Source organism: Pseudomonas flavescens (genome assembly GCF_013408425.1).
Classification (GTDB): domain Bacteria; phylum Pseudomonadota; class Gammaproteobacteria; order Pseudomonadales; family Pseudomonadaceae; genus Aquipseudomonas; species Aquipseudomonas fulva_A.
Genome location: NZ_JACBYV010000001.1, coordinates 4691414 through 4806756, shown reverse-complemented (window position 1 = coordinate 4806756; position 115343 = coordinate 4691414). Strand labels below are relative to the sequence as shown.

The 115343-nt window shown below is 63.6% G+C and carries 96 protein-coding genes (2 of these 96 running past the window's edge); 60 read left to right on the top strand and 36 right to left on the bottom strand.

Features of this window, described 5'->3' with window-relative positions; genetic code table 11:
• From FHR27_RS27480 to FHR27_RS21450, 4 genes are all read right to left on the bottom strand, one after another.
• Window positions 1-230 carry the 5' portion of a DUF7919 family protein gene (locus FHR27_RS27480; RefSeq protein WP_444964390.1) on the bottom strand. Its footprint begins 7 nt before the window's first position, so only the first 230 of its 237 coding nucleotides appear in the window; the start codon lies at window positions 228-230; its stop codon lies off the left edge, out of view.
• A gap of 92 nt (window positions 231-322) precedes the next feature.
• On the bottom strand, window positions 323-877 hold the full coding sequence (locus FHR27_RS21460; RefSeq protein WP_179539501.1) for a hypothetical protein: 555 nt from the start codon (window positions 875-877) through the stop codon (window positions 323-325).
• 2 nt (window positions 878-879) lie between these two features.
• A complete protein-coding gene (locus tag FHR27_RS21455; RefSeq protein ID WP_179539500.1) occupies window positions 880-7503 on the bottom strand; it encodes a two-partner secretion domain-containing protein in 6624 nt (2207 codons plus the stop codon).
• 26 nt (window positions 7504-7529) lie between these two features.
• Entirely contained in the window at window positions 7530-9221 is a 1692-nt protein-coding gene (locus FHR27_RS21450) for a ShlB/FhaC/HecB family hemolysin secretion/activation protein (protein ID WP_179539499.1), read from the bottom strand.
• Between the two features lie 195 nt (window positions 9222-9416).
• Here FHR27_RS21450 and uvrD point away from each other — a divergent pair, with 195 nt between their 5' ends.
• From uvrD to FHR27_RS21430, 4 genes are all read left to right on the top strand, one after another.
• The gene (gene uvrD / locus FHR27_RS21445) at window positions 9417-11618 is read left to right on the top strand and encodes a DNA helicase II (protein ID WP_179539498.1); all 2202 of its coding nucleotides are present in this window, start codon (window positions 9417-9419) and stop codon (window positions 11616-11618) included.
• A 113-nt stretch (window positions 11619-11731) separates the two neighbouring features.
• On the top strand, window positions 11732-12829 hold the full coding sequence (locus FHR27_RS21440) for a TRAP transporter substrate-binding protein (RefSeq protein ID WP_042553412.1): 1098 nt from the start codon (window positions 11732-11734) through the stop codon (window positions 12827-12829).
• A gap of 225 nt (window positions 12830-13054) precedes the next feature.
• Window positions 13055-13912 carry a Tim44 domain-containing protein gene (locus tag FHR27_RS21435; RefSeq protein WP_042553413.1) on the top strand — a complete coding sequence of 286 codons (858 nt, stop codon included), beginning with the start codon at window positions 13055-13057 and terminating at the stop codon, window positions 13910-13912.
• A gap of 284 nt (window positions 13913-14196) precedes the next feature.
• Window positions 14197-14604 (top strand): SMI1/KNR4 family protein, encoded by a 408-nt coding sequence (locus tag FHR27_RS21430; protein ID WP_042553414.1) that lies wholly within the window; start codon window positions 14197-14199, stop codon window positions 14602-14604.
• A 159-nt stretch (window positions 14605-14763) separates the two neighbouring features.
• On the opposite strand, the gene FHR27_RS21425 is transcribed toward FHR27_RS21430, so the two are convergent.
• Together FHR27_RS21425 and FHR27_RS21420 are read right to left on the bottom strand one after the other, a co-directional pair.
• Entirely contained in the window at window positions 14764-16527 is a 1764-nt protein-coding gene (locus FHR27_RS21425) for a cation:proton antiporter (protein WP_042553415.1), read from the bottom strand.
• Between the two features lie 581 nt (window positions 16528-17108).
• Complete coding sequence (locus FHR27_RS21420; protein ID WP_179539497.1) at window positions 17109-17840, bottom strand: tetratricopeptide repeat protein; 732 nt, start codon at window positions 17838-17840, stop codon at window positions 17109-17111.
• Window positions 17841-17993: 153 nt separating this feature from the next.
• On the opposite strand from FHR27_RS21420, the gene FHR27_RS21415 reads away from it, so the two are divergent.
• From FHR27_RS21415 to FHR27_RS21390, 6 genes are all read left to right on the top strand, one after another.
• Entirely contained in the window at window positions 17994-18476 is a 483-nt protein-coding gene (locus FHR27_RS21415; protein ID WP_042553417.1) for an acyl-CoA thioesterase, read from the top strand.
• 188 nt (window positions 18477-18664) lie between these two features.
• On the top strand, window positions 18665-20359 hold the full coding sequence (gene ybaL / locus FHR27_RS21410; protein ID WP_042553418.1) for a YbaL family putative K(+) efflux transporter: 1695 nt from the start codon (window positions 18665-18667) through the stop codon (window positions 20357-20359).
• A gap of 844 nt (window positions 20360-21203) precedes the next feature.
• Entirely contained in the window at window positions 21204-21638 is a 435-nt protein-coding gene (locus FHR27_RS21405; protein WP_042553419.1) for a DUF3301 domain-containing protein, read from the top strand.
• A gap of 51 nt (window positions 21639-21689) precedes the next feature.
• A complete protein-coding gene (locus FHR27_RS21400; RefSeq protein ID WP_179539496.1) occupies window positions 21690-23453 on the top strand; it encodes a sensor histidine kinase in 1764 nt (587 codons plus the stop codon).
• A complete protein-coding gene (locus tag FHR27_RS21395) occupies window positions 23450-24799 on the top strand; it encodes a sigma-54-dependent transcriptional regulator (protein ID WP_179539495.1) in 1350 nt (449 codons plus the stop codon). The genes FHR27_RS21400 and FHR27_RS21395 overlap by 4 nt, the downstream gene beginning before the upstream one ends.
• A 184-nt stretch (window positions 24800-24983) precedes the next feature.
• Window positions 24984-26288 (top strand): MFS transporter, encoded by a 1305-nt coding sequence (locus FHR27_RS21390; protein ID WP_179539494.1) that lies wholly within the window; start codon window positions 24984-24986, stop codon window positions 26286-26288.
• A 293-nt stretch (window positions 26289-26581) separates the two neighbouring features.
• Here the strand turns inward: FHR27_RS21390 and FHR27_RS21385 are convergent, their stop codons facing one another.
• Window positions 26582-27538: a CobW family GTP-binding protein gene (locus FHR27_RS21385; protein ID WP_179539493.1), complete on the bottom strand. Its 957-nt coding sequence runs from the start codon at window positions 27536-27538 to the stop codon at window positions 26582-26584.
• A gap of 99 nt (window positions 27539-27637) precedes the next feature.
• Here FHR27_RS21385 and FHR27_RS21380 point away from each other — a divergent pair, with 99 nt between their 5' ends.
• A complete protein-coding gene (locus FHR27_RS21380) occupies window positions 27638-27991 on the top strand; it encodes a hypothetical protein (protein WP_042553424.1) in 354 nt (117 codons plus the stop codon).
• A 131-nt stretch (window positions 27992-28122) separates the two neighbouring features.
• Here FHR27_RS21380 and FHR27_RS21375 read toward each other — a convergent pair whose 3' ends face one another.
• Genes FHR27_RS21375 through dksA form a run of 3 tightly spaced genes read right to left on the bottom strand, consistent with a single transcriptional unit; the run spans window position 28123 to window position 30399 of the window.
• Entirely contained in the window at window positions 28123-28770 is a 648-nt protein-coding gene (locus FHR27_RS21375; protein ID WP_042553425.1) for a DUF1826 domain-containing protein, read from the bottom strand.
• Complete coding sequence (gene zigA / locus FHR27_RS21370) at window positions 28767-29969, bottom strand: zinc metallochaperone GTPase ZigA (RefSeq protein ID WP_042553426.1); 1203 nt, start codon at window positions 29967-29969, stop codon at window positions 28767-28769. The genes FHR27_RS21375 and zigA overlap by 4 nt, the downstream gene beginning before the upstream one ends.
• Before the next feature lie 25 nt (window positions 29970-29994).
• Window positions 29995-30399, bottom strand: coding sequence for an RNA polymerase-binding protein DksA (gene dksA, locus FHR27_RS21365; protein ID WP_042553427.1), 405 nt, complete (start codon window positions 30397-30399; stop codon window positions 29995-29997).
• A gap of 82 nt (window positions 30400-30481) precedes the next feature.
• On the opposite strand from dksA, the gene folE2 reads away from it, so the two are divergent.
• The 13 genes from folE2 (at window position 30482) to FHR27_RS21300 (ending at window position 43156) form a co-directional block, all read left to right on the top strand.
• Window positions 30482-31378, top strand: coding sequence for a GTP cyclohydrolase FolE2 (folE2, locus tag FHR27_RS21360; protein WP_179539492.1), 897 nt, complete (start codon window positions 30482-30484; stop codon window positions 31376-31378).
• 415 nt (window positions 31379-31793) lie between these two features.
• A complete protein-coding gene (locus FHR27_RS21355) occupies window positions 31794-32384 on the top strand; it encodes an amino acid synthesis family protein (RefSeq protein WP_179539491.1) in 591 nt (196 codons plus the stop codon).
• Window positions 32385-32397: 13 nt separating this feature from the next.
• Window positions 32398-33231: an alpha/beta fold hydrolase gene (locus FHR27_RS21350; protein ID WP_179539490.1), complete on the top strand. Its 834-nt coding sequence runs from the start codon at window positions 32398-32400 to the stop codon at window positions 33229-33231.
• Window positions 33228-34709, top strand: coding sequence for an aldehyde dehydrogenase (locus tag FHR27_RS21345; protein ID WP_042553431.1), 1482 nt, complete (start codon window positions 33228-33230; stop codon window positions 34707-34709). The genes FHR27_RS21350 and FHR27_RS21345 overlap by 4 nt, the downstream gene beginning before the upstream one ends.
• 20 nt (window positions 34710-34729) lie before the next feature.
• Window positions 34730-35215 (top strand): flavin reductase family protein, encoded by a 486-nt coding sequence (locus FHR27_RS21340; RefSeq protein ID WP_042553432.1) that lies wholly within the window; start codon window positions 34730-34732, stop codon window positions 35213-35215.
• 245 nt (window positions 35216-35460) lie between these two features.
• The gene (locus FHR27_RS21335; RefSeq protein ID WP_179539489.1) at window positions 35461-36912 is read left to right on the top strand and encodes an NAD-dependent succinate-semialdehyde dehydrogenase; all 1452 of its coding nucleotides are present in this window, start codon (window positions 35461-35463) and stop codon (window positions 36910-36912) included.
• 176 nt (window positions 36913-37088) lie between these two features.
• Window positions 37089-37487 carry a carboxymuconolactone decarboxylase family protein gene (locus FHR27_RS21330; RefSeq protein ID WP_042553434.1) on the top strand — a complete coding sequence of 133 codons (399 nt, stop codon included), beginning with the start codon at window positions 37089-37091 and terminating at the stop codon, window positions 37485-37487.
• 37 nt (window positions 37488-37524) lie between these two features.
• Complete coding sequence (locus FHR27_RS21325; RefSeq protein WP_042553435.1) at window positions 37525-38274, top strand: GntR family transcriptional regulator; 750 nt, start codon at window positions 37525-37527, stop codon at window positions 38272-38274.
• A 5-nt stretch (window positions 38275-38279) separates the two neighbouring features.
• A complete protein-coding gene (locus FHR27_RS21320) occupies window positions 38280-38843 on the top strand; it encodes an NUDIX hydrolase (protein ID WP_042553436.1) in 564 nt (187 codons plus the stop codon).
• A gap of 130 nt (window positions 38844-38973) precedes the next feature.
• Complete coding sequence (locus FHR27_RS21315; protein WP_042553437.1) at window positions 38974-39687, top strand: GntR family transcriptional regulator; 714 nt, start codon at window positions 38974-38976, stop codon at window positions 39685-39687.
• The gene (locus tag FHR27_RS21310; protein WP_264650099.1) at window positions 39684-40700 is read left to right on the top strand and encodes an ADP-ribosylglycohydrolase family protein; all 1017 of its coding nucleotides are present in this window, start codon (window positions 39684-39686) and stop codon (window positions 40698-40700) included. Before FHR27_RS21315 ends, FHR27_RS21310 begins: the two co-directional genes overlap by 4 nt.
• A gap of 70 nt (window positions 40701-40770) precedes the next feature.
• Window positions 40771-42234, top strand: a complete 1464-nt coding sequence (locus FHR27_RS21305; protein ID WP_179539488.1) for a purine-cytosine permease family protein — start codon at window positions 40771-40773, stop codon at window positions 42232-42234.
• On the top strand, window positions 42224-43156 hold the full coding sequence (locus FHR27_RS21300; protein ID WP_179539487.1) for a PfkB family carbohydrate kinase: 933 nt from the start codon (window positions 42224-42226) through the stop codon (window positions 43154-43156). Before FHR27_RS21305 ends, FHR27_RS21300 begins: the two co-directional genes overlap by 11 nt.
• Window positions 43157-43283: 127 nt before the next feature.
• On the opposite strand, the gene FHR27_RS21295 is transcribed toward FHR27_RS21300, so the two are convergent.
• Entirely contained in the window at window positions 43284-43577 is a 294-nt protein-coding gene (locus FHR27_RS21295) for a DUF1330 domain-containing protein (protein ID WP_042553441.1), read from the bottom strand.
• Between the two features lie 73 nt (window positions 43578-43650).
• On the opposite strand from FHR27_RS21295, the gene ribBA reads away from it, so the two are divergent.
• The 8 genes from ribBA (at window position 43651) to FHR27_RS21255 (ending at window position 53104) form a co-directional block, all read left to right on the top strand.
• Complete coding sequence (ribBA, locus tag FHR27_RS21290; RefSeq protein ID WP_042553442.1) at window positions 43651-44757, top strand: bifunctional 3,4-dihydroxy-2-butanone-4-phosphate synthase/GTP cyclohydrolase II; 1107 nt, start codon at window positions 43651-43653, stop codon at window positions 44755-44757.
• Window positions 44758-45000: 243 nt separating this feature from the next.
• Window positions 45001-46026 (top strand): polyamine ABC transporter substrate-binding protein, encoded by a 1026-nt coding sequence (locus FHR27_RS21285; protein WP_042553443.1) that lies wholly within the window; start codon window positions 45001-45003, stop codon window positions 46024-46026.
• A gap of 1 nt (window position 46027) precedes the next feature.
• The gene (locus FHR27_RS21280; RefSeq protein ID WP_042553444.1) at window positions 46028-46936 is read left to right on the top strand and encodes an ABC transporter permease; all 909 of its coding nucleotides are present in this window, start codon (window positions 46028-46030) and stop codon (window positions 46934-46936) included.
• A gap of 5 nt (window positions 46937-46941) precedes the next feature.
• Window positions 46942-47751 (top strand): ABC transporter permease, encoded by an 810-nt coding sequence (locus tag FHR27_RS21275; RefSeq protein WP_042553445.1) that lies wholly within the window; start codon window positions 46942-46944, stop codon window positions 47749-47751.
• 17 nt (window positions 47752-47768) lie between these two features.
• The gene (locus tag FHR27_RS21270; protein ID WP_042553446.1) at window positions 47769-48917 is read left to right on the top strand and encodes an ABC transporter ATP-binding protein; all 1149 of its coding nucleotides are present in this window, start codon (window positions 47769-47771) and stop codon (window positions 48915-48917) included.
• A 316-nt stretch (window positions 48918-49233) separates the two neighbouring features.
• Complete coding sequence (locus tag FHR27_RS21265) at window positions 49234-50244, top strand: ABC transporter substrate-binding protein (RefSeq protein ID WP_042553447.1); 1011 nt, start codon at window positions 49234-49236, stop codon at window positions 50242-50244.
• 149 nt (window positions 50245-50393) lie between these two features.
• On the top strand, window positions 50394-51437 hold the full coding sequence (locus FHR27_RS21260; RefSeq protein WP_179539486.1) for an LLM class flavin-dependent oxidoreductase: 1044 nt from the start codon (window positions 50394-50396) through the stop codon (window positions 51435-51437).
• Window positions 51438-51709: 272 nt separating this feature from the next.
• Window positions 51710-53104 carry a purine-cytosine permease family protein gene (locus FHR27_RS21255; RefSeq protein WP_179539485.1) on the top strand — a complete coding sequence of 465 codons (1395 nt, stop codon included), beginning with the start codon at window positions 51710-51712 and terminating at the stop codon, window positions 53102-53104.
• A gap of 105 nt (window positions 53105-53209) precedes the next feature.
• Here FHR27_RS21255 and FHR27_RS21250 read toward each other — a convergent pair whose 3' ends face one another.
• Window positions 53210-53833: a LuxR C-terminal-related transcriptional regulator gene (locus FHR27_RS21250; RefSeq protein ID WP_042553450.1), complete on the bottom strand. Its 624-nt coding sequence runs from the start codon at window positions 53831-53833 to the stop codon at window positions 53210-53212.
• Window positions 53834-54037: 204 nt separating this feature from the next.
• Here FHR27_RS21250 and FHR27_RS21245 point away from each other — a divergent pair, with 204 nt between their 5' ends.
• From FHR27_RS21245 to FHR27_RS21195, 11 genes are all read left to right on the top strand, one after another.
• A complete protein-coding gene (locus tag FHR27_RS21245; RefSeq protein WP_179539484.1) occupies window positions 54038-54565 on the top strand; it encodes a dimethylamine monooxygenase subunit DmmA family protein in 528 nt (175 codons plus the stop codon).
• Complete coding sequence (locus tag FHR27_RS21240) at window positions 54562-55488, top strand: PDR/VanB family oxidoreductase (protein WP_179539483.1); 927 nt, start codon at window positions 54562-54564, stop codon at window positions 55486-55488. Before FHR27_RS21245 ends, FHR27_RS21240 begins: the two co-directional genes overlap by 4 nt.
• Window positions 55489-55503: 15 nt before the next feature.
• Window positions 55504-56520, top strand: coding sequence for a heme-dependent oxidative N-demethylase family protein (locus FHR27_RS21235; RefSeq protein ID WP_179539482.1), 1017 nt, complete (start codon window positions 55504-55506; stop codon window positions 56518-56520).
• A gap of 26 nt (window positions 56521-56546) precedes the next feature.
• A complete protein-coding gene (locus FHR27_RS21230; RefSeq protein WP_179539481.1) occupies window positions 56547-57677 on the top strand; it encodes an aminomethyltransferase family protein in 1131 nt (376 codons plus the stop codon).
• Between the two features lie 79 nt (window positions 57678-57756).
• Window positions 57757-59127: a flavin-containing monooxygenase gene (locus tag FHR27_RS21225; protein ID WP_179539480.1), complete on the top strand. Its 1371-nt coding sequence runs from the start codon at window positions 57757-57759 to the stop codon at window positions 59125-59127.
• 9 nt (window positions 59128-59136) lie between these two features.
• Window positions 59137-61482 carry a DUF1989 domain-containing protein gene (locus tag FHR27_RS21220; RefSeq protein WP_179539479.1) on the top strand — a complete coding sequence of 782 codons (2346 nt, stop codon included), beginning with the start codon at window positions 59137-59139 and terminating at the stop codon, window positions 61480-61482.
• 62 nt (window positions 61483-61544) lie between these two features.
• Window positions 61545-62564, top strand: coding sequence for a methyl-accepting chemotaxis protein (locus FHR27_RS27105; protein ID WP_179539478.1), 1020 nt, complete (start codon window positions 61545-61547; stop codon window positions 62562-62564).
• 180 nt (window positions 62565-62744) lie between these two features.
• Window positions 62745-64115: an ammonium transporter gene (locus tag FHR27_RS21210; RefSeq protein WP_179539477.1), complete on the top strand. Its 1371-nt coding sequence runs from the start codon at window positions 62745-62747 to the stop codon at window positions 64113-64115.
• Between the two features lie 48 nt (window positions 64116-64163).
• The gene (locus FHR27_RS21205) at window positions 64164-64343 is read left to right on the top strand and encodes a hypothetical protein (protein WP_042553459.1); all 180 of its coding nucleotides are present in this window, start codon (window positions 64164-64166) and stop codon (window positions 64341-64343) included.
• 348 nt (window positions 64344-64691) lie between these two features.
• Window positions 64692-66011: an ammonium transporter gene (locus FHR27_RS21200; protein ID WP_179539476.1), complete on the top strand. Its 1320-nt coding sequence runs from the start codon at window positions 64692-64694 to the stop codon at window positions 66009-66011.
• Between the two features lie 11 nt (window positions 66012-66022).
• The gene (locus FHR27_RS21195; protein WP_179539475.1) at window positions 66023-66361 is read left to right on the top strand and encodes a P-II family nitrogen regulator; all 339 of its coding nucleotides are present in this window, start codon (window positions 66023-66025) and stop codon (window positions 66359-66361) included.
• Window positions 66362-66511: 150 nt separating this feature from the next.
• Here the strand turns inward: FHR27_RS21195 and FHR27_RS21190 are convergent, their stop codons facing one another.
• The 5 genes from FHR27_RS21190 to glnT all read right to left on the bottom strand — a co-directional run bounded on the left by FHR27_RS21190 (window position 66512) and on the right by glnT (window position 71313).
• Window positions 66512-66847, bottom strand: coding sequence for a DMT family transporter (locus tag FHR27_RS21190; protein WP_042553462.1), 336 nt, complete (start codon window positions 66845-66847; stop codon window positions 66512-66514).
• Window positions 66848-66967: 120 nt separating this feature from the next.
• A complete protein-coding gene (locus tag FHR27_RS21185) occupies window positions 66968-68290 on the bottom strand; it encodes an FMN-binding glutamate synthase family protein (protein ID WP_042553463.1) in 1323 nt (440 codons plus the stop codon).
• Window positions 68291-68304: 14 nt separating this feature from the next.
• Window positions 68305-68988 (bottom strand): protein glxC, encoded by a 684-nt coding sequence (locus FHR27_RS21180; protein WP_042553464.1) that lies wholly within the window; start codon window positions 68986-68988, stop codon window positions 68305-68307.
• A 12-nt stretch (window positions 68989-69000) separates the two neighbouring features.
• The gene (locus FHR27_RS21175) at window positions 69001-69906 is read right to left on the bottom strand and encodes a class II glutamine amidotransferase (protein ID WP_042553465.1); all 906 of its coding nucleotides are present in this window, start codon (window positions 69904-69906) and stop codon (window positions 69001-69003) included.
• A 72-nt stretch (window positions 69907-69978) separates the two neighbouring features.
• Window positions 69979-71313: a type III glutamate--ammonia ligase gene (gene glnT, locus FHR27_RS21170; RefSeq protein WP_042553466.1), complete on the bottom strand. Its 1335-nt coding sequence runs from the start codon at window positions 71311-71313 to the stop codon at window positions 69979-69981.
• Between the two features lie 245 nt (window positions 71314-71558).
• On the opposite strand from glnT, the gene FHR27_RS21165 reads away from it, so the two are divergent.
• The 14 genes from FHR27_RS21165 to FHR27_RS21100 all read left to right on the top strand — a co-directional run bounded on the left by FHR27_RS21165 (window position 71559) and on the right by FHR27_RS21100 (window position 93113).
• Window positions 71559-72158, top strand: coding sequence for a helix-turn-helix domain-containing protein (locus tag FHR27_RS21165; RefSeq protein WP_042553467.1), 600 nt, complete (start codon window positions 71559-71561; stop codon window positions 72156-72158).
• Window positions 72159-72658: 500 nt separating this feature from the next.
• Entirely contained in the window at window positions 72659-73525 is an 867-nt protein-coding gene (purU, locus tag FHR27_RS21160) for a formyltetrahydrofolate deformylase (protein WP_084307969.1), read from the top strand.
• A complete protein-coding gene (gene folD / locus FHR27_RS21155; protein ID WP_179539474.1) occupies window positions 73522-74400 on the top strand; it encodes a bifunctional methylenetetrahydrofolate dehydrogenase/methenyltetrahydrofolate cyclohydrolase FolD in 879 nt (292 codons plus the stop codon). Before purU ends, folD begins: the two co-directional genes overlap by 4 nt.
• Window positions 74400-75641, top strand: coding sequence for an FAD-dependent oxidoreductase (locus tag FHR27_RS21150; RefSeq protein WP_179539473.1), 1242 nt, complete (start codon window positions 74400-74402; stop codon window positions 75639-75641). The genes folD and FHR27_RS21150 overlap by 1 nt, the downstream gene beginning before the upstream one ends.
• A gap of 13 nt (window positions 75642-75654) precedes the next feature.
• Window positions 75655-75951 carry a sarcosine oxidase subunit delta gene (locus tag FHR27_RS21145; protein ID WP_042553471.1) on the top strand — a complete coding sequence of 99 codons (297 nt, stop codon included), beginning with the start codon at window positions 75655-75657 and terminating at the stop codon, window positions 75949-75951.
• Window positions 75948-78845: a 2Fe-2S iron-sulfur cluster-binding protein gene (locus FHR27_RS21140; protein ID WP_179539472.1), complete on the top strand. Its 2898-nt coding sequence runs from the start codon at window positions 75948-75950 to the stop codon at window positions 78843-78845. The genes FHR27_RS21145 and FHR27_RS21140 overlap by 4 nt, the downstream gene beginning before the upstream one ends.
• The gene (locus FHR27_RS21135; protein ID WP_373565164.1) at window positions 78845-79522 is read left to right on the top strand and encodes a sarcosine oxidase subunit gamma; all 678 of its coding nucleotides are present in this window, start codon (window positions 78845-78847) and stop codon (window positions 79520-79522) included. Before FHR27_RS21140 ends, FHR27_RS21135 begins: the two co-directional genes overlap by 1 nt.
• A 131-nt stretch (window positions 79523-79653) precedes the next feature.
• On the top strand, window positions 79654-80433 hold the full coding sequence (locus tag FHR27_RS21130) for an IclR family transcriptional regulator (RefSeq protein ID WP_042553473.1): 780 nt from the start codon (window positions 79654-79656) through the stop codon (window positions 80431-80433).
• Window positions 80434-80528: 95 nt separating this feature from the next.
• Window positions 80529-81968, top strand: coding sequence for a cardiolipin synthase (gene cls, locus FHR27_RS21125; protein ID WP_042553474.1), 1440 nt, complete (start codon window positions 80529-80531; stop codon window positions 81966-81968).
• A 204-nt stretch (window positions 81969-82172) separates the two neighbouring features.
• A complete protein-coding gene (locus tag FHR27_RS21120) occupies window positions 82173-83918 on the top strand; it encodes a ShlB/FhaC/HecB family hemolysin secretion/activation protein (protein WP_082045763.1) in 1746 nt (581 codons plus the stop codon).
• A gap of 9 nt (window positions 83919-83927) precedes the next feature.
• Window positions 83928-84446: a toxin-activating lysine-acyltransferase gene (locus FHR27_RS21115; RefSeq protein WP_042553475.1), complete on the top strand. Its 519-nt coding sequence runs from the start codon at window positions 83928-83930 to the stop codon at window positions 84444-84446.
• A gap of 45 nt (window positions 84447-84491) precedes the next feature.
• Complete coding sequence (locus FHR27_RS21110; RefSeq protein WP_179539470.1) at window positions 84492-92087, top strand: two-partner secretion domain-containing protein; 7596 nt, start codon at window positions 84492-84494, stop codon at window positions 92085-92087.
• Between the two features lies 1 nt (window position 92088).
• Window positions 92089-92562, top strand: coding sequence for an SMI1/KNR4 family protein (locus FHR27_RS21105; RefSeq protein WP_179539469.1), 474 nt, complete (start codon window positions 92089-92091; stop codon window positions 92560-92562).
• Window positions 92563-92702: 140 nt separating this feature from the next.
• On the top strand, window positions 92703-93113 hold the full coding sequence (locus FHR27_RS21100) for a hypothetical protein (RefSeq protein WP_042553477.1): 411 nt from the start codon (window positions 92703-92705) through the stop codon (window positions 93111-93113).
• A gap of 139 nt (window positions 93114-93252) precedes the next feature.
• Here the strand turns inward: FHR27_RS21100 and FHR27_RS21095 are convergent, their stop codons facing one another.
• The 9 genes from FHR27_RS21095 to FHR27_RS21055 form a co-directional block, all read right to left on the bottom strand.
• Window positions 93253-93783, bottom strand: coding sequence for a DUF3617 domain-containing protein (locus FHR27_RS21095; protein WP_257026964.1), 531 nt, complete (start codon window positions 93781-93783; stop codon window positions 93253-93255).
• Window positions 93784-93879: 96 nt separating this feature from the next.
• Window positions 93880-95052, bottom strand: a complete 1173-nt coding sequence (locus FHR27_RS21090; protein ID WP_042553478.1) for an ABC transporter substrate-binding protein — start codon at window positions 95050-95052, stop codon at window positions 93880-93882.
• Window positions 95049-96038 carry a CobW family GTP-binding protein gene (locus FHR27_RS21085; RefSeq protein ID WP_042553479.1) on the bottom strand — a complete coding sequence of 330 codons (990 nt, stop codon included), beginning with the start codon at window positions 96036-96038 and terminating at the stop codon, window positions 95049-95051. The genes FHR27_RS21090 and FHR27_RS21085 overlap by 4 nt, the downstream gene beginning before the upstream one ends.
• Window positions 96035-96334 carry a hypothetical protein gene (locus FHR27_RS21080; RefSeq protein ID WP_042553480.1) on the bottom strand — a complete coding sequence of 100 codons (300 nt, stop codon included), beginning with the start codon at window positions 96332-96334 and terminating at the stop codon, window positions 96035-96037. Before FHR27_RS21080 ends, FHR27_RS21085 begins: the two co-directional genes overlap by 4 nt.
• 1 nt (window position 96335) lies before the next feature.
• A complete protein-coding gene (locus tag FHR27_RS21075; protein ID WP_042553481.1) occupies window positions 96336-97085 on the bottom strand; it encodes an SDR family NAD(P)-dependent oxidoreductase in 750 nt (249 codons plus the stop codon).
• Window positions 97086-97306: 221 nt separating this feature from the next.
• Entirely contained in the window at window positions 97307-98068 is a 762-nt protein-coding gene (locus FHR27_RS21070) for an SDR family NAD(P)-dependent oxidoreductase (RefSeq protein WP_042553482.1), read from the bottom strand.
• A gap of 17 nt (window positions 98069-98085) precedes the next feature.
• Entirely contained in the window at window positions 98086-99444 is a 1359-nt protein-coding gene (locus FHR27_RS21065; protein ID WP_042553483.1) for an MFS transporter, read from the bottom strand.
• A gap of 27 nt (window positions 99445-99471) precedes the next feature.
• Window positions 99472-100353, bottom strand: coding sequence for a polysaccharide deacetylase family protein (locus FHR27_RS21060; RefSeq protein ID WP_042553484.1), 882 nt, complete (start codon window positions 100351-100353; stop codon window positions 99472-99474).
• 73 nt (window positions 100354-100426) lie between these two features.
• Window positions 100427-101779 (bottom strand): amidase, encoded by a 1353-nt coding sequence (locus FHR27_RS21055; RefSeq protein WP_179539468.1) that lies wholly within the window; start codon window positions 101777-101779, stop codon window positions 100427-100429.
• Window positions 101780-102048: 269 nt separating this feature from the next.
• Here FHR27_RS21055 and FHR27_RS21050 point away from each other — a divergent pair, with 269 nt between their 5' ends.
• Window positions 102049-103059, top strand: a complete 1011-nt coding sequence (locus FHR27_RS21050; protein ID WP_042553486.1) for a GntR family transcriptional regulator — start codon at window positions 102049-102051, stop codon at window positions 103057-103059.
• An 8-nt stretch (window positions 103060-103067) separates the two neighbouring features.
• On the opposite strand, the gene FHR27_RS21045 is transcribed toward FHR27_RS21050, so the two are convergent.
• The 7 genes from FHR27_RS21045 to FHR27_RS21015 all read right to left on the bottom strand — a co-directional run bounded on the left by FHR27_RS21045 (window position 103068) and on the right by FHR27_RS21015 (window position 109649).
• On the bottom strand, window positions 103068-103571 hold the full coding sequence (locus FHR27_RS21045; RefSeq protein WP_179539467.1) for a GNAT family N-acetyltransferase: 504 nt from the start codon (window positions 103569-103571) through the stop codon (window positions 103068-103070).
• A gap of 176 nt (window positions 103572-103747) precedes the next feature.
• Window positions 103748-104671 carry an allantoinase PuuE gene (gene puuE / locus FHR27_RS21040; protein WP_042553488.1) on the bottom strand — a complete coding sequence of 308 codons (924 nt, stop codon included), beginning with the start codon at window positions 104669-104671 and terminating at the stop codon, window positions 103748-103750.
• A 54-nt stretch (window positions 104672-104725) separates the two neighbouring features.
• Entirely contained in the window at window positions 104726-105427 is a 702-nt protein-coding gene (locus tag FHR27_RS21035; RefSeq protein WP_042553489.1) for an aspartate/glutamate racemase family protein, read from the bottom strand.
• Window positions 105424-106242, bottom strand: a complete 819-nt coding sequence (locus tag FHR27_RS21030) for an ABC transporter permease (protein ID WP_179539466.1) — start codon at window positions 106240-106242, stop codon at window positions 105424-105426. The genes FHR27_RS21035 and FHR27_RS21030 overlap by 4 nt, the downstream gene beginning before the upstream one ends.
• A gap of 2 nt (window positions 106243-106244) precedes the next feature.
• On the bottom strand, window positions 106245-107036 hold the full coding sequence (locus FHR27_RS21025) for an ABC transporter permease (protein WP_373565163.1): 792 nt from the start codon (window positions 107034-107036) through the stop codon (window positions 106245-106247).
• A gap of 142 nt (window positions 107037-107178) precedes the next feature.
• Window positions 107179-108513 (bottom strand): ABC transporter substrate-binding protein, encoded by a 1335-nt coding sequence (locus tag FHR27_RS21020; protein WP_042553492.1) that lies wholly within the window; start codon window positions 108511-108513, stop codon window positions 107179-107181.
• Entirely contained in the window at window positions 108513-109649 is a 1137-nt protein-coding gene (locus FHR27_RS21015; RefSeq protein ID WP_042553493.1) for an ABC transporter ATP-binding protein, read from the bottom strand. The genes FHR27_RS21020 and FHR27_RS21015 overlap by 1 nt, the downstream gene beginning before the upstream one ends.
• A gap of 335 nt (window positions 109650-109984) precedes the next feature.
• Between FHR27_RS21015 and FHR27_RS21010 the strand changes: the two genes are divergently transcribed.
• Window positions 109985-110677 carry a GntR family transcriptional regulator gene (locus FHR27_RS21010; RefSeq protein WP_179539464.1) on the top strand — a complete coding sequence of 231 codons (693 nt, stop codon included), beginning with the start codon at window positions 109985-109987 and terminating at the stop codon, window positions 110675-110677.
• Between the two features lie 274 nt (window positions 110678-110951).
• Window positions 110952-111764: an ion transporter gene (locus FHR27_RS21005; RefSeq protein WP_179539463.1), complete on the top strand. Its 813-nt coding sequence runs from the start codon at window positions 110952-110954 to the stop codon at window positions 111762-111764.
• 101 nt (window positions 111765-111865) lie between these two features.
• Here the strand turns inward: FHR27_RS21005 and FHR27_RS21000 are convergent, their stop codons facing one another.
• The 3 genes from FHR27_RS21000 to FHR27_RS20990 all read right to left on the bottom strand — a co-directional run.
• Window positions 111866-112258, bottom strand: a complete 393-nt coding sequence (locus FHR27_RS21000; protein WP_179539462.1) for a DUF1850 domain-containing protein — start codon at window positions 112256-112258, stop codon at window positions 111866-111868.
• On the bottom strand, window positions 112255-114318 hold the full coding sequence (locus FHR27_RS20995; protein WP_042554998.1) for a TRAP transporter permease: 2064 nt from the start codon (window positions 114316-114318) through the stop codon (window positions 112255-112257). Before FHR27_RS20995 ends, FHR27_RS21000 begins: the two co-directional genes overlap by 4 nt.
• Before the next feature lie 117 nt (window positions 114319-114435).
• Window positions 114436-115343, bottom strand: partial view of a TAXI family TRAP transporter solute-binding subunit gene (locus FHR27_RS20990; protein ID WP_179539461.1) — the 3' portion only. It continues 49 nt past the right edge of the window; only the last 908 of its 957 coding nucleotides appear in the window; the start codon falls outside the window, past its right edge — the gene reads right to left on this strand; it ends in the stop codon at window positions 114436-114438.

Genomic DNA, 115343 nt, shown 5'->3' with positions numbered 1-115343 from the left:
CAGCCCTCAATTTCCTTCAAATAGTGTTCCTGGGCGATATAAGGCGTGGATATGTCCAATCCTACCAAGGCCTCAATAAACTCCAACTGAGGCAAGTAGAGGTGTTTAGAAACATAATGCAGAATAAGGGTTGGTGCTGCGTAATAGAATCCCTCTTTAATCGCTGGAATCCATAACTCGGCAGCGCCTAAAAACTCCCGACCGTGATCATTATTTAAAAAATGGGACAGATCTATTTATTGCCTTACACCATCAGCCGAAAAATAAATCTTTCCCCTTTACCGACATACCAAATCAATGACTCTGACGCCATAAATTTCTACTACATACAATATGCAGAAGCAAAAGCCCTTGCAGTTATGCCATCTGCCGTTTTTTTATTCGCCAACTCCTTGAGCTCATCGCAAGAGATAAAATTTGAAGCTATGAAATCATTGAAAAAACCATTTTCAGCACTAGATCTTATCGCAATAACGCCAAGCTCCTCATAAGCTGTTTCAACGGCTACCCAATCTACACCACCATTAAACAATATAATTGGATAACTAAACTTCCCACCAAAAAAATCCTCAGACTTTTTACTTAGATAAGCTGAATCACCGTCAACGTCAGCCCCGCTTATAGATAGGCAAGAACCGGCAACCAGATCATTCCCTGAAAACTTCACAAAAACCTCTGATCCAAACTGCAAGATACTTCCTGAGACCATTGCAGAAAAAATGTCATCAAAGGAAAGCAACGGCCTCTCGAAAAATGCAAAATGAAAGTCTTCATTAATAAATACATTCGAAGGTAGCTTCTCTTCAAAGTCCATAACACAAGATAATTGACTTATAAGATCAAGCATTCTTGAAGGCTGCACCAGTGAGATAGACATAGTCATTCCCCAGAAAATCTGATTTTTGTCAAAGGCCTCTTTACTCCCTCAACATGAAGTGATGCAGACGGCTGCCCAGTGGAAGTAGCGCTTGGATAAAACCGATAAGTCTTTTTGCCATTTACAAGCACCGTTACTGAACCATCTTGAGACATTGTTTTTCGATACCCATTGGATTCAAGTACTTTAATGGCGCTACTTTGAGTTATACCAGCTTCAATCTGTTTTGCACTATTTCGAGTAGCTTTGGGCAAAAATTCAATAGCTGTATATTTTGGAGTACCACTACCGACTCTTAGATAATCAACGGCTTTTTGAACCTGTGCAAGCTCAGCAGGGGCTGCAGCACCCGGAGCTTTCATCTTCGGGTCAATAGCCCTACCAGCTGCCGCTCCACTAGCAAGTGATAGGCGATCTACTGTAGGTTTCCAATCATCTAGAACAGTATTGAGATGATCGTAACTTTCAAGAGAGCGCTCTACCAAGGCAAATTTATAGGACTCACAAGTAGCTGTTACACACTCGGTAGCCAGAAGTGTGTCCAAGCCCTCGACTACTTTCTGCTGCTTTTCCTTAGCCCTCATGAAACCGTAAGTATCTAAGGCTTCATCCGTATTAAGAAGGCTTTCATCATCGTATTTTTCTTCCTCCCATTTTTTCTGCTGGCAGCTTTCATCGACGCCGCAAGATGCCATATCTTCTGTAAACGCAATTACATCTTCATGCTCGAGATAGTTGTAACTTGTCGCTCCCCCCGCCACCGCTGACGCCACCTGCAGGCTCTGCTCATCCCCACCCTGCAACCCTGCGGTAAACACACCCACCAGTTGCGAGTTCATCACCAGCAGCGATTTGCGGTCTTCCACACCCATCTTCTGGTACTGGGCATCGAGCTTCTCGACGAGCAACTCGTTCACCCCTGCCGCCAACGCACCAGTCTTGAAGTCACCGCCCATGGCTTCGGCGGTGAGGCCGCCCATGACGGCATGCAAGCCCGCCTTGGCGAGGCTGCCGTCTTCCAGTTCCAGCTTGGCGCCCGGCGCCGTGTTATCGCCAATCCAGTTGAAGCCGGCCGCCATGAAGGTGTTGGCCAGGGTGCTTTGCAAGGCATCGCTGAAGCTGCCATCTTGGCCGACGAGTTTGCTCAGGGCAGCCGAGGTGGTGTTCTGCAGGGCCTGGTTGGCGGCGAACCTGCCGACTCCCGACCAGGTGCCAAGACCTGACCCCGAGCCCGCAACGCTCACGGTGCCGGAGTTGCTCAGTGGCGTGTTGGCGCCTACCGCATTACCAGCGCTGCTGTTGGCCGTCTCGGTGCCTGTCCAACCGTCGTAAAGCCCTGCGGTCAAACCCGCCGTGACACCGGCAACGGCATAGCCCTTCACGGCGTCGCTAGAGGTGATGTCTTTGTAGACAGCGCTCAAATTGCCACGATTATTGATGGTGCTGACTGCTGCATTGCCGGCTGCCCCGGTGAGCACCGCAGTCGCCGCGAGATTGGCCCAGCCCGCGCCGGCGAGCGAAGCACCGGTTCCTGCAGCCAACGCGCCCCCTGTTCCGACCGCGGTTGTAGCCCCCGCTGCAGATCCGGCACTCGCCACCAACCCACTCGCCGCCCCCGCCGTGAAGTAGGCCACGATGATGGCGATCACGATGGCCGCCGCCCCACCCAGCCCCGAATGGCTGTACTTGAAGCTGTCGTGGATTTCCTTCACCCGGTGCCAGTCCACGTCGCCGCGTTGTTCGGCGGCCTTGAGCCAGGCCAGTTGTGGGTCGGCCTCGACCATGGCGTCGATGGTCTGGGTGACGGTCTGCTGGTCGACGTCCTTGATGTCGATGTTCAGGCCTTCCACCGCTTTGATGGCGATTTCACCCTGGGCGATCATCTGGGTCTGCAGCAGGGTTTCGTCGGTGGTGCCCTTGCCCTTGGCGGACGTCCACACCAGGCTGTTGCTGCTTTTCTCGTGGCTCTCCTGGTCCAGGTCCTTGACCGCTTCGAAGGTAATGCCACCGCCGCTTTCCAGCGTCAGGTCGGCGCCGCTGTCCAGGCGTGCGCGCTGGTACAGCTGATCGCCGGCGCTGGCCAGGGTCAGCTCGCGGCCCGTGGTGATCTCGGTGCCGATGTTACGGATGGTGGTGACTTCGTCACGCCGCGTGGCCTTGGCGCCGAAGGAGCCCTTGGATTGTTTGTCGTAGAGCGAGTAATCGCTGTTCTGGGCGGCCAGCAGGTTGAGTTGCCCGCCGCTGTAGAGGTAGGCGGAACCACCCGCATCGATGCGGCTGGCGCTCAGGTTCATGTCTTCGCCAGACACCGCACGGAAATCACCACCAGCGCTCAGCTCGCTGGCGATCTGAGTAACGCTGTCCTGTACGGCTTCGACTTTCTTGCCGCCGCCTCTGCGCTTGGCGTCGAAATGGTATTCGTTGGCAGCGGAAGCGATGGTCATGCTGCCACCGGCCTGCAGGGCCATGTCGCCCTGCGCCGCGACCTTGCTGCCAACGATGGCCATGTCTCGCGCTGCGACCGCCTGCAGGTCACCGCCGACTTGTACGTCGCTGCCGTACTGGTCGATCTGCTGGCGGTTGCTGTAGTTGCGCGCGTCGTAGTAGCGCGAGGTGCTGTTATCGGTTTGCTGGCTGGCGAGCAACAGATCCTGGCCGGCCTGCAGTGCGGCATTGCCAGCGGCGGACAAGGCGCCGCCGGCATTGAGCAGGTCGCGCCCGGCCACCATGCTCAGGTCGCCTTCGGCTTCGATACGTGCGGCGCTGTCGGCCATCTGCCGCTGGTGCTGATAAGCAGGGCCGCTACCAGACTGGTGAGTGGCGACGCTGCGCTCGTTGAGGATGTCGTTGCCAGCCTGCAGGCTGACGTCGCGGCCGTTGATGATGCCGCCCTGGACGTTGCGGATGCTGTCGGTGGCTAGCAGTTGCAGGCGCTGGTTGGCTTGCATCAGGCCGCTGTTGCCGATGGAATCGGCCTGAATGCCAAGGTTGGCGGTGGCGCGCAGGGTGCCCGCGTTGTTCAGGTCACCGCCGCTGATCAGGGTGAGGTCGCGGCCCTGGACCAGCGCGCCATTGGCGGCCAGTCGGCCTTCGGCCTGAGCCAGGTAGACAACCGGCGCCAGCACTTTCTGGCCATTCACCTCGCGCTCTTCCATCCACACGATGTCGTGGGTCAGGGCTGCGACCTGCTCGGCAGAGAGGCCCACGCCGACGGACAGTTGCAGCGCCTGCTGGCTGGCGATGGCGTTGTCCATCAGGTAGCGGAACTGCGCTTCGTCGCTGCTCAGCCCGGCGATGAAGCGTTGGCCGGTACGGGCGAGTACCGCCTCGCGGATCAAGCGCTGCTCGTAGAGACCATCGCCAAGCAGTTTCTGGACGTTATCGGGGTTGTAGTCGAGCTGATCGAGCAGGTAGCTGGAGTTCAGGAAGTTGCCCAGCTCGGCGAACTCCGGATCGGTTTCGATCAGGTAGGGGTGATCGGGGCTGGTGTTGAGACTGAACAGCCCGTTGCTGCCTGTGGGCAGCGCGAAGCCTGGCAGCCCCAGGGGGTCGACCGCCTGCTGGGCCAGATCAGCCGGAAGCTGCGGATTGAGCGTAATGGCGGTGGCGATATCGCTGCCTGGCGCCGTGGTATCGACCCGCGTACCACCGCCGAGGTAGGCGTAGCTGGGGCGGATGACGCTGCTGTCGAAGCCGTCTGCAGCGCTGACGCGTACATCACCGCCGCTCTGGATAACCGCCGCGTAGGTTTGCCCATCGACGTTGACCCGTTCCACCGTGTTGGCGGGCAGGTATTCACGCTCCATCGCTCCGATGACTCGGTTGAGGTTGGCCTCCAGAGACCCCAGATTGCGGGACCCGGCATGGTTCGCGTTGAAGTTCTCGACCAGGCCACGGTAGTAGTAGTAACTGGGCTTGCGACCGGACACCAGCACACGGGTGGTGTGCACTTCACCGGTTTCCAGGCCGATGTTATCGAGGCTGCCGAGCTGCATTTGCAGATCGCCGGCCGAGGCGATGGTGCTGCTGCTATTGGTCAGGCTGTCGCCGAGCACGTTCAGCGAGCCGCCGGCGGTGATGTGCGACGCACCGCTATCGGCGGTGACGATCAGGCGGTCATATTCAGTGAGCTGCCAGACACCGACCTTGCGGCCGTTGCTGCCCAGTTCGCAGTCGCCACCGGGGTTGTAAGGCCCGCGACAGGCCAGCTCGGTGAACACGGCATCGTACTTGCCCTGTTCGGTTTGCAGTTCGTCTCGCACGTTGGCGATCATGGCGGCGCGCAGGCTCATGTCGCCCGCGCTGTCGAAGCTGCCGGAGCGGTTTTCGATCAGGCTGGCGAGACCGCCCTGGGCATCCTTGGCGATGCTCAGGTTGCCCAGGCTGTAGAGCGCAGCGTTGCGGTTGACGAGGCTGTCTGTCAGCACCTGCATGTTACCGCCGCTGAATACCAGGCCACCGTCATTGCGGATGCGGTTCGCCTGCAGCAGCAGATCGCCTCCGGCACCGAGGGTGCCACGGTTATCGAGGTCCTGCGCGGCAATGCTCAGCCAGGCACCGGCGGTCATCCGCCCCTGGCTGACCAGTTCGCCCAGTGCGCTCAGCCGTCCGTAGCCGCCGCTGCGTAGCTGTGCATCGGCACCAAGGGCGATGGCGTCGGCCTGCAGGTCGAGGTTGCCGAGCGCCAGCAGGCTGCCGTTGCCGCGATAACTCCCACTCAGGCGCAGATCGAGATTGCCGTTGGTTTCGATGCGGCCATCGTTGATCCAGCTGTCGCCCGAGGTGCTGAGGCTGTTGACCGCCAGCAGGCCGCCGCTGGCGGTCTGGGTCAGGCGGTCGATATCGAGGGTGAGGGACGCCGCCTGCAGCAGGCTGGTGTTGGTCCACTCTTCGGCGCTCAGGCTCACCGCGCTGTTGGTGATGAACTCGCCGCCTGCCTGGCCGAGCAGCGCCATGTCGAGGCCCAGCCCGCTGGTGCCGAGGTGGCGCACGACGCCGCCCTGGTTGCTCAGGGCCGGGGTGTCGAATGTCAGGGTGGCATTGCCCACTTCCAGCAGGCCGTCATCGTTGTTCAGGCGGGTGCCGATGTCGAAGCGGCTTTCGCCCGTGCTGCCCAGGGCGCGCAGGCGGCCACCAGTATTGCTCAGGCTGTCGGCCTCGATGTCTAGGTGGCTGCCGGCTTCGACCAGGCCACCGCTGTTGTTCAGGGCGGTCGCTACGCGCGCCTGTATGGCGGCGCCAGCGGCCAGGGTACCGGCACGGTTATCCACGGCCTCGGCTTCGATCGCCAGGGCCTGACCAGCCAGGGCGCTGCCCTCGCGGTTGTCGAGGGTGCGGTTGTCGAGCGTCAGGTTGCCCTGGGCGAGAATCTGCCCATCGCGGTTGTCGAGTGCCTCGGCCTCGAGCGTGGCGCTACCCGCAGCAGCGATCTTGCCGCCCTGGTTGTCGAGTTTCTGCAGGTCGGCGTTCAGGGTGCCGTGGCTGGTCAGTTGGCCGGCGTTGCGGACGCTACCGCCCGCCAGTTGCAGGTGGCCGGCGCTGTTGGCACTGCCATCGGCACGCACGCCTGCTTCGAGGCTACCGGCATTGTTCAGTTGCTCGGCCTGCACCGCGACCTGCCCACCGGCGGCGAGGCTTTCACGCACCGCCACCTGCTTCGCTTCGACGCGGGCGTTGCCACCGGCATAGGTATCGCCCTCGAGGTCGACCTGTTCGGCCACCAGGGTGGTGTCGCCGCGGGCCGCACTGCGGTTCATGCTCAACTGCCCATTGGCATCGATCTGAATGTCCCCGGCACTGGCCGCCATGTCGCCAGCCAGCTTCACCCCAACGCCCGCCTCGGTGCCCACCAGGCGAATCGCCCCGGCGTACATGCCGCCCAGGGCGGTGCTGTCGATGGCCACCTGAGGCTTGTCAGTGCCGTCGTCGGCCTTGGCGGTAGCCTGCAGGGTCGCGGCATCCACGTCATTGCGGCCAGCCACGATGTTCAGGCGATTGGCGTGGATCTCGGCGTTGATCCTGGCGCTGCGGGTGATCAGGTCGAACTGGTCGACGTTGCTGGCATTCAGGCCGGCGCCTTCGATGGCGATGTCGCCGCCATTGACGTCGAAGCTGCGCAGTTGGCCATTCTCGACCACCGGCGCACCGGTGCTGAGGGTCGCCCGCGGGGTATTGATGAAGCCGCAACCGTCGCAGGTGATGCCGTGGGGGTTGGCGACGATGACATGGGCGCCCTGCCCGGCCACCTCGGTGTAGCCCTTGAGCTGGCTGCGGTTGCTGCCGGTGACCTCGTTGAGGATGACGTTGGCCGCGCCGCCCTTGAGGTTCGGGTTACCGGAGATGTAGCCGCCCAACTGGCTCTGAATCAGTGCCTGGGCACCGTTGTTGAGAATCAGCCCCTGCGGGTCGACGTTGTACTCGGTGAATTTGTTGTGCGACAGGCCGCTGCCATTGGGCGTGGCGATATTCACTACCGGCACGCCGTTGCCGGCCTGGCCGACGCTGGTATTGCCACCGGCGGCGCCGTCCACCGCCAGATCGGCAGCCAGGCTGGTAAGCGGGTCGAACAGCATCACGCCAATCAGTACGCGGGCGATGGCACGATTCAGGGGGCTGCGAACGTCCATGTGGATAACTCCATTACGCGTTGAAATCAGAAAAAGACATCCAGGCGGAAATACACCGGCCGTTCACCCTCGGTGAAGGCATCGGGGCGCTCCAGGGAATGTGCGAAGGTCACCGACGCGGCCAGGTGCTCGCCACGGGCGCTGAGTTCCAGGGCATGGCCGCTCATTCGCCCGCTGGCACCGCTGTTGTGGCTGTCGTGGCTGATCACGCCGACGTCATAGGCCAGCGCGGCGCCGTACTGCTGCACGAAGGGCTGCAGCGGCTCCCAGGTGACCGGGCGGGTCCAGCGCAACTGGTTGCGCCAGTAGCCGCCGCTGTTGCCGGACAGTGATTGATCCTTGAACGCACGTACCGAGTTCAGGCCGCCGATGCTGATGCGTGCGGGGCTGAACAGTTCGTCTTCGCTCTTTTGCCCGGTGGCCAGGCTGTCGAAGCTGAAGCGTTCCCCCCAGAGATTGAAAGGCTGCAGATAGCTCAGGGTCAGGGTGTACTTGTTGTAGCGGGCAACGCCCTGGTCACCTTGCGGGTTGCCATTGCTCTGGGCATCGAAGGCGCCAATGCCGCGCTGCCAACCGGCGTCGAGGTTGACGAAGCCCGTGCCGATGCGCCGCCCATGGTTGAAGCCCAGCTGCCATTCACTGAGGCGATGGCTGGACAGGTCGAGCCGATTGTCGAGAAGGAAGTTGTTGCTACGCACGTGGCTCAGGCCGGTGCTGAAGGCGGTCTTGCTGACACTGTCGCGGTGCAGCACACGCTCGGCACGCAGCCCATGGTTCTGGTAGTCGCCATCGGTTTTCACGGCGAACCCGTTGAGGTCGGCGGTGGTGCGGTAGTAGGACTGCCCGTAGTTGTAGCTGAACGTCCACCAGCCGTAGGGCACGCTGTAGTTCAGGCTCTGGCTGTGGGAGTGCCGGTAACTGTCGCTGACCGCATCGCGCGACGCGCGCAGGCTCAACTGGTCGGCCAGGCCGAGGGGGCTGTCCCAGTCCAGGCCGATGCCCCACTGCTGCTCGCCGGTGCTGAGCTGGCCATCATTGTGGCGGGACAGGCTGGCGCGCCACGGCTTACGGCGTTCGCCCTGCAACTGCACGCGGCTGCCACCGACCTGCTGGCCTGGCACCAGCTCCAGCTTGGCGAAACGTGAAGGCAGGCGGTTGAGGTTTTCGACCAGTTGTTCGAGCTCGCGCAGGTCGAGCACCTCGCCAGCCTCACCCGGGAAACTCATGGCCAATTCGCGATCACTGGCCAGGGCCGAGCTGTCCAGCCCTTCGAGGCGACCTTCGACGACGGTGATCGTCAGGGTGCGGGCGGACAGATCCTGCTGCGGCAGGTAAGCACGCGTCGTGACGTAGCCACGGTCGATGTAGTGATTGGTGATGGCCTTGAGCAGACCGTTGAGCTGGCTGACGCCCAGGCAGGTATCGGCAAAGGGCGCGAGGATCGCCGCGCGGTCGGCCTCGGACAGGAGGCTGGCGCCGCTGATCTCGATCTGTTCGATGGCGAAGCAGCGTTCATCGCCAGGTGCCGGCTCGGCGGGGGCTGGCGCCTCGCGACCTGGCAGCTGTTGCAGCTCCTGCAGGCGCTGTTGCTGCTGCTGCAACAAGCGTTCCTGACGATCGCGGATCAGGTCCTGATCACCCGGCGTCTGAGCACCCGCGAGAAGAGGAAAGAACCCCAGACAAAAGCCTACCCATACAACTCCCTTGCGCACCGCCATGCATCCCTACCTGTAACGAAAATCGATTGATCGCTACGACGGCCTGAGCCCTGCCGGGTTCCCCGTCGGCTGAAAAAACTGCTGAACGGTTATGCCAAAGTGTTGCCGGGCTCGCCCATACGCAATGGCTGAAAGCCGCGCCCCATCCGGCCAAGAGCGCTTGTGATGACGTGCCTACCCCCCTAGAATGCCGCGATGCAAAATGACCTCGATCAGCGACTCACATCCCTCAATCCAGCCCAGCACCATGCGGTCACCACACCGCCTGGCCATCAGTTGGTGCTGGCCGGTGCCGGCTCAGGCAAGACGCGCGTGCTGGTGCATCGCATCGCGTTCCTGATCCAGCGGCTGGACGTCTCGCCCCACAGCATCCTGTCGGTGACCTTCACCAACAAGGCCGCCGCCGAGATGCGTCATCGCATCGAAGAAGTGCTTGGGCAGAGCCCGGCCGGCATGTGGGTGGGGACCTTCCACGGTCTCGCGCACCGCCTGCTGCGTGCCCACTGGCGTGAGGCCGGGCTGGCCGAGAACTTCCAGATTCTCGACTCCGACGACCAGCAACGGCTGGTCAAACGGGTGATCCGCGAACTGGGCCTGGATGAGCAGCGCTGGCCGCCGAAACAGGCGCAGTGGTTCATCAACGGGCAGAAGGACGAAGGCATTCGCCCGCAGGGCATCCAGGCCAGCGGCGATCTGTTCCTGGCGACCATGCGCGGCATCTACGAGGCCTATGAAGCAGCCTGCGCCCGCGCCGGGGTCATCGATTTCGCCGAGCTGCTGCTGCGCGCCCTGGATCTGTGGCGCAACAATGCGGGCCTGCTGGAGCATTACCAGCGCCGTTTCCGGCACATTCTGGTGGACGAGTTCCAGGACACCAACGCCGTGCAGTACGCCTGGCTGCGCATCCTCGCCATGGGCGGCGAAAGCCTCATGGTGGTGGGTGACGACGACCAGTCCATCTATGGCTGGCGCGGCGCGAAGATCGAGAACATCCAGCAGTTCGACAGCGATTTCGCCGGTGCCGAGATCATCCGCCTGGAGCAGAACTACCGCTCCACGGCGAACATCCTCAATGCCGCCAACGCGCTGATCGCCAACAATCAGGGGCGCCTGGGCAAGGAGTTGCGCACCGATGTCGGCGACGGTGAACTGATCAGCCTGTACGCCGCCTTCAACGAGCACGACGAAGCCCGCTACGTGGTCGAAACCATCGAGGATGCCTTGCGCAAGGAAGGCCTCAAGCGCAGCGAGATCGCCATTCTCTATCGCTCCAACGCCCAGTCGCGGGTGCTGGAAGAGGCCCTGCTGCGCGAGAAGATTCCCTACCGCATCTACGGTGGCCAGCGCTTCTTCGAACGCGCCGAAATCAAGAACGCCATGGCCTATCTGCGCCTGATCCACCAGCGCGGCAACGACGCGGCACTGGAGCGGGTGATCAACGTACCGGCCCGTGGCATTGGCGAGAAGACGGTGGAAACCCTGCGCCAGTTCGCACGGGCCAACGAGCTGTCGATGTGGGCCGCACTGCACGAGGCGGTGGGTACCAAGGTCATCGGCGGGCGCGCCGCCAGTGCCCTGAATGCCTTCGTCGAACTGGTCGATACCCTGGCCCTGAAGGTCGAGGGCATGCAGCTGCACAGCATGGCGCAGCTGGTCATCGAGCAGTCCGGCCTGCTGGCCTATCACCGCGACGAGAAGGGTGAGAAGGCCCAGGCTCGGGTGGAAAACCTCGAGGAACTGGTCTCCGCCGCTCGCGCCTTCGACTCCTACGAGGGTGAGGAAGGTGACGAGGAGCAGACACCGCTGGCCGCCTTCCTCGGCCACGCCTCGCTGGAAGCCGGCGATACCCAGGCCGCCGAGAACGAAGACAGCATCCAGCTGATGACCCTGCACAGCGCCAAGGGCCTGGAGTTCCCACGGGTATTCCTGGTTGGCATGGAAGAAGGCCTGTTCCCCCACAAGATGAGCCTGGAAGAACCCGGCCGTCTCGAAGAGGAGCGCCGCCTGGCCTATGTCGGCATCACCCGGGCCATGCACAATCTGGTGATCAGCTACGCGGAAACCCGCCGCCTGTACGGCAACGAGACCTACAACAAGGTGTCGCGCTTCGTGCGCGAGGTGCCTGCGCAGTTGCTGCAGGAAGTGCGTCTGTCGAACAGCGTCAGCCGCCCCTACGGCAGCGGCAGCCGCAGCATGAGCGGCAGCAGCCTGTTCGCCGGCAGTTCGGTACCGGACACGCCGTTCAGCCTTGGCCAGCACGTGCAGCATTCGCTGTTCGGCGAAGGCACCATCCTCAACTTCGAGGGTTCGGGGCCCCAGGCACGGGTGCAGGTGAACTTCGAAAGCGAAGGCACCAAGTGGCTGATGCTGGCCTACGCCAAGCTGGAAGCGTTGTAAGAGCCGGCGACAAGCGGGCTGTGCAGCAAGACAAGGCGTGCTGGCCGTAACGGCCGGCGCCCGATAATAAAAGCAATCTGGGCACGCTGCTCGACACCTCAAGGGAGAACACGATGAACCGCCGTAACCTGTTCGGCGCCGCTGTGGCGCTGCTCGCTGCCATCGGCCTGGCCGGCTGCAAGGAAGACACCCCAGCGGCCGGGCAAAGCGCTGCCGCCGCGAAAGCCGAGACCTTCCACTGGAAGATGGTCACCTCCTGGCCGAAGAACTACCCGGGCCTGGGTACTGGCGCCGAGCGTCTGGCCGAACGCATCAATGCCATGAGCGCCGGGCGCCTGACCGTCAAGGTGTACGCCGCCGGTGAGCTGGTGCCGGCCCTGGAAGTGTTCGATGCAGTGTCCCGCGGCACCGCCGAAATGGGCCACGGCACGCCGTACTACTGGAAAGGCAAGGTTCCGGCGGCGCAGTTCTTCTCCTCGGTGCCGTTCGGCCTGTCGACCCTGGAAATGAATGCCTGGCTGAGCAAGGGCGGCGGTCAGGCCCTGTGGGACGAGACCTACGCACCCTATGGCGTGAAACCGCTGTCGGCGGGTAACACCACCATGCAGATGGGCGGCTGGTACAACAAGGAAATCAACTCCCTGGACGACATCAAGGGCCTGAAGATCCGCATGCCGGGCCTGGGTGGCGAAGTCTGGACCAAACTCGGCGCGATCACCGTCAACCTGCCCGGCGGCGAGATCTTCACCGCCCTGCAAACCCACGTGATCGATGCTACCGACTGGGTCAGCCCCTACAACGACCTGGCCTTCGGTCTGCACAAGGCAGCCAAGTACTACTACTTCCCGGGCTGGCAGGAACCGCAGGCCGTGGTCGAGTCCATGGTCAACCAGAAGGCCTTCGACAGCCTGCCTGCCGACCTGCAGGCCATCGTGGTCGAAGCCGCCCGCGCCGCGACGCTGGACATGATGGACGACTACGTCTTCCACAACGCCAAATCGCTGGCTCAGTTGAAGGAACAGGGCGTGGCGATCAAGCGCTTCCCCGATGAAGTGCTGGCGGCGATGAAGCGTGAGTCGCAGACCGTGCTCGAAGACCTGGCAGGCCAGAACGACCTCAACGGCCGCATCTGGAAATCCATGAAGACCTTCCAGGACGAAGCCACGCCGATGGGCGCCGTGACCGAGCAGGAGCTCTACAACTGGCGTTGAGGCAGCTAGCTGGCCCCAACGCGGGCTGGCTTGCCAGGCGTCGATGAGCGGCGCTGATACGCGATACCGTGAATGAAACGGAACCTGCGGGTTCCGTTTTACGTCCACCCTTGCAGCGCCAGTCGCTGCGCTGGGCAAAAGCTCGAAACATTCTGTTGCTGGTCATGCCGACCAGCCACGGGCAAGATGCTCGTCAGTGTTTCAATAACCAAGAGAAAACCGATAATGCAGCGTTTCCTCAGTATTGCCCTGGTAGTTTGTCTGGGCCTGTCCTTTAGCTTGACTGCCGACGCCAAGCGTATGGGCGGTGGCAAATCCTTCGGCTCCGCGCCGAGCCACCAGACTCGCCAAGCCACACCTCCATCCCAGCCCAACGCCAACGCAGCTGCACCTGGCCGTACTCCGGCTGCCGCCAGTGGTGCTTCGCGCTGGCTCGGCCCGCTGGCTGGCCTGGCCGCCGGTGGCCTGCTGGCTTCGATGTTCATGGGTGACGGCTTCGAAGGCCTGCAGATCATGGACATGCTGATCTTCGGCCTGATCGCCTTCCTGTTGTTCCGCTTCCTGGCCGCTCGTCGCCAGAAGCAGCAGCCGAACGTAGCGGCTGCCGGTGGCGCTCCCTTCCAGCGTGAAGCCCATGGCCAGCCGCAGCCGGCTCAGCCGTCGATCTTCGGTGGTAGCAGCGCTGCTGCGATCAAGCCGGTGATCAACGCACCGGCCTGGTTCAACGAGCAGAGCTTCATCAATGCTGGTCGCGAGCACTTCCTGAGCCTGCAACAGCACTGGGACGCGAACGAGATGGACAAGATCGCCGAGTTCGTGACCCCGCAACTGCTGGAGTTCCTCAAGCGCGAGCGCGCCGATCTGGGTGATGGCTTCCAGTCCACCTACATCGACAACCTCGACGTGCAGCTGGACGGTGTCGACGACCACGCCGACAAGACCATCGCCACCCTGACCTTCAGCGGTGTATCGAAGACCTCGCGCTTCGACCAGGGCGAAGTCTTCAGCGAAAGCTGGCGCCTCGAGCGCGCGACTGGCGACAACCAGCCCTGGCTGGTGGCCGGTATCCGCCAGAACGGCTGATCCCACGCGTGACGACAAAACCCGGGCTTGCCCGGGTTTTGTGTTTTTCGCCCCCGGACTTTGGAACCTGTGCGGCGTCGCCCGGTCAGTGGCAGCGAGGCCCATGCAATTGCCACATTCCGACCGACATGGCGTTTTGCCTTTTTGCGACTTGTGACTATTTTCCATTCAGCGTAAAAAGCTGCGCTATTGCAGAAGCATCCAACCGACGACAGCCGTTCGAGCGCTCGTGCGTTGCGTGCTTTCCAAACCCCGAGAATCGCCGACCTCTACTGGAGCCGCCCGTGGAAGAAGTCATCGAACAACTGCGTGAACTGAACGAACCGGTGCCGGTACCTCTGGAGCTGCCGGAAGAAGAACTGCTGGTGGAGATCGAGGAACAGATCCTCATCAACCTGCCATTCGAGCTGCGCGAATTCCTGCTCAAGGTCAGCGACGTGGTCTATGGTCGCCTGGAGCCGGTCACGGTCACCGACCCGCAGTCGCACACCTACCTGCCGGAAGTGGCCTCGGTCGCCTGGTCACTGGGGGTCTCCCGTGAGCTGGTGCCGATCTGCGAAGACAACGGCAATTACTACTGCGTCGAACAGGACGGTACCGTGCTGCTGTGGGATGGCGAAGAAGAAGACCTCACCGACGACAGCTGGGACTCGGTATGGCATTGGGTACGTGAAGTCTGGCTGGAGGAGTGAACCGCAGGCGTTCAACAATCACGGCCCTGGGTATCGCTGCGCTCAACGCCAGGCTAAGGGTAGCGAGCGGCTCTCGGTAGCGCGGGTCAAGCGCAGTGAGTCCCGGGAAAATCCTGGACGACGGATACAAGAAGGGCGCCTATTGGCGCCCTTGTCGTTTCAGTGATGCCCGGGGGTCTCGGGCTTGTCGAGCGTTTCGAACAGGGCGATCTGCAGGCGCGTGTGCACGCGGATGAACCAGCGCCACAGCACGGCCACCACACCGGCGGCGACGACACCGACCAGCAGCAGCATGTCGTTGGACGGCAGGATGCTCGACGACAGCGCGGTCAGCAGCACCATGATGCCGACCAGCGAGAGCAGCGGAATCACCTCGGAAATCACCTTGCGCACCCGTGCCGTATGACGACCGGCCTTCTCCTGGCGCACGCCCATCTCGGCGAGCAGCATGGAGAGCGCCTTGATCTTGCGGTACGCCGCGATCAGGCACGGCAGCGACAGGATCAGCGCCGCGCCCCAGATCACCGCCTTGCGCAGGTTCTCCTGATCGAGCCACTGGGCCAGCCAGGCGCCGATCTGCGTGGCGAAGAAGGCGATGCCGAGGAAGATCGCCACCACGAACGCCAGGTTGACCAGCACCTGCAGGACGATCTTGCGGATCATCCCCGCCAGGATCGCGCCCTGGCCTTGCGGCTGAATGCTGCGCAGCCACTCGCCATACAGCGAGAACACCCGCGATACGCGCTGCGGCATGACCTTGCCCAGGCTCACCGCCAGGGGATCGGCCGAGCGGATCAGGTACGGCGTGGTCAGGGTGGTGATCACCGATACCGCCACCGCTACCGGGTAGAGGAAGTCGCTGGTCACCTGCAGGGTCATGCCCAGGGTGGCGATGATGAAAGAGAACTCACCGATCTGCGACAGGCCCATACCTACGCGCAAGGAGGTACGCCCGTCGTTGCCGGCAATGAAGGAGCCCACGCTGCACGAGACCACCTTGCCGACGATCACGGCCACGGTGATCACCGCGATCGGCCAGGCGTATTCGACCAGCACATTGGGGTCGAGCAGCAGGCCGATGGCAACGAAGAAGATCGCACTGAACATGTCGCGCACCGGTTCGACCAGGCGCTCGATCTGCACCAGCTGACGCGACTCGGCCATGATCGCGCCGATCAGGAAGGCGCCCAGCACCATGCTGTATTCGAGCTTGACCACCAGCAGGCAGAAACCGAAACACATGCCCAGCACTGCCACCAACAGCATCTCGTTGCTTTCGAACTTGGCCACGTAAGCGAGGATGCGCGGCACCAGAATGATACCGATGACCAAGGCGACGATCATGAACAGCGACAGCTTGCCGACGGTGGCGAACACCTCGCCGGTTTCCACGCTACCGCTCAGGGCGATACCGGACAGCAGCGCGATGATGCCGATACCGAGGATGTCCTCGACGATCAGCACGCCGAAGATCAATTGTGCGAAGCGCTCGTTCTTCATCTTCAGGTCGCCGAGCGCCTTGATGATGATGGTCGTCGAAGAAATCGCCAGGATCGCGCCGAGGAACAGCGAATCCATGGTGCTCCAGCCGAAATAGCGGCCGATCTCGAAACCGATCCAGATCATCAGGATGATTTCCAGGAACGCCGCGATGAAGGCCGTGGCACCGACGTTGAACAACTTGCGCAGGCTGAACTCCAGCCCCAGGCAGAACATCAGGAAAATCACCCCCAGTTCGGCGAGGGTGCGAATGGTCTCTTCATCGTGGATCAGGCCGAACGGCGGCGTATGCGGGCCGATCAGGAAGCCGGCGAGGATGTAACCGAGCACCACCGGCTGCTTGAAGCGGTGGAACAGTACGGTGACCACGCCGGCCACCAGCATGATCACCGCTAGATCCTGGATGAAGCTGATGGCATGCATGAGGAAACTGCTCCTTGTTTTGGGGCAGGCACAAGCGAGCTCGGGCGGCTGCTCGATGGCTCACGTGAGCCTGCTGAAGAATGGGGGTCATTGGCCCGTTGCTGGGCGACTTTGACCGCAGGTTAACATCCGAGCCGTACCCGCCGCGACGTGGCAATATTCAGAAACATTTGCCACAAAGCGCACGGCACATGCGGTCCCGCTGGTACTGCAGAAAGACGCCCGACGCCGTTTCCAGGTCACCGCCCCTGCATCGGCCGGAGCGATTCACTGGCATCGAGCACGCCCCCACGCGCCCCTGGAGCGACTGCACAGGACCGTCAGCCACCGCTCGGAATCTGCCGCCAGTTGAGGGGGCAAGCCATGAGCTCTCTGGGAGCGTCGGCCTCGGTGCGATGCCGCGCCCACTTCATGAACCAAACCTTTCACTGATCGGCATGACGCGCGGCAGCCAGCTTGCTGGTGATGGTGGCAGGGTCAACCAGCACAGCTCCGCGGCGTACAGGGAATGCGGCGAGCCTTCTCCGGTAGCCTGGGCCGAGCGCCGCGATACCCAGGGCACCATTCTGCGCAGTTGCCGATCAGCGTTCCTGCTGCTGCGGCTCGGCGCTCACCTTCAGATAGTCACCCGCCACACTGATGCCCGCGCCGCCGTATTGCTGGCATTGCGGGTCGAAGACTTCCAGCACGCGCATATCCAGCCCTTCGTGAAACAGCTCCACGGCGCAGCCTCTGGGCAGGTCGGCTGCGGTCAGCAGGAAATAGGCTTTCTCGCCTTGCAACGCGCCCTGCAGATTACCGATGGCAGCAGGGCCGTACTCTTCGACCTTGCCGCCGGCACGCAGCGGGGAGAAGGATGCACGGTAGCTGCCGTCCGGCTGGCGGGTGATGTCCAGGCTGCTCCACACCGCTGCTCCGGCATAGCGCAGATAGCGCCCCTCCAGGCTGGCGCCGAGGGCCTGGTAGTTCAGCGCGGCGGACACCGAACGCAGGTTGTGGCGAGTGGCCGTGCCCTGCATGCCGTCGTCCAGTGCCAGGTTCAACCAGGCCCTTGCCTGGCCCGGCTGCTGGAGACGCAGACTGGTCACGACCAGATTGTTCAGCGCCAGCTCGCGGGCGGCCGCGTCGTCAGCCTGTTCGGCGCGTCGCAATTGGCGCTCGAAGGCGTCTGCAGCCTCATCGTAACGTCCGGCCTGATAGGCTGCGGTACCGGCCGAGTTGCACAGGCTGACGCTGTCACAGGGCTGTGGCGCGGCATGGGCCGCGACGGAGAACAGTGGCAGCAGGGCAAAGGAAAGAAGAGTGCGCTTCATGTGTCTTCCTTGTTGATGGATGAGTGGCCATGGCTCTGAGAGTGAATTGCCCTTACATACGTTGCAGCAATCGAGTACATAGACACAATCGACCACCCAGCGCCTGACGCATCGCGGACAATCGCGCCCTTTCAACCTGATGAGCCAGACACTATGGAACCCGGAAACGCCCAACTGACGATGACCGTTCTGATGACCCCGGACATGGCCAACTTTTCCGGCAATGTACACGGCGGCACACTGCTCAAGTACCTCGACGAAGTGGCCTATGCCTGCGCCAGCCGCTATGCCGGTCGCTACGTGGTGACCCTGTCGGTGGACCAGGTGACCTTTCGCGAACCGGTGCACGTCGGCGAGCTGGTGACCTTTCTGGCCTCGGTCAACTACACCGGCCGCACCTCCATGGAAGTCGGTATCAAGGTGGTCACCGAAAACATCCGCGAGCGCTCGGTGCGTCATACCAACAGTTGCTTCTTCACCATGGTGGCGGTCGACGAAAACGGCAAATCCACCGAAGTACCGCCCCGTCAACCGCAGACCTCGGAGGAACAGCGCCGTTTCGAACAGGGCCACCAGCGCCGCGAGATCCGCCAGGAGCTGGAAAATCGCTACCGAGCGCTCAAAGGCGAGGGATGACGAGGTCTACAGCACTGCGAAGAGCAAGAGACACATTTTGTATAAAGACCTTTTAGTTATAAACAGTATTTTAATATAAACTATCGGTCTTTACGGTCGGGCAATCCGACCTCGGCCGCTACGCTGTTCTGCGCTGTATCCCCCTGCAGTGCAGGCATGCCGGGCCCTTCTGTTCATAGGGAGAACGCATGCCTCACCACACACCTCTGATTGCGACAATCGCCGCCGGCTTCGTGCTGGCCTACCTGTTCGGCAGCCTGGCCAACCGCCTGCGCCTGTCGCCACTGGTAGGCTATCTGCTCGCTGGCGTAATCGTCGGCCCTTTCACACCCGGCTTCGTTGCCGACAAGGAGCTGTCCCACGAAATCTCCGAGATCGGCGTCATCCTGCTGATGTTCGGCGTGGGCCTGCACTTCTCTCTGAAAGACCTGATGTCGGTCAAACACATCGCCATTCCTGGTGCCGTGGTACAGATCGCCGTGGCCACGGCAATGGGCATGGGCCTGTCCTGGGCGATGGGCTGGGGCTGGGGCGCCGGCCTGGTGTTCGGCCTGGCGCTGTCGGTGGCCAGTACCGTGGTGCTGCTGCGCGCGCTCGAGGAACGCCAACTGATCGATACCCGCCGCGGCAAGATCGCCGTGGGCTGGCTGATCGTCGAAGATCTGGTGATGGTCCTGGCCCTGGTACTGCTGCCGGCACTGTCCGGTGTGCTCGGTGGCATTCCCCAGGGCGACGGATCCAGCAGCATCGGCATGCAGTTGCTGATCACCCTCGGCAAGGTCACCGCCTTCGTCGCGCTGATGGTCGTGGTCGGGCGCCGGGTCATTCCCTGGCTGCTGGAGCGCAGCGCCGGTACCGGTTCGCGGGAGTTGTTCACCCTGGCCGTGCTGGCCATCGCCATGGGCATCGCCTACGGCTCGGCGCAGCTGTTCGGGGTGTCCTTCGCCCTTGGCGCCTTCTTCGCCGGGATGATCCTCAACGAGTCGGAGTACAGCCACAAGGCCGCCGAAGATTCGCTGCCGCTGCGCGACGCCTTTGCCGTGCTGTTCTTTGTGTCGGTGGGCATGCTGTTCAATCCGGCGATCCTGCTCGAGCAGCCACTGCTGGTCCTGGGCACCTTCCTGGTCATCGTGCTCGGCAAATCCCTGGCGGCGATGCTCATCGTGCTGGCGTTCCGCAAACCGCTGAGCACGGCGCTGACCATCTCGGTGAGCCTGGCGCAGATCGGTGAGTTCTCGTTCATCCTGATCGGCCTGGGCATCGGCCTGAATCTGGTGCCGGAAGCGGGCCGCGATCTGGTGCTGGCCGGCGCGATCCTGTCGATCCTCTGCAACCCGCTGCTGTTCCTGCTGATCGACCGCCTGCAGCCATGGCTGGATCGCCGCGAGCACACCACGCCGGCCGATCAGGTCAGCGCTGCGGACAGCGAAGACAATGACCTGCACCCGATCAGCGAAGTCGGCCACGCCATTCTCATCGGTCATGGCCGGGTAGGCAGCCGCATCAGCAAGCGCCTGCGTGGCGAGGGCGTGCCGCTGGTGATCATCGACGACAACCGAACCCGCGCCCAGGAACTGCGTGAAGAAGGCTTCAGCGTGGTGCTCGGTAACGCCGCGAGCACCCACGTGCTGGAACTGGCCAACGTCGCCCAGGCGCGCTGGCTGATGATCGCCATCCCCAACAGCCTGGAGGCCGGGCAGATCGCTCTGCATGGCCGTCAGGCGAATGCCGGGCTGGACATCATCGCCCGCGCTCACTTCGACGATGAAGTCGACTACCTGCGCGAACACAACGCCGACCTGGTGGTGATGGGCGAACGGGAAATCGCCCGGGTGATGTTCGAGCGCCTGGGGCTGCAAGCACCGGCGCCAATCGCACAGTAGGTCGGCGATTGGTGGCCGTGCCGCCATTTTGCAGAATGGCGGCTAGTGCATCGCCCGCAAGCGGGCTCCTACAGGGCTCTGAATTCCACGCGATGGCATCGGAGCCGGGGGCGTCTAGCCCTTGCCGGCGATTGGTGGCCGTGCCGCCATTTTGCAGGACGGCCGCTAGTGCATCGCCCGCAAGCGGGCTCCTACAGGGCTCTGGTATCCATGCGGTCGCGTAGGAGCCGGGGCCGCCTAGCTCTTGCCGGCGATTGGTGGCCGTGCCGCCATTTTGCAGAATGGCCGCTAGTGCATCGCCCGCAAGCGGGCTCCTACGGGGCTCTGGTATCCATGCGGTCGCGTAGGAGCCGGGGGGCGCCTAGCCCTTGCCGGCGATTGGTGGCCATGCCGCCATTTTGCAGAATGGCGGCTAGTGCATCGCCCGCAAGCGGGCTCCTACAGGGCTCTGAATTCCACGCGATGGCATCGGAGCCGGGGGCGTCTAGCCCTTGCCGGCGATTGGTGGCCGTGCCGCCATTTTGCAGAATGGCCGCTAGTGCATCGCCCGCAAGCGGGCTCCTACGGGGCTCTGGTATCCATGCGGTCGCGTAGGAGCCGGGGCCGCCTAGCCCTTGCCGGCGATTGGTGGCCGTGCCGCCATTTGCAGAACGGCCGCTAGTGTATCGCCCGCAAGCGGGCTCCTACAGGGCTCTGGGGTCCATGCGGTCGTGCTTGTAATGGCAGCTCTCTGCACCGAAAAATGAGGCCATTGGCACAGCGCGATGAATCCGCCGATTCGTGGGCGGCAACTGTCACGGTAGATCGGGTAAGCTGAGCGCTCACTGTCCCGAGCCCGTGCACCATGTTGACCCTCGGCAACCTCTTCATCCTGATGCTTCTGGCCGCTGCGGCCGCCTGGCTGTGGCATGGCCACGGCATTCGCGAGCGTGCACTGACCCTGGTCAAGCAGCACTGCGCCAAGCTGGATATCGAGCTGCTCGATGGCAACGTCGCCTTCCAGCGTTTCGGCATCGTTCGCGATGGCAGTGGCAACCGCCGCTTCGCCCGGGTCTATGGCTTCGAGTTCACGGTCACCGGCGAACAGCGCCATGGCGGACGCATCGTCATGTTCGGCGCGCGCCTGGGCAGTATCGAGCTGGATCCCTATCCGTTCCGCGAACCACCGGCAGCACTGCCGCCGACACCCGCACCCGCACCCGCACCCGCACCACGGCAGTCTGGCCAGGTGATCGAGCTGCAGCAATGGCGCCGCGACCACCCCACTTCGCGGGACTGATTAGGCGCTGTGCTATCGTCGGTCGCTCCCCGGTCCGGCTGATCCGTTTTCATGTCTTCCCGCTCTCTGCGCGTTGCCCTGCTGACTGCCTTGTTGCTGGCGGGCCTGTGCCTGTCCGCCTACCTGGCGGAGCGCCAGGCCGAACGCCATCGCCTCGCTGATGCCGGGCAACAGGCCCAGGAGCAACTGGCTGCCTACGCCGGCGCGCTGCAGACGCTGATCGACCGCTACCGCGCCTTGCCAGCGGTACTGGCGCTCGACCCCGAGCTGAAGGAAGCCCTGCAAAGCCCGCTCACGCCGATGCTGCAGCATCGCCTGAATCTCAAGCTGGAAGCCACCAATACGGCCGCACATTCCTCGACACTGCAGGTGATGAATGCCGATGGGCTGAGCATCGCCGCCAGCAATTGGCGACTGCCGACCAGCTATGTGGGTCATGACTACAGCTTCCGTCCGTACTTCAGCGAGTCGCGTAGCCAGGATACCGGGCGCTTTTATGCGGTGGGCGTGACCAGCGGCATCCCCGGGTACTTTCTGTCCCACGCGGTACGCGATGACAGTGGGCGGTTTCTCGGCACCGTGGTGGTCAAGCTGGAATTCCCCAGTATCGAGCAGGCCTGGAGCCAGAGTCCCCACGTGCTGTTGGTCAGCGACCGTCAGGGCATCAGTTTTATCGCCAACCGACCCGCCTGGCGCTACCGCGAGCTGCGACCGATCTCCGCAGGTGTGCGTGAAACGCTCGCCACTACCCGTCAGTACGACAAGAAACCCCTGGCGCCCTTGAATTACCGCCAACGCCAATCCCTGGCCGATGAGGGCCGCCTGGTACGCATCGACAGCCCGGAACTGGCCGGCGACTACCTGTGGGAAACCCGCGCCCTGGCAAGCGAGGGCTGGACGCTGCACCTGCTACGCGACACCCGCAGCATCGCCGACAGCACCCACACAGCCAGCCTGGCGGCCGGTGGTGCATGGCTGGCGCTGGTTCTGCTCGGCCTGGTGGTGCATCAACGCTGGCGCATCGCCCGCCTGCGTCAGCGTGCCAGTGACGACCTGCAGGCGTTGGTCGAACAGCGCACCGCAGCGCTGCGTACCGCCCAGGATGGCCTGGTACAGGCCGCCAAACTCGCCGCTCTGGGGCAGATGTCCGCCGCCCTGGCCCACGAGATCAATCAGCCATTGACCGCCCTGCAGGTGCACCTTGGCACCTTGCGCATGATCCTCGCGGATGGCGAACTGGAGGAAGCGCGCCAGTCTCTGGTCCGCCACGAAGAATTGCTGCAGCGCATGGCGGCGCTGGCTGGCCACCTGAAAACCTACGCCCGCAAGAGCCCCGGCGGCTTGCGCGAAACCCTCGAGCTGGGCGCCGTGCTCGACAAAGCCCTGCAACTCTTGGAGCCACGCCTGCGCGACGTCGAGGTACAGATCCAGCGCACGCCGGAGCAGCCGGCCTGGGTCGCCGGCGACGCGATACGCCTGGAACAGGTGCTGGTCAATCTGATCCGCAACGCCCTCGATGCGATGCAGCAGAGCCCGGCTCCACGCCTGGCATTCGAACTGACGCTCACGGACGATCACTGGTCGCTGCATATCGACGACAGCGGCGCGGGTATCGATGCCGAGGCCTTGCCGCAGTTGTTCGATCCATTCTTCACCACCAAACCGGTGGGCGATGGCCTGGGCCTCGGCCTGGCGGTGTCCTACGCCATCGTGCGTGAACTGGACGGCGACCTGCTGGCCACCAATCGTCCCGAGGGCGGCGCCCGTTTCACCCTGCGCCTGCCCGCTGCCACCGCCCCACAGGAGTTCGCATGACACCCAGCGTGATTTTCGTCGATGACGAGGCGCCCATCCGCGAAGCCGTGCGCCAATGGCTCGAACGCTCAGGCTTTCAGGTGCACCTGTGCGCCAGCGCCCGGGAGTGCCTGGAGCTGCTGCCCGAGGACTTTCCCGGCGTGGTGATCAGCGACCTGCGCATGCCGGGGATGGATGGCATGGCGCTGCTCGAACAGGTACAGGCGCGCGATGCGGAACTGCCGTTCCTGCTGGTGTCCGCCCATGGCGACGTGCCCCAGGCCGTGGAAGCCATGCGCCTGGGCGCCTACGATTTCATCGAGAAACCCTTCACCCCGGAACGCCTGCTCGGCAGCCTGCGTCGCGCGCTGGAAAAGCGCCGCCTGACCCAGGAAAACCGCCAGTTGCGCCAGCAGGTCGAGCACAAGGACGAGCTGGCTGGTCGCCTGCTCGGCTTCTCCGCGGCCATGGTGCAGTTGCGACGTCAGGTGCTCGAACTGGCGCACACGCCGGCCAACGTGCTGATGCGTGGCGAAACCGGCAGCGGCAAGGAGCTGGTCGCCCGCTGCCTGCACGACTTCGGGCCACGGGCCAAGGGCCCCTTCGTCGCGCTCAATTGTGCGGCGATCCCGGAGAACCTCTTCGAGAGCGAGCTGTTCGGCCATGAGAGCGGTGCCTTCACCGGCGCCCAGGGCAAGCGTATCGGCAAGATCGAACACGCCAACGGCGGCACCCTGTTCCTCGACGAAATCGAAAGCATGCCCCTGGGCCAGCAGGTCAAACTGCTGCGCGTACTGCAGGAGCGCCAGCTCGAACGGCTCGGCTCCAATCAGGTGATCGCCCTCGACCTGCGCGTGGTGACCGCTACCAAGCCGGATCTGCATGAGCGCGTGCGCGACGGCCAATTCCGCCAGGATCTGCTGTACCGCCTCAATGTCGCCGAGCTGCAGCTACCGGCATTGCGCGAGCGCCGCGAGGACGTGCCCATGCTGTTCGAACACCATGCCAGGCAGATCGCCGAGCGCTTCGGGCGCCCGCTGCCGGCAGTCACTCCGGCACTGCTCGCCCATCTGCTGGCTCACGACTGGCCGGGCAACGTACGCGAGCTGGTCAACGCCGCCGAGCGTCACGTGCTGGCGCTGTCCGGCTCCGGCAACCCGCCTGCCGCTGTGGATAACTCGCTCAGCGCGCGCATGGAGAACTTCGAGGCGCAATGCCTGCGCGAGGCCCTGGCCAGCTGCCACGGCGACATGAAGCTGGTCACCGAGCTGCTGCAACTGCCGCGGCGCACGCTGAACGAAAAGATGCAGCGCCATGGCCTGCTGCGCACGGATTTTCTCGACAGTGACGCGCCCAGCGCGAGCTGAACCGCCTGGCAAGATTCCGCCAACCAACCTGCGGCACTAGCAGATTTCCGCTAGCAACCACCTTCTTGATTTCGTCATAACGCCCACAGGGCGGGGCTTTCAGCGGCTGGCACAGCTTCTGCAATGGCCCAGCCAGCGCCTGCACTGGCGTACAAGAATAATGACGAGATCGAGGTTCCCTCTGATGGAAAGCACCAGCACGCTGTCTGCCCCCGCGCAAACGCGCACCACGTCCCAACGCATCAAGTCCATTTTCAGCGGCTCGGTCGGCAACCTCGTCGAATGGTACGACTGGTATGTCTACGCCGCCTTCTCGCTGTACTTCGCCAAGGCCTTCTTCCCACAGGGCGACATGACCGCCCAGTTGCTCAACACCGCTGCGATCTTCGCCGTCGGCTTTCTGATGCGCCCCATCGGTGGCTGGCTGATGGGCATCTACGCCGACCGCAAGGGCCGCAAGGCTGCACTTATGGCCTCGGTGCTGCTGATGTGCTTCGGTTCGCTGATCATCGCCCTGACCCCCAGCTATGAAACCATCGGCGTTGCCGCGCCGGTGCTGCTGGTGATCGCACGGCTGCTGCAGGGCCTGTCGGTCGGTGGCGAATATGGCACCTCGGCCACCTACCTGTCGGAGATGGCCACCAAGGAACGCCGCGGCTTCTTCTCCAGCTTCCAGTACGTGACGCTGATCTCCGGCCAGCTCATCGCCCTGGCGGTGCTGATCGTCCTGCAGCAGACGCTGACCGTCGAGCAGCTAGAAAGCTGGGGTTGGCGTGTGCCGTTCGTGATTGGTGCGTTGTGCGCGGTGGTCGCCATGTACCTGCGTCGCGGCATGGAGGAAACTGACTCGTTCAAGAAGACCGAGGCGCCGAAGGAAAACATCATGCGCACCCTGCTGCGCCATCCCAAGGAATTGCTCACTGTGGTCGGCCTGACCATGGGCGGGACCCTGGCCTTCTACACCTACACCACCTACATGCAGAAATACTTGGTCAATACCGTGGGCATGAGCAAGAACGACTCGACCATGATCTCGGCCGCCACGCTGTTCCTGTTCATGCTGCTGCAACCGCTGGTGGGCGCGCTGTCCGACAAGATCGGCCGGCGCCCGATCCTGATCGCCTTCGGGGTACTGGGCACGCTGTTCACCTACCCGATCCTCACCACGCTGCATACGGTGCAGAGCTGGTGGGGCGCGTTCTTCCTGATCATGGCGGCGCTGATCATCGTCAGTGGTTACACCTCGATCAACGCGGTGGTGAAGGCCGAGCTGTTCCCCACCGAGATCCGCGCCCTGGGCGTCGGCCTGCCCTACGCGCTGACCGTGTCGATCTTCGGCGGCACCGCCGAATACGTGGCGCTGTGGTTCAAGAGCGTGGGCATGGAGAGCGGCTTCTACTGGTACGTGACCGGTTGCATCGCCTGCTCGCTGCTGGTGTACATCACCATGAAGGACACCCGCACCCACTCGCGGATCACCACGGACTAGCCTGCCAGGCCGGGCGCCCTGAGCGGCGCCCTTCTTAGAACCTGTTCACGATCTTTCGGATCCGCTTCAGCGCTTTGACTGCAAAGTGGCGATAGCAGCCGTTCGGTTTGGTGGGCTGAAGCCCACCCTACAGCTGAATGGTGGGAGTAGAAGCTCGGTCTACATTCTGTGGGAGCGGGCCATGCCCGCGAAAAAATCGCGGGCATGGCCCGCTCCCACAGGTACTGCACCGATGACCGCTATCGCCTTGTAGCAGGCTCTTTATGCCGCCCAAAAAGATCGTCAACAGGCTCTTACAGTCGGCAGGCCGCCATGCCGGCCCGCAGCGTCGCCTCGTTCTGAGCGCCGGCGAAGATCAGCTCCAGCCGCGAATCCTTGCGCCACTCGCTGTTCTGCCAGTGCAGCGCCTGCCCCTCCAGGGCATTGACCGACAGCCAGCCGGCATTGGTCTGCACCACCAGCTTGGCGCGCCGCCATGGCAGCGACGTCAGCCACTGCTGCACCCGCAGCAGGTCGAAACGCTGACTGGGGTGCCAGCGCCAACCGATGCTCCAGCCCTCGGGCTGATCCTGAACCAGGCAGATCGGCTCCTCGGCTCTACGCCAGACGGTGACAGCAGGTAGCGGGCCGTCCGGCAAGCAGCGGCCATCGGTCACGGTGGCCACTGCGTCAGCCAATGGCAGACGGTCGAACGGCAACAGACCCTGGCTGGTCCAGTACAGTGCATGCGGCAGGCTTCGCGCGATGCGCGCACGGCTCGCCTCATCGACCTCTTCGCTCTTGTTCAGCACCAGCAGCCCGGCATGGGGCAAAGCGTCACGCTGGTTGTCGGCGAGCGGCCGATCGGCAGCCAGCGCGGCGGCATCGAGCACCATCAGCAGCGGCTGCACCGCCAGCACGCCTTCCCAGGGCGCCTGGCCCAGCTGCTCCAGCAGACTCGAGGGATGCCCCAACCCGGATGGCTCGATGAACAGGCGATCCGGTCTGGCCTTGCGCAACAGTCGACCGAGACCGACCTGAAAAGGCACGCCATTCACACAGCACAGGCAGCCACCGGCCACCTCGCTGAAACTCAGGCCATCCTCGTCACGGCTGAGCAGCGCGGCATCCAGACCGATCTGTCCGAACTCGTTGATCAGCACTGCCCAGCGCTCGTGCGCAGGCCGCTGGGCCAGCAACTGGCGAATCAGGCTGGTCTTGCCAGCGCCCAGTGGGCCGGCGATCAGGTGGGTAGGTATCTGTTTCAGCATGGCGCCATGGTGCCGGTTAGGTGGCCCGAGGAAAAGCTCGGCTTGCGGTAACCTCGCCACAGACTCTACAGTTCTGCATCATTTTCTGGAGTTGGGTCGATGCGCCGTTTGCTGCCTCTGGTGTTGTGTAGTCTCTCCGGCCTGGCCTGGGGCGAAGCCTGTGTGGTGCACAGCCAGGCCGAGCGCCTGGACGTGAAGGTCTGCCAGCAGAACCGCAGCATCCCGCCCAACCTGTTTCGCACCGGTTTCTGCCAGCCGCAGCTCAAGGGCCAGAAGGTCGATGTCAGCTTCGTCGAGCAGTGCCCCACCGGTGCCTTTGGCGTTTGCCGCAACGCCAAGGTGGGCGGCACGCCCTACCAGCAGGACGTTCACTACTACGGGGTAGCCAACGACGCCGCCTACCTCAAGCCATTCTGCGAACAGCAAAGCAAAGGCGTTTGGATGGCCTACTGAGCCGTCATCCAATCGTCATCCACGTGGGTCTTAATACAGTCTCTCTTCGCAGCCGGTCAGGCACTGGCTGCTCTATCGCTGCGCCTGGGCGCAGCTTTTTTTTGCCTGCCGTTCGAGCAGTCGCTGCCGCGTCACGCCAGCCAGTCCAGAGTCAGCAACAAACGCCGCTCTCCTGCCGGCAACGCTGGCGAGCGATGCACCAGACCTCGGCCTTCGTTGCCGATCCAGCGCTCGCCCTTGAGCAGCGCGACATGACCGCAGCCAATCTGCTCGACCACGGCATTGTCCGCCGGCAGCGCCTGGGGGCCACCGAGTTGCTGACGTGATACCGCGCCTTCACGCAGCCACTGACTGCCGGGGCCGGCGTAGCTGGTGATCAGCCGCAACGGCACACGGTCGACGTGGAAACGCGGGCACATGGCACCATCCAGCGCGCGCAGGCGCAAACCGATGCTGCGGGCGTCGAGCAGGCAGGCGTAGGCGCGGATCAGCCAGGCCACGTCGGCGAGAAACGCCGCCTGGCCGGGAATATCGCTGTAGCCGGCGAGCAAGCCGGGCAACGCGGGCTCGGCATCGGCGTCGCTCAGGTCGATGCTCAGCGATTGCGCCAGGGGCTCCCCCTGGGCCAGCAAGGTGCTGGCGAAGCCGGACAGGTGGTCCGGCAGCCTGCGCTGCCAGACCGCCAGATTGACCTCGTCACGCAACGCCTCGCCAAGCACGTCGATCTCTTCACCGCAAACCTGTTGCGGCATCACACGGGGTTTGAACGCCAGGATCATGCGGCCTCCTGCCAGGGTCCGAAAGGATCGGGCAACAGCCGCCAGGCCTCGGTGCCGGCAGCCATTTCCTCGTCGCTGAGCAGGCAGTCGTCCAGCTCCGCGTGTAGCAGCGCAAAGTCGATGTTCTGGCCGATGAATACCAGCTCCTGACGGCAATCACCGCTGGCGGCGTCCCACTGGCGGATGATGCCCTTGAGGCCATCTTCATCCTGGGGCCACTGGCTCTTCGGCACGAAGCGCCACCAGCGCCCGGCCAGGCCGTGGCGCATCAGGCCACCGGCCTGGGACCAGCTGCCGGCCTCCTGATACTTGCTGGCCAGCCAAAAGAACCCCTTGGAGCGCAGCAGCCTGCCGTTGCTCCACTCGCGGCTGAGAAAATCGAAGAAACGCTGGGGATGAAACGGCCGGCGCGCCCGATAGGCACTGGAGGCGATGCCATACTCTTCGGTTTCCGGTACGTGCTCACCGCGTAGTTCCTTCAGCCAGCCCGGCGACTCGGCGGCACGTTCGAAGTCGAACAGGCCGGTGTCGAGGATCGCCTTCAGCGGTACCGCGCCCATGCTCATCGGCAGAATCTCGGCGCGGGTATTGAGGCCGCGCAGGATGGCAGTCAGCTCTTCGCGCTCGGCCTGGCTGATCAGGTCGATCTTGCTGATCAGCAGCACATCGGCGAACTCGATCTGTTCGATCAGCAGGTCACTGATCGAGCGTTCGTCGTCCTCGCCAAGGGTCTCGCCACGGCTGGCCAGGCTCTGGGCAGCCTGGAAGTCAGGCAGGAAATTCACTCCGTCGACCACCGTGACCAGGGTATCCAGCCGCGCCAGATCGGCCAGGCTCTGACCCTGCTCGTCGCGAAAGGTGAAGGTTTCGGCGATCGGCAATGGTTCGGAAATGCCGGTGGACTCGATCAGCAGGTAATCGAAGCGTCCGTCGCGGGCCAGCTTGCTGACTTCCTCGAGCAGGTCCTCGCGCAGGGTGCAGCAGATGCAGCCGTTGCTCATCTCGACGAGCTTCTCTTCGGCGCGGTTGAGGCTGACATCGCGCTGCACCTCGCTGCCATCGATGTTGATTTCACTCATGTCGTTGACGATCACCGCGACGCGCAGGCCGTCGCGATTCTTCAGCACATGATTGAGCAGGGTGCTCTTGCCGGCGCCGAGAAAGCCGGAAAGCACGGTAACGGGAAGACGGTCGGGCATGGTGGGTTCCTCATCAGCATCAGGTTCACAGGTCACGTTGATGGCGTTCGCGCTGTTCTTCGCGCTCTTTCGCCTCGATACACAGGCTGGCCGTGGGGCGCAGCAGCAAACGACGCAGGCCGATCGGCTCGCCGGTTTCGCGGCACCAGCCGTACTCGCCGCGCGCCAGGCGCTCGAGGGCCTGGTCGATCTTGTCGAGCAACTTCTTTTCCCGCTCCAGCAGGCGCATCTGCCATTGGTGCTGCTCTTCGCGGCTGGCGATGTCGGCCTCGTCAGCGGGCCGCTCCTGCTCGCGCAGCGCGCCGAATTCATCGTCGATGCGTTGCTGCAATTCCTCACGCTGACGGATCAGCAGATCCCGGAAGAAACCCTGTTGGGCTTCGTTCATGTAGTCCTGGGGCGGCAGGGCAAGCAGTTCATCGGCGGTCATGGCGGGCTCACTGGGTTAACTTTAAGTGTTATAACATAACATTTAAAGCCAAATCGTCATGCACGCCAAGCAAGGGTGATCAATGAACCTCCAGACAAACCTGCCCGATATCGCCGCACAGCGCAGTGCCAACTCCGCCACCACCCTCGACTGGGTCGGTATGCGCGGCATCGCTCTGCCCGTGCGGATAGGGGAACAGGCCATCAGCGCGCGAATCGATGCCGGCGTGAGCCTGGACGACGGCCAGACACGCGGTATCCACATGTCACGCCTGTATCTGGCGCTGGCCCACTTGCAGCGTGAACCGCTGTCGCCCGCCTCGTTGCGCCAGGTGCTGCAACGCTTCCTGGACAGCCACCAGGGTCTGTCGCTATGCGCTCATCTGGATCTGCGCGGCGAGTGGCTGATCGAGCGGCCAGCACTGGTCAGCCCACTGTCCGGCTACAAGGCCTATCCGCTGACCATCCGCTCGCATCTCGACCCGGGTGGTTTTCATCTGGAGCTGGGTTTGCAGGTGAATTACTCCTCGACCTGCCCCTGCTCGGCGGCCCTGGCGCGGCAACTGATCCAGCAGCGCTTCAGCGACGACTTCGCCGAGCGCACGCCGGATTTCGAGCAGATGCATGCCTGGCTGGGCAGCAGTTCCGGCATCGTCGCCACACCGCACAGCCAACGCAGCGATGCACAGATTCGGATTCGCCTGGAGAGCGATGCTGACGCCCTGCCCTTCATCGAATTGCTCGAGCGCTCGGAGGCTGCCCTGGGCACCGCCGTGCAGACCGCCGTCAAACGCGCTGACGAACAGGCCTTTGCCCTGGCCAACGGCCAGAATCTGATGTTCTGCGAGGACGCCGCCCGCCGCCTGCATGAGGCGGTCCTGGCGATGTCCGGCGTCGGCGGTTTGCACATCCAGGTCACCCATGCCGAAAGCCTGCATGCCCATGACGCCGTGGCCTGCGCCAGCCACAACTGGCGCTGAGACACACGGGGACGCCTGGCCAGGACACTGCGCGTCCGCTGCACCTCCAGTGAAGCAATCGTGGCCCGGGCGCAGAACGCCCCGGGCTGGGTTACCACGCAGCCCGTGGCAACCATCGAGACCACCGCACTGATCGTTCCTCACGCTCCCCGTGGGAACGCCTCGCCAGGACGCTGCGCGTTCGATGCACCTCCCGCGAAGTGACAGCGGAGCGCGCCAAGCTGGAGTACCACGCAGAGCGGGGGGACGATCCAGCTTTTGCAATTCATAACTGCCTCAAACAACCATTTTTAGTCCGCTGGCGCTGTCCCTGATTGCTGCCAAGGCGGCGCTGTGCCTGACGTTCAGAGAGGCTTGCATATTGTGTATTCTGGTATACCATAATACTCAACACCACCCAGCCAAAGGAGCTGTCATGAGTTTCGAGATTCGCAAGATCGTCAGCTATGTAGAAGAAACCCTGATCGAAGGCGGCAAGGCCACCGACAAGCCGGTCACCATGGTCGGACTGGCCGTCGTGATCAAGAACCCCTGGGTTGGCAACGGCTTCGTCGAAGACCTCAAACCCGTGATCAAGGCCAACTGCTCCGAGCTGGGTGAACTGATGGTCGCGCGCCTGACCGCCGCCATCGGCGGTGCCGACAAGATCGAAGCCTATGGCAAGGCTGCCGTGGTCGGTGCCGATGGTGAAATCGAGCACGCCTCGGCCGTTATCCACACCCTGCGCTTCGGCAATCACTACCGCGAAGCGGTGAACGCCAAGAGCTACCTGAGCTTCACCAACAAGCGCGGTGGCCCGGGCACTTCGATCCAGATTCCGATGATGCACAAGGACGACGAAGGCCTGCGCTCGCACTACATCACCCTGGAAATGCAGATCGAAGATGCACCGCGTGCCGACGAAATCGTCGTGGTACTGGGTGCCGCCAACGGTGGCCGCCTGCATCCGCGTATCGGTAACCGTTACATCGATCTGGAAGAACTGGCCGCCGAGAAGGCGCAGTGATCGGGAGCAGGCCATGATTCGGCATCTCGCTGAACGCACCCCCGCCGGCACCAGTTACCGGGTGATCGGCCAGGGCCAGCCCGTGGTGTTGATCCACGGTGTCGGCCTGACCAAGGACATGTGGGGCGGCCAGGTGGTTGGCCTGGCCCAGCATTTCCAGGTCATCGTCTATGACATGCTCGGCCACGGCGACAGCCCACGACCGGCAGCGGACACCGACCTGGCCGGTTACGCCGACCAGTTGCGTGAACTGCTCGATCACCTCGGCCAGCAGCAAGCCACGGTGATCGGTTTCTCCATGGGCGGCCTGGTGGCTCGCGCCTTCGCGCTGCACTACCCGCAGCGCATCGCCGCCCTGGTGGTACTCAACAGCGTGTTCAACCGCAGCCCCGAGCAACGTGCAGGCGTCATCGAGCGCACTGCCCAGGCCGCCGAACATGGCCCTGACGCCAATGCCGAAGCGGCGCTGTCACGCTGGTTCAGCCGTGAATACCAGGCGGCCAACCCGGCGCAGATCACCGCCATCCGCCAGACCCTGGCCGGCAACGATGCCCAGGGCTACCTGACCACCTATACGCTGTTCGCCACCCAGGACATGTATCGGGCCGACGATCTGGCCGAGATCCGCGTGCCGACCCTGATCGCCACCGGCGAGCTCGATCCGGGCTCGACACCGCAGATGGCCGAACAGCTGGCGCGCTGCATTCCAGGTGCCAGGGCCGTGGTACTGGCCGAACAACGGCATATGATGCCCGTGGAATCGCCGCGCCTGGTCAACCAGATGCTGCTGGAATTCCTCAGAGAGGCCAGCCAGCTGCAGAACACCGCAAAGGGGATCGTCGCATGACACTCGCACGCTATCAGATGTGCATTGACGGCCAGTGGGTCGACGCGCAGTCCGGCAAGACCTTCGAGAGCCTCGACCCGGCGCGCGCTGAGGCCTGGGCGGTGCTCCCGGATGCCGCCGGCGAAGACGTCGAGCGCGCCGTGCAGGCCGCTCAGGCAGCGTTCGACAACCCGGCCTGGCGCAACCTGAGCGCCACTGCACGGGGCAAACTGCTGCGTCGTCTCGGCGACCTGATCGCCGAGAACAAGGAAGCCCTGGCCCAGCTGGAAAGCCGCGACAACGGCAAGCTGATCCGCGAAACCCGTGGCCAGGTCGGCTACCTGCCGGAGTTCTTCCACTACACCGCGGGCCTGGCCGACAAGCTCGAAGGCGGCACCCTGCCCCTCGACAAGCCAGACATGTTCGCCTACACCACCCACGAGCCGATTGGCGTGGTAGCCGGGATCATTCCCTGGAACAGCCCGCTGTACCTGACTGCCATCAAGCTCGCGCCAGCCCTGGCAGCGGGCAACACCATCGTGCTCAAGCCCTCGGAGCATGCCTCGGCGACCATCCTCGAACTGGCTCGCCTGGCACTCGAAGCGGGTTTCCCGGCCGGCGTGGTCAACGTGGTCACCGGCTACGGGCCGACCACCGGAGCGGCGCTGACCAGTCACCCGCTGGTACGCAAGATCGCCTTCACCGGCGGCGCCGCCACCGCACGCCATGTGGTGCGTGCCAGTGCGGAGAACTTCGCCAAGCTGTCACTGGAACTGGGCGGCAAGTCGCCGAACATCATCTTCGCCGACGCCGATCTCGACAGCGCCGTGAACGGCGTGGTCGCCGGCATCTACGCCGCCTCCGGGCAGAGTTGCGTGGCCGGGTCGCGGCTGCTGGTGCAGGACAGCATCTACGACGAATTCGTCGAACGCCTGGTCGAACGCGCCAAGCGCATCCGCATCGGCAACCCGCAGGACGACGCCAGCGAGATGGGCCCCATGGCCACCGCTCAGCAACTGGCCGTGGTCGAGCGTCTGGTCGCCACTGCCGTCGCCGAAGGCGCGACGTTGCGCCTGGGTGGCAAACGCCCTCAGGTCGACGGCGAAGGCTGGTATTACGAGCCGACCCTGTTCGAGTGCGACGACCACTCGATGACCATCATGCAGGAAGAAGTCTTCGGCCCGGTGGCCTCGGTGATCCGCTTCAAGGACGAGGCCGAAGCGCTGGCCATGGCCAACGACTCGCAGTTCGGCCTTGCCGCCGGCATCTGGACCCGCGACCTAGGCCGCGCCCATCGACTGGCCAAGGGCGTGCGATCAGGCATCATATGGGTCAACACCTACCGTGCCGTATCGGCCATGGCGCCGATCGGTGGTTTCAAGAACAGCGGCTACGGCCGTGAAAGCGGCATCGACTCGGTACTCGCCTACACCGAACTGAAAACGGTGTGGATCAACCTGTCGCAAGCGCCGATGCCCGACCCGTTCGTGATGCGCTGAGCGCATCGAGGAAAGTACAAATGATCGAACCCGGACTGTACAAATCCGTCATGGCCGCCTTCCCCTCGGGGGTGACCATCGTTACCACGCTGGGCCCGGATGGCGGCATCGTCGGCATCACCGCCAGCGCCTTCAGCGCGCTGTCGATCGACCCTGCGCTGGTGCTGTTCTGCCCCAACTACGGCTCCGATTCCTACCCGGTGCTGCGCGACAGCAAGCGCTTCGCGATTCACCTGCTCTCTGCCGAGCAACAGGCCGAAGCCTATGCCTTCGCCGGCAAGGGCAAGGACAAGGCCGCAGGCATCGAATGGACCCTCAGCGAGCAAGGCAACCCGCTGCTGAAGAACGCCGCCGCGATCATCGAGTGCGAGCTGTGGCGCGAGTACGACGGCGGTGATCACGCCATCATGGTAGGCGCAGTGAAGAACCTGATTCTGCCTGAGGTCGCTCCGGTGCCGATGATCTATCACCGCGGCAAGCTCGGCGCCCTGCCGGCGTTGGCTTGATCGACGTGACTTCGACGAGAACCTAAATCACCGTTGTAGGGTGGACCGGGGCGCGTAGCCGACGCCTCACCTACGCGGCCCGACCCGTCCACCGCTCTGCAATCGCAATGGTGGACAAAAAAAGCGTTGTCCACCCTACGATCCTGAACAGGCTCTAGGGCCCTCGTCGGTAGCGGTAAGAATTCCTCTTTTTACGGCCGCGTTCACTCACCCTCGAGCGCGGCCTGTTTTATTTCGGAGTCGCCATGACACCTGAAGCGTCGCGTCTGTTTCGTCAGTACGCCTACCTCGATGGCCAGTGGTTGGCCGCCGATGAAGGCGGCACCCAAGCCATCTTCAACCCCGCCAATGGCGAAGAGATCGGCCGGGTACCCGACATGGGCAGCGCCGAAGCTCTGCGAGCCATCGCCGCCGCCAATGCCGCCTGGCCAGCCTGGCGTGCGCGCACCGCCAAGGAACGCAGTGCGGTGCTCAAGCGCTGGCATGCGCTGATGCTGGAAAACGCTGACGCACTGGCCGAGATTCTGACCCTGGAACAGGGCAAGCCACTGGCCGAAGCCAAGGGCGAAATCCTCTACGCGGCCAGCTTCATCGAGTGGTTCGCCGAGGAAGCCAAGCGCATCTATGGCGACACCATTCCCAGCCACAAGCCCGATGCACGCATCGTCGTGACCAAGGAGCCGATTGGCGTGGTCGCAGCCATCACGCCGTGGAACTTCCCGGCGGCGATGATCACCCGCAAGGTCGGCCCGGCGCTGGCCGCTGGCTGCCCCTGCATCGTCAAGCCGGCGCCGGAAACGCCGTTTTCCGCACTGGCGCTGGCGGTGCTCGCCGAGGAAGCGGGCATTCCCCCCGGCATCTTCAACGTGATTACCGGCGACGCGGTGGCCATCGGCAACGAGCTCTGCGCCAGCGCCACGGTGCGCAAGCTGTCGTTCACCGGCTCCACGCCGATCGGCAAGCTGTTGATGCAGCAGTGCGCCAGCACCTTGAAGAAGGTCTCTCTGGAACTGGGCGGCAATGCGCCGTTCATCGTCTTCGACGATGCCGATCTGGAGCGTGCGGTGGACGGCGCGCTGATCGCCAAATTCCGCAATGCCGGGCAGACCTGCGTGTGCGTGAACCGCTTTCTGGTCCAGGACGGCATCCATGACGCCTTCGTCGCCCGCCTGGCCGAGCGCGTAGGCGAACTGAGGGTCGCCGATGGTTTTGCCGAAGGCGCGCAACAGGGCCCGCTGATCAATGAGCGGGCTGTGGATAAAGTCGCTGATCACGTCGCCGATGCCCTGGGCAAAGGCGCCAGGCTGATCTGCGGCGGCGAACGTCACGCACTGGGCCACGGTTTCTATCAGCCCACGGTGCTGGCCGAGGTCACCACCGGCATGAAGGTCGCACGCGAGGAAACCTTCGGCCCACTGGCTGCGGTGTTCCGTTTCCGCGACGAAGCCGAAGCGCTGCACATGGCCAACGATACCGAATTCGGCCTGGCCGCTTATTGCTACACCCGCGACCTCGGCCGCGCCTGGCGCATGAGCGAGGGCTTGGAGTACGGCATGGTCGGCATCAACGAAGGGCTGATTTCCACCGAAGTGGCGCCTTTCGGCGGCATCAAGGCGTCGGGCCTGGGCCGCGAAGGCTCGCACTATGGCATCGACGATTATCTGGAAATCAAATACACCTTGATGGGTGGGCTTTGAGGTTAAGGCGACTGGGTTAAGGCGATAGCAGCCTTTCGTAGTCGGGGGACAATTGGTGGGCTAAAGCCCACCCTACGGCTAGATGCGCGGCTGTAGGGTGGGCTTCAGCCCACCAAACCGAAGGTCCGCTATCGCCTTACAGCGGCCTCACTGCGAATTAAACCGGGAGAGCGACCATGAGCAACGACAAGTACGAGAAGGGCCTGCAGATCCGCACCCAGGTGCTGGGCGAGGATTACGTGAAGCGCTCGGTGGAGAATGCCGACGACTTCAACCGCCCGCTGCAGGAGCTGGTCACCGAATACTGCTGGGGGCATGTGTGGGGTCGTGAAGGCTTATCGATGCAGGAACGCAGCATGATAAACTTGGCCATGATTTCCGCGCTCAACCGCCCGCACGAGCTGAAGTTGCACATTCGCGGCGCCCTGCGCAACGGCCTCAGCCGCGAGCAGATCCGCGAGATTCTGCTGCAGGTCGGCATTTACTGCGGTGTGCCTGCCGCAGTCGACAGCTTCCGCATCGCCCGTGAAGCGTTCGCCGAAGCGGATGCCGAAGCCCAGCAGGCCGAGGCATAGTTTGAGTGATCCCATACCTATAACTCGAGCCCTAACCATGAAACGCCAGCCGATCGACGATAGCTTCAAGGTCAACCGCAACCCCGTGACCCTGCGGGAGATCGTTCTGGACAAGCTGCGCAGCGCCATCATGAACTTCCAGCTGCTACCCGGCGACCGCCTGGTGGAGCGCGATCTGTGCGATCGGTTGGGGGTCAGCCGCACCTCGGTGCGCGAGGCGCTGCGCCATCTCGAGTCGGAAGGCCTGGTAGAATTCGCCGACGCCAAGGGCCCACGCGTGGCGATCATCACCCTGGAAGACGCCTGCGATCTCTACGAGTTGCGCTGCGTGCTGGAAGGCATGATCGTCCAGCTGTTCACCCTGCGCGCCCGCGCCAAGGACATCCGCGCCCTGGAGCGCGCGCTGGAGAACAACCGCCAGACCCTCGAAGAGGGCGAGCTGCCGGACGTCCTGGAGTCGGTTCAGGAGTTCTACAACGTGCTGATGGAAGGCTCGGGCAACGACATCGCCGCCACCCAGCTGCGCCAGTTGCAGGCGCGCATCAGCTACCTGCGGGCCACCTCGGTATCGCAGACCAACCGACGCAGCACCAGCAATCAGGAAATGGAGCGGATGGTCGAGGCGATCAAGAGTGGCGACCCGCTGGCCGCTCACCAGGCGTCGGTCGATCACGTACGTGCCGCGGCCAAGGTCGCCCTGGAGTACCTGGAAGCCAAACAGGAAGGTGCCAAGGCGCGGGACATCGTCGCCCCCATCGGTCTGAAAGACCCGCGTATCGGGAGCTGACCCTCATGCCCAGCCCGCGCTTCTGTCAGCAATGCGGCGGCGCGACGCTGGAACGGCGCCGCCCGGCCGGAGACGACCATTCACGGCTGGTATGCGCCGGCTGCGGGCATATCCATTACGAAAACCCGAAGATAATCACCGGCTGCATCATCGAGCAAGACGGCCGCTATCTACTCTGCCAACGCGCCATCGCGCCGCGCGTCGGCACCTGGACACTGCCCGCAGGGTTCATGGAAAACGGCGAAACCACCGAAGAGGCGGCGCTGCGTGAAGTGCGCGAGGAGGCCGGCGTGGTCGCCGAAATCCTCTGCCCCTACTCGGTGTTCAGCGTGCCCTCGATCAGCGAGGTGTACCTGATCTTCCGCGCCCGACTGCTGCACGATACCGGGTACTTCGGCAGTGAAACCCTGGCCCGCCGCTTCTTCGCCCCCGAGGACATCCCCTGGGAGCAGATCTACTACCCGGCCATCCGCCAGATTCTCGAACGCTACATCGCCGAACGCGAAGCGGGCATCTACGGGATCTACATGGGCAGCGACGACACCGGCAAGGTGCACTTCATCCGCTGAGCCTGGCCGCGCCGCCGCCCGCCATAGCGCCGCAGCCATAGGGGCGATCCCGAACCGCTGTGAACCCACGAGCCTGCCGTCGACCACAAAGCACTTGCAGAGGAGCCCATCTGGCGCTATTAATTTGTACATGATTAGACAGGTTCGATTCGACAAGAAAACCCGCGTGGTTCGCGCCCTGGCCGAACGCATCGAGCAAGGCGTGCTCGGCGCCGGTGAGCGCCTACCCGGCGAACACGAGCTGGCGGCGGCCTTCGATGTCAGCCGCGGTACGCTGCGCGAGGCGCTGTCCGAGCTCAAGCGACGCAATTACATCGGCACCCAGCCGGGGGTCGGCTCCGTGGTCACCTACGACGGCGTGCCTCTGCACCAGGGCGGAGGCTGGGCGCAGGCCCTCGCCGCCGGGGGTGTGCAGATACGGACCGAGCTGCTGGGCATCAGCGGTGTGGAGCTAGAGGAGTTTGCCGAACGCTTCGGCCGCGCCCGCTTCATGCTGATCGAGCGCCGTCGGCGGGCTGCCGATGACAGCCTGGTGTCCCTCGAGCGTGCACTGATTCCGGCCTGCGATGGCCTGGAGAACCTGGCCGAGGAGGGCCTGCTCGACGACTCGCTGACCGCCACGCTGGCCGCCCATGGCTATCGGGCCGGGCAGGGCAAGCAGTGGATCGGTGCCGCGCCGCTCGACGATGAGGCGGCCAGCCAGCTGCAGCGCACGCCGGGCAGCGTATTCCTCAAGGTGGTGAGGGAAACCTTCGATAGCCGCGGGCGTTTCATGGAGCGCGTCGAGAGCTACCTCGACCCCGTCCATTTCCAACTTCATCTCGATTTCGGAGGCGCACCGTGAGCCTTTTTCCCGCGGCGCGAGACCGCGCGCTCGGCGCATTCCATGGGCTGGCACTGGGCGATGCGCTCGGCATGCCGACTCAATCGCTGTCACGCGAGCAGATTCACACGCGCTATGGCCACATCGAAGGCCTGATCGATGCGGACGACGATCAACCCATCGCCCCGAACATGCCGGCTGGCGCTATTACCGACGATACCGAGCAGGCGATTCTGGTCGGCGAGCTGCTGGTCGCAGGCCAAGGCCGCATCGCACCGACTGACCTGGCACAGCGCCTGATCGACTGGGAAGCGGTCATGCGCGCCAAGGGTTCGCAGGATCTGCTCGGCCCTTCGACCAAGCGGGCGATCGAGATGATTCTCGCCGGCGCCAGTCCGGAACAAGCCGGGCGCTTCGGCACCACCAATGGTGCGGCGATGCGCATCACCCCGGTGGGTATCGCCGCCGATGTACGTGACCACGAGCATTTCATGGCTCAGGTGCTGCAGGCCTGCCAGGTGACCCACAACACCGGCCTGGGTATCGCCAGCGCCGCCGCCGTGGCAGCGGTGGTGTCAGCCGGCATCAATGGCGACGACCTGACCAGCGCATTGGCTCTGGGCATCGAAGCCGCGCGCGAAGGCCAGAAGCGCGGTCACTGGGTGGCGGGCGGCAATATCGCTGCACGCATCGAGTGGAGCGCTCGGCTCTGCGACGCAACCAGCCCCGACGCATTGCCCGGTTTGATCTACGAGGTGATCGGCACCTCGGTGGCATCCCAGGAGTCCGTGGTCGCCGCCTTCGCCCTGGCGCGTGCCGTCGCCAATGGGCAACTGACGCCTTATCAGGCCTTGTGCATGGCCGCCAGCCTGGGCGGCGATACCGATACCATCGCCGCCGTCCTTGGCGCCATGCTCGGCGCGACCCATGGCCTGGAGGCCTGGCCGAGCGCGGCGCTGGCTCAAGTCTGTGCGGTGAGCCAAATCGACCTCGCACCGTTGACCGACCAATTGCTTGCCTTGCGAACGACTTGAACCCCATGGGTGGCCGCCCGTGCGGTCACTCAGCCCTGCCAACAACAGCAACTATCGCAGGAGTCATGCCATGCGTGCATCCGAACAGGTGGGCCAGTTGGAAACCCGCGGCATCGAGCCCGTCCCCGAAAATGAATGCAACGGTCATCCGCTGCAGCTGTTCTGGGTCTGGTTCGCGGCCAATATCAGCATCCTCGGCTTGCCACTGGGCGCCACGCTGATCGCCTTCCAGGGGCTGTCGATCTGGCAGGCGCTGATCGTCGCGATTGTCGGTGCCGGTGGCTCCTTCGCCATCGTCGGCCTGCTGTCGATTGCCGGCCGCCGAGGTCGCGCTCCGAGCCTGACGCTGTCGCGGGCGATCTTCGGCATGCGCGGCAATATCGGTCCGACCCTGGTATCGCTTGGCTCGCGTCTGGGCTGGGAAACCGTCAACACCACCACGGCGGCCTTCGTACTGCTGTCGTTGGTGTCGATCATTCAGGGCACGCCGGTGGAGGCCAAGTCCGCGCCGTTCCTCACGCTGCTGTTCATCGGCCTGTTCGTGCTGCTCACCTTGTGCGTGTCCGGTCTCGGCCATGCCACGTTGTTGGTGATTCAGAAATGGGCAACCTGGGTGTTCGGCGCGCTGAACCTGGTGGTTGGCAGCTTTCTGGCCCTGCATATCGACTGGGCCCTGGTGTGGGCGGCGACACCGGCGCCGATGTCCGCCGTGCTGATCGGCGTCGGCACCATGGCCGCGGGTACGGGCATCGGCTGGGCCAATGCTGGCGCCGACATGTCGCGCTACCAGCACAAGAGCGTGCGGGCAGCCGGGCTGGTGGCCTCGGCGGCCTTTGGCGCGGGAATTCCGCTGGTGCTGCTGATCACCCTCGGTGGCCTGATCTCGGTGGGTAATGACCACCTCGCGTCGGCGACCGACCCCATCGTGGCGATTCGCGAGCTGCTGCCGACCTGGATGGCGGTGCCCTACCTGATCACCGCGTTCGGCGGCTTGCTGCTGTCCAACAACCTGTCGGTCTACTCAGCGGGCCTGACCACCCTGACCCTCGGCCTCAAGGTCAAGCGGGTCTACGCCGTGGTGGTGGACATCGTGGTGATCTTCATCGGCTCGATCTATTTCATGTTGATCGCCGAGAGTTTCTACGGCCCGTTCATCACCTTCATCTCCATGCTGGCCGTGCCGATCACCGCCTGGGTGGGTATCTTCCTGGTCGACTTGCGGCACCGCCAGCGCTACGAGGCGGCCGACCTGATGAACGTCAGCCCGAGCAGCGCCTACTGGTACGCCGGCGGCGTGGAATGGCGCGCCCTGGGTGCCTGGGCAGTGGCGATCGTGCTGGGTTTCAGCTTCACCACCGTGAAAATCGGCGCCGACAACGTGCTGTTCCATGGCTGGCTGGCCGACTCCTGGTTTGGCCACAATGGCCTCGGCTGGATCATCACCTTCATCGTCGCTGGCGGCCTCTACGCGCTGCTCGGTGGCTGTCGTGACCGCCGTGCCGCCGTGACTCACGAGGCCAGCCATGGCCGCTAGATTGCTGTACAGCGGCCAGGTCGTCGTCGACCTGGTGATGGCGGTCGACGCCTTGCCGAGCGTCGGCCAGGATGTGCTGGCCAGCAGCGCGGCGTTCGAGGTGGGCGGTGGTTTCAATGTCATGGCGGCGGCCGCACGCAATGGCCTGAGCACCTGCTACCTGGGTCGTCACGGGGTCGGTCGTTTTGGTGACATGGCGCGCCACGCAATGGCAGTGGAAGGTATCGAATGCCGCCTGCCGCCGAGCACGGGCGGCGATACCGGCCTGTGCGTCGCGCTGACCGACGCCAGTGCCGAGCGCTCGTTCATTTCCCATGTCGGGGCCGAGGGCGTATTGCAGGCCCATGACCTCCGTAACGAAACCGCCGCTGCCGAAGACTGGGTGATGGTCAGCGGCTACAGCCTGCTGCATGCCGGCAAGGCCGCTTCCCTGCTGAGCTGGCTGCAGCAAGGCGGTGCTGCCGGCACTCTGGTGTTCGATCCGGGCCCGCTGGCCTGCAACCCGGCTCTACCAGGCGCCGAGCAGTTACTTGATCGGCTGGCAATCTGGAGCAGCAACCGTGAAGAAGCCCTGCAATTTACCGCTGCCGACAGCCTGGAACAGGCTCTGCAGCGACTGACAGCACGCCTGCCGGAAGGAGCACTGGTGATCCTGCGTGACGGCCCGCAGGGCTGCTGGCTGGCCCGCGACGATTGGCGTCAGCAGGTACCGGGCTTTGCCGTGCAAGCGCTGGATACCAATGGCGCTGGTGATGCCCACATCGGCGTATTTCTGGCCAGTCTGGCCGCAGGGTTTTCCGAGCAGGCCGCCGCCGCGCGCGCCAATGCCGCAGCGGCCATTGCGGTGACCCGTCGCGGGCCGGCAACCTGTCCGCCGGCCGTCGAGCTCGATGCCTTTCTGGCAGCGCAGAGCGTGGTCTGATCTGAGTGGGTTGGCCGAGTCCGTCAACGCCTGACGGCTCGGTTGCCTGCCAACAGCCCATGCAAACGGCGCATCCAGCGTCGAGCAGCGAAAGCTGAACCCGGTCGTTCAGCCCTCCGCCATCCATTCAGGGCGCCATGCCCTCGACGATGATCACTTCCGAGCGCGCGGCGCCGGCCCGGTAGCTGCTGGCTTCCTGGTAGGCCTCGGAGCGGTAGCAGGCGACGGCCTGATCGTACGATGGGAATTCGATCACCACGCTACGCTGTGGTGTGGTCCGGCCTTCCTGGGCTTCGGAGCGGCCGCCGCGGGCCAGAAATCTGCCACCGAAGGCGGCGAAGGCCGCCGGGGCGCGTTTGGTGTATTCCACATAGCGCTCGGGGTCGGTGACGTCCACGTGCGCGATCCAGTAACCCTTCATGATTGACCTCCTTTAATTTGATTTCGTATTACGGTATACCATATTTAAAATAACCCAGCCGACGAGATCCGCCATGCCCTTCCATCCCATCCGTGAACTCATCGATGACTTCCGCCAGGGCAAGATGGTGCTGCTGGTCGATGACGAAGACCGCGAGAACGAGGGCGACCTGCTGCTCGCTGCGCAGTTCTGCACGCCTCAGGCGATCAATTTCATGGCCCGTGAAGCCCGCGGGCTGATCTGCCTGACCCTGACCGACGAGCACTGCCAGCGTCTGGGTCTGGAGCAGATGGTACCGAGTAACGGTAGCGTGTTTTCCACCGCCTTCACCGTTTCCATCGAAGCCGCCAGCGGCATCAGTACGGGCATTTCCGCCGCCGACCGTGCGCACACGGTGCTGACTGCCGTTGCGCCTGGCGCGAAGGCCGCCGACCTGGTGCAGCCCGGCCACATCTTCCCGCTGAGAGCCAAGGAAGGCGGCGTACTGACCCGCGCCGGGCACACCGAGGCGGGCTGCGATCTGGCCAGGCTGGCCGGCCTGACCCCGGCGGCGGTGATCGTCGAAGTCATGAACGAGGATGGCAGCATGGCGCGCCGCCCGCAGCTGGAGGCCTTCGCCCACTCCCACGGCATCAGGATCGGCACCATCGCCGACCTCATCCAGCACCGCCTGAGCACCGAGCACACCATTACCCGCATCGGCGAACGCGAGCTGCCCACCGTGCACGGCGAGTTCCGCCTGATCACCTATGAAGACCGTATCGCCGGGGGCGTGCACATGGCCATGGTGATGGGCGATATCCGTCATGACGAGCCGACCCTGGCGCGCGTGCATGCCATCGATCCGCTGCGCGATCTGGTAGGCGCCGAATACACCGGCCCGCGCAGTTGGACGCTATGGGCCGCTCTGGAACGCATCGCCGCCGACGGCAAGGGCGTCGTCGTGGTGCTGGCCAACCACGAGTCGTCCCAGGCGCTGCTCGAGCGCGTCCCGCAACTGACCCAGCCGCAGCGCCCGTTCAATCGCGGGCAGACACGGGTCTATTCGGAGGTCGGCACCGGGGCACAGATTCTGCAGGACCTCGGCGTCGGCAAGCTGCGTCACCTGGGCCCGCCGCTCAAGTACGCGGGTCTTGCCGGCTATGAACTGGAGGTTGTCGAGACCGTGCCCTTCGAGTGAGCGGAGGCCACGGATGACCGGTTGCGCAAGCGGGACAAGAAGTGTGGCAAAGCGCTTGCGGAAAGTTTGGAATACCATAATATGATATCCCTAAGGCCAGCCAGTTTATCGTGTGCCCCGCAAGGGAAAATCACAAAGACAGCACCCGATATCGGCCGCCATTCAGATCCCCTGGATCCACTGCTCCGGTTAAGCGGGCACAACGCTCGCTTGCGAAAAAACACAACAAAGAGGGCAAGCAAGATGGTGTTTATCAAAGGTGTGACCTCGGTGCTCGCCGCGAGCATTCTGAGTGCAGCAGTCGCCACCACGGCCTCTGCCGAAACCGTCAACTTCGTGAGCTGGGGCGGTAGCACCCAGGACGCGCAGAAGGCCGCCTGGGCGGATCCGTTCAGCAAGAGCAGCGGCGTCACGGTGGTGCAGGACGGACCGACCGACTACGGCAAGCTCAAGGCCATGGTCGAGAGCGGCAACGTGCAGTGGGACGTGGTCGACGTGGAAGCCGACTTCGCCCTGCGCGCGGCCGCCGAAGGTCTGCTGGAGCCGCTGGACTTCGGCGTCATCGAGCGTGAGAAGATCGACCCGCGCTTCGTCTCCGATCACGGTGTCGGTTCGTTCTTCTTTTCCTTCGTGCTCGGCTACAACGAGGGCAGCCTCGGCAACAAGAAGCCGGAAGACTGGAGCGCCCTGTTCGACACCGCGACCTACCCCGGCAAACGCGCCCTGTACAAGTGGCCGAGCCCGGGCGTGATCGAACTGGCCCTGCTGGCTGACGGTGTTGCCGCCGACAAGCTGTACCCGCTGGATCTGGATCGCGCCTTCAAGAAACTCGACACCATCAAGAAAGACATCGTCTGGTGGGGCGGCGGCGCACAGTCGCAGCAACTCCTGGCTTCCGGCGAGGCGAGCCTCGGTCAGTTCTGGAACGGCCGTATCTATGCCTTGCAGGAAGAAGGCGCACCGGTAGCGGCAAGCTGGAAGCAGAACCTGGTCATGGCCGACTTCCTGGTCATCCCCAAGGGTGCCAAGAACAAGGACGCGGCCATGAAGTTCCTGGCTCACGCCAGCGGCGCAAAGGGCCAGGCCGACTTCGCCAACCTCACCGCCTACGCGCCGGTCAACGTCGACAGCGTGCAGCGCCTGGACTCGGTGCTGGCACCGAACCTGCCCACCGCGCACGTGAGCGATCAGATCACCCTGGACTACGCCTACTGGGCGAAGAACGGGGCGGACATCGCCACCCGCTGGAACGAATGGCTGGTGAAGTGAAATGACCGCGCTCCGTACCCCTGAGGTCGGTGCAGCAAACCGTCGGCGCGACAGCGCCGACGGTAACGCGGAACGGGCGGCGCGCTGGCGCGGCGCCCCGTACCTGCTGCCGGCCCTGCTGTTCCTCGGGTTGTTCTTCCTGACGCCGCTGATCGGCCTGCTGCTGCGCGGCGTGCTGGAGCCGGAGCCAGGGCTGGGCAACTACGCACAACTGTTCGCCAATTCGGCCTACTCCAAGGTGCTGTTCAACACCTTCGCGGTAGCCGGGCTGGTGACCGTGATCAGCCTGCTGCTGGGGTTCCCCCTGGCCTGGGCGATCACCCTGATGCCGCGCGGCTGGGGCCGCTGGCTGCTGAATATCGTCCTGCTGTCGATGTGGACCAGCCTGCTGGCACGCACCTACTCCTGGCTGGTGCTGTTGCAGTCCTCGGGCGTGGTGAACAAGACGCTGATGGCCATGGGCATCATCGATCAGCCCCTGGAGATGGTGCACAACCTGACCGGTGTGGTGATCGGCATGAGCTACATCATGATTCCGTTCATCGTGCTGCCACTGCAGGCGACCATGAGCGCCATCGACCCGATGGTCTTGCAGGCCGGCTCGATCTGCGGCGCCAGCCCATGGCGCAACTTCTTCAAGGTATTCCTGCCGTTGTGCAGGCCGGGCATTTTCTCGGGTGGTCTGATGGTCTTCGTGATGTCCCTGGGTTACTACGTGACCCCGGCGCTGCTTGGCGGCGCGCAGAACATGATGCTGCCCGAATTCATCATCCAGCAGGTGCAATCGTTCCTTAACTGGGGCATTGCCAGCGCGGCGGCAGCCTTGCTGATCCTCATCACGCTGGTGCTGTTCTACGTCTACTTGAAGCTGCAACCGGAATCGCCGGTGGCTTCCAGCACTGCGAGGTAAACGCCATGCTGCTGTCACCCAATGCCATGGGCCGCGGCCTGCGCTACGGCCTCAATACGGTCACCGCGCTGATCGCCGTGTTCCTGCTGCTACCGATTCTGTTCATCGTGCTGCTGTCGTTCGGCTCCTCGCAGTGGCTGGTGTTTCCGCCACCGGGCTGGACGTTCAAGTGGTACGGGCAGTTCTTCTCCAACGCCCAGTGGATGGACTCGGCGCTGGTCAGCCTCAAGGTGGCCTTGCTGACGACCATCTGCGCGGTCGCCATCGGCATGCCCAGCGCCTTCGCCCTGGTACGTGGCCGCTTCCCTGGCCGTGAGCTGCTGTTCGCGCTGTTCACCCTGCCGATGATCGTGCCACTGGTGATCATCGCCGTGGCGGTCTACGCCTTGTTCCTCAAGCTCGGCTACACCGGCACGCTGTTCGCCTTCGTGGTCAGCCACGTGATCGTCGCGCTGCCGTTTACCATCATCTCGATCATCAACTCGCTGAAGCTGTTCGATCAGTCCATCGAGGATGCCGCGGTGATCTGCGGCGCCACGCGCCTGCAGGCCATCGTCAAGGTGACCTTCCCGGCGATCCGTCCGGGCCTGGTGGCCGGCGGCCTGTTCGCCTTCCTGGTTTCCTGGGACGAAGTGGTGCTCAGCGTGATGATGGCCAGCCCCGGCCTGCAGACGCTGCCGGTGAAGATGTGGACGACGCTGCGCCAGGATCTCACCCCCGTGATCGCCGTCGCCTCGACGCTGCTGATCGGTCTTTCCCTGCTGGTCATGGTCATCGCCGCCATCGTGCGCCGGCGCACCGACGTCAAAGCCTGAGTGCCGAGGAGAATTTCATGAGTGCTGTCATCCAAGAAAACCGGGCACCACAAACGCTGGTCAGCCTGCGCAACCTGAACAAGCATTACGGCGACTTCACCGCTGTGGATAACATTTCCCTGGAGATCCAGGAGGGCGAATTCCTCACCTTTCTCGGCTCCAGCGGCTCGGGCAAGAGCACCACGCTGTCGATGCTGGCCGGCTTCGAAACCCCCAGCTCCGGGGAAATCCTGGTCGAGGGCAAATCCCTGGTCAACGTGCCGCCGCACAAGCGCGATATCGGCATGGTGTTCCAGCGCTACTCGCTGTTTCCGCACCTCGACGTGCGCCAGAACATCGCCTTTCCCCTGGCGATCCGCAAACTGAGTGCCGCCGAGCAGCAGCGCCAGGTCGAGGCCATGCTCAAGCTGGTGCAGCTCGGCGAGTTCGCGCACCGCCGTCCGGCGCAACTTTCCGGCGGCCAGCAACAGCGCGTGGCGATTGCCCGCGCGCTGGTCTACGAACCGCGCATCCTGCTGATGGACGAACCCCTCGGCGCGCTGGACAAGAAGCTGCGTGAAGACCTGCAGGACGAGTTGCGTCACCTGCATCGGCGCCTGGGCATCACCATCGTCTACGTGACCCACGATCAGGAGGAAGCCATGCGCCTGTCACAGCGTATCGCCATCTTCAGCCACGGCAAGATCGTCGGTCTGGGCAGCGGTTATGACCTTTACCAGAACCCGCCAAACGCCTTCGTCGCCTCCTTCCTCGGCAACTCCAACTTCCTGCGGACGAAGGTCAGTGGCCAGGCCGCCGTGCAGTTCGAGCAGCAGAGCCTGTCGATCACCCCGACCGCCAATCTGCAGAACGATCAGGACGTACTGCTGATGCTGCGCCCGGAAAAAGCCCAGGTGCTGCCGCAACAAGTCGCTGCGCAGACGCCCCTGCCAGCGGGCTGGAACGAGATCCCAGTGCAGGTCGCCGAAGTGGTGTTCCTTGGCGAGAGCCTGACCTGCCACGTGGTCACACCCGGCGGCTGCCACCTGACCCTCAAGGCCATGGGCAGCGGCCTGCAACCCCTGCAGCCTGGCGCCCAGGCGCGTGTGCGCTGGGCCGCCAGCGATGCCTGCCTGTACGACAGCTGGAACGAGAGCGACCTGACCAAGGGCGCCGGAGCGCACTGAGTGGTTGTGCGATATGTCTTGGTAAAGCAGTCGGCATAGTCAACGCCAAAACCTGTGGGAGCGGGCGGGGACGCCTAGTCCATGCCCGCTCCCACACTGGATCGCTGAAAGCCTCTCAACCGTTACACCCGCCCAGGCAAGTGGTACCGCTTTTCCCACGCAATACCAGCGTAACGGGCGGATAGCACTGCCGCCGCCCGCTGCAGCGCCTCCGCCATTCTGGAGCGCATTTTGCAATACGCCAGTACGGCGCGTGGCCACGGCAGGTTCGCCGGGTCGGCAGCCAGGGCGTCTTTATCGTTCGGGAGGGATTTCCATGCGTACAGTGCTGGCCATGCTGCTGGGGTTGCAGCTGTTGTCGACCGCTCATGCCGAGCAGAGCATCACCTTCGTCAGTTGGGGTGGCACCACCCAAGCAGCGCAGACCCGCGCCTGGAGCGAACCCTTCACCCAGCAGACCGGCATCCGTGTCGAGCAGGCCGGGCCCACCGACTATGCCGCTTTCAAGGCCATGGTGGAGAGTGGCCAGGTGACCTGGGACGTGGTCGATGTGGAGGCGGATTTCGCCCTGCGGGCCGGCCGGGAAGGGCTGCTCGAACCTCTGGATTTCAAGCAGATCGCCAAGCGCACCATCGACCCGCGCTTCGTCACCATCTACGGCGCCGGCTCGTTCTATTTTTCCTTCATCCTCGGCTACAACACCCAGGCCCTGCGCGAGGCGCCGCAGAGCTGGGCGGCACTGTTCGACACGAGTACCTTTCCGGGCAAACGCGCGCTCTACAAGTGGCCGAGCCCAGGTGTGCTGGAGATAGCCCTGCTCGCCGACGGGGTCGCCGCCGACAAGCTGTACCCGCTGGATCTGGATCGCGCCTTCAGGAAGCTCGACAGCATCAAGGGCGATATCGCCTGGTGGGGCAGTGGTGACGAATCACAGCAGTTGCTCGCCTCCGGGACCGCCAGCCTGGGCATGTTCTGGAACGGCCGGGTCAATGCGCTACACGATCAGGGCGCCCCGGTGGGCATGAGCTGGCAGCAGAATCTGGTGGCCGGTGACTTTCTGGTGATACCCCGGGGTTCGCGCAATGTCGCGGCAGCGCGCACCTTCATCGCCCATGCCACCAGCCCGAAACCCCAGGCCGACTTTTCCTCGCTGACCGGTTATGCGCCGGTCAATCTCGGCGCCTCGGCATTGGTGGACCCCAAGCTGGCGGAGAACCAGCCCGGTGCCCACAAAACCGGGCAGATCACGCTGGATTTCAAATACTGGAGCCTCAACGGCGAGCGCATCGCGCAACGCTGGAGCGCCTGGCAAGCCGCCAACCACTGACGCTTTTCGATAACACTGGTCGCCTGCCCCTCGCCAAAGTATTTTATATTATGGTATACCATGAACCATAAGCCTCGTGATCCTGCACGGCGGCCAGCCCCGAAAGCGCCTCAAACGCACCGGGCTTTATAAAAATCGAGGAAAGCGACATGAAATTCTCTTTGTTCGTCCACATGGAACGCTACGACCAGGAAGTCGGCCACCGCGAGCTCTTCGAGCAACTGACCGAGCTGACCCTGCTGGCCGAAGCTGGTGGTTTCAGCACCGTGTGGGTTGGCGAGCATCACGCCATGGAATACACCATTTCGCCGAGCCCGATGCCGATTCTGGCCTACCTGGCTGCCCGTACCAGCACTATCCGTCTGGGTGCCGGCACCATCATCGCGCCGTTCTGGAACCCGATCCGCGTAGCAGGCGAATGCGCCCTGCTCGACGTGATCAGCAACGGCCGCATGGAAGTCGGTCTGGCCCGCGGTGCCTATCAGTACGAATTCGATCGCATGGCCGGTGGCATGCCCGCCAGTGATGGCGGCAGGTACCTGCGCGAGATGGTGCCGGTGGTCAAGGCACTGTGGAAAGGTGACTACGCCCACGACGGCGAAATCTGGAAATTCCCTACCAGCACCTCGTCGCCCAAGCCGCTGCAGCAACCACTTCCGCCGGTGTGGATCGCCGCACGTGATCCGGACTCGCACAATTTCGCAGTCGCCAATGGCTGCAACGTGATGGTCACGCCATTGATGAAGGGCGACGAGGAAGTGGTCGACCTGAACAACAAGTTCAATGCCGCCCTGGCCAACAACCCGGACGTGCCACGCCCACAGCTGATGGTGTTGCGCCACACCCACGTACACCTGGCAGACGACCCCGAGGGCTGGAAGGTCGGTGCCGCTGCGATCTCGCGCTTCTACCGCACCTTCGATGCCTGGTTCGGCAACAAGATCACCCCGGTCGACGGCCTGCTGGAGCCGAGCCCCGAAGAGAAATTCAAGGAGCGCCCGGAGTTCGAGCTGGAGAACATCCGCAAGAACACCATGATCGGTACGCCCGAGGAAATCATCGCGCGCATTCGTCACTACCAGGAGCTGGGCGTCGACGAATTCAGCTTCTGGGCTGACAACAGCCTGCCCCACGCCGAGAAGAAAAAGTCCCTGGAGCTGTTCATCCAGCACGTGGTGCCAGCCTTCCGCTGAGCCCGCAACCGCTGCCCGGCCATGCCGGGCGGCGGCCTTCGCCCTTGCGGCGAGACGCAAAACCCTATCCGAATAAAGACAAGAAGTAGGTTTTCCCATGGTGTCCCGCACAACCTTGCTGCTCTACCCCTGCCCGTTCTCCCCCGTCTGCGGGCTCTCCCGCGACAGGCGCAGCTGACCCGCTCAGCCGCAACCACCCACGCATCCCCTCCGGCTCTGCCCCGTTCACGCGGAGCAGCGTGCCGTCGCCAATTTGCGCAGGAGAGCAGTCCATGTCCCAGCAAGAGCTCATCGAAAGCAACAGCGTTGGCCAGGTCGCCGATGCCGATCGTCACGGCCGTGTCCGTGATCTGTTCACCCTCTGGTTCAGCACCAATATCGCGCCGCTGCCCATCGTCACCGGCGCCATGGCCGTGCAGGTGTTCCATCTCAGCCTTGGCTGGGCGATCTGCGCCATTCTGGTCGGCCACCTGCTCGGCGGCATCGTGCTCGGTCTGGCTTCGGCGCAGGGCCCGCAAATGGGCTTGCCGCAGATGTTGCAGAGCCGCGGCCAGTTCGGCCGTTACGGCGCCCTGCTGGTGGTGGTGATCGCCGCGGTGCTGTACATCGGTTTTTTCATCTCCAACTGCGTGCTGGCCGGCAAGTCGATCCATACCGTGGCGCCGGATCTGCCGCTGCCTGCCGCGGTGCTGATCGGTGCCTGCGCCGCAACGCTGATCGGCATCCTGGGCTACAACTTCATCCACACCCTCAACCGCATCGGCACCTGGGTAATGGGTATCGGCCTGCTCGCCGGGTTCATCGCGCTGTTCGCCAACGGCCTGCCAGCGGATTTCGCCAGCCGTGGCGGCTTCAACCTCGCCGGCTGGCTGGCGATGGCCTCGCTGGGCGCCATCTGGCAGATCTCCTTCGCGCCCTACACCTCGGACTACTCGCGCTACCTGCCGAAAAACGTGGGTATCTGGAAACCCTTCATCGCCACCTATACAGGCGCCGTTCTCGGTACCTCGCTGTGCTTCGTGTTCGGCACACTGGTGGCGCTGTCGGTGAGCGCGGACACCGATACCATGGACGCGGTCAAGCAGAGCACCGGGGTATTCGGCCCGGTACTCATGGTGCTGTTCATCCTCAGCATCATCAGCCACAACGCCCTGAACCTGTACGGTGCGGTATTGGCACTGATCACCTCGGTACAAACCTTCGCCGCCGACTGGGCACCCAGCCGTCAGGCCCGGGTAGCGCTTTCGGCAATTTTGCTGGTGGCCTGCTGCGTGGTCGCGGTCAGCGCGCCTGCGGACTTCATCTCGCGCTTCATGCAGCTGATCCTGGCGATGATGATCGTGCTGGTGCCCTGGGCGGTGATCAATCTCGCCGACTTCTACCTGGTGCAGAAACAGCGCTACCACATCCCTTCACTGTTCGACGCCACTGGCGGCATCTACGGGCGCTTCAACCCCAACGCGGTGAGCGCCTACGCCGTGGGCATCCTGGTGCAGCTGCCGTTCGCGGTCACGCCGATCTACACCGGGCCGATGGCCAGCAAGCTCGATGGCGCCGACCTGTCCTGGCTGGTGGCGATCGTCGTTACCCTGCCGCTGTACCTGCTGCTGTCACGTCGCGACACGGTGTACCGGCGCAAGCAGATATCCACCCTGTCGCGCGCCTGACGCTGGCGGCCAAGCCAGGCTACCGGGCTGATCCGGGAAAACAGATAGCGGCATGAGAAAGCCCCCGCCCTCGAGCGGGGGCTTTCGTTTCGGGTCAACGGCTATTCAGCCTGCCACCTCGAAGATCGCACCTTCCACGCCTAGCACCTCGCCAGTGGCCGAATACACGCCAACCCCCGTCTCGCAGACCTCCTTGATTCGCCCATCGGCGCAGCAGATGCGGTAACGCAGGTGAAAGGGCTCGTGCTTGAGCAAGGCGCATTGCACGCAATACCAGACGTAATCGGCGTACTCGGCCAGGATCAGTGAGCCGAAGCTGTGAGCGGGATCGCGGGTCAGGTATTCGGCGCAGTAGCCGGTCAGTTGCAGGCAGCCTTCGCTGACGTAATCCATGTACCAGGTGCGGGCGTTGTCGCCGCGATAGATCAGCACCGGCAGATCGTTGATCAACCCTGCGACACCCCCTGCCCCAACGCTGACCTGGGTACCGGCCGAGGCCTTGCCAGTGTGCCGATGCACCCAGCTGGCCAGCTCCAGACGCGAGTGCAGGTGAAACTTGCGCAGCAGGCTGCGCACGTAGATTTTCACCGTGCCGTCGCTGATGCCCAGCTCGCGGGCGATCTGCTTGTTGCTGTTGCCCGCAGCGATCAGCTGCAGGGTCTGCTCCTCACGTTCGGTCAGCGCGTTCGACGCTGCCGCGGGAGCCGGGGCGAAACCGGCTGCACGCATGTTCTCCTCCCCGTCTTCTGCGGTGTTGGGCCACTACCGACAGCAACTTCCATGCCTCGACCAGGGCGACTACCCCTTTAGGCATACCTCCTCAGGTGGATTGAGCGCGCAGGCGTGGCAGGAAATTATCTTGCCTACAGAGAAACACCAGCCATGCACCAACATATGACCTGACCGCTTCAATCCAGAGCAACAAGGATCGCCATGACCCGCACAGCCGAGCTGCATCCCTTCAGCGTGCCGCGATACCCCAGCAGCGACCCTACCCAGCGGGTGACCCTTCAGCTCCTGGTCACCCAGGACGCCGGTCAGCAACGACAGGCGCAATTGCTGGCCCGTATCGACGCCAGCGAGCTCTGCCACCTGGCGCTGCCGCAGTACGCCGACGAAGCCGCGCTGGGCGAGGCGCTGGGCACGCTGTTGAGCGAAGCCAGGGTCGGGGTGCACCTCGAGCTGCACGGCGACGAAGCCTTCATCTGGTCGCTGCGCGGTGTGGCACGAGCAGCCGGTCTGCTGGCCGAAGAGATCACCCTGCATTGCAGCGAAAGCGGCCGACGCATGCTGTTCTGCGTGCATTGCGCCAGCCTGCAGGTGGGCACATCCGCCGATCTGCAAGCCTGCAGCCACTGCGCTGTGCTGCTGGAAGTGCGCCGGCATTTCTCCGAGCGCCTGGGTGCCTACCTCGGCGTCTGTGCGGATGCCGACCAGCCCTATGCGCAGGCCCGACCATGACCGCCTTCGAGGTGCGGGTCGGTGAGCCCCGGATGATCACCCCGGTGATCCGCGAGCTGTCGCTCCAGCCCTTGAGTGGCACGCTGCCGGCCTTTTCCGCTGGCAGCCACGTGCAGGTGCACCTGCCGAACGGCAAGCGCAACGCCTACTCGTTGCTCAGCGACCCGAGCGACACCAGCCACTACCGGATCGCCGTGCGCCAGCAGGCGCAATCACGGGGCGGCTCGCGCTATGTGCATGAACAGTTGCAGACCGGCGATCGGTTGCGGATCTCGCCGCCGGCCAACCTCTTTGCGCTACACAGCACGGCGCGCCTGCACGTGCTGATCGCCGCGGGTATCGGCATCACTCCGTTCCTTGCCTATAGCACCGAACTGCTGCGCCGCGGCGACGCTTTCGAACTGCATTACGCCTACCGCACCGGGGTTAGCGATGCCTACGTGGAGACCCTCCGCGAGCGGCTGGGCAAGCGCCTGCACGTTTACGAAAGCGGCAGCCGACGTCTCGACCTGGGCCAGTTGCTGAGCCATCGCCCGCTCGGCACTCACGTCTACGCCTGCGGCCCGCAATCACTGCTCGATGCCCTGCGCGAACAGAGCCTGGCGCTCGGCTGGCCAGCGGCGCGGGTGCACTGGGAAGCCTTCGCCGCGCCGGAGCCGGGCGTGCCCTTCATGGTGGAACTGGCGCGCAGTGGCCGTCAGGTGGCTGTCGGCGCCGAGCAAAGCCTGCTCGAAGCCTTGGAGGGTGCGGGCGTGGAGCTGCCCAACCTGTGCCGCGGCGGGGTCTGCGGCCAGTGCCAGACGCCCTACCTGAAAGGCGACGTGGAGCACCGCGACCTGTTTCTCGCCACCGCCGAGCGCGCCACCAGCCTGATGCCCTGCGTCTCGCGTGGCTGCGGCAGCCCGATCCTGCTGGATATCTGATACCGGAGACGTGCCATGACCCTGATCTTCAAACCGGCAGAGACCTACCGGGACGACTTCAGCTTCCGCAACAGCCCGGCCGCCATCGCCCGGTTCCCGTTTCCGTTCCCGGAAGACGCCTACATGTACTCGGTGAACATCGAGCCAGCGGTGTCGCGCGATCCGGGCTCGGTGTTCGAGCACTGCTTCGATGTGGACGAACATTACCTGTCGGAGATGGCCGAGCGCGCCCGCGTTCTGGAGCGCGACCCCGAGCGCTGCCTGGTGATGCCGCACATGGCCCAGGCCGCCTGGGATCTGCTGGAAATGCTGATGCAGCAGCTGGCCGCTGACTACCCGCAGCACTTCCAGCTTGACCGCAACGGCACGGCCTGGCGCTGGCGCAACCTGGCCATGGGCATCGATCAGCACTTCACCTTTGGCGCTGCCGACAGCCTGCCGTGCGAGCCGCTGGAATACATCACCCGGCAGATGCAGGGCGATTTCGCGGTGCTCGACCAGCGTGACGGCGACCTGTTCATGGACGCCGGCATGGTCACCTGCCCGGCCGACTGGTCGCTGCGTTTCGACGCCGGCATGAGCTTCAAACAGTGGCACTCGCCCGTACCGATGGCCAACCAGATGGGCATCTTCGAACGCGCCCTGAAGTTTCTGCTGAACATTCAGGTCGGCCACCCGGTGCGCCGACTGAATTGGACGCTGACCATCAACCCACGCCTGGACACCTCGCCGGAGACCTTTCACGAATGGGGCAGCGACCGCGGCTCGGTCACCCCGGACAACGTCGGCCGCCTGGTGCACCTGCGCGTGGAGCTGCAGCTGATGGCCCGCCTGCCGCGCTCCAACGCCGTACTGTTCAGCATCCGCACCTACCTGATCAGCATGGAAGAACTGGTCAGCAACCCGGCCTGGGCGCGCCGCCTGCACCGCGTGCTGCGCGACCTGCCGGATGCCATCGCCGACTACAAGGGCATGACCCGCTACCGCCAGACCCTGGTGGACTGGCTGCGCCAGTTCGACTCCGAAGCCTGACCCGATCACTACACGAGGATTTTCCCATGGCCAACTCATGGCGCATCAGCGCCCTGCGCGAACGCCACCTGGCGCTTGGTTCGAACCTGGAAGACTGGAACGGCATGGGCACCGCCTGGACCTATGCCAGCGATCTGGCCGACCATCATGAGTCGATCCGCACCCGCGCCGGGCTGATGGACGTCTCGGGCCTGAAGAAGGTGCATTACGTCGGCCCCCACGCCGAAAGCCTGCTCGACTACGCCACCACCCGCGACATGGCCAAGCTCTATCCCGGCAAGTCGGTGTACGCCTGCCTGCTCGACGAGGACGGCACCTTCATCGACGACTGCATCGTCTATCGCACCGGCCCCAACGCCTTCATGGTGGTGCACGGCGCCGGTACCGGCTACGAGATGCTGATCCGCTCGGCACAGGGTCGTCAGGTCGCTGTTCTGTTCGACGACGACCTCCACGACCTGTCCCTGCAAGGCCCGGCAGCCGTGGATTTTCTCGCCGAGCACGTACCCGGCATCGGCGAGCTGCCCTACTTCCATCACCTGCAGACCCGGCTGTTCGACCGCCCGGTGATGATCTCGCGCACCGGCTACACCGGCGAGCGCGGTTACGAGATCTTCTGCAAGGCCGCCGATGCGCCGCTGATCTGGGACGGCATCCTGGAAAAAGGCCAGGGCCACGGCATCATCCCCTGCGCCTTCACCGCCCTGGACTGGCTACGCGTGGAGAGCTACCTGCTGTTCTTCCCCTATGACAACTCGCAGATGTATCCCTTCGCCGACCAGAAGGCCGGCGACACGCTGTGGGAGCTGGGCCTGGACTTCACCGTGTCGCCCGGCAAGCGCGACTTCCGGGGTGCCGCCGAGCACTACCGGCGCCAGGGCCAGGAACGCTTCAGGATCTTCGGTGTGCTGCTCGATGGCGAGCAAGCCGCCGAGGGGGGCGACAGCCTCTGGCACGAAGGGCGTCAGGTCGGCCTGATCACCTGCGCCATGTACTCGCGCCTGAGCGGACGCTCCATGGCCATCGCCCGGGTCGAACCCGATATCGCCGAGCAGGGCGTGCCGCTGCAGGTGCGCGGCAGCCTGGAGGTGAGCGCCATCGCCCATACGCTGCCCTTCGACGACCCCGAGAAGAAGAAACGTACCGCCAAGGGCTGATAAACCCGCTCCGGCTCGCTCCCAGGCGTTGCAGGGGAGCACCGAGCATCGCCACGCCTCGCCAACCGGAGAACCGAACATGAACCAACGAGTCGCCATCATCGGCGCCGGCCCGTGCGGCCTGGCCCAGTTGCGAGCCTTCCAGTCCGCCCAGGCCGATGGTGCGCAAATTCCCGAGCTGGTCTGCTTCGAGAAGCAGCCCGACTGGGGCGGCATGTGGAACTACACCTGGCGCACCGGCCTGGACGAGCACGGCGAGCCGGTGCACGGCAGCATGTACCGCTATCTGTGGTCGAACGGGCCGAAGGAGTGCCTGGAGTTCGCCGACTACAGCTTCGACGAGCATTTCGGCCGGCCCATGGGCTCCTACCCACCACGCGAGGTGCTCTGGGACTACATCAAGGGACGCGTCGAGAAAGCCGGCGTGCGGCCTTCCATCCGCTTCGATACCGTGGTGCGCGACGTCACCTTCGACGCCGCCAGCGAGCTGTTCACGGTCACCGCCCACGATCATCTGCATGACCGCACCTACAGCGAAACCTTCGACTACGTGGTGGTCGCCAGCGGCCACTTTTCCACACCCAACGTGCCTGACTTTCCCGGTTTCGAGCGCTTCGCCGGACGCGTTTTGCACGCCCACGACTTTCGCGACGCTCTGGAATTCAAGGGCAAGGACGTGCTCATCGTCGGCGCCAGCTATTCGGCCGAAGACATCGGCTCGCAGTGCTACAAGTACGGTGCCCGTTCCATCACCAGTTGCTACCGCAGCGCGCCGATGGGCTACAAATGGCCGGCCAACTGGGAGGAGCGCCCACTGCTCAGCCACGTGCAGGGCAGCACCGCGTTCTTCGCAGACGGCAGTTGCAAGCACATCGACGCCATCATCCTGTGCACCGGCTATAAGCACCACTTCCCCTTTCTGCCGGAAGCGCTGCGCCTGAAAACAGGCAATCGCTTGTGGCCGCTGAACCTCTACAAGGGTGTGTTCTGGGAGCAGAACCCGCGGCTGATCTACCTCGGCATGCAGGATCAGTGGTACAGCTTCAACATGTTCGACGCCCAGGCCTGGTACGCCCGCGACGTGATTCTCGGGCGCATCGCCCTGCCCGCCGCCGAGGGCATGCACGCTGAAAACCTGGCCTGGCGCCAGGAAGAGGAGACGCTGGAAAGCGCCCAGCAGATGTTCGAATTCCAGGGCGAATACATCCGCCAGTTGATCGCCGCAACCGACTACCCGAGCTTCGACATCGCCGAGGTCAACGCCACCTTCCTGCAGTGGAAGAAAGACAAGTACGACAACATCATGGGCTACCGCGACAAGTGCTATCGCTCACTGATCACCGGCACCCTGGCCACGCCGCATCACACCCCCTGGCTGGAGGCCCTGGATGATTCGCTGAGTGCCTACCTGGCCGACGCACCCACCGACCGCCTGAAGTCCGCCAGCTGAGGCGCTGCCATGAACCTGCCTGTGACAAGCCGCCCACTGGAGCCGGCGCTGTTCGCCCGCGCCGCAGACCTGGAACGCCACCGCGTGGCTCCTGGCGGGCTGACGGTGTTGACCCTGGAGCCGGGGGATCGCCTGGAAGTGATCGACCTCGAGGGCGACCAGCCTGCCGAACTGCTGGCCTTCACCGAGGATGGCCGCGAAGCGCTGGCGGCACTGGGCCTGCAAGCCAGCGCTGGTGCCGATGCCATCACCCACCTGCTGCACGATGGCAGCCGCGAGTCGATTCACGTCAGCAACGGGCTCACTCGTCGTGGTGTGGACTGTCGCCGCCTGCCGGCCGCCGCCCGGCTGTGGCCCGCCGCCACACCCGCAGGCTTCAGCCGCGAATTATTGGCCAGCGCTGCGCTGTGCGTGATCGTCGCCGCCCCTGGTGGGCGTAGCGCAGTGCACAGCCAGCAACGCGCCAGTGAACTCCGCGTGCTGCTGCATCGCGCCAACCCGCGCAGGCTCTGGGTGCCGCCACTTCCCGCGCCGCTGGGTGAGGTGATCGACGAATTCACCATCCACCCCGGCAGCGCACGCGACTACCTCGTCGCAGCCGGGCAGTTCGTCCAGGTGATCGACGTTGCCGGGCGCCAGTGTTCGGATTTCGTCGCCTTCGACCGCGCCGGCCTGGATGCCGGACGCGAGATCGACCTCGACCCCACCGTCACCCGGACCCTGAACGGCAACGCCTACCCGGGGCCGGGCCTGTTCAGCCGCTTCTACGACCGCGACATGCAAGCCATGCTGGAGGTGGTGCGCGATACCGTCGGCCGCCACGATACCTTCGCGCTGGCCTGTGCGGCGCGCTACTACGAGGCGCACGGCTACTTCGGCCACGCCAACTGCAGCGACAACATCAGCCGCGCCATGGCCGCTCACGGCGTAGACCCGCGCGCCGGCTGGCCGGCGATCAATTTCTTCTACAACACCGCCATCGACGCGCACCAGCACCTGACGCTGGACGAACCCTGGTCGCGCCCTGGCGATTACGTCCTGCTCAAGGCGCTGACCGATCTGGTCTGCGCCAGCAGTTCCTGCCCGGACGACATCGACCCCGCCAATGGCTGGCAGCCCACCGATATCCATATCCGCGTGTATTCCGAGAAGGAGCGTTTCAGTCTCGCCATGGCCACTCGAAAAACAGCAGATGCCGATCCGGTGCTGACCCGCGAAAGCGGCTTTCACGCCGGTACCTCGGCCCTCACCCGGCAGTTCGCCGACTACCGGGGCTTCTGGACACCGACCCGCTTCGATGGCTACGGCGCCACCGAGGAATACCACGGCTGCCGCGAACGCGTGGCGGTGATGGACCTTTCCGCGCTACGCAAATTCGAGGTGCTCGGGCCTGACGCCGAAGCGCTGCTCGACCACTGCCTGACCCGCGACGTGCGCAAGCTGGCGGTCGGTCAGGTGGTGTATTCGGCGATGTGCTTCGAGCACGGCGGCATGCTCGACGACGGCACCCTGCTGCGCCTCGGCGCCGATGCGTTTCGCTGGATCGGTGGCGAGGACTACGCCGGCATCTGGCTGCGTGAACAGGCCGCAAAACTGGGCATGAAGGTGTGGATAAAGAGCGCCTCCGAGCAGATCCACAACGTCGCGGTGCAGGGCCCGCTGAGCCGCCAACTGCTCGCGCAGATGATCTGGACGCCCGGCACCCAGCCAGCGCTGGAAGAGCTGGGCTGGTTCCGCTTTCTGGTCGGCCGCCTGGATGACTACAACGGCCCCCCCGTGATGGTGTCGCGCACCGGCTATACCGGCGAGCTGGGCTATGAAATCTGGTGCCATCCGCACGATGCGCTGCAGGTGTGGCAACGCCTGTGGCAGCTCGGTGAACCCCTGGGCCTGGTACCGCTCGGTCTCGAAGCGCTGGACATGCTGCGTATCGAAGCCGGGCTGATCTTCGCCGGTTACGAATTCGACGACCAGACCGATCCGTTCGAGGCCGGCATTGGCTTCTGTGTGCCACTCAGGAGCAAGGCGGCGGATTTCATCGGCCGCGATGCGCTGGCAAGGCGCAGCGCAGCACCCCGCCACAAGCTGGTCGGCCTGCAGCTGGAAGGCAACGAAACCGCGGCCCACGGCGACGGCGTATACAGCGGCCGGGCCCGTGTCGGCGTGATCACCAGTGCCACGCGCTCACCACTGCTGGGCCGCAACATCGCCCTGTGTCGCCTGGATGTTGGCTACTGCGAGCCGGGTACCGCCGTCGAGATAGGCAAGCTCGATGGCCAGCAGAAGCGCATTCGCGCCCAGGTCGGCGCCAGCACCGTCGCCTACGACCCGGACAAGAGCAGGGTACGGGCATAACCGAACCGCTTGTGGAAAGAGAATTGCTTGGTGATGGCCATTCGATCTCACGGAGGTGGCCCATGTGGTTCAGCAATGCATCCCGAAACCTGGCCGATGAACTCAGCCAGTGGCTCAACCGTCTGTTCGACGGCCAGCCCAGCGCGGCTGCCGCACAGCCTCATCTGCAGCGCGACGCTCGGCTGTTCAGCAGCCTGCAGCGGCTGCAGCGCGACTGGGACGAATTGCAGCGCATTCGCCAGCAGGCCGAATGCCAGGCGCCGCCGCCCTGTAGTGCAGAGGAGTACGCCGCACTCCGGGAAGACCTCGCCGAGGCCCGGGCGCAGATCGACGAACTCCTCCACGCCCGTGACGACAGCCAGCGGCGTCTGCACGAGCTGGAAGCCGAGCGCGCCCATTGGGACGAAGAACGCCAGGTCTGGGAACTGACCAAACGCACCCTGACCGAAGGCAGCTGGGCGATGAACGTGGTGGGCGGCGACCCCGACCATCCGCAGAACCTGATTCGCTGGTCAGAGCAGTTCCGCGAGCTGATCGGCTACAGCGCCCAGGAATTTCCCGATGGCTGGGACAGCTATTTCAAGGTGGTCAACGCCGATGACCTGAAACAGGTCATGCAGGCCTTCAATGCCTCGATGGTCGACACCGGCGGTGATGGCTTCTACGCCGTCGAATACCGCATGCGCCACAAGACCCGTGGCGAGGTGTGGTACCGCGAACGCGGCCGCTGCCTGCGCGATGCCCAGGGCCGCCTGCTGTATGTCACCGGCGCCGTACGCGAGATCAGCGACGAGAAGACCGCCGCCACGCTGCACCAGCGCGAACAAGCCAACATCCAGGCCACCTACACGCAGATCGCTCAGGTCGCCGGGGGGATTCGCAGCATTGCCGAGCAGACCAACCTGCTGGCCCTCAACGCCGCCATCGAAGCGGCACGGGCCGGCGATCAGGGTCGCGGCTTCGCCGTGGTCGCCGACGAAGTGCGCAATCTGGCGCGACGCACCCAGGAATCGGTGCAGCAGATTCAAGGCATGCTGCAGAAGGAGCGCTCGGGCGAACCAACTTCAGGCAACAAGCCATGAACATGAACTGAAAAAGTGCAGAAAAAGAGGCTAACGCCCGCGATAAGCCCAGCCATGGCCATTACTGATGGCACACTCATTGCTTTCTCAAAAAGAAATTTTGTTTATCAAAGATAAAGCTTTCGACTCGACCTGCCTGCGCACCACTTATTCCAATAAACCGCTTTCGAGGATTCAGTGATGGAAGAACAGAAGACCCCGCCTACGCTCGAAGAGCTGCAGGCCCTGATCGAAATGACCAACACCCTGAACATGGAGATGTTCTATTGGTGGTGTACCGCGTTGATGATCTGCATTCACGCAGGCTTTCTGTCTTACGAGATCGGCGCTTCGCGCCTGAAGAACGCCCTGGCGGCGGGCGTGAAGAACATCCTCGCGTTCGGCTTCATCGTGCCCAGCGTGTTCCTGCTCGGCTGGGCGGTCTACAACGCCTTCCCCGATGGCCTGGTACCGCGCATGGACGCCCTGATGGCCGGCATGCCGTGGAGCCAATCCATGGGCCCGAACATCCAGGACAACGCCACCGGTATTTTCTGGGGTGCATTCGCGCTGTTCGCCGCCACCACGGGTTCGATTCTTTCCGGGGCGATCATCGAGCGCGCGCGGATGAGCGCATTCATCATCATGACCATCGTGCTCGGCGGCTTTCTCTGGCTGCTGGCGGCGGCCTGGGGCTGGCACCCGGAAGGCTGGCTGACCGTCAAATGGGGCTACCATGACGTCGGCGCAGCGGGCGTGGTGCACATGATCGCCGGCTTCTTCGCCCTTGGCGTGCTGATCAACCTCGGTGCACGCATCGGCCGCTTCAACCCGGACGGCAGCGCCAACGCCATCGTCGGCCACAGCATGCCGATGAGCGTGGTCGGCCTGATGCTGATCATCGTCGGCTTCTTCGGCTTCCTCGGCGGCTGCATCATCTACAACTCGGGCGCTCAGTGGATCAACATCTACGGCCAGCCGACCAACCTCTCCGCCTTCTCCTTCAATACCCTGATGGGTTTCGCCGGCGGCCTGATCGGTGCCTACCTGACCACCCGCGAACCCTACTGGATGATGTCCGGTGGTCTGGTCGGCATCATCTCGGTGGCGCCCGGCCTGGACCTCTACCACCCCGGGCTGGCCTACCTCATCGGCATGGGCGTTTCCGCCCTGGCGCCGCTGGTCAACAACCTGCTGCTCAAGTTCAAGCTGGACGATGCCGTCGGCGCGTTCGCCGTGCACGGCTTCGGCGGTTTCGCCGGTCTGCTGATCAGCGGCATCTTCCTGGCCGGTTACCCGAACGTGAACGGCATGCCGGAGATCAGTTTCTTCGGCCAGCTCGGCGGCGCACTGGTGATGGCCGCGCTGGGCTTCTTCCCCGGCTACGGCATCTCCTACGCCCTCAACAAGGCCGGCATCCTGCGCGTGCCGGCGCATGCCGAGGAACGTGGCCTCGACCTGACCGAAGTGCCGGCCCAGGCCTATCCGGAGTGGAGCAGCATGTACGGGCAGAGCAGTACGGTGGGTGGCAACGCCGCACAGCCGCCACTGACCGCCGCCCCCGCCAAATGACCCCTGGCCGGCCGCAAGGGCGGCCGGCTCATCCCGAGGAGTATCGCCATGAGCATCACCACCTACGAAGGTGCCAGCGCTGTATTCACCTTCGCCGACAAACCCGCCATCCTGATCTTCATCAGCTTTCTGGTCGCCGCCGTCAGCCTCTACGCGCTGATCGCGACCATCATTCACGAGAAACACAGCTACGCACTGCCTGATGAAGAACTCGACAAGCTGAAATAACCCTTCGACCGGCGGCAACCGCCGCCGGTCATCCCTCGCAGCACGCCCTTGCTCTGCCCACTAAGTAGCAGCCCCACACCTTGCGCACCAGGACAATGCACGGCGCGCACCTCAGGTATTCCGCGGCCCTCAGCCAACATGTAACAAATTGTTTTGAGCTCAGTGGGTTAGCTGAAACAGCTCGGCGCGCAACGATTCTGGCAGGCCTATTGCTTTACCAGAGGGGAAGTTAATTGCCCCACAGGAATATATGTCGGTGCTTCTGCGCTGACCTTCCGCGGGGCAGCAGATCCGGTTCGCCACCGACAGCGGCCGGTTCAATCCCCCGTCGGTTGGAGGCAACAGGCAATGGTTCGGTGTTCACAGATAGGCCGCAGTATGTTGGTTTTTCCTCTGGTGCTCGCCAGCGCCGCCGCTCTCGCCGACGAGGCGGCAGCGCCGATCGACAGCGGCGACACGGCGTTCGTGGCGCTCTGCTCGCTGGTGGTACTGCTGATGACCCTCCCGGGCCTGGCGCTGTTCTATGGCGGTATGGCACGAACCAAGAACGTCCTCTCGGTTCTCATGCAGGTGTTCTGCACCGCATCGCTGATGTCGGTGCTGTTCGCGATCTACGGCTACAGCCTGACCTTCACCAACGGCGGCTCGCTGCACGCGGTGATCGGTGGCCTGGACAAGCTGTTCATGGCCGGCATCACCAAGGACTCGGTAGTCGGCACCATCCCGGAGTATCTGTACTTCCTGTTCATGCTGCTGTTCGCGGCCATTACCCCGGCGATCATCGTCGGCGGGTTCGCCGAGCGCATGAAGTTCGCCGCGGTGATGGTGTTCATGGCCGTGTGGCTGACCATCAACTACATCCCCATGGCACACATGGCCTGGGGCGGTGGCTGGGTGTTCGATCTCGGCGTGCAGGACTTCGCTGGCGGCAATGTGGTGCACCTCAACGTCGGTATCGCCGCACTGGTGGGTGCCTGGCTGCTGGGCCGCCGTCGCGGTTTCGGCACGCCGTCGCTGACGCCGCACAACATGACCATGACCCTTACCGGCGGCTCCTTGCTGTGGGTGGGCTGGCTGGGCTTCTGCGGCGGCTGCGCACTGGCCGCCAACGGCTACGCCATGCTGGTGATGGTCAACACCATGCTCGCCAGTTGCGCAGGCGCATTGGGCTGGATGATCGTGGAATGGCGACACCGTGGCCGGCCGAGCCTGTTCGGCGCGCTGTCCGGGGCCATTGCCGGCCTGGTGGCCGTCACCCCGGCCTGCGGCTTCGTAGGGCCGATGGGCGCCATCCTGCTGGGCTTCATCGCAGGCCCGGTGTGCGTCTGGTCGGTAGAAAAGCTCAAGCCGATGATCGGCCTGGACGATGCCTTCGACGTGTTCGGCGTGCATGGCGTCGCGGGCATCCTCGGCGGCCTGCTGACTCCCGTGTTCGCGCTTGCCGCCATTGGCGGCCAGGGCTTCATCGAAGGCCGCGGCCTGCTCGACCAGCTGCTGGTCAACGGCGGTGCCATCCTGTTCAGCATTGTCTTCTCGGCCATCACCAGCCTGATCGCTTACAAGATTGCCGACGCAGTCTGCGGTGGGCTGCGCGTGGACGAGGAAACCGAGGTTGATGGCCTCGATCTCTCCGCCCATGGCGAAGTCGGCTACAAGTACTCGAACTGAGGGTCACAGCGATGAAACTGATCACCGCGATCATCAAGCCCTTCCTGCTCGACGCCGTGCGTGAAGCGCTCACCGACGTTGGCGTCAACGGCGTCACGGCCACCGAAGCCAGGGGCTACGGCCGACAGAAAGGGCACACGGAGGTCTACCGGGGCGCCGAATACGAGGTGCAACTGCTGCCCAAGATCAAGCTGGAAATGGTGGTGTCGGACGACCTCTGTCAACACGCCGTGGACGTCATCCTGAAAACCGCCCGCACCGGCAAGATCGGCGATGGCAAGGTATTCATCCAGAACCTGGAAAGCATCGTACGGATCAGAACCGGCGAACTGGACGACGCCGCCCTCTGAGCCTGCCAGCCGCACCCGGAGCACGCTCTGGGTCGGCTGACGGCCAGCACCTCTTCGACGAACCTGGGTGCTGAACGACACAACCCGATGGCACACGTGCGCAGCCAATTCGCTCAGGGCTGGCGCCTGGGCGAATCGATCGCCCCGGGCTCAGCCCACCGGACTGAACAGCTTCAGGCCGGCCACTCCACAGATGATCAGCACCAGGCAAACGAGTCGCGCCAGCGTAGCGGGTTCGTTGAGGTAGACGATGCCGTAGATCGCCGTGCCGACCGCACCGATACCGACCCACACGGCATAGGCGGTGCCCATTGGCAGGTAGCGGGCCGAGAGCGCCAGCAGGTACATGCTCAGGGCGATGAAGACGATGCAGTAAAGGCTCGGCCAAAGCCGCGTGAAGCCCTGGGTACGAGGAATGGCGGAGGCGTACATCACTTCGCAGATGCCGGCGGCGAGCAGTGTCATCCAGGCCCAGGATGCAGTCATTCGAATTCCCTTCCACTACGCGAAACAGGCCGTGTGAAAAACCGGCCGGTCGAACGCGGAGTTTTTCACACAGCCTGAGGAAAGCCGGCCCCCCAGAGAGAGGCCGGCCGACGGATGCTATCAGTAACCCTGCCCAGGCACCCAGCTGGTGCCAGCCAGCGGCACCCGTGCCATGGCTGCGGACTCCACGGTCAGCGCCACCAGGTCCTCGGGATCGAGGTTGTGCAGGTGCGACTTGCCACAGGCACGGGCCATGGTCTGGGCTTCCAGCACCAGCACACGCAAGTAATTGGCCAGGCGGCGGCCACCTTCGACCGGATCGAGGCGCTTGGACAATTCCGGATCCTGGGTGGTGATACCGGCCGGGTCGCGGCCGTTCTGCCAGTCATCGTAGAAACCGGCGGCTGAACCGATCTTCTTCAGCTCCTCGTCCAGGCGTGGGTGGTTGTCGCCCAACGCGATCAGCGCTGCCGTCCCGATGGCCACGGCATCGGCGCCCAGTGCCATGGCCTTGGCCACGTCGGCACCGTTGCGGATGCCGCCAGAGACGATCAGTTGAACCTTGCGGTGCATGCCCATTTCCTGCAGCGCCTGCACGGCTTGCGGAATGGCCGGCAGAATCGGGATACCGACGTGCTCGATGAACACTTCCTGAGTCGCTGCGGTGCCCCCCTGCATGCCGTCGAGGACGATCACGTCAGCACCGGCCTTCACCGCCAGCTTGACGTCGTAGTAAGGGCGGCTGGCACCGATCTTCACGTAGATGGGTTTTTCCCAGTCGGTGATTTCACGCAACTCGGCGATCTTGATCGCCAGGTCGTCCGGCCCCGTCCAGTCGGGGTGGCGACAGGCGCTGCGCTGGTCCACGCCAATCGGCAGGGTACGCATGCCCGCCACGCGCTCGGTGACCTTCATGCCGAGCAACATGCCGCCGCCGCCGGGCTTGGCACCCTGGCCGAGGACGATCTCGATGGCGTCGGCCTTGCGCAGGTCGTCGGGGTTCATGCCGTAGCGCGACGGCAGGTACTGATAGACCAGATGCTGGGACTGGCCGCGCTCTTCCGGCGTCATGCCGCCGTCGCCGGTGGTGGTGCTGGTACCGGCGATACTGGCGCCACGGCCCAGGGCTTCCTTGGCATTGGCCGACAGCGCGCCGAAGCTCATGCCGGCGATGGTTACCGGAATCTTCAGGTGCAGCGGCTTCTTGGCGAAACGGTTGCCGAGAATGACGTCGGTGCCGCACTTCTCGCGGTAACCCTCCAGCGGGTAGCGCGACACGCTGGCGCCGAGCAGCAGCAGGTCGTCGAAGTGCGGCAGCTTGCGCTTGGTACCACCACCGCGAATGTCGTAGATACCGGTTTCGGCGGCGCGCTGGATTTCCTGGATGGTCAGACGATCGAAGGTGGCCGACTCGCGCAGCACGGGGGGTTGTTTATCGCTCATGATGAGGCTCCTGATCAGTACGCGCTGGCGTTATCGACTTTGAAGTTGTACAGCTGGCGAGCCGAGCCGTAGCGTTTGAAATCGGCGGCGTTTTCCTTGAAGCCGGCGCGATTGAGCAGCGCTTGCAGCTCTTCCAGGTGCTCCGGGCGCATCTCTTTCTCGATGCAGTCGGAGCCCAGCGATTCCACGCTGCCTTTGACGAAAATCTTGGTCTCGTACAACGAATCGCCCAGCGCATCGCCAGCATCACCACATACGACCAAGCGCCCGGCCTGGCCCATGAAGCAGCTCATGTGGCCAATGCTGCCGCCGACCACGATGTCGATGCCCTTCATGGAAATGCCGCAACGTGCGCCGGCATCGCCCTCGATCACCAGCAGGCCGCCATGAGCCGTCGCACCGGCGGCCTGGGAAGCGCTGCCTTTGACACGTACATAGCCGCTCATCATGTTCTCGGCGCAGCCCACACCGACGTTGCCGTGTACGGTGATCGAGGCTTTCTGGTTCATGCCCGCGCAGTAGTAGCCGGCATGCCCCTGGATATCGATGGACACCGCTTCGTTGACGCCGACGGCGAGGTTATGCGCGCCATTGGCGTGGGTGACCACCCACTCGCGGTCCTGCACATTGTTGACCTGGTCATGCAGCGCCTGGTTGAGGTCACGCACGGTTGCTACGGATAGATCGATGGTTTTCATGCTGCGTGCTCCTTAGGCCGACTCGCGTTCCCAGATGTACATAGTGGCGGGAACCGGTTCCCAGACCCTGGCCTTGTCGATACCCGGCAGGCTGGACAGCGCCTGGTATTCGGAGGCCATGGCGACGTAGTCATCGGTCTCGGCGAGGATCGCCGGCTTGCAGGCGATCGGGTCGCGGATCACCGCAAAGCCGTTGCGGGTGCCGATGGCGAAGGTGAAGAAGCCGTCGAGGGCCTCCAGTGAGTTGTCCAGGGCCTGTTTCAGGGAGTCACCCTGCTGCAGACGCCAGGCCAGGTAACCGGCAGCGACCTCGGTATCGTTCTCGGTTTCGAAATGAATGCCTTCGCGGCGCAGTTCCTGACGCAGGCGGAAGTGGTTGGACAGCGAGCCGTTATGCACCAGGCACAGGTCGGCACCGGTCGAGAACGGGTGGCTGCCCTCCATGGTCACGGCACTTTCGGTGGCCATGCGGGTGTGGCCGATGATGTGGCTGCCCTTCATCGAAGCCAGGCCGAAGCGCTCGGAAATTTCTCTGGGCAAGCCCATGCCCTTGAGGATCTCGATGCTCTGCCCGGCACTCATGATGCGCACGGTCGGCGCCAGCTCGTTCAACACAGCGCGTACGGTGGCTTCTTCGGCCTTGATCTTGAGCACGATGGCGCTGGCGTTCTGAAACCAGTCCAGCTCGGCACCGAGCTTTTCCTTCACGGCGCTCACCAGGGCGGTGAAGTCGTAGCCCTCCGTGGTGGCCTGCAGGGTCAGCTTGACCCAGCCATCGGCCACTTCATCGCCATAGATGGCGAAGCCGGCGCTGTCCGGGCCGCGGTCGGTCATGGCCTCGAGCATCGGTTCGAACAGCTTGCCGAGCTGCGCTTCCAGCTGCGGATTTTTCAGGTAAAGCCCCACGATTCCACACATAGCTAAAAACTCCTGGGCAGAAGGCGCCCTACCCACGGACGGGCGCCGGAAACGGTTGAAGAGAAGGTCGGATCAGAAGAATTCGGTGTAGCGCTTGATCTCCCAGTCGGAGACGTGGCGGCTGTATTCCACCCACTCCATGCGCTTGAGCTTGATGAACTCACCGACGATCTCCTTGCCCATGACTTCGGCAAACAGCGGGTCGGCCTCCAGCGCATCGCAGGCTTCCTTGAGCGACTGCGGCAGGGTCTTGATGCCTCTCGCGGCAATGGCTTCCAGGCCGAGCGAGTAGAGGTTTTCGTTACAGATCTGATCGGGCATCAGTTGCCGGTCGATACCGTCCAGCCCGGCAGCGATGATCGCGGCGCTGACCAGATAAGGATTGCAGCCGGCATCCGGCAGGCGGAATTCCAGGCGACCATAGGGCACACGCACCATCGCCGAGCGGTTGTTGGCACCAAAGGCGATGAAGGCCGGCGCCCAGGTGGCGCCGGACAACGAGTTGCCGACCACCAGACGTTTGTAGGAATTCACCGTCGGCGCGGCGAAGGCGCACAGCGCCGGGCCGTGAGCCAGCAAGCCGGCGGCGAAGTGATAAGCGAGTTTCGACAGGCCCATGCCGTTCTTGTCGCTGGCATCGAAGAACAGGTTCTTGCTCTCGGCACTGGCGATGGAAAGGTGGAAGTGCATGCCGTTGCCCGCGCGCTTCGGATCCGGTTTGGGCATGAACGAGCAGATCATGCCCAGATCGTTGGCGATTTCGCCGGCCGCCATGCGGAAGAAGGTGAAGCGGTCAGCCGACTCCATGGCGTCGCTGTAGGTGTAATTGATCTCGAACTGGCCGTTGGCGTCTTCGTGGTCGATCTGATAGATGTCGAAGCCGACCGGCTGCAGCGCCTCCGTCAGCTTTTCCAGAAACTCGCGAGAGCGCGACAAGCCTTTGTAGTCGTAGCATGGCTTGTCGAGGTTATCGCTGGCGTCGACCAACTGCAGGGTGCCGTTGGCGTCACGGCGCATCAGGTTGAACTCGGGTTCCAGGCCGGTATTGAGCGTCCAGCCGCGCGCCTCGAGGCGCTCCACCTGCTGCTGCAGAACATAGCGGCTGTCGTAAGGCCAGGGCTCGCCATCGACGTGCCCGATGCACACCACCCGGCCGTAACCCGGCTGCCACGGCACGGGAATCAAGGTCGACAGGTCGCCTTTGGCCATGAAGTCAGGCCCATGGGGCTCCATACCCATGCCGCAGATGGCGAAGCCAGCGAACCCTGCCCCAGCTTCCGCCACCGCTTCGAGGCCCGACACCGGCACCGACTTGGTCTTGGCCGAGCCGTGGATATCCACGAACTGGGCAAGCACATACTTGATCGCATGTTTCTCGATGATCTGCTGGGTTTCACTTGGCAACATCATGTGCCTCCTGTCGACTCTATGATTATTCCGATTAGGAAATTAACTTTCCCAATAAGAATGCAATCAACTTGCCAATCTTGAGCACATCACGCGCGACCCAGCTGCCGTGCGGGTTTTCTTCTATCCACAGAGGAAAAATGCTTTCATAGCAGGAATCTCACACCGCCCGGCGTGCACCGTTGCGAAGCAGCCTGATCATTCCTGGTGCGAATTTATTATTCATAATTAGAAAATGGCCCTGCATGAGCAAATCAACAGAAACGCCGCCCCGTCTGAAACTGGAGCAATACCTCGGCATGCAGATCCGCCGTCAGCGCCAGGCTCAGGAACTGAAGATCGCCGAAGTCGCGCGCATCGCCGGCATCAGCCAGGGCATGCTCAGCAAGATCGAGAACGCTCAGGTATCCACCAGCCTCGATACCCTGAGTCGACTGTGCGATGTGCTGGGCATGCCGATGTCCAAACTGTTCAGCCAATACGACCAGCAGGGCAGCGGCGCGCTGCTGGTGAAGGCCGACGAAGGCCTGGAAGTAGTGCGTCGTGGTACCGAGAAAGGTCACACCTACCACCTGCTGAACCATACCCGCGGGCCGAAGAAGAGCTTCGAGGCCTATATGGTCAGCATGGACGATGCCAGCGAGGAGTTTCCCACCTTCTCTCACCCGGGCACCGAGTTCCTGCACCTGCTCGAAGGTGAACTGGTCTATCGCCACGGCAACCAGCTCTACCCCATGCAGGCCGGCGACAGCCTGACCTTCGACGCTGAAGTTCCCCACGGCCCGGAACAGCTGGTGCAGGTGCCGATCCGCCTGCTGTCGATCATGAACTACGGCAAGGAGTGAAGGCCGGGTTCATTCGGCGGCTATGTGGCGATAGCAGCCTTTCGTAGTCGGGGGACAATTGGTGGGCTAAAGCCCACCCTACGGCTAGATGCGCGGCTGTAGGGTGGGCTTCAGCCCACCAAACCGAAGGTCCGCTATCGCCTTTAAACAGCTCACGTCGCACTCAACGCCCTTCTTACAGCGCGCCCTCCAGGTCGAACAGAGCTGGCTGGTGGCGTCATACCTCTTTCCGTTTTCTCGCCTCAGAGACGAACCCGCGACCTGGCTGCGGACTGCCGCCGGGAACGGCGATGACGTCCTCGCCATTATCCTCGCGACCACATCCTATAAATTCCTGTGGGGATAAATAAATTCCCCACAGGCATGGACACGAACAAAACATTCGCTTATAAAAATCACCATCAAGAAAATTAGATTCGTCACAAGAAAATATTTTCACAGACGAACCGCGCATTCACCCATGAAGAATTCCCTGCCGCCGCCCCTTCAGAGGATCCGACATGCAGCACGCCCAGAATCAGTACGTGATCAAGATCAGTTGCCCGGCCACGTCGGGCATCGTCGCCGCGGTGGCGTCCTTTCTCGCCGAACATCAGTGCTACATCAGCGAGATGTCGCAATTCGACGACGAGGTCAGCAGCACCTTCTTCATGCGCGCGGTATTCCGTTTCAACACCGGCGTGACCGATGACCTGGCGAAGATCGAGGAAGGCTTTGCCGCGGTGGCGGGCGCCTTCGACATGACCTGGGGTCTGTTCAGCACCCGCAAACCCATGCGCGTGCTGCTGATGGTCAGCAAGTTCGATCATTGCCTGGCCGACCTGCTCTATCGCCACCAGAAGGGCGAGCTGAACATGGAGATCACCGCCATCGTCTCCAACCACCTCGACCTGCGTCCCATGGCCGAGCGCGAGGGCATCCGCTTCATCTACCTGCCGGTGACCAAGGACACCAAGACCGGGCAGGAAGCCGAGCTGATGAAGATCGTCGATGAAACCGGCACCGATCTGGTGGTGCTGGCGCGCTACATGCAGATTCTTTCCAACAATTTGTGCAAGCAGCTGGCTGGCCGGGCGATCAACATCCATCACTCCTTCCTGCCCGGCTTCAAGGGTGCCAAGCCTTACCACCAGGCGTTCGAACGCGGCGTGAAGCTGATCGGCGCCACCGCCCACTACGTCACCTCGGATCTCGACGAGGGCCCGATCATCGAGCAGGAAGTGCAGCGCGTGGATCACGCCCTGAGGCCTGACGACCTGGTCGCCATTGGCCGCGATACGGAAACGGTGGCGCTGTCGCGAGCGGTGAAATATCACATCGAGCACCGCGTGTTCCTCAATGGCGACCGCACGGTGATCTTCCGATGAGCCCGTTGATCGACGGCAAGGCCGCGGCCGCCCGCGTACTCGCCGACGTACAGGCAGAGGTCGAGCAATTGCACGCTCAGGGCATCGAGCCGGCGCTGGCCGTGGTGCTGGTCGGTGACGATCCGGCCAGCCACGTCTACGTGCGCAACAAGGTGCTGCGCGCCGGTGAAGTCGGCATTCGCTCGCTCGAATATCGCCTGCCGGCCGAAGCCAGTGTCGCCGAGGTGCTGGACGTGGTCGGCGCGCTGAACGTCGACCCGGCCGTGCACGGCATTCTGGTGCAGTTGCCACTGCCGACACACATCGACGAAGTGCGCGTGCTGCAAGCCATCGACCCTGGCAAGGATGTCGACGGTTTCCATAGCGAGAACGTTGGCGGCCTGAGCCAGGGCCGACCGGTGCTGACACCCTGCACGCCAGCCGGCTGCATGCGTCTGCTGCGTGACACTCTGGGCGACCTTTCCGGCAAGCACGCCGTGGTGGTCGGCCGCTCGAACATCGTCGGCAAGCCAATGGCCGCGCTGCTGCTGGCGGCCAACTGCAGCGTCAGCGTGGTGCACTCGCGCAGCATCGAGCCGCAGAAGCTGTGCAGCCAGGCCGACATCGTGATCGCCGCCGTCGGCCGCCCGGGAATGATCGGCGCCAGCTGGATAAAGCCCGGAGCCGTGGTGATCGACGTCGGCATCAACCGCATCGAAGAAAACGGCAGAAGCCGCCTGGTCGGGGATGTGGATTTCGCTGCCGTGCAGCCCGTGGCCGCGGCCATCACCCCGGTACCCGGTGGAGTCGGCCCCATGACCATCGCCATGTTGATGCACAACACCGTCCTCGCCGCCCGTCAGCAGACCGGCCAGGCCATTCAGGAGGCTCGCTGATGCCTTTCTCGCTGCTCAAATACGGCCTGTCGTCGGAGTATCCCGTCGAGGTCGACCTGCCCGCACCGAAGGAACTCAAGTCCTCCTACGACGTGGTCATCATCGGCGCCGGCGGGCATGGCCTGGCCACCGCCTACTACCTGTCGCGGTACCACGGCATCAGCAATATCGCGGTGCTGGAGAAAGGCTACCTGGGGGGTGGCAACACCGCGCGCAACACCGCGGTGATCCGCTCCAACTACCTGACCAGCGAGGGTGTGAAGTTCTACATCGAGTCGGTACGGATGTTCGAAAACCTCTCCAACGAGTTCGACTTCAACATCATGTACTCCGGCCGTGGCCAGCTCACTCTGGCCCACACCGACGCCAGCGTGCGGGCGTTCCGCCAGCGCGCCGAAGTGAACAAGCACTTCGGCGGGCGTACCGAGATGATCGATCGCCAGCAGATCCGCGAGCTGGTGCCGAGCCTGAATCTGGATCCCGGCCATATTCCGGTGCTCGCCGGCCTCTGGCACATCGACGGCGGCACCGCGCGCCACGACGCCGTGGCCTGGGGCTACGCCAAGGGCGCAGCCAAGCGTGGGGTGGAAATTCACCAGCTCACCGAGGTACAGGACTTCGTCGTCGAGGCCGGGCGCATTCGCGCGGTGAAGACCAATCGCGGCACCATTCAGTGCGGCTGCGTGGTTCAGGCGGTGGCCGGTACCAGCTCGCTGCTGATGAACAAGCTGAATATCAAGGCGCCGATCCACACCTATCCGCTGCAGGCGATGGTCACGCAGCCGTTCAAGCCGTTCCTCGATCCGCTGGTGAGCTCCTCGGCCCTGCATTGCTACGTGCAGCAGACCAGCCGTGGCGAGATCGTCTTTGGCGGAGGTTCCGACCCCTACCCGCTGTACAACACCCGATCGACCCTGGACCTCAAGGAAAGCCTGCTGGCCTCGGCAGTGGAAATGTTCCCCTTCATGGCCAACGCCAAGCTGATGCGCCAGTGGGCCGGCATCACCGACATGACCCCGGACTACAGCCCGATCATGGGCCTGTCGCCCATCGACGGTTACTACCTGGATGCCGGCTGGGGAACCTGGGGGTTCAAGGCCACGCCGATCTGCGGCAAGACCATGGCCGAGCTGGTCGCCAGCGGCGGCAAAGTGCCGGAGCTGATCGCACCGTTCGGCCTGGATCGCTTCAGCCGCTTCCAGCAGGTCAACGAAATGGGCGCCACGGCGGCCAGCCACTGACGGGTTACAGCCAATGAAGATCATGACTTGCCCGCTCAACGGGCCGCGCAACATCAGCGAATTCACCTACGGCGGCGAACTCAAGCACATGCCCGACCCGACGACCTGCAGCGTCGCGCAATGGGCCGACTACGTGTTCAACAGCGAGAACCTGCTCGGTGTGGTCACCGAATGGTGGATGCACACGCCGTCGAGCTACTGGTTCCTGGCCGAGCGCCACACCGGCAGCGACGAGATCCTGCGTACCTTCGACCCTCGTGAACTGTTCGACCAGCGTGTCGATTTCGCCGCACCGGAGGCCGCCCAATGAACCGCCTGCCCGCTCCCATGGGGTTGTTGATCGACCGCAACAGACCACTGACCTTCAGCTTCGACGGCCGCTCGTGCCAGGGCTTTGCCGGCGATACCGTCGCCAGCGCCCTGGCTGGCGATGGCCGCTGGCTGCTGTCGCGCTCGTTCAAGTACCACCGCCCCCGCGGCCCGCTGACCATGGCCGGCCAGGATGCCAACACCCTGGTGCAACTGCCGGACGAACCCAACGTGCTGGCGGACGACTACCCGCTCGCTGCCGGTATCAGCGTCACCCCACAGAACGTCAATGGCAGCCTGGAGAAGGACCGCGACGCGATTCTCGGCAAGTTCTCCAAGTTCATGCCGGTAGGTTTCTACTACCGCGCGTTCTACAAGCCCAAGGGCATGTGGAAGCGCTGGGAACCGCTGATCCGCAAGAAGGCCGGCCTCGGCGTGCTCGACCTCGGGTTCGAGCCGACCTATCACGACAAGGCCTACCTGTTCTGCGACCTGGCAGTGATCGGCTCCGGCCCAGCGGGCCTGTCCGCCGCCCTGCACGCGGCCAACGGCGGTGCCAAGGTACTGCTGATCGAACAGAGCCCGGTACTCGGCGGCTCGCTGACCTACGCCCGCTTCGGCCTCGACGCCAATGCCGCCATGGGCCTGCGCGAAGAACTGGTCAGTGCGGTGAAGGGCCATGCCAATATCCGCGTGCTCGACCACGCCCTGTGCAACGCCTGGTTCGCCGACAACTACCTGCCGGTGATCCAGGGCAACCGCCTGTACAAGGTGCGCGCCAGGCAGTGCATCATCGCCAGCGGCTCCTTCGACCAGCCGGTGATCTTCCGCAACAACGACCTGCCGGGGGTAATGCTGACCAGTGCCGCCCAGCGTCTGATGCGCCTGTACGCGGTGAAACCGGGCAAGCGCGCGGTGGTACTGACCGGCAACGATGACGGCTACCTGGCCGCCCTCGATCTGTTTGACGCGGGTGTGGAGGTCGCCGCGGTGGTCGACATGCGCGAGCGTATCGATACGCCCGGCCTGGTCACTGCGGTGCAAGCCAAGGGCATTCCCTGCCACGCCGGACACACCGTGTATGAAGCGCTCGCCGACAAGCACGCGCGCCACATCAGCGCTGTCGACGTCAGGCGTATCAGCGCTCGAGGCAAGGTGGCCGAGGCCAGCACGCGGATCGATTGCGACCTGTTGTGCATGTCCGCCGGTTACATGCCGGTCTACCAGTTGCTCTGCCAGGCCGGCGGCAGCCTGCGTTACGCCGACGAACATGCGGCGTTCTCGATCCATAACCTGCCGAAGATGCTCCGCGTAGCCGGCTCGGTGAACGGCCGCCACGACCTGCAGCGGGTAATCGCCGACGGTCAGCGCGCCGCCAGCGAAGCCCTCGTCGACCTCGATCTGGGCGGCGCTCCGGGAGACGGCGCGGACAAGGACGACAGCCGGGTCAACTTCCCCTGGCCGATCTTCGCCCACCCCCAGGGCAAGGAATTCGTCGACTTCGACGAAGACCTGCAGATCCGCGATATCGTCAACGCCACCCGTCACGGCTACCGCGACGTGCAACTGGTCAAGCGCTTCTCCACCGTCGGCATGGGGCCGTCCCAGGGACGTCACTCGGCGCTGCCCACGGCGCGCCTGGTCGCCGATGCCACCGGCCGCAGCGTCAGCGAAACCGGCGTGACCACGGCGCGCCCGCCCTTCTCGGCGGAGAAGCTCGCGCACATCGCCGGCCGCGGCTTCGACCCCTATCGCCAGACCGCCATGCACCGCCGTCATGTCGAGCTCGGCGCCAGGCTGATGCCGGCAGGCGTCTGGCAGCGCCCGGCGTTCTACGGCAAGGCCGAAGATCGTGAAGCCTGCATGCAGGCCGAGGCCCGCCATGTGCGTGAGAAGGTCGGCCTGATCGACGTGTCCACCCTGGGCGGCCTCGACATCCGCGGGCCGGATGCCGCCGAGCTGCTGGAACGCATGTATACCTTCGGTTTCAAGAAGCTCGCCGTCGGCCGTACCCGCTACGCGCTGATGACCGCCGAGGATGGCGTGGTGATCGATGACGGGGTGGCCTGCCGCCTGGCCGAGCAGCACTTCTACGTATCGGCGACCACCAGCGGCGTGGATCGCGTCTACCGCAGCATGCTCAAGTGGAATGCGCAGTGGCGCCTGAACGTCGACATCGCCAACGTCAGTGCCGCCTTCGCCGCGGTCAACCTGGCCGGGCCGCTGTCGCGCCAGGTACTGGAAAAGCTCTGCAGCGATGTCGACCTTGGCGCTGAGGGCTTCCCCTATCTCGGCGTGCGTGAGGGCAGCGTTGCCGGGGTGCCGGCGCGGCTGCTGCGGGTCGGTTTCGTCGGCGAGCTGGGTTACGAGATCCACGTGCCGGCGCGCTTCGGCGAGCACCTCTGGGATGCGCTGATGGAGGCCGGCAAGGCCGAGGGCATCCGCCCGTTCGGGGTGGAAACCCAGCGCCTGCTGCGCCTGGAAAAAGGCCACGTGATCATCAGCCAGGACACCGATGGCATGACCCACCCTGCGGAGATCGACATGGGCTGGGCCATCGGCCGCAAGAAGCCCTTCTTCGTTGGCAAACGCAGCATCGAGATCCTCGAAGCGCAGCCCCTCAAACGCAAGCTGGTGGGCTTCACCCTGCCCAGGGGCAGCACCAAACCGCTGGAAGGCCATCTGGTGCTCAAGGGCCCGGACATCAGCGGCAACGTCACCTCGTGCGAATACTCCGAGACCGTCGGCGCGATCATCGGCATGGCCTACGCGGGCGCCGATCAGGCTACGCCCGGCACGCAGATTCCGATTCGCGTGGAAGGCGGTGAAATTGTCCAGGCCGCGGTGGTGCAACTGCCGTTCTTCGACCCTGAAAGCAAACGCCAGGAGCTGTGATCATGAGCCTGACCATTCGCGACCATACCGAACGCAGCCCTCTCTACGACCTGTATGGCAACGCACCGCTGACGCTGCTGGGCGAGCGACTGTTCGTCGCCGGCTCGCAAAGCGACAGCGAACAACTGCAACGCTGCGCACTGATCGACCTGAGCAATCTGCCACGGCTCGGCTTGCGTGGCACCGATAGCGCGGCCTATCTGCAGGGCAAGGGTTATCAACTGCCAGATGCACCCAATCAGGCGCGTCTGCAGAGCAGCGGCGAGCTGGTGCTGCGCCTGTCGCAGACCGAGTATTTCCTGCTCGGCAGCCTGACCGACGGTGGTGCCCGCATCGCCTCCGATGAAGCCGGCTGGCGCTACGACGACGGCCAGGCCAGCTACCTGCTGCCCCGTCAGGACAGCCACGCCTGGCTGGCACTGACCGGTGCGCACCTGCCTGAACTGCTGGCCAAGGTCTGCGGTGTCGATCTAGGCGCCGATGCCTTTTCGATCGGCGCAGTGGCACAGACCTCGGTGGCGCGCCTCAATGCCATCGTGGTCAACGCAGGCACGGAAAAGCTGCCAGTGTTCCAGTTGTTGTGCGACCGCGCTTCGGCGCATTACCTGTGGGGCGCGCTGCTCGATGCCATGCAAGAGTTCGGTGGCAAGCCGGCGGGGATCGAAGCGCTGAAATAAGGCCGATGATCGTTCCCACGCTGCCGCGTGGGAACGCCTGCCAAGGACGCTCCGCGTCCGCTGCTGATCCTGTGACGCACCTGATACTCCCACTCAGGAACGCGGGAGCCATCCATGAAAGAGACTCGCCCATGGCCGCCGATAAAGAAGAGCTGACCGACTACCGCGTCCCGGCGCTGCAACGCGGGCTCGGCATCCTGCAGATGTTCAATGCCAGCGAGCGCAGCCTGAGCAGCAACCTCATCGCCGAGCGCCTGGGCGTCAGCGTCTCGGCCATCTACCGTATTCTGGTCACCCTCACCGACATGGGTTACCTGAACAAGCTGGGCACCAACAACTACGAACTCGGCCCCCAGGTGCTGTGCGACGGCTTCGCCTATCTGGCCAGTCGCGACCTGGTGGATATCGCCATGCCGCACCTCAACACCCTGCGCGACCGTACCTCGATGTCCTGCCATCTGGGCATCCGCGAACACTCCGAGGTGGTCTATCTGTACCGCGCCTTCGCCGCCCAGCGGCTGTCGGTCAACGTGCCGATCGGCACGCGCCTGCCGTGCCACGTCACCGCCCTGGGCCGCGTACTGCTCAGCGAGCTGGATGAAAACGCCCTGGCGGGGCTCTATGCACACGTACGCCTGGACGGCTACCCGGCCCCCGCACCGAAGACGCTGCCAGAACTGCTGCGCATGAGCGACGAGGATCGCGCCCGTGGCTTCGTCCTGCATCGCTCGGACTACTCCACCGCCATCGCCGCCCCGGTACGGGATCACAGCGGGCATATCGTCGCCGCCATCAACCTGTCCGGGCCGGATGCCGTGATGGACGACGAAGCCAATCGCCAAACCCTGCGTGAAACCCTTCTGACCAGTGCCGCCCAGATATCGCGAAGCGCCGGCTACCGGGCGGCCTGAATCACCGGGGTTTCACGTGGAACGCTGATTTCTATCGGTGACGTCGCGTCGATAGCGTGGTCTATGCTGGCACAGCAGCCAATAAGCGAACGGCAATGGAATTCGGCATACAGCATTTCTTCGGCTATCTGATCGCGGCGATTCACGGCCTCGGGGCGATAGCTGCCGTGCACGCGATCCTTACCGTACGTACCGCTCAGGGCGCCATCGCCTGGGCGTTGTCGCTATTCTTCATGCCCTACCTGACGCTGCTGCCCTACGTGGTTTTCGGGCGCAGCCGCTTTTACGCCTACATCGAAGCCCGCCGTCAGGTGGACAAGCAGATGCACAAGGCCATGGCCGCCCTCGACTGGCGTCCCTGGGTCGAGGAAGCCATCGCAGCCGGCGAATCTGAAGCTTACGGCCAGCTACGTGCCCTGCCGCGGCTGGGTCGCATGCCCTGCCTGGCGAACAATCAGGTGAGCCTGCTGATCGATGGCAAGGCGACCTTCGAGGCGATCTTCCAGGCACTGGCCGAGGCGCGCCAGGTGATCCTCATCCAGTTCTTCATCGTCCACGACGACAAGCTTGGTCGTCGCCTGCAGGACGTTCTGCTCGAGCGCGCTGCGGCGGGCGTGCAGGTGCACTTTCTGTTCGATGCGGTGGGCAGCCACGCCCTTCCACGCCGCTATATCAAACGCCTGCGCGAAGGCGGCGTGTTCATGCACGCGTTTCCCACCGGTGGTGGTCTGTTCAATCGCTTCCAGCTGAATTTCCGCAACCACCGCAAGATCGTGGTGGTCGATGGCGAGCGGGGCTTCCTGGGCGGTCATAACGTCGGCGACGAATATCTCGGCGAGAAACCGAGCCTGTCGCCCTGGCGTGACACCCATGTGGAAGTGCACGGTCCGGCCGTGGCCTGCCTGCAGGAGTCCTTCGCCGAGGACTGGTTCTGGGCGACCCGCAAACTACCACCACTGCTGCTACCGGAACGCTACCCGGATGAAGGCATGCTCTGCCAGGTGATCACCAGCGGCCCGGCGGACGCCCAGGAAACCTGTTCGTTGCTGTTCGTGGAAATGCTCAACGCAGCCCGCGAACGCATCTGGCTGACCAGCCCCTACTTCATTCCCGACGAAGCCCTGTTCGCCGCGCTGCGCCTGGCCGTGCTGCGCGGCGTGGACGTGCGCATCCTGCTGCCATCGCGGCCGGATCATCGCATCGTCTATGCGGCGTCCAGCCTGTTCGCCCTGGAAGCACTGCGTGCGGGGGTGAGAATCTTCCGCTACCTGCCGGGCTTCCTGCACCAGAAGGTCGCGCTGATCGATCAGGACATCGGCGTGGTCGGCAGCGCCAACCTCGACAACCGCTCCTTCCGCCTCAACTTCGAGATCACCCTGGTGACGGTCGACACGGCGTTCGCCCGCCAGGTCGAGGCCATGCTGGAAACCGACTTCAGCCAGTCCCGCGAACTGGTCGGCGCCGACCGCCGCGACGTGCATCGCCTCCAGCAACTGGGCATGCGCGTGGCGCGACTGATCTCGCCGATACTCTGAGATCGCGCCCCTGAAGCAAAGCCCAGGCGGAAAGTGAGCGGCATCACAGACCCACCATCCAGCCCGACGAACGGCACCTCCACCCCGCAACTTTTTCCCCAGCCTCCGCTCTGACCAGACGTCCAGCGCAAGCGGAGCGGCACGCATCGCCCTGCACGCTGGTCATTGCCTCACACCGTTATCGTCGGCCTACAGGGATGTGCCATGCAGTCACTCGCTCCGAGTCGCGTTTCGCCTCGCTCAACCTACGCCAGCGCTCGCCGCAGCGTTTTCCCATTGCTGCTCGCCGCCTTGGCGTTGAGCCAGGCCACCCAGGCTGCCACTCCCGAAGAGGAGCTGCTGCGCCAGCGTGAGCGCGACCGTGTACTGCGCGAACAACTGGAAGCCCGGCCGGATGTGCGCCTGGAAGCCCAGCAGCAGGATGAGGGCGAGGCCCGTCTGCCGGAGAACGAAACGCCATGCTTCCGCATCGATAGCATTGAACTGGCAGGCGAGGCTGCCGAGCAATTTCAGTGGGCACTGCATGCAGCCAACCCCGAGGATGATCCGGCGTCAGGCCGCTGCCTGGGTTCGCGCGGCATCAACCTGACGATGAAGCGCATCCAGAACGCGATCATCGCCAATGGTTACGTCACCACCCGTGTGCTGGCGGGCGCACAGGACCTGAACAGCGGCGTCCTGACCCTGACGCTGCTGCCTGGGCGCATCAGCGACATCCGCTTCGACGCAGACACCAGCAACCGCGCCAGTACCTTCAATGCCCTGCCGGCGAGCCCTGGCGACCTGCTCAACCTGCGCGACATCGAGCAGGCCCTGGAAAACTTCAAGCGCGTCCCTACGGTAGAGGCCGATATCCGCATCGTGCCGGCCAGCGCCAGCAATGCCGGCCCCGGCGAAAGCGATGTGGTGATCGCCTGGCGCCAGCGCTTCCCGGCACGCCTGAGCCTGTCCGTGGATAACGGCGGCAGCAAGAGCACCGGCAAGTACCAGGGCAGCGTTGCCCTGTCGCTGGACAACCCGCTGACGCTCAACGACCTGTTCTACGCCAGCTTCAACCATGACCTGGGCGGTGGCGAGGACGGCGACCGCGGCTCGAAGGGCCATACGCTGCATTACTCGGTGCCCTACGGTTATTGGCAGCTGGCTTTTACCAGCAGCGAATACGATTACCACCAGACCGTGGCCGGGGCGAACGAGGACTTCCAGTACCGCGGCGAAAGCCGCAACAACGAGATGCGCCTCTCGCGTCTGGTGTACCGCGACGCGGTGCGCAAGACCACCCTGTGGGGCAGCCTGTGGACGCGCAGCTCGGACAACTTCATCGATGACGCCGAAATCGAGCAACAACGTCGGCGCATGGCCGGCTGGCAGGCGGGCATCGGCCATCGCGAGTTCATCGGCCCGGCCACGCTCGACCTGGGCCTGAGCTACCGCCGCGGCACCGGTGCGCACGATGCCCTGAAGGCGATCGAGGAGCCTTTCGATGACGGCACTTCACGCTCAAAGATCGTCCAGGCCGACGCCCAGTGGCAGGTGCCCTTCAATGCCTACGATCAACGCCTGCGCTACATCGGCGCCTGGCGCGCCCAGTGGAACCGCACGAACCTGGTGCCACAGGACCGTTTCAGCATCGGCGGGCGCTACACGGTACGCGGCTTCGATGGCGAGAACATCCTCTCGGCTGATCGCGGCTGGACGCTAAGCAACGAACTGGGCCTGGCCCTTGGCAGCAGCGGCCAGGAACTCTACGCCGGCGTGGACTACGGCGAGGTCGGCGGCAACTCCGCCGACTACCTGATCGGCCGGCGCCTGGCTGGTGCCGTGGTCGGCCTGCGCGGGTCGTATCGCAATCTTTCCTACGACTGGTCCTGGGGCACACCGCTGAAGAAGCCAGACGGCTTCGAGACCGCCGACTTCACCAGTGCCTTCACCGTCGTACTGTCGTTCTGAGGATCGCCCATGCGCTTCGATACCTTTGACATCACTGCCCCAGCCGTCTTCGACGAACCGTGGAACGAGGCCAGCGTGCTGGGTGCCGCCACCTGGCTGTGGATGCACTCCGAGGCCCACCGCGATGCCCCCCTGCACAGCCTGTCGCGCCTGCTGTTGCCGGCGCTCAAGCATCGCCAATTCGTGCTTGGTAGTGAGAACGGCAGCCCGGTTTTTTATCTGGCCTGGCTGAGCCTGGACGAGACGACCGAACGTCGTTACCTGACCCACTCGCCGATCGAAATGAACGAAGCCGACTGGTGCAGCGGCGACCGTCTGTGGGTCAACGACTGGGTAGCCCCCTTCGGCCATACCGCCGCGCTCAGCCGCCTGCTGCTCAGCCGCGTGTTCCCCAACAGCTGCGCTCGCGCGCTTTACCACCGTGGTGAAACACGCGGCCTGAAGGTCAAGACCTTTCACGGCATCGGCGTGATCCCGGAGCAGGCCAAGGCCTGGTTCGCCGCCCACCCACTGGCTATCGAGGCCTGATTCTCCAACGCTGCCTGCGGTCTGGCACCGCAAAGGGAATTGCACATGAACAAGCATCTGCATCGAGTCATCTTCAACAAAGCACGCGGTCTGCTCATGGTGGTGGCGGAGAACGTCAGCGGCCAGGGCAAGGCCCCTGGCACGCGCGAAACGCGTAGCGCCGGTACGGGCTGCATCGCCACACTCGCGCCCCTGCGCTTTGCCATGATGGGTGCCCTGGGCCTGATCAGCCTCGCGGCCACGCCGACCTGGGCCAACGGTATCGTCGCCGACCCCAATGCCCCCGGCGGCCAGCGGCCTAACGTGATGGAGAGTGCCAACGGCACACCGCAGGTGAACATCGCCGCGCCTAGCGCCGCCGGTGTTTCACGCAACAACTACAGCCAGTTCGACGTGGATGGCCGCGGCGCGATTCTGAACAACTCGGCGACCAGCAGCCAGACCCAGCTAGGCGGCTGGATCGACGGTAACCCGAACCTCAGCGGCAGCGCCCGGGTGATTCTCAACGAGGTCAATGCCAGCAACCCAAGCCAACTGCGTGGCTACGTGGAGGTGGCCGGCGGCCGCGCCGAGGTGGTCATCGCCAACCCGGCCGGTATCACCTGCGATGGCTGCGGCTTCATCAACGCTCATCGCTCGACCCTGACCACCGGCCGCGTGCAGATGGAGGATGGCCGCATCACCGGTTTCAAGGTCGAGGGCGGTACCCTGAACATCACCGGCCGGGGGCTGGACAGCCGCGACAGCGACTACACCGACCTGATCGCGCGCAGCGTGGAGGTCAATGCCGGCATCTGGGCCAAGGACCTCAAGGTCACTGCCGGACGCAATGAGGTCAACGCCGACAATACCCAAGTCACCAAGCTCGCGGATGACGGCAGCGCCAAGCCCGAGGTGGCCATCGACGTCGCCCAGCTGGGCGGCATGTACGCCGGCAAGATCAAACTGGTGGGTACCGAGGCAGGAGTTGGCGTACGCAATGCCGGGCAGATCGGTGCCATGGCCGGCGACGTGGTGATCGGCGCAGATGGCAAGCTGCAGAACCTGGGCGCCATCAGCAGCAGCGGTGACACCCAGTTGGCCAGCACCCAAGCCATCGATAACGCTGGCAGCCTCTACGCCAAGGGCGATATGACCCTGACCAGCCAGGCCGACATCGACAATACAGGCGTGGTCGCTGCCCAGGGCGACACCCGCCTGCAGGCGGACCGTGTACGCAGCGGGCGCGACTCGCTGCTCGCCGCCGGTATCGATGCCCAAGGCAATTCCAGCGGCGCCGCCAAGCTGGAAATCGAGGCACGCCAGGTGGCGGCCAATGGTCAGAACCATGCCAGCGGCAAGCTCGTCGTCCAGGGTGACAACCTCGACCTCAGCCACAGCCGTACCCGCGCCGCCGACCTGAGCCTGAATGCCGGCAACGGCGACCTCGACCTGAGCAACAGCCAGGTCGACAGCACCGGCAGCCTGCAGGCGAGTGCCAGCGGCACCCTACGCAGCGATGCCGCCAAGGTCAGCGCCGAGCACCTGGCAATAAGCGCCAGCCAGCTGTCCAACGTCGAGGGTGAACTGCTGCAAACCGGCACAACGACCAGCACGCTGGCGGTTTCCGAAAACCTCGACAACAGCGGGGGGCGTATCGCCAGCAACGCCGATACGGTCACCCTGAAGGCAAAGACGCTGAACAACAGGGACGGCAAGGTAGAGCATGCCGGTGAAGATCGCCTGGAGTTGAACGCACAACGAGTCGACAGCACGGGCGGCACGCTGCTTAGCAATGGCGAACTGTACCTGACCGCACAGCAGGCGGTACTCGATAACGGCCATACCCAGGGTCGCCAGGTACTGGTCGATAGCCGTGAACTGGATAACCGTAACGGCACCCTCCTCGCCACCGACGGGGGTGTGCTGGAAGTGCGCAATGCCCAGCGCCTCGACAATAGCGGTGGCACCATCGCCACCAACGGCGAGGCCAGACTGACGGCACAGGAGCTGATCAACGACGGCGGCGAGCTGGTCGCCGGGCGCCTGCTCTCGCTCAATACTGCCTACCTGCGCGGCAACGGTCGCGCACTGAGCCTGGGTGATCTGCTCCTGCGCCAGCAAGGCGACGTGAGCCTCGCCGGCCGGTTGCAGGCCAACGGCAAGCTGGACATCGAAGCCGGCGGCACCCTGAACAACGCAGGCCAATTACAGGCTGGGCAATCCCTGCTGCTGCGCAGCGCCGCGCTGAACAATTCCAGCGGCGCTGAGTTGAGCGCCACTGAGGTGGATCTGCGTGTCGACGGCCAGTTGCTCAACCGCGGCCTGATCGATGGCCAACAGGTTCGTCTACAGGCCGATGAAGTGCACAACCTGGGCACCGGCCAGCTCTATGGAGATCGCCTGGCCATCTCCAGTCGCCTGCTGTCCAACCGTGACGAGGGTGATAGCGCCGCCACGCTGGCCGCTCGCGAACGGCTGGACATCGGCAGCCAGACACTGGAAAACCGCGAGCAGGCGCTGATCTTCAGCGCAGGAGACATGGCCATCGGCGGCGCGCTGGACGCTGACGATCGCGCCAGCGGACGTGCCGACCTGCTGAGCAACGCCAGTGCCACCATCGAGTCGCTCGGTAGCCTGGATCTGGCCGTGCGCGAATTGCGCAACACCAACGAACACTTCAGCACCACCCAGGTCGAGGTGAGCCGCGAGCAACTTCGCGACTATCAGATCAGCGGCTCGCCCAACCGCTACCGCCCCGACGAGATATCCCTGCACAACGATGAGGTCGACTACCTGACCACACCCGATGGCCAGCGCGACAACTTCAACCGCTACGACTACGAGCGCACCGTCACCGAAACCCGCGTACTCACCTCGGCACCCGGACAGATCCTCGCGGGCGGCAACCTGTCGTTCAGCGGTGACCAGCTGCTGAACGACAAGAGCCGCATTATCGCCGGCGGTCTGCTGCAGGTTGGCGCCACCCAGGTGACCAACATCGAGGCGGACGGCCAAAGGGTCACCAGCGACGCCGGCACCGCCACCAACTTCTACCGCATCCAGCGCAAGGGCCGGGATAGCCAGGGCACCAACGTCACCGCTTACACTCCGGCACCGTTGATCCAGGACATCGACATCAGCCCGACAGAGCTGCGTGGACAAACGGCGGTAGATGGCAGCAATACGCAAATCGCCATGCGCCAAGTCAGCCAGGTGGATCCGGGCGTCGAGGTACTGCTCAACAATGGCCAGGGTATCGCCGATCTGGTACGCAGCGGCGGCCTCAACCTGGCCCTGCCGAGCAACAACATCTTCCAGACCAACCCGGAGGGTACCCGCGGCTACCTGATCGAAACCGATCCGCGCTTCGCCAGCTACCGCCAATGGTTGTCGTCGGACTACATGCTGCAACGCCTGAGCGTGGATCCGGCCCTGACCCAGCTGCGTCTGGGCGACGGCTTCTACGAGCAGAAGCTGATTCGCGAGCAGATCGCCCAGCTCACCGGGCGACGCTTCCTCGACGGTTATGCCAGCGACGAAGCGCAATACCGCGCCCTGATCGACAACGCCGTCACCCTGGCCAGCGAGTGGAACCTGATACCCGGCGTGGCCCTGACCGCCGAGCAGATGGCGCAACTGACCAGTGACGTGGTGTGGCTGGTGGAACGCTCCGTGACGCTGGCCGATGGCGAATCGCGCAAGGTACTGGTACCCCAGGTCTACGTGCGGGTGCGCGACGGCGACCTCAACGGCAACGGTGCGCTGATCGCCGGCCAGCAGCTCAAGCTCGACCTCTCTGGCGACCTGCTCAACAGCGGCAGCATCGGTGGGCGCAGCATCGTGGCGATCAATGCGCAGAACATCGACAACCTGGGTGGGCGAATTCAGGCAGACAAACTCGTGGTACAGGCTCGCGAGAACCTGAACAGCATCGGCGGTACGCTGGGTGCAGTGGATTTACTGTCGGTCAATGCCGGAAAAGACGTTCGAATCGCATCGACGACCCAGGACAGCGCCAATGCCCAGGGCAGCCGGACAGACCTGTCTCGTGTCGCGAGCCTGTTCGTCAGCGGTACCAACGGCACGCTGCAGGTAGATGCCGGCAATGACCTGAAGCTGGATGCCGCACAGATCGCCAATGCCGGCCAAGGCGCCACGCTTCTTTCGGCAGGTCGAGACATCAGCCTGGGCACGCTGTCGGAGGCGCACCAGCAATCCATTACCTGGAACAGCAACAACTGGCGTAACGAAGCCAGTCGTACCGAGGTAGGCTCCATCGTCCAGACCACCGGCGAGCTGCAGCTCAGCGCTGGCCAGGACATCAATGCCCGCGGCGCCAGCGTCAACAGTGAAAAAGGCCTGCTGCTGGCGAACGCCGGCCGCGACATCAATCTCACCGAAGCCGAGAACTACCAGTTCGCCGACGAGGCGCACAAGTTCAAGGGCAAGAGCGGGATGTTCTCCAGCACCACCACGACCATACGAGACACGGTCGACCAAACCCTGGCCGAGGGCTCGACCTTCAGCGCCGAGCAGGCCTATCTTCAGGCAGGGCGCGACATCACACTGCGCGGAAGTAACGTCGCGTCGACCGACCAAACCATTCTGCTGGCCGGTAACGACATCAATCTCGAGGCAGCGAGTGATCGCGTCACCGAGCGCCATGACAAGACACAGAAGAAAAGCGGCCTGTTCAGCGGTGGCGGTCTTTCCCTGACCATCGGCACGCAGAAACAGAGCGTGGAAGATGATTCCACACGCCGCACGGCTGTGGGCAGCATGGTCGGATCGACCGAAGGCGACGTGCTGATCCTGGCTGACGGCGATTACCGTCAAGTCGGCAGCCATGTGGTTGCACCAAAAGGGGATGTCGACATCAGCGCCGAGCGTATCGATATCCTCGAAGCACGTAACCTCAGTGAACGAGAGCGCGAAACCAAATTCAAGCAGTCCGGGCTCTCGGTCACCCTCACCAACCCGGTGATCAGCGCCATCCAGACCGCCGACCAGATGAAGCAGGCGTCGAGCAAAACCGATAACACTCGTATGCAGGCCCTGGCGCTGGCCACCACGGCGATGGCCGCCAACAATGCGGCCACGGCCGTTGCCCAGAACCCGGCCCAGGCGGGTGGCATCAACGTCAGTATTTCTCTGGGCACACAAAAAAGCGCCAACACCGTGGTGCAGCGCAGCGACACGTCCGCCGCGTCCACCGTTGCCACTGGCAACGATGTATCGCTGCAAGCCAGCGGCGCTGGAACCGACAGCCACATCACCGTTCGCGGTAGCCAGATCAAAGCGGGCAACAATGCAGCACTGGCCGCCGGGGGCGACATCAATCTGCTAGCCGCCACCGACAGCATCCAGCAGGAAAGCGATAGCCGTGGTAGCAGTGCGAGCGTCGGCATCGGCTTCTCGCTCGGCAGCCAGAACGGTTTCTCGTTCAACCTCGGGGTGGCGGGCAATCGCGGTGAAAGTGATGGCGAAGACATCACCCATGCCAACACGCGGGTGGATGCAGGCAATGCGCTCCTCCTGCAATCCGGTCGGGACACCAACATCAGGGGAGCCGTCGCCACCGGTAAACAGGTCACTGCTGACGTCGGCCGTAATCTCAACATCGAAAGCCTGCAGGACACCAGCACCTACAAGGTCGACGAGAAGAGCATGAGCGCCGGACTGAGCTTGTGCATCCCGCCCTTCTGCTTCGGCGCCAGCTCCATTTCCGGCAACTTCGGCAAGACCGATATCGACTCCGAATACGCCAGCGTTGTCGAACAATCCGGCATTCGCGCAGGCGATGGCGGCTTCCAGATCATGGTTGGCGGCAATACCGACCTGGCGGGCGCCGTGATTACCAGCACCGACACAGCCATCGCCAATGGCCGCAACACGCTGAGTACCGCGACACTTACCACCCGCGATATCAAGAACGAAGCCCAGTACGAGGGAAGCAGCATCAGCATTGGCGGCGGCTACGGTGCGAACATTGGCAAGGATCAACAAGGCAACGCCCAGGCAGGCAGCGCACAAACCCCAGGCAGTACGCTGCCCAATGAAGGCGGCTTCAGTTCGACGCTACCTGTGGCACTGGGCGCCAAGGACGACGCGAGCAGCGTAACCCGCAGCGGTATCAGCGCGGCCACCATCGAGATCCGCGACGATATCGGCCAGCAGGCGCTCACGGGCTCGACCGCCGAGCAGACCGTAGCTTCGCTCAATCGCGACGTATCGACTGATCGCGATACTTCGAATGCGCTCAAACCGATCTTCGATGAAGAGGAGATGCGGGCAGGCTTCGAGATCGCAGGCGCCTTTACTCGAGAGGTAGGGACGTTCCTCGACAACAAGGCCAAGGAGTCCACCGCAGCCCAGCAAGAGCTAGACCAAGAGCGCCAAAAGCCGGTTGATCAACAGAATCCTGCGCTTATTCAGCACCTCACGCAGACGCTGAAAGACAACCAGGCCTGGGAGTTTGGTGGCACAAATCGAGCCGTGTTGATGGCCTTGACCGCTGCAGCAGGCGGGAACATATCCGGTAGTGGTGTCGATATGCTCCAGGCAGCGACTGTCAATTACATGCAGGGATTGGCGACGCAAGAGGTCAAGATAATTGCTGACCGACTCGACTCTGAAGTCGCACGTACTGCGCTGCATGCTGTAGTGGCATGTGCTGGAGCCGCGGCACAGCGCGCCGATTGTGGAAGCGGCGCATTGGGCGCGGCCTCCAGCGTCGTCATCAACAACCTGGTGGAGCAGATAACCAATCAGGCTGGAGGGTCACTGACGCCAGCGGAAAAAGAAGCCCGCAAAAATATCGTCAGCTCTCTGATTACAGGCGTGACCGCCGCATCGGGTGGCGAAGCTGGCATCGCAAATACTGCGGCGCAAATTGAAGCAGAAAATAATGCGTTTTGGGTTCCCGTCATCATTGGTGCTGCCTGGCTGATCGATAAAGGCATGACCGCCTATGAAGCCTACCAGGATATCCAGGCACTTCGTTCTGGGGAGAAGACGCTGGAGGCGTTGATCGCCGAGAAATCAGAGGACTACGTGACACAAGTCCTCGTCGGCAATGCTGGTAAGTACGGTTTGAAGATCGTTCGCCATGGCGGCGATTGGGTCGTGAAGAAGCTCGGCGACAAGGTCGAAGCTCCCACAGCCATCGGTAGCAGCAATCCTTACAACTCCAGAGACATACGAGCCGAGCTGGAAAGCAAGCACGGCACCGACAACGTCGTGTCGACCACAGTGCCGCCGCTGGACAAGCCAAATGTCAAGTTGGCTGGGCAGCACAAGGTCGTAGAACTTCCTGATGGCTCGACAGTACGTGTGGTGTTTGACCAAAAGGGTTTTCCTATCTTCGACGATGTATCCAAGTTCGACACCCGCTTAGACATTGAGGCCTTCCGCGGTGCCAGCTATGAACGCCAGTTGCGGATGGCTACACGAGACCTGAGGACGCAGATCGATGCGGGTAACGTGAGCGCTGGCCAGTTCAGCAGCGAGCAAGCCAAGGCGATTCGTGGAGGTATGGGCAAGATTCCGGGTTATACGTGGCACCATCATCAGGATACAGGCAGGATGCAGCTGGTACCTGAAGCCATTCATGACGGCGCACGGCATGTCGGCTGGGAATCCATGAGCAAGGGGCAATGAAATGAGCACATCGGTCGAGTTCGACTCTTACTACGGTGACGGTAATTCCGCTGCTATCGCTGCAGTCGAACAGCAGTTGGGCAGACCTTTTCCTAACAGCTACAAGGACGTCGTCAAGCGTTTCAATGGTGCCTTTATCGTCGATAGACCCTATTTCAGGTACTTCAGTCGCCTGCACGGAGAAGAGGTGGAATCCGGAACGGGTATGTTCCTGGCTTTTGGCGATATCGAGGGCTGCACGGAGACGATGGAGATCAAGCTACGATTCCCACCCGAGGGGTTAGTGCCGGGCCTGGTGATTTTTTCGGCGCTGGGCAACGGTGATGCGCTGTGCTTTGACTATCGAGAGTGTCCACCCAGTGAAGAACCGCCGGTTGTGATTTGGCACCACGAGGGAGTGCCCGGTAGCGAGGAAGAGGTCTCACCTGTTGCCTCCACGTTCGCGGCACTGCTTGATCGGTTGTATGAAGACTGAGCAATACATACACGTCCTGCATACTGCATATTCAGGAGAAGGCCGATTAGGTTTTCTCGAATGGCCGCGGTCTTTCCCTGAGAAATCCCTTACCAGAGCGTTCCAATTCACCTGCTGCGTGTTCATTACAGGGATAGGCTGTGTGGTACCCGGTCAAACGCATAGTGACATCCTTCACCCTCTGCCCGGCGCTGGTGGGCGTGTTCATATTTGGGTATTTCTGCACGCTTGAATTGATGGCCCGAACCACCAGCATGAGCGTCGTGGAAACCGTGGTGGGTACGTTCTGGTTCGGCATTCTTTCAGCCGTAACGAGCCTGTTTTTCTATGGAATCCCAGCGTTCGGCCTGGCAATGCTTTACGCATACTTCCAGCTTCACCGATGCGTTCTGCACATGCTGATCGTTTGCCTGGCTGGTGGTACGGGCGCACTCGTATGGGGTGAGGTGCTGCCGATGGAAACCCATCATGTCGGCAACTTCTGCCTGGGCGCAGTGACGTCGTTTCTGATGGCGCTCTATGCGCTGCCGAGACAGAAGCCAGGCACATGACCGCGCCCTAGCGAGCCGCTTCCTCATCCTGCTGGCGAACACCGGCTGAGCAGCAACTTCGGCCAAGCCCAGGCCAGAGGGAGCGCCCTCGAGCATGGCACTCAGAGCCGATCCACATCGACGGCAGGCTGATGCAACCTCAAGGCTGACGCGGCTTCAGCGCACCACAATCGGCCGACACCCAGCGGGCGTCAGACTCCATGCTGCCCTGCTGACGACCGGCACCGCTGTCGAACTGGCCGCTGACTTTGGAGCTGAAGGACTTGTCGTCGAGGAAATGCGCCTCGCCCTGCCCCTGGCCCTGCGGACAGGTGAAGTTGAACACCCAGCGATCGTTGTCGCGCGAGGTGATCTGCTGGCGGCAGTTGGGATCCTGCAGAGGGATGTTCTGGGCATCGATCTGCGCCTGGCTGATGCAGTACTGCACACCCTTGTCGCCCAACTGGATACCCTGCTGGGCCATCGCCCGCTCCATCATCTCGCGCTGCGCCTGGGGCAGGTTCTTGAACTGCTGCAGCATCACGTCGCTGCTCGGCAGCGCTTTGCCACCCAGTTGCATGTTCTTCGAGGTGATTTCCCAGAGGCCGGGCTGAATCTGCTGCTGGGCTGTCGCCATGAGCGGCAGCGCCAGCAGGCAGAGTGGCAGGAACTTCAAACTAGGCATCGGCATGTAAGACTCCGTTCAGTGACCGCGACTTGGCTCGCTCCAACTAGGACAGCAGCCCCGGCGAGATGTCGCCGCTGATTGTCGCATTACGTCAGCGCTTCAGCGCCCTGCACGCAAGAAGTCGCTCCACCGCCGCACCAGATAGTTGTGCTCGTCCATGACCGCGTTCCATACGCCGATATGGCCCATGCGCTGAGCGTAGGTGCCGCCTTCACGCACTTCGCCGGGCTCGATCAATGGCAGCCCGTCACTGCCCAGAAGCTGCTCTGCGGCAGGCTTGCCGTCGTACCAGTAGTCCCATTCGGCAGCGGACATATGGTCACGGGCACGGGGCGGATTGGAGATGTAGAACCCCTGCCTGGCCATCAGCGCGCCAGGCCAGCCGGCCAACCACCAGTTGAGGTAGGCGTAGGCAGCGTCCTTGACCTTGCCCTCGACGCAACGCGACAGCGAGAGGCCGCCGAACCAGGCGCGATAGCCCTCCTTGGGCGCAGCCAGACGGTACTGCACGCCGGCGCGATGCAATTGCATCAGGGTCGGCGACCACAGGCTCTGCACATGCACGTTGGGGCCGAGCATCAGTTCGCTGGCCTCACGATCATCCGACCAGAACGCCGCGAAGTGGCCGTGACGCTGCTTCTCGATCAGCCGCTCGGCGAGGCGGTCGATTTCGCCGAGGCGCAGGTTGCCGATATTGTCGAAGTGCGCCAGGCCTCCGGCCTGAAGCGCCAGTGCCGCATCGAGGGCACCGATGGCGGCATCGTTCTGCAAGGCGATGTGCCCGCACCAGCCTTCGTCGACCAGCCAGGCCCAGCTCTCCTCGTTGCCAGCCAGGGCCTTGGGCAGGTGCGCGGGCAGATAGGCGAAACTGTCGGCGTTGTGGGTCAGCGGCAACATGCTGATGTGGTCGGTCGGCGCACTGCCCAGGTTGCCGTCGGGCTGCACGAACAGTCGGTCGCACGGCAGGCTGCCGCTGGCCAGCCGATCGTCCGGGTGCAGGCGACCTTTCTTCGCCAGGTCGTTGATCTCTTCCCAGAGCGCCACCCGCCGCGTGTCGATAGGCTGAATTGCCCGCGCAGGCCACACGAAGTCGACGTTGTGAAACCACTGGTCATAGAGGTCGTAGCTCTCCGGCTGCATCACCGCGATGCGTTGCACGGTCTGGGTGTCGTGCAACTGATATTCCAGGCGAATGCCAAGCTCCTGCTCGGCGCGCTGCCGGATCGGTTCGAGCAAGGTCACGGAGGTGCCGAGTACGCGCAGGGTGATCATGCGGCGCGCCCGAGCCGGGCGAGGAAGGCATTGAACGAACGGCGCAGCGTCAGGGTGTCCAGCTCGCGGACGATGAACACCAGGCGCGAGCGGCGCACACCACCTGGCCAGGCGTTGAGATGGACCGGCGCATGCAGACAATGCTGCACGCCATGGATGACGATGGGCTGCGGAGAATCGATCACGTCGAGGATGCCTTTGACTCGGAGTATGCGTTCGCCGTGGCATCTTAGCAGCATGGACAGCCAGACCCCGAAGGCGATCCAGTCCAGCGCGCCATCGAACTCCAGGCAGCACACCTCGGCGCTACCGTGGCGGCTGCTGCCGAGCGGTGCGAACAGTTGCCAGCGCGCCACCTCGGCATCCGGGTCGCGCCCCTTGAGCCCCTCGCCGAGCAGCAGTTCGTCACCACTGACGATGTCAGCGGTCAGGGCCAGGGATGCTGATGGATTGAGCGCCAGCAGTCTGCAGCGCAGCGGGTCGACGACCTCTGCTGCAACCAGATCGGTCTTGCTCAGCAGCAGGCGGTCGGCAGCGGTGACCTGACCAAGCCACTCGGGGTGCAGGCGCTCCTGCAGCTCGGCATGCTGCGCATCGACCACCGTTACCAGCAGACCGAGATGGAAGCGGCCACGCATTTGCGGATCACGTTGCAGGGTGGCCAGGATCGGCGCCGGGTCGGCCAGCCCGGTGGTTTCCAGCAGCACCCGGCGAAAGGCCGGAACCTCGCCACGACTGCGTTTGCCGTGCAGATCCAGTAGCGCCTGCTTGAGATCGCCACGTACCGAACAACAGACACAGCCGCTGGGTAGCAACACGGTTCCCGGGGCGACCTCCTCGACCAGCAGATTATCGATACCGACTTCGCCGAACTCGTTGATCAGCAGCGCAGTGTCACCGAGTTCCTCGTCGGCCAACAGGCGCTTGAGCAACGTGGTCTTGCCGCTGCCGAGAAAGCCGGTGACGACGTTGATTGGCAGGCTCATGGCTGTGCCTCCAGATGATCGAGCACCCGTGGGTCGAGCGGATCCAGTGGTCGGCCGAGGATCGCTTCGGCCTGCAGCCAGAGCTGGTCGAGGCCGCTGGCCAGTTCCTGGCGGCCGGTCGCCCCCTGCACCAGATAGGATGCACCCTGTACGTCGCTGACGGTGAGGCGGAATGGCGCCAGCACCTGATTGATCGCCGCGATCCGACGCAGCCGCTCGCGGCGCCGAGGCAGGGTATCGCCGAGCGGATCGCTCCAGTGCAGCTCTTCGCCGAGCAGGCCGCAGAGTCCGCACATGTCAGGGCATCACATCGCCGGAGTTCGGCCCGAGGGTCTGGCCGACGAACAGGTTGCCACCCGGCTCCGAAGCCAGCAGCACGGCGACAGGCGCAACCTCACTGGCCTTGCCGAAACGGCCAAGGGGCAATTCTCTGGCCTTGGCCGTCTTCCAGTCCTGACTGATGCCATCGACCAGTGGCGTCTCGATGGGGCCGGGAGCGATGGCATTGACCAGCACGTTGTCCTTGCTGACCTCGAGGGCCAGGGACTTGCTGAAGCCGATCACACCGGCCTTGGCTGCGGCGTAATGGGTCAACTCGGCGCCGCCCTTGATGCCCAGTTGCGAGGCGACGTTGATGATCCGCCCCCACTGCTGGGCGAGCATGTGCGGCAAAGCGCGCTGGCTGGCAATGAACACGCTGGTGAGGTCGACGCGCAGCATGTCGTCCCACATTTCCTGGGTCAGCTCGACGCAGGGTGCCTGGGTCAGCATGCCGGCGTTGTTGACCAGAATATCGATACCGGCGAAGGCCTTCACGCAGGCATCGACACCGGCCTGGGCACCTTCGCGGCTGCCGACGTCGGCCACGCTTTGCACCACCTCGGCCCCGCGCTCGCGGCACTCACGGGCGGTGATCGCCAGGCGGGCGGCATCGCGGTCGCAGAGCACCAGGCGGGCGCCTGCATCGGCATAGGCATGGGCAATGGCCGCGCCGATGCCACTGGCGGCGCCGGTGATCACGGCGCGACGGTCTTGTAGCTGTTTCATGGTCTGTCCTTATCGGAGTTCGTTGCCGTCTCGGTGGAATGGGTTGGAGTAAGGCGATAGCGGACCTTCGATTTGGTGGGCTGAAGCCCACGCTACAGCTGAATGGTGGGAGTAGACGCTCGGTCTACATTCTGTGGGAGCGGGCCATGCCCGCGAAAAAGTCGCGGGCATGGCCCGCTCCCACAGGTACTGCACCGATCACCGCTTTCGCCTTATAGCCGTCAATCCGGCCAACGCACCGTCAGGCCGCCGTCGACGATGATGCTCTGCCCGGTGATGTAGCTGGCCTGGGCACTGGTCAGGTAACGCACCAGATCGGCCACTTCACTGGCGCGCCCCACCCGACCCAGCGGGATGGCCTTGGCCGCCTGGGCCAGCCCCTCCGGGCCGAGGGAGTTTTTCGCGTCGAGCGATTGCGGCGTTTCGATCAGCCCGGGAATCACCGCGTTGCAGCGGATACCCTGCGGCGCCAGCTCCACCGCCAGCGAGCGGCACAGGCCGGGTACGCCAGCCTTGGCGGCGGCATAATGGGAGTGATCCTGCCAGCCGTAGACGCCGCCGGCGATGGAGGAAATCGCCACCAGCGCGCCCCCTTCACCGATGTAGCGTGCGGCGCTGCGGAAGGTACGCATGACCCCGGTCAGGTCGACGTCGAGCATCTCGTTCCAGCGCTCGTCGGTCATTTCCAGCAGCGGTGCGCGGCGCAGCAGGCCGGCATTGGCCACCGCATAGTCGAGACGGCCGAACCGCTCGACGGCGGCAGCGGCCAGCGCGTCCAGCGAGGCGCTGTCGGTAACGTCGGCAGCGAGCATGATGCACTCGCCACCTGCGCCCTCGACCAGCCGCAGGGTCTCGGCAGGGTCATGGGGATCGCCGGCGAAATAGCCACCGGCCACACGCACGCCGCTTCTGGCATACGCCACGGCCAGAGCCTGACCGATACCGCTGGCGGCACCGGTAATCATGGCAACGGGTAGAGTCATGGGAAGAGCCTCCTCGGTCATTTGACGCTGTTCGGTTCGACGTGACGCGCGGCCAGCATCACCACACCGGACAGGAAACACGGCAGGGCACCGAACCACAGAGCCGCGCTGTGCCATTCACCGCCGCTGGTCAGTACCCCGGTAATGCCGAGGCCGGCGAGGATCGCGCCAATCGGGCCCATGGCATGAACGATGGCGCCGCCGGTCGCGCGAATGCTGGTGGGGAAGCTCTCACCCATGAAGAACAGCATGGCCGAGTACGGACCGGTCAGGAAGAACAGGCCGAGGCTGTACAACGCGATGACGGTCGCCAGGTCGCTGGGCGCCTGAACCATGGCGAAGAAGGCGACACCACCGCACATCCAGCCCAGCGCCACGGTGTTGCGGCGACCGAAGCGATCACCCAGCCAGCCGTGAAACAGATAGCCGATGAAGCCGACCAGATTGGACAGCACCAGGATCACCAGCGAGTTCTCGAACGACAGTTTGTGCACGCTGACGATCACCGAGGTACCCAGCACGCTGAACACCTGAATCGCCGACCAGTTGAGCAGGATCGCCAGGCTCAGCACCAGGGTCGGGCGCAGCGCGGCACCGCGAAACGCAGCCGCCACCCCAGCCTTGGCATGCTCCTCGTAGTCCACGTCATATTCACGGGCCAGAGCACGGGCATCGGCATCCTGGCCAGCCTTGCGAAGCTGGGAAATACGCTGATGCACCTGAAACTGCGGGCTCTCCTTGAGCTTGTAAGCCAGCACGGCAATGACGAATGCCGGTATCGCGGCAAACACGAAACAACCCTGCCAGCCGATATGCGGCAGCAGCAGGGCGGTGAGTCCGGCAGCGATCAGCGCACCGACCGGCCAGCCGCTTTGCACCAGGCTGTAGATGAAACCACGGCGCTTGATCAGCTTCGGATCAGTGGACGCGGCATACACTTCGGTCAGGTAAGTGGCGTTGACGGCTTCCTCGGCATAACCCAGGCCCGCCACCGAGCGCACCAGAATCAACGGCACCTTGCCCATGCCGGCGCAGACGGCGGTCAGCGCCGAGCAAATCGCCGTTCCGCCAATCGTGACCATGATGCCGCCACGGCGACCGATGCGGTCGACCAGCGGGCCGATGCCGAAAGCGACGATGGCGCCGCCCAGAGCGACCCAGGTGGCTATCTTGGCCTGCTCGGCCTCGCTCCAGTTGAAGTGCCCGCCCATGACCGGCAACAACGTGCCGAACAGGATGAAGTCATAGACTGCGAAAACCCAGGCGAAGAAAGCGATCCAGGTCGAATAGGTGACATCTCTGGACGAGAGCTGCACCGGTTTCCAGGTGCCGGATTCTTTGACGTGGGTCGGTGTTGCGGCATGCGTTGTTGTCATGTCGGCATACTCATCAGGGGCTAGGCGTCAGCGCTTGTGCGGCTGGCGACGCAGGAAGTCATCGGCGATTTCGTCCATGGTCACGAAGTGCACACCTTCATGGCCTTTGATGTGCTCGATAAGGCGCTCGAGCATCAACAGCACCTGCGGACGACCGGACACGTCGGGGTGGATGGTGATCGGGAACACCGCGTAGTCGTGCTCGCGGTAGACCCAGTCGAACTGGTCGCGCCACATCTCCTCGAGATGACGCGGGTTGACGAAGCCATGGCTGTTCGGCGCCTTCTTGATGAACATCATTGGCGGCAGGTCATCGAGGTACCAGTTGGCCGGAATCTCCACCAGGCTGGTTTCCTCACCACGCACCAGCGGCTTCATCCAGGTATCCGGATGCTGGCTGTAGTCGATCTTGGTCCAGCGATCGCCAACCCTCACGTAGTAGGGATGGAAGTCGTTGTGCATCAGGCTATGGTCGTACTTGATGCCTTTCTTGAGCAGCAGCTCGTTGGTCACGTTGCTGAATTCCCACCAGGGCGCGACGTACCCGGTAGGACGCTTGCCGGCCAGTGCCGTGATCAGCTCGATGGACTTGTCGAGAACGATCTCCTCCTGCTCCGCCGTCATGGCGATCGGATTTTCGTGGCTGTAACCGTGGATGCCGATCTCATGGCCTGCATCGGCCACCGCCTTCATCTGCTCGGGAAAGGTTTCGACCGAATGACCGGGAATGAACCAGGTGGTACGCAAACCGTACTTCTCGAACAGTTTGAGCAGGCGCGGTGCCCCCACTTCACCTGCGAACAAGCCACGGGAGATGTCGTCCGGGGAATCCTCACCGCCGTAGGAGCCGAGCCAGCCGGCGACCGCATCCACGTCAACGCCGATGGAGACGAATATTTCTTTTGCCATCGTTGAATCCTCTTGACCCGGATCGGTGAGCGACGTGCAAGCGGGCCGGGCCCCGCTGCTCGCCCAAGCGAATTCAGGGCAGCAAGGCAGCCTCGACAGCCAGCGCCGCACGCAGCAACAGGTCGTCCGCGGCGCTGGGCGCTGCAAGCAGCAGGCTGGTGGGCAAGCCGTGCTCATCGACACCGCTAGGCAAGGCAACCGCGGGCATGTCGAGCAGGCTGCCGGGCATGGTCAGGCGCAGAGTGGCCAGGTTGGTGGCAACGAACAACGCCTCGTCGGCTTCCAGAGGCACCAGCAGCGGGGCCACATGAGCGACGGTCGGCGTGATCACGAAGGCTCCATCCAGCTCATCGACGAGTTGCCTGCGCAGGCTTTCACCCTGTTGGTAAAGGCGTATCTGGTGGCTGGCCGGGATCGAGCGCGCCCCTTCGAGCCGCTTGCGCACGCGCGGGTCGAGACGCTTGGCGTCGGCGCTGTCGAGCAGGCTCTCGTGCAGGGCAAAGGCCTCTGCGGAACCGACCCAGTCGCCGCGCTCGATCATCGCCAGCGCCTCGCGCATGGCCTTGATGGGTTTGCGTTCGACCACGGCACCGGCGCAGGCCAAGCGCTCCAGCGCGCGCTCCAGGTTCTGCCTGACCGCTGGCTGTACGCGCGAATCGTCGACCCAGGCCGGGTCGACGTACACACGCACGCCAAACAATGAACACGCGGTTGAGCGACGCGACACCGGGCCACCACGCAGCAGGCTGTCCACTGCCACGACGTCCTCGACAGTGCGCGCCAGTGGGCCAAGGGCATCCAGAGAGCGAGCCAGGGGAAATACACCGTCGAAGGCGTAACGGCGTCGGCTGCTGCGGTAACCGACCAAGCCGTTGAAAGCCGCCGGGACACGAATCGACCCTGCCGTGTCGGTGCCCATCGCCAGCGGCACCACACCCGCGGCCACGGCAACCGCAGAACCACTCGACGAGCCACCGGGAACACGGGGCTCGTGCCCGCTGAATGGGTTGATCGGCGTACCGAAATGCGGATTGAGGCCGAGCCCGGAATAAGCGAACTCACTGAGGTTGGTCTTGCCCAGATTGACCAGGCCAGCCCTGGTGAGCGCGCCAACCAGGGCAGCGTCAGCGGTGGCTGGCGCCAGCTCGCGGCGGGTCGCCGAGCCGGCGGTGGTCACGCTGCCGGCCACATCGAACAAATCCTTCCAGGCGAAGGGCACACCGTCCAACACCGACAGCGCTTGCCCGGCCCGCCAGCGTGACCGTGACGCCAGCGCTTCGCGACGGCCACGCTCGGCGCTCAGCGAGATGAATGCCGCCGGCAGCTCGGCAGCTTTCGCCAACGCGGCCTCGAGCACCTCGACGGGGTCGGTCGAGCCCGCAGCATAAGCCTGGGCGAGTTCGAGAGCGCGGGATGGACCGGGCATGGAAACCTCAAAACGTACATATACAAAAAAGTACGTTTACAAAAGCAGCCTTCATGCCAATCTTTCAAAAACACTTCAAGAGCCCGTCAAGCGCGGGACCGAAGGTTGCCAAAACAAATAACGGATATAAATTTAAAAGATCCATTTTTGTGCAAAAAAGTAACGCTGGGTTCCAAGATGCTTCCTTTTGGAGCACCGCCATCGAGGTAATCGGGAGGGCTGAACCTGTGAGAGAATCGCCACCTCGTACTCGTCCCCGGAAACCCGGTATGCCCGCAGCAAGCGCCCCTCAGGAAGAATCCCTTGCGGTCTCGCGCTACGAAATGATCCGCGACACCCTGCGCGCCTCCATCACTCAGGGACGTGCAGCCCCTGGCCTGGTGCTGGTCGAAGCCCCGCTGGCGCAGCTGTTCGGCACCAGCCGCGTACCGGTACGGCAGGCGCTTAACCTGCTGCATGACGAAGGCCTGATCTGCCGTTTCGAAGGCCGCGGCTATCTGGTCAACCCGCACGACGCAGCCGTCGAACCACTGCGCACACCGCTGACACGCCAGCTATTGGGCCTGGAAACGGAAGATGAACTGATCGACGTACGACCATTGGGTGAACGTGCTTATGAAGACCTCGCCGCCAGCGTTGGCACCTTCATGGTCTTCGGTCACTACCGGCTGGACGAGCAACTGGCGGCCGAGCACCTGAACGTCAGTCGCAGCGTGGTCCGCGAAGCGCTGATGCGCCTGCGCGACCGTGGCCTGGTGGAAAAGGAACCCTACTCGCAATGGCTGGCCGGCCCGCTCACGGCGCAATCGGTGATCGACGACTACGAACTGCGCGGCCTGCTCGAACCGCAGGCGCTGAGGCAGAGCGCTCCAGGTCTGAGCCAAGATGCACTGCACGGCATGCTCGAGCGCATCGAGCGCGCCCGCCAGGCCAGCAACGGCGCCGAGCGCGCCACCATCGAACGCATCGAACACGACCTGCACGTCGAGTGCCTGGCCGGCCTGCGCAATCAAAAGATGGCTTCGCTGATACGCCAATGCCAGAGCCAGATGAACATCGGCCGCATCCTCCACGGCGCCTTGCGCAGAAGCCTGGACGAAGCGATGCTCGACGAACACCATCAGGTGATCGAGGCGCTGCTGGCCAAGGATATCGACCGCGCCGCCAACGCCCTGCGCCATCACCTGAGCTGCGCCCGCGAGCGCACCCTGCAACGCCTCAAGGTGCTGTCGGTATTACCGGAGCCGGCACTACCGAGTTATCTGATCCGCTTGAGCTGAAACGCCCCTCAGCCTTCGACTTCCTGGCGATACAGCTGCAACCCACGGGCCTGATAGTTGGCCAGGGCGCTGGGGTGATCGAAGGTGCAGGTGTGCACCCAGACTCGCCGGGTACCGGGCCAGGCCCAGGCGGATTGCAGCGCGTGGGTCAGCAGCGGGCCGCCGAAACCCTGACCGAAAAACGCTTCGGCGAGACCGAAATAGAGAATCTCCACCGAGCCGTCGGCGTCACGCTGCAACTCGTAGTAACCGGCGATAGCGCCTTGGTGGTAGGCCACCCAAGTACGATGAGTGTCAGTCTCGACCAGCTCGCGCCACTGCGCATCCGACCAGGACAGCTTGTCCGTCCACTCCCAGGGCCCGCCCACCAACTGGTAGAGAAAGCGGTTGAGCTGGAACTGCTTGATGCGGCACTCGACCACCTGCAGGTCGTCAGGCATGGGCTTGGCGCGCACCTGTTCGGGGCTGTGCATCTCCAGGTAATAGGTGATGTTTTCGACCTGCTCGCTCATACCGTGATCCATCGTGTTGGCCAGGGCCACCCGGCCCGGGCAAAAAGCGCAGGCTAATGATCTTCGATGGATTCGGCAATCCGCTCAGGTTCGGCAGCTCCCGATACCCTGATTCCTATCTGCTGCAGGCGTCTTTCGAAATACCCAGCCAACCGCCCTGGCGAAGCAGTGCGTTTCTACGCTTGGTAAGGATGATGCTCGACCCAGTGCCGGGCGATGTCGACTCGACGCGCCACCCAGACACGATCATGGGCTTCGATATGATCGAGGAAGCGTTGCAACGCCCGGAAACGCCCAGGGCGACCGATCAGCCGTGCGTGCAGACCGATCGACATCATTTTCGGCGCCGTTTCGCCCTCGGCGTAGAGCACGTCGAAAGTATCTCTCAGGTAGGCGAAGAACTGGTCACCACTGTTGAATCCGCCCGGGCTCGAGAAGCGCATGTCATTGGCGTCGAGCGTATAAGGCACGATCAGGTGAGGCTGACGGGTACCGTCGCGAGTTTCTACGGTGCTCCATAGCGGCAGGTCGTCGCCGTAATAATCGCTGTCGTAGAGAAAGCCGCCATGCTCGACCACCAGGCGCCGCGTGTTGGGGCTGTCTCTACCGGTATACCAGCCGAGCGGTGCGGCGCCGGTAAGGCGGGTGATCAGCTCGACCGCGCGCTCGAGGTGTTCGCGCTCCAGATCGGCCGGAGTGTTCTGGTAATGCAACCAACGCCAGCCGTGACTGGCGATTTCGTGGTTGCGTGCGACCAACGCCTGGGTGATGTCCGGGCAACGCTCCAGGGCCATGGCGACGGCAAAGGCGGTAAGCGGCAGTTGGCGGCGTTGGAACTCATCGAGGATGCGCCACACACCGGCACGGGAGCCGTATTCGTACATCGACTCCATGCTCATATGCCGATCGGCAAAGCTCTGCGCACCGACGATCTCGGAAAGAAACGTTTCGCTCTGCGGATCCCCATGCAGCACACAACTTTCACTGCCCTCCTCGATATTGAGGACGAACTGGACGGCGATTCGCGCATTTCCCGGCCATTTTGCCTGAGGCGGGTTGCCTGCGTATCCGCGCAGGTCGCGGGGATAATGTGGAGTCATGTTCTTCCTTAGGCTGCTTTAGAGGTGATAGAAAATGTGCCAGCGGCACAGCCGCTACACCACCTTCTCGCGCGGCCAGGCATAGCTCAGGCTCTTGCTGCTGCCCAGGCGCAACTGCACCAGCGCCTCCACCCATTTCAACGCCACCTGAACCCCATCGACCACCGGCACGCCGAGATCCTCCTGCAGGCGCTGCGCCCACTGGCTCATGCCTGCGCAGCCCATCACCAGACACTCGCTACGGTCATCGCGCAGGATCTGCTGGCCCAGGTCGCGCAGACGCAGGTAATGGGCGGGATCGCGCTCCAGCTCCAGCACCGGAATATCCGCCGCATGGATATTCGCGCAGCGCCGCTGCAGGCCATAGCTGTGCATGTTGCGCTCGATGATGTGGATCGAACGCGGCAGGCTGGTAAGGATCGAGTAGCGCACGCTCAGCATGCTCGCCGCGTGCATGGCCGCTTCGCCGATGCCCAGCACCGGGCCGCTGGCCAATTCGCGAGCGGCATCCAGGCCGGTGTCGTCGAAACAGGCGATCACGAAACCTTGCACGCCCTCTTCCTGGCCCTGACGCATCGCTCCCAGCAGGTGATAAGCCGCGCACACGCCATCGGCAGCGCCCTCGATGCTCGCCACCGAGCCGGGCAGATGGATCACGCTCAACTGCGTATCGGCCGCCTTGATGCCCTGGCAGGTTGCATCCAGCAATTGGGCCATGCCCGCCGAGCCATTGGGATTGATCACGCGAATCTTCATACGGGTTTTCTCATACGCTGGCTCAGATTCATCAACAGCAGCACCAGACCAATCAGCGCCAGGGAAAACAGCGTGGTCAGTGTGCCCAGCGCATAGAGCACCGGGGTGGTGACGTTGGTGGTCATGCCGAAGATTTCCAGAGGCAGGCTATTGAAGCTGCCGGAGACCATCAGGGTGCGGGCGAATTCGTCGTAGGACAGGGTGAAGCCGAACAGCGCCACGCCGAACAGGCTTGGGGCAATCAGCGGCAGAACGATCAGGCGTACCGTTTGCCAGGCGCTCGCGCCGAGGTCGCGGGCCGCCATTTCGTAGGCGCGGTTGAAGCGGTTGAACACGGCGAACATGATCAACAGGCCGAACGGCAAGGTCCAGGTCAGGTGCGCGCCAAAGGCCGAGCTGTACCAGATCGGCTCCCAGCCGAGGCGATCGAACATCAGGCCAATGCCCAGGCTGACCAGAATCGACGGAATGATCAGGCTCGCCAACGTCAGGTAGAACAGTGCCTGACTGCCAGCGAATGGGCGCCGGTAAGCGAACCCGGCGAGCACCGAAAACACCAGTGTGCAGGCCATCACCGCGATACCGAGGAGAATCGAACGGCTGAAGGCACCGGCGAAATCGCCCACCTGCTGGGCCTGGAACAGGTTGTGAAACCAGTGCAGGGACACGCCGTTCATGGGAAAGGTCAACCCGCCGTCCGGCCCCTGGAACGAGAGAATGCCGATGGTCAGGGTCGGCCCGTAAAGGAACAGTACGAACAGGCCAAAGAACAGGCTCAGGCAATAAAAGCTCAACGGCCGTGCCGTGGATTTCATGGTCATAGCTCCTTGCGGATATCCACCAGGCGGAACATCACCACCAGCATCAGCAGCACCGTGGCCAGCAGCACCACGGCACTGGCCGCAGCCGCCGGGTATTGCAGCAAACTGATTTCGTTGTGGATCAGCACGCCGACCGAAGCATGCAGGCCGCCCCCCATGATGCGCACGGTAACGAAGTCGCCCATCACCAGGGTCAGTACGAAAATGCTGCCGATGAGAATGCCCGACTTGCACAGCGGCACGATCACCAGCAGGAGGATCTGCCAGGTCTGCGCTCCGGCGTCCCGCGCGGCCTCGATCAGGCGGCGATCGATGCGCATCATGGTGTTGAAGATCGGCACCACCATGAACAGGGTGTACAGGTGCACATAGGCCAGAACGATGGAGAAGTCGCTGTACAGCAGAAACTCCAGCGGCTGTTCGATCAACCCCGCGCCGATCAGGCCGCTGTTGACCAGACCATTGCGCCCCAACAGTGGTATCCAGGAAATCATGCGGATGATGTTGGAGGTGAAGAACGGGATGGTGCACAGCAGAAACAGCAAGGTTTGCACCTTGTTGCTGCGGATGTGGAAGGCCAGGTAGTAGGCCACGGTAAAGCCCAGCGTCAGGGTGATCAGCCAGGTCAGCAAGGCGTACTTGAAGGTATTCAGGTAAGCCTGCAAGGTCGTCGGCGATGACAGCAGGTACTGGTAGTTGCCGAAGATGAAGTCCGGGATCAACTGGTAGGAGTCGTAGTCCCAGAAGCTCACCACCACGATCACCGTGATGGGGAAGACCAGGAACAGCAGCAGGGTCAGCGCCAGCGGCAGGGCTTGCAGGTGGCTGATGTTGGCGAGTCCGGTGCGCATATCGAGTCCAGTACGCAGAAAGTGAGGTGGCGCAGGCGCGGCGGTGGATGAAACGGCGCCACCCACCGCTACGGCCGGGTCAGGAAACGATGAACTCGTTCCACTTGCGGACCATGTGGCGGTTCTCGTCCATCACCGAGTTCCAGCAAGCCACGCTGCCCATGCGCTGCTCATAGGAGCCGCCATCACGCACCGCGCCGGCCTTTTCCATGACCTTGCCGTCCGGGCTGAGAATGTCGCTCTGGGCGGCCTTGCCCTCCATCCAGAAGCCCCATTCATCGGCGCTCATGTACTGCCTGGAGGTCTCCGGGGCGGCGCTGTAGTAGCCCTGGCGGTTGAGGTAGGCACCGACCCAGCCCGACAGGTACCAGTCGATGTACTCATAGGCCGCATCCAGCTCCAGGCCGCTGAGGTGCTTGGCCAGACCGATACCGCCGCCCCAGGCGCGATAGCCCTCTTCCAGCGGCTGGTAGGTGCAGGCCACACCGCGGCTGCGCACGGCGGCCACGGCCGGTGACCACATGGACTGGATCACCACCTCACCGGAAGCCATCAGGTTCACCGACTCATCGAAGCTCTTCCAGAAGGCGCGGAACTGGCCGTCTTTCTTCGCCTGCATGAGGATGGCGATGGTCTTGTCGATCTCGGCCTGGGTCATGTTGCCCTTGTCGCCATAGGTGATCTCACCCATGGATTCGCAGATCATCGCCGCGTCCATGATGCCGATGGACGGGATGTTGAGGATCGAGGCCTTGCCCTTGAAGGCCGGGTCCATGATGTCGCGCCAGTTCTTGATCGGGCGCCCGACCAGATCCGGGCGAATGCCCAGGGTGTCGGCGTTGTAGATGGTCGGCACCAGCGTCATCCAGCGGGTCGGCTCACTGGCGAACTTCAGCGAATCGGCGCTTTCGACGAAGCCAACGGTGTGCGGCGCAGTACCTTGGGCGATCACCGAATCGGCGTTCAGTTTGCCGTTGATGAACAGCGGCGAGATCTTGTCGAAATTCTTCAGTCGTTGAGTGTCCATGGCCTGCATGGTGCCGGACGGGTACACCTTCTTGCCGATCCAGTACTCGATGTCGGCGATGTCGAAGGAGCGTGGCTGAGTCACTGCCCGCTGCGCCACCGCATCGGAGTCCAGTGCGGTGAGTTGCAGGGTGATCCCCAGATCTTCCTTGGCCTTCATGGCGATGTCGTTGAGGTTGGACACCCCGGTGCCGAACTGACGCAAGGTGATGTTCTTGATGTTCTGCGCCCAGATCATCGGAAAACCGGTGATCGCGCCGGAACCCACGGCCACTGCCGAGGCCACCCCCAGCCCCTTGATCAGGCTGCGCCTGGACAGTCCCTTGGCGGATTCCACCTGCGGGGTTTCGGCGGGGAGTTGCGGGGTGCTGTCATCGTGCTCGCTCATCAGTGAACCTCCTCTGTCGGGTTGGCGTGTTGCGGGGAGAACAGGTTGAGGTGCGCGGCGTCCCAGGCCAGGGTGACCTCTGCACCCACCTCGGGTACCTGGCGCTGGCGGTCGGCCAGGTAAACCATCAGCGGCGTAGCGCTGGCGGTTTGGCATTCGACGTAGATGAAAGCGCCCTGGAACTCGACATCGCAGACCCGCGCAGGCAAGCCAAACTGCCCGGCTGGCGGAGCGCTGCCTGGCGGCAGGATGTCCAGGTGATCGCAGCGCACCGAGAACGCCAGCGGCGTGCCCACCATGGCCTCGGCATAATCGTCGCCCAGTTGCGCCAGACTCAGGCTGCCCTGCCCTGTGCCTTCGACGCTGAGTACCACGCGATCTGCCTCGCGCGCAGTCAGCTCGCCACGCATCAGGCTGTGGCCGCCGATGAATTGCGCGACGAAGGGAGTGGCTGGCCGCTCGAACAATTCCCGTGGCGGCGCTACCTGCTGAATCTTGCCACCGTCCATCACCACCGCCAGATCGGCCAGGGCGAAGGCTTCTTCCTGGGAGTGGGTGACGTGGATGAAGGTCAGCCCCAATTGCTTCTGGATCGCCTTGAGCTCCTTGCGCATGCGAATCCGCAAGAACGGGTCGAGAGCGGACAGCGGCTCGTCGAGCAGCACCACGTCCGGCTGGGTAATCAGGGCACGGGCCAGCGCCACTCGCTGCTGCTGACCACCGGAAAGCTGCTCGGGGTAACTCTCGGCGTAATCCTGCATGTTCACCAGCGCCAGCAGCTCGCGGGCCTTGGCGTGGCGCTCGGCCCTGGCCATGCCGGCGATGCGCAGGCCGAAGGCGACGTTGTCCAGGCAGCTCATGTGCGGGAACAGCGCGTAGTTCTGAAACATCATTGCCGTGCCGCGCTGGGTCGGCGAAAACTCGGTGACGTTGCGGTTATCCATGAGGATGTCGCCCTCGCTCACCTCTTCGTGCCCGGCCAGCATGCGCAAGGTGGTGCTCTTGCCGCAGCCGCTGGGGCCGAGCAGGCAGCAATAGCTGCCACTGGGAATTTTCAGATGGAGATCGGTGACCGCCACCCGCGCACCGTAGGCCTTGTGCACCGCCACCAGCTCGACCTGACCTTTCCCAGACATGCTTGCCGCCCGAAATTGCTAACAATTATAAAACAAGTGTTAGCAACGGATGTGCCAGGCAGCCACTTCTCTGCCCACAACCTGTACCAGACTTCTCCCGCACTGTGTATCCGGCTGAAAAACGGATGGTTTTTCAGTTACGGTGAAAAGACGGCATACGCCCTACATAACGGATTAAATCCTGAAAAATAGCGTGCATTGCACAACAATAGGGCAATGCGACAACGCCATGCACCACCCGGTATAGCCCTCTCCCCCTTTGCCGCTTCATTGTTAACAATTACACTGCCGCCAAGCTTCAGCCGCCCTGGCTCCCACGCAAACGAGCATCACCCATGGCCAGTCACGTCATTCGTGAAGTGCAACGCATCTACAACGCGATCTACGATGCCATCGTCGAGCAGCGTCTGCCGCCCGGTACTCGCCTGACCGAGCTCAACCTGGTGGACGTGTTTCAGGCCAACCGCAACCACATCCGCAGTGCCCTGCGCGACCTGGCTCACCTCAAGCTGGTGCGCCTGGAAATGAACCGTGGCGCCTTTGTCGAAGAACCGACGCCGCAACAGGCCCGCGAAGTGTTCGCCGCACGCCGGGTGATCGAAAAGGCGTTGATCGAAGAAGCCTGCAAGCGCATGCAAGCCCCCGACCGCCGCGCCATCGAAGCGCACCTGAAGGCCGAATTGGCACTTGGGCACGAACCGGCCAAACCCGAATTCATTCGCCTGTCAGGGGACTTCCATCGCCTGCTGGCACGTATCGCCGGCAACAGCACCCTGGGCGAAATGCTCGAAGGCCTGATAGCCCGTAGCTCGCTGATCATCGCCCTGTATGAAAACCATAACGGCATCCAGTGCTCGCACAACGAGCATGAGGCCCTGGCCAAGGCCCTGCTCGACGGTAATGTTCAGCAGGCGACGCAGTGCATGGAGGAGCATCTGCTGAATATCGAACAGCGTCTGCGCCTGGCCCCACCGGAAAGCGAAGAAGTCGATCTGTTCAAGGTGTTTGCCCAGCCGTCATCCGGGTAAATCGGCTCGCAGTCGGAATCGAAATCGCGGCAGGGCGAACACGTCTTTCTCCCCCTTAGGCAGGGTAGCCCCTCTTCGCAGCCACGCGGAGTGCAAGCCCATGCTCGTGGTTTTCAAAACCTGCGGGGCGGCAATTACCCTCGAGATCGGTCTGCTGAAACAATGGGTAACCCGAAATCCCTGCCGAAACGCCGCTTGTGCCTGATCACTGCCAGCCTGAGACCTTAGAATCGTCAGCCTTCTGACCGAACCGGACATCGACTGACGCACGCCCATGAACAGCCCCCTACCTTCCTCGAACGCCACCTGGCGCCTGAAATTGGCCGAGGTGATGGACGGCACCCCCGTGCAGCGCCTGATCACCGTGCTGATCCTGATCAACGCCGCCATCCTCGGCATGCTGACCTCGGCGGAAATCGTCAGCGAGTGGGGCTGGCTGCTGTTGCCTGTGGATATGTTCATCCTCGCGGTGTTCGTGATCGAGCTGGCGCTGCGCTTCGCGGCCCGTGGCATAGGCCTGCTGCGTGATCCGTGGGCGGTGTTCGATTGCATCGTGGTGGGCATCGCGCTGGTGCCGGCCAGCGGGCCGTTCAGCGTATTGCGGGCATTGCGCGTGTTGCGGGTACTGCGCCTGGTGTCGATCAACCCGAGCATGCGCAAGGTGGTGCAGGCGCTGCTCGCGTCGCTGCCCGGCATGGGCAGCATCATCATGCTGATGGGGCTGATCTTCTACGTGTCGGCGGTGATGGCCACGCAACTGTTTGGCGAGCGCTTTCCCGAGTGGTTCGGCTCGTTGACCGCCAGCCTGTATTCGCTGTTCCAGATGATGACCCTGGACAGCTGGTCGAGCGGCACGGTGCGACCGATCATGGAGGTGTACCCGCACGCGTGGATGTTCTTTATCCCTTACGTGCTGATCGCCACGTTCATGATGCTCAACCTGTTCATCGCAGTGATCGTCAACGCCATGCAGGACGCCCAGGGGCCTGATCCCGAAGTAGAAGCGCGGGTGCAGCGCGAGCAGATGATCTTGGATGAGTTGAAGGCGTTGCGGGCGGAGTTGGGGGAGATGCGGCAGGGCCGTTGATCAGTGCGGCAGAGCAAGCAGGCCGTCTGTGGGAGCGGGCCATGCCCGCGATTTCTTTCGCGCGCATGGCGCGCTCCACATGGCTGCAATTACTTGCAGGATCAAGGATCGGTCAGCTCACAACTCCAAAGCTCCACCGCCGGCTGATTGGCCGTCGGTGGCCCGAGCCACTCGCTGAGGGGTTTACAGCCTTGGGCATCGCAGAGTTGATAGTCGCCCGCCTCGGGTGTGCGGCCGAGGCGTAACGGTTGCAGAGGCGGCATTCGACGCTGGTAATGCCAGGCGCCATCACGCAATACGGCGCCGTCAGGAATCTCCATGCCGGCACCGCTGCCGCGCACCCGCGCCTCGCCGAGCAACAACCCCTCGGCACTGACGCGGTAGTCCTCTTCCCAGCGAATCTTCTCGATGCTGTGATTCCAGGCCAGGGTGAAAGCCGGGGTGGGCACTTGCGCCCAGACCACCCCGGCCAACCCCATGCACAGTGCGATCAAGCTGCAGCCAGTGCAGGCTGACGGCGTGCGCGCAGCACGTGCTGGGCAATCACCGCGGCCGCGACCAGAAAACCGATTTCATCGGTGGTCACGCTGTACAGCCCGAGCAGGTCGTAACTGAACACCGAGGCTGGAATCACCAGCGAAGCACCGGCAGCGAAAACCAGTAGCCGCTCCCACGCACGCATCGGCGCCGAGCAATAGCCGACCACCGCCATGCCCCACAACCCGACGGCAAACACCGACTTGATGAACATGTAGAGGATCGCCCCCCAGTCATCACCCTGCATCAGCAGCGCCGGGTCATACACCGCCATGAAGGGGACGACGAAGCCACAGGCGGCGATGCGCACCGACCACAGGCTGATCTTCAGGCCGTTCTCCTTGGCGATCGACCCCGCGGCGAAGCAGGCCAGCGCCACCGGCGGCGTCAGGTCGGCCATCAGGCCGAAATAGAACACGAACATATGCGACACGATCAGCGGCACACCCAACTCCAGCAAAGCTGGCGCGGCAATCGCGCTGGTGATGATGTAGTTGGGGATGGTCGGAATACCCATGCCCAGGATCAGGCACGTGAGCATGGTCAGCAGCAGTGACAGGAACAGGTTGTCCTTGCCAATGGCCATGATGTAACCGGCGAAGGTGGTGGCGATGCCGGTCAGCGAAACCACGCCGATGATCACCCCCACCAGGATGCAGGCGACCGCCACCGGCACCGCATGGCGCGCGCCCTCGGCCAGCGCCCAGACGCAGGCGCGCAGGGTTTCACGCCCGCCCTTGACGTAGAAGCAGCCGGCAACCAACACCGCGATCACGCCGAACACCACGCCAATGCCGAATTTGAGGAAGCCGGAACTGACCAGCCCCAGGGCGATCCAGAAGGCGATCTTCAGCCACAGGTTGCTGGCGCGCATGACGATCGCCGTGCCGAGGATGACGATGGCCGTCAGGGCCAGGCCCACGGTGCCGGAGAACATCGGGGTGAAGCCGGCGAACAGCAGATACACCAGCACACCCAGCGGAATCAGCAGGTACCAGCGCTGCTTGATCGCCGCGAATGGATCCGGGCATTCGTCTTTCGGCAGGCCAACCAGTTTGAGGCGCTGGGCCTCGAGGTGCACGGTCCAGAAAATCGAGCCGAACCACAGCAGGGCCGGGATCAGCGCCGCCTTGGCGATCTCCACGTACGGCACGTTGATGGTCTCGGCCATGATGAAGGCCACGGCCCCCATGATCGGCGGCATGATCTGGCTGCCCATGCTGGCCGAGGCTTCCACCGCGGCGGCGAAGGTGCCCTTGTAACCGAAGCGCTTCATCAGCGGGATGGTGAACTGGCCGGTGGTCACCACGTTGGCTACACCCGAACCGGTGATGGTGCCCATCAGCGCCGAAGAGACCACCGACACCTTGGCCGGGCCGCCGGTCTTGTGACCGAACATGCCCATGGCGAAATCGGTGAACAGCCTGATCATCCCCGCCTGTTCGAGGAAGGCGCCGAACAGGATGAACAGGAAGATATAGGTGCCCGACACGTAGGTCGGCGTGCCGTAGAAACCCTCGGTACCGAACGACAGCTGGTTGATGATCTGGTCGAAGTCATAACCACGGTGCGCCAGGTCGCCCGGCAGGTGCTCGCCAAACAGGCCGTACGCCAGGAAGCAGCCGCAGATGATCGGCAAGGCCAGCCCCATGACCCGTCGCGCCGCCTCGAATACCAGCACCAGCAAGGTCACCCCGATCACCATGTCGAAGGGGGTGAGGTCGCCCGAACGCTGGATCAGGTCGGCCTCGAAATACCACTGGTAAATCGCCGTGCTCAGGCCAGCCAGGCCCAGGGCCCAGGCCACCGGAGTCCATGGCCGGCCCTGGCCCCGCAACGGGAAACACAGGTACACCATCAGCAACACGAAGCCGACGTGCCCGGCGCGCAGCACCTGGCTGGAGAAAGGATGGAACGCAGCCCCGATGATCTGATAGACCGAAAACAGGATCGCGACGTAGAACACGGCCTTGGGCCACTGACTGGGATTGCCGGTCAGACCTGGATGATCGCTCATGGATAGATTCTCGATACAGCTGGGATAACGGTACGCCGACACCATCAGGGCATGGGCGAACGCTGACTCGATGAACGAGGGCGCCGGACACGGGTCCCGGCCCCTCTTCCATCGGTGTTACTCGAGAACGCCGGCTTCCTTGTAGAAGCGCTCGGCGCCCGGATGCAACGGGATCGGCAGGCCTTCCGTGGCCTTCTCCAGGCTCATGTCGTTGGACGCAGAATGCGCGGTGCGCAGGCGGGCAAGGTTGTCGAACATCAGCTTGGTCATCTGATAGGCGACGTCGTCGGACACGCCTTCATGGCTGACCAGCAGGTTGATGATCGCCGCAGTCGGCACATCCTCGGTCTGGCCGTCATAGGTGTTGGCCGGGATCACCATCGGCTGGTAGGCGCTGCTGCCGATCTTGGTGACGACCTCCTCGGGAATCGCCACGAAGGTGAGCGGCACCATCGACGCCAGATCGCGGATCGCCGCCATGCCCAAACCGGAAGACTGCAGCGTGGCGTCCAACTGGCGGTTCTTGATCAACTCGACCGACTCGGCATAGGGCATGAATTCGACCCGGCCCATGTCCTTGTAACTCAGGCCAGCGGCCTTGAAGATGGCCCGGGCATTGAGCTCGGTGCCGGACTTCGGCGCGCCGACCGAGATGCGCTTGCCCTTGAGGTCTTCCAGGGTCTTGATCCCGGATTCCTTGCTGGCCACGATCTGGATGTAGTTCGGGTAGGTGGCGGCGATGGCGCGGATCTTGGTCAGCGGCGCCTTGAAGCCAGCGTCCTCGACTCCCTTCCAGGCATCGTCCACCGAATCGCCAAGCGCGAAGGCCAGTTCACCACGGCCTGCCTGCAGCAGATTGAGGTTTTCCACCGAGGCCTTGGTCGCCTGCACGGAAGTCTTGGCACCCTCGATACCGTTGCCGTAAAGCTGCGAAAGGGCCACGCCAATCGGGTAATACACCCCGCTGGTACCGCCGGTAAGCACGTTGATGAAGGTGGGTGCGGCGAGTGCGGCGGTGCTGGCAG

Coding starts and splice junctions, on each gene's coding strand:
- FHR27_RS21460 (WP_179539501.1), bottom strand. CDS start 877: ATGTCTATCTCACTGGTGCAGCCTTCAAGAATGCTTGATCTTATAAGT.
- FHR27_RS21455 (WP_179539500.1), bottom strand. CDS start 7,503: ATGGACGTTCGCAGCCCCCTGAATCGTGCCATCGCCCGCGTACTGATT.
- FHR27_RS21450 (WP_179539499.1), bottom strand. CDS start 9,221: ATGGCGGTGCGCAAGGGAGTTGTATGGGTAGGCTTTTGTCTGGGGTTC.
- uvrD (WP_179539498.1), top strand. CDS start 9,417: ATGCAAAATGACCTCGATCAGCGACTCACATCCCTCAATCCAGCCCAG.
- FHR27_RS21440 (WP_042553412.1), top strand. CDS start 11,732: ATGAACCGCCGTAACCTGTTCGGCGCCGCTGTGGCGCTGCTCGCTGCC.
- FHR27_RS21435 (WP_042553413.1), top strand. CDS start 13,055: ATGCAGCGTTTCCTCAGTATTGCCCTGGTAGTTTGTCTGGGCCTGTCC.
- FHR27_RS21425 (WP_042553415.1), bottom strand. CDS start 16,527: ATGCATGCCATCAGCTTCATCCAGGATCTAGCGGTGATCATGCTGGTG.
- FHR27_RS21420 (WP_179539497.1), bottom strand. CDS start 17,840: ATGAAGCGCACTCTTCTTTCCTTTGCCCTGCTGCCACTGTTCTCCGTC.
- FHR27_RS21415 (WP_042553417.1), top strand. CDS start 17,994: ATGGAACCCGGAAACGCCCAACTGACGATGACCGTTCTGATGACCCCG.
- ybaL (WP_042553418.1), top strand. CDS start 18,665: ATGCCTCACCACACACCTCTGATTGCGACAATCGCCGCCGGCTTCGTG.
- FHR27_RS21405 (WP_042553419.1), top strand. CDS start 21,204: ATGTTGACCCTCGGCAACCTCTTCATCCTGATGCTTCTGGCCGCTGCG.
- FHR27_RS21400 (WP_179539496.1), top strand. CDS start 21,690: ATGTCTTCCCGCTCTCTGCGCGTTGCCCTGCTGACTGCCTTGTTGCTG.
- FHR27_RS21395 (WP_179539495.1), top strand. CDS start 23,450: ATGACACCCAGCGTGATTTTCGTCGATGACGAGGCGCCCATCCGCGAA.
- FHR27_RS21390 (WP_179539494.1), top strand. CDS start 24,984: ATGGAAAGCACCAGCACGCTGTCTGCCCCCGCGCAAACGCGCACCACG.
- FHR27_RS21385 (WP_179539493.1), bottom strand. CDS start 27,538: ATGCTGAAACAGATACCTACCCACCTGATCGCCGGCCCACTGGGCGCT.
- FHR27_RS21380 (WP_042553424.1), top strand. CDS start 27,638: ATGCGCCGTTTGCTGCCTCTGGTGTTGTGTAGTCTCTCCGGCCTGGCC.
- FHR27_RS21375 (WP_042553425.1), bottom strand. CDS start 28,770: ATGATCCTGGCGTTCAAACCCCGTGTGATGCCGCAACAGGTTTGCGGT.
- zigA (WP_042553426.1), bottom strand. CDS start 29,969: ATGCCCGACCGTCTTCCCGTTACCGTGCTTTCCGGCTTTCTCGGCGCC.
- dksA (WP_042553427.1), bottom strand. CDS start 30,399: ATGACCGCCGATGAACTGCTTGCCCTGCCGCCCCAGGACTACATGAAC.
- folE2 (WP_179539492.1), top strand. CDS start 30,482: ATGAACCTCCAGACAAACCTGCCCGATATCGCCGCACAGCGCAGTGCC.
- FHR27_RS21355 (WP_179539491.1), top strand. CDS start 31,794: ATGAGTTTCGAGATTCGCAAGATCGTCAGCTATGTAGAAGAAACCCTG.
- FHR27_RS21350 (WP_179539490.1), top strand. CDS start 32,398: ATGATTCGGCATCTCGCTGAACGCACCCCCGCCGGCACCAGTTACCGG.
- FHR27_RS21345 (WP_042553431.1), top strand. CDS start 33,228: ATGACACTCGCACGCTATCAGATGTGCATTGACGGCCAGTGGGTCGAC.
- FHR27_RS21340 (WP_042553432.1), top strand. CDS start 34,730: ATGATCGAACCCGGACTGTACAAATCCGTCATGGCCGCCTTCCCCTCG.
- FHR27_RS21335 (WP_179539489.1), top strand. CDS start 35,461: ATGACACCTGAAGCGTCGCGTCTGTTTCGTCAGTACGCCTACCTCGAT.
- FHR27_RS21330 (WP_042553434.1), top strand. CDS start 37,089: ATGAGCAACGACAAGTACGAGAAGGGCCTGCAGATCCGCACCCAGGTG.
- FHR27_RS21325 (WP_042553435.1), top strand. CDS start 37,525: ATGAAACGCCAGCCGATCGACGATAGCTTCAAGGTCAACCGCAACCCC.
- FHR27_RS21320 (WP_042553436.1), top strand. CDS start 38,280: ATGCCCAGCCCGCGCTTCTGTCAGCAATGCGGCGGCGCGACGCTGGAA.
- FHR27_RS21315 (WP_042553437.1), top strand. CDS start 38,974: ATGATTAGACAGGTTCGATTCGACAAGAAAACCCGCGTGGTTCGCGCC.
- FHR27_RS21305 (WP_179539488.1), top strand. CDS start 40,771: ATGCGTGCATCCGAACAGGTGGGCCAGTTGGAAACCCGCGGCATCGAG.
- FHR27_RS21300 (WP_179539487.1), top strand. CDS start 42,224: ATGGCCGCTAGATTGCTGTACAGCGGCCAGGTCGTCGTCGACCTGGTG.
- FHR27_RS21295 (WP_042553441.1), bottom strand. CDS start 43,577: ATGAAGGGTTACTGGATCGCGCACGTGGACGTCACCGACCCCGAGCGC.
- ribBA (WP_042553442.1), top strand. CDS start 43,651: ATGCCCTTCCATCCCATCCGTGAACTCATCGATGACTTCCGCCAGGGC.
- FHR27_RS21285 (WP_042553443.1), top strand. CDS start 45,001: ATGGTGTTTATCAAAGGTGTGACCTCGGTGCTCGCCGCGAGCATTCTG.
- FHR27_RS21280 (WP_042553444.1), top strand. CDS start 46,028: ATGACCGCGCTCCGTACCCCTGAGGTCGGTGCAGCAAACCGTCGGCGC.
- FHR27_RS21275 (WP_042553445.1), top strand. CDS start 46,942: ATGCTGCTGTCACCCAATGCCATGGGCCGCGGCCTGCGCTACGGCCTC.
- FHR27_RS21270 (WP_042553446.1), top strand. CDS start 47,769: ATGAGTGCTGTCATCCAAGAAAACCGGGCACCACAAACGCTGGTCAGC.
- FHR27_RS21265 (WP_042553447.1), top strand. CDS start 49,234: ATGCGTACAGTGCTGGCCATGCTGCTGGGGTTGCAGCTGTTGTCGACC.
- FHR27_RS21260 (WP_179539486.1), top strand. CDS start 50,394: ATGAAATTCTCTTTGTTCGTCCACATGGAACGCTACGACCAGGAAGTC.
- FHR27_RS21255 (WP_179539485.1), top strand. CDS start 51,710: ATGTCCCAGCAAGAGCTCATCGAAAGCAACAGCGTTGGCCAGGTCGCC.
- FHR27_RS21250 (WP_042553450.1), bottom strand. CDS start 53,833: ATGCGTGCAGCCGGTTTCGCCCCGGCTCCCGCGGCAGCGTCGAACGCG.
- FHR27_RS21245 (WP_179539484.1), top strand. CDS start 54,038: ATGACCCGCACAGCCGAGCTGCATCCCTTCAGCGTGCCGCGATACCCC.
- FHR27_RS21240 (WP_179539483.1), top strand. CDS start 54,562: ATGACCGCCTTCGAGGTGCGGGTCGGTGAGCCCCGGATGATCACCCCG.
- FHR27_RS21235 (WP_179539482.1), top strand. CDS start 55,504: ATGACCCTGATCTTCAAACCGGCAGAGACCTACCGGGACGACTTCAGC.
- FHR27_RS21230 (WP_179539481.1), top strand. CDS start 56,547: ATGGCCAACTCATGGCGCATCAGCGCCCTGCGCGAACGCCACCTGGCG.
- FHR27_RS21225 (WP_179539480.1), top strand. CDS start 57,757: ATGAACCAACGAGTCGCCATCATCGGCGCCGGCCCGTGCGGCCTGGCC.
- FHR27_RS21220 (WP_179539479.1), top strand. CDS start 59,137: ATGAACCTGCCTGTGACAAGCCGCCCACTGGAGCCGGCGCTGTTCGCC.
- FHR27_RS27105 (WP_179539478.1), top strand. CDS start 61,545: ATGTGGTTCAGCAATGCATCCCGAAACCTGGCCGATGAACTCAGCCAG.
- FHR27_RS21210 (WP_179539477.1), top strand. CDS start 62,745: ATGGAAGAACAGAAGACCCCGCCTACGCTCGAAGAGCTGCAGGCCCTG.
- FHR27_RS21205 (WP_042553459.1), top strand. CDS start 64,164: ATGAGCATCACCACCTACGAAGGTGCCAGCGCTGTATTCACCTTCGCC.
- FHR27_RS21200 (WP_179539476.1), top strand. CDS start 64,692: ATGGTTCGGTGTTCACAGATAGGCCGCAGTATGTTGGTTTTTCCTCTG.
- FHR27_RS21195 (WP_179539475.1), top strand. CDS start 66,023: ATGAAACTGATCACCGCGATCATCAAGCCCTTCCTGCTCGACGCCGTG.
- FHR27_RS21190 (WP_042553462.1), bottom strand. CDS start 66,847: ATGACTGCATCCTGGGCCTGGATGACACTGCTCGCCGCCGGCATCTGC.
- FHR27_RS21185 (WP_042553463.1), bottom strand. CDS start 68,290: ATGAGCGATAAACAACCCCCCGTGCTGCGCGAGTCGGCCACCTTCGAT.
- FHR27_RS21180 (WP_042553464.1), bottom strand. CDS start 68,988: ATGAAAACCATCGATCTATCCGTAGCAACCGTGCGTGACCTCAACCAG.
- FHR27_RS21175 (WP_042553465.1), bottom strand. CDS start 69,906: ATGTGTGGAATCGTGGGGCTTTACCTGAAAAATCCGCAGCTGGAAGCG.
- glnT (WP_042553466.1), bottom strand. CDS start 71,313: ATGTTGCCAAGTGAAACCCAGCAGATCATCGAGAAACATGCGATCAAG.
- FHR27_RS21165 (WP_042553467.1), top strand. CDS start 71,559: ATGAGCAAATCAACAGAAACGCCGCCCCGTCTGAAACTGGAGCAATAC.
- purU (WP_084307969.1), top strand. CDS start 72,659: ATGCAGCACGCCCAGAATCAGTACGTGATCAAGATCAGTTGCCCGGCC.
- folD (WP_179539474.1), top strand. CDS start 73,522: ATGAGCCCGTTGATCGACGGCAAGGCCGCGGCCGCCCGCGTACTCGCC.
- FHR27_RS21150 (WP_179539473.1), top strand. CDS start 74,400: ATGCCTTTCTCGCTGCTCAAATACGGCCTGTCGTCGGAGTATCCCGTC.
- FHR27_RS21145 (WP_042553471.1), top strand. CDS start 75,655: ATGAAGATCATGACTTGCCCGCTCAACGGGCCGCGCAACATCAGCGAA.
- FHR27_RS21140 (WP_179539472.1), top strand. CDS start 75,948: ATGAACCGCCTGCCCGCTCCCATGGGGTTGTTGATCGACCGCAACAGA.
- FHR27_RS21130 (WP_042553473.1), top strand. CDS start 79,654: ATGGCCGCCGATAAAGAAGAGCTGACCGACTACCGCGTCCCGGCGCTG.
- cls (WP_042553474.1), top strand. CDS start 80,529: ATGGAATTCGGCATACAGCATTTCTTCGGCTATCTGATCGCGGCGATT.
- FHR27_RS21120 (WP_082045763.1), top strand. CDS start 82,173: ATGCAGTCACTCGCTCCGAGTCGCGTTTCGCCTCGCTCAACCTACGCC.
- FHR27_RS21115 (WP_042553475.1), top strand. CDS start 83,928: ATGCGCTTCGATACCTTTGACATCACTGCCCCAGCCGTCTTCGACGAA.
- FHR27_RS21110 (WP_179539470.1), top strand. CDS start 84,492: ATGAACAAGCATCTGCATCGAGTCATCTTCAACAAAGCACGCGGTCTG.
- FHR27_RS21105 (WP_179539469.1), top strand. CDS start 92,089: ATGAGCACATCGGTCGAGTTCGACTCTTACTACGGTGACGGTAATTCC.
- FHR27_RS21095 (WP_257026964.1), bottom strand. CDS start 93,783: ATGCCGATGCCTAGTTTGAAGTTCCTGCCACTCTGCCTGCTGGCGCTG.
- FHR27_RS21090 (WP_042553478.1), bottom strand. CDS start 95,052: ATGATCACCCTGCGCGTACTCGGCACCTCCGTGACCTTGCTCGAACCG.
- FHR27_RS21085 (WP_042553479.1), bottom strand. CDS start 96,038: ATGAGCCTGCCAATCAACGTCGTCACCGGCTTTCTCGGCAGCGGCAAG.
- FHR27_RS21080 (WP_042553480.1), bottom strand. CDS start 96,334: ATGTGCGGACTCTGCGGCCTGCTCGGCGAAGAGCTGCACTGGAGCGAT.
- FHR27_RS21075 (WP_042553481.1), bottom strand. CDS start 97,085: ATGAAACAGCTACAAGACCGTCGCGCCGTGATCACCGGCGCCGCCAGT.
- FHR27_RS21070 (WP_042553482.1), bottom strand. CDS start 98,068: ATGACTCTACCCGTTGCCATGATTACCGGTGCCGCCAGCGGTATCGGT.
- FHR27_RS21065 (WP_042553483.1), bottom strand. CDS start 99,444: ATGACAACAACGCATGCCGCAACACCGACCCACGTCAAAGAATCCGGC.
- FHR27_RS21060 (WP_042553484.1), bottom strand. CDS start 100,353: ATGGCAAAAGAAATATTCGTCTCCATCGGCGTTGACGTGGATGCGGTC.
- FHR27_RS21055 (WP_179539468.1), bottom strand. CDS start 101,779: ATGCCCGGTCCATCCCGCGCTCTCGAACTCGCCCAGGCTTATGCTGCG.
- FHR27_RS21050 (WP_042553486.1), top strand. CDS start 102,049: ATGCCCGCAGCAAGCGCCCCTCAGGAAGAATCCCTTGCGGTCTCGCGC.
- FHR27_RS21045 (WP_179539467.1), bottom strand. CDS start 103,571: ATGAGCGAGCAGGTCGAAAACATCACCTATTACCTGGAGATGCACAGC.
- puuE (WP_042553488.1), bottom strand. CDS start 104,671: ATGACTCCACATTATCCCCGCGACCTGCGCGGATACGCAGGCAACCCG.
- FHR27_RS21035 (WP_042553489.1), bottom strand. CDS start 105,427: ATGAAGATTCGCGTGATCAATCCCAATGGCTCGGCGGGCATGGCCCAA.
- FHR27_RS21030 (WP_179539466.1), bottom strand. CDS start 106,242: ATGAAATCCACGGCACGGCCGTTGAGCTTTTATTGCCTGAGCCTGTTC.
- FHR27_RS21020 (WP_042553492.1), bottom strand. CDS start 108,513: ATGAGCGAGCACGATGACAGCACCCCGCAACTCCCCGCCGAAACCCCG.
- FHR27_RS21015 (WP_042553493.1), bottom strand. CDS start 109,649: ATGTCTGGGAAAGGTCAGGTCGAGCTGGTGGCGGTGCACAAGGCCTAC.
- FHR27_RS21010 (WP_179539464.1), top strand. CDS start 109,985: ATGGCCAGTCACGTCATTCGTGAAGTGCAACGCATCTACAACGCGATC.
- FHR27_RS21005 (WP_179539463.1), top strand. CDS start 110,952: ATGAACAGCCCCCTACCTTCCTCGAACGCCACCTGGCGCCTGAAATTG.
- FHR27_RS20995 (WP_042554998.1), bottom strand. CDS start 114,318: ATGAGCGATCATCCAGGTCTGACCGGCAATCCCAGTCAGTGGCCCAAG.